The 112,291-nt window shown below is 60.1% G+C and carries 103 protein-coding genes, 3 tRNA genes and 2 pseudogenes (1 of these 108 cut by a window edge); 52 read left to right on the top strand and 56 right to left on the bottom strand.

Annotation, left to right across the window (positions count from 1 at the left end; genetic code table 11):
- Positions 1 to 42: 42 nt before the first annotated feature.
- From ABWV64_RS04025 to ABWV64_RS04010, 4 genes are all read right to left on the bottom strand, one after another.
- Positions 43 to 612, bottom strand: a complete 570-nt coding sequence (locus ABWV64_RS04025; RefSeq protein WP_353342988.1) for a VPLPA-CTERM sorting domain-containing protein — start codon at positions 610 to 612, stop codon at positions 43 to 45.
- 211 nt (positions 613 to 823) lie between these two features.
- Positions 824 to 3,523, bottom strand: a complete 2,700-nt coding sequence (gene topA, locus ABWV64_RS04020; RefSeq protein WP_353342987.1) for a type I DNA topoisomerase — start codon at positions 3,521 to 3,523, stop codon at positions 824 to 826.
- A gap of 189 nt (positions 3,524 to 3,712) precedes the next feature.
- Positions 3,713 to 5,050: a DNA-processing protein DprA gene (gene dprA, locus ABWV64_RS04015; RefSeq protein ID WP_353342986.1), complete on the bottom strand. Its 1,338-nt coding sequence runs from the start codon at positions 5,048 to 5,050 to the stop codon at positions 3,713 to 3,715.
- A 181-nt stretch (positions 5,051 to 5,231) separates the two neighbouring features.
- Positions 5,232 to 5,780 (bottom strand): pseudouridine synthase, encoded by a 549-nt coding sequence (locus ABWV64_RS04010; protein ID WP_353342985.1) that lies wholly within the window; start codon positions 5,778 to 5,780, stop codon positions 5,232 to 5,234.
- Positions 5,781 to 5,990: 210 nt separating this feature from the next.
- Here ABWV64_RS04010 and ABWV64_RS04005 point away from each other — a divergent pair, with 210 nt between their 5' ends.
- Positions 5,991 to 7,124: a PAS domain-containing protein gene (locus tag ABWV64_RS04005; RefSeq protein WP_353342984.1), complete on the top strand. Its 1,134-nt coding sequence runs from the start codon at positions 5,991 to 5,993 to the stop codon at positions 7,122 to 7,124.
- Between the two features lie 51 nt (positions 7,125 to 7,175).
- On the opposite strand, the gene tldD is transcribed toward ABWV64_RS04005, so the two are convergent.
- Positions 7,176 to 8,597: a metalloprotease TldD gene (gene tldD / locus ABWV64_RS04000; RefSeq protein WP_353342983.1), complete on the bottom strand. Its 1,422-nt coding sequence runs from the start codon at positions 8,595 to 8,597 to the stop codon at positions 7,176 to 7,178.
- A 192-nt stretch (positions 8,598 to 8,789) separates the two neighbouring features.
- Here tldD and coxB point away from each other — a divergent pair, with 192 nt between their 5' ends.
- The 10 genes from coxB to ABWV64_RS03950 all read left to right on the top strand — a co-directional run bounded on the left by coxB (position 8,790) and on the right by ABWV64_RS03950 (position 18,031).
- On the top strand, positions 8,790 to 9,647 hold the full coding sequence (gene coxB, locus ABWV64_RS03995) for a cytochrome c oxidase subunit II (RefSeq protein WP_353342982.1): 858 nt from the start codon (positions 8,790 to 8,792) through the stop codon (positions 9,645 to 9,647).
- 307 nt (positions 9,648 to 9,954) lie between these two features.
- On the top strand, positions 9,955 to 10,896 hold the full coding sequence (cyoE, locus tag ABWV64_RS03990) for a heme o synthase (protein ID WP_353342981.1): 942 nt from the start codon (positions 9,955 to 9,957) through the stop codon (positions 10,894 to 10,896).
- Complete coding sequence (locus ABWV64_RS03985; RefSeq protein WP_353342980.1) at positions 10,893 to 11,081, top strand: cytochrome c oxidase system small membrane protein; 189 nt, start codon at positions 10,893 to 10,895, stop codon at positions 11,079 to 11,081. The genes cyoE and ABWV64_RS03985 overlap by 4 nt, the downstream gene beginning before the upstream one ends.
- Entirely contained in the window at positions 11,081 to 11,656 is a 576-nt protein-coding gene (locus ABWV64_RS03980; RefSeq protein ID WP_353344498.1) for a cytochrome c oxidase assembly protein, read from the top strand. Before ABWV64_RS03985 ends, ABWV64_RS03980 begins: the two co-directional genes overlap by 1 nt.
- Positions 11,657 to 11,680: 24 nt before the next feature.
- Positions 11,681 to 12,481 (top strand): cytochrome c oxidase subunit 3, encoded by an 801-nt coding sequence (locus ABWV64_RS03975; RefSeq protein ID WP_353342979.1) that lies wholly within the window; start codon positions 11,681 to 11,683, stop codon positions 12,479 to 12,481.
- Positions 12,482 to 12,596: 115 nt separating this feature from the next.
- Positions 12,597 to 13,274 carry an SURF1 family protein gene (locus tag ABWV64_RS03970; protein WP_353342978.1) on the top strand — a complete coding sequence of 226 codons (678 nt, stop codon included), beginning with the start codon at positions 12,597 to 12,599 and terminating at the stop codon, positions 13,272 to 13,274.
- A gap of 1 nt (position 13,275) precedes the next feature.
- The gene (thrC, locus tag ABWV64_RS03965; protein ID WP_353342977.1) at positions 13,276 to 14,664 is read left to right on the top strand and encodes a threonine synthase; all 1,389 of its coding nucleotides are present in this window, start codon (positions 13,276 to 13,278) and stop codon (positions 14,662 to 14,664) included.
- Positions 14,661 to 15,923: a M16 family metallopeptidase gene (locus tag ABWV64_RS03960; RefSeq protein ID WP_353342976.1), complete on the top strand. Its 1,263-nt coding sequence runs from the start codon at positions 14,661 to 14,663 to the stop codon at positions 15,921 to 15,923. Before thrC ends, ABWV64_RS03960 begins: the two co-directional genes overlap by 4 nt.
- Positions 15,923 to 16,507, top strand: coding sequence for a GNAT family N-acetyltransferase (locus tag ABWV64_RS03955; protein WP_353342975.1), 585 nt, complete (start codon positions 15,923 to 15,925; stop codon positions 16,505 to 16,507). Before ABWV64_RS03960 ends, ABWV64_RS03955 begins: the two co-directional genes overlap by 1 nt.
- Positions 16,508 to 16,588: 81 nt before the next feature.
- Positions 16,589 to 18,031, top strand: a complete 1,443-nt coding sequence (locus ABWV64_RS03950) for an FAD-binding oxidoreductase (RefSeq protein WP_353342974.1) — start codon at positions 16,589 to 16,591, stop codon at positions 18,029 to 18,031.
- Between the two features lie 176 nt (positions 18,032 to 18,207).
- Here ABWV64_RS03950 and ABWV64_RS03945 read toward each other — a convergent pair whose 3' ends face one another.
- From ABWV64_RS03945 to ABWV64_RS03925, 5 genes are all read right to left on the bottom strand, one after another.
- The gene (locus ABWV64_RS03945; RefSeq protein ID WP_353342973.1) at positions 18,208 to 18,738 is read right to left on the bottom strand and encodes an adenine phosphoribosyltransferase; all 531 of its coding nucleotides are present in this window, start codon (positions 18,736 to 18,738) and stop codon (positions 18,208 to 18,210) included.
- 293 nt (positions 18,739 to 19,031) lie between these two features.
- Entirely contained in the window at positions 19,032 to 19,508 is a 477-nt protein-coding gene (locus ABWV64_RS03940) for a DUF2269 family protein (protein ID WP_353342972.1), read from the bottom strand.
- Entirely contained in the window at positions 19,508 to 20,038 is a 531-nt protein-coding gene (locus ABWV64_RS03935) for a DoxX-like family protein (RefSeq protein ID WP_353342971.1), read from the bottom strand. The genes ABWV64_RS03940 and ABWV64_RS03935 overlap by 1 nt, the downstream gene beginning before the upstream one ends.
- Positions 20,035 to 20,769, bottom strand: a complete 735-nt coding sequence (locus ABWV64_RS03930) for an NAD-dependent epimerase/dehydratase family protein (RefSeq protein WP_353342970.1) — start codon at positions 20,767 to 20,769, stop codon at positions 20,035 to 20,037. The genes ABWV64_RS03935 and ABWV64_RS03930 overlap by 4 nt, the downstream gene beginning before the upstream one ends.
- A gap of 33 nt (positions 20,770 to 20,802) precedes the next feature.
- Positions 20,803 to 21,684 carry an S-methyl-5'-thioadenosine phosphorylase gene (locus ABWV64_RS03925; RefSeq protein WP_353344496.1) on the bottom strand — a complete coding sequence of 294 codons (882 nt, stop codon included), beginning with the start codon at positions 21,682 to 21,684 and terminating at the stop codon, positions 20,803 to 20,805.
- 190 nt (positions 21,685 to 21,874) lie between these two features.
- On the opposite strand from ABWV64_RS03925, the gene ABWV64_RS03920 reads away from it, so the two are divergent.
- Positions 21,875 to 23,503, top strand: a complete 1,629-nt coding sequence (locus ABWV64_RS03920) for a SulP family inorganic anion transporter (RefSeq protein WP_353342969.1) — start codon at positions 21,875 to 21,877, stop codon at positions 23,501 to 23,503.
- A 101-nt stretch (positions 23,504 to 23,604) separates the two neighbouring features.
- On the opposite strand, the gene ABWV64_RS03915 is transcribed toward ABWV64_RS03920, so the two are convergent.
- Positions 23,605 to 24,192, bottom strand: coding sequence for a flavin reductase family protein (locus ABWV64_RS03915; protein WP_353342968.1), 588 nt, complete (start codon positions 24,190 to 24,192; stop codon positions 23,605 to 23,607).
- A 152-nt stretch (positions 24,193 to 24,344) separates the two neighbouring features.
- Between ABWV64_RS03915 and ABWV64_RS03910 the strand changes: the two genes are divergently transcribed.
- From ABWV64_RS03910 to ABWV64_RS03900, 3 genes are all read left to right on the top strand, one after another.
- Positions 24,345 to 24,830 (top strand): GNAT family N-acetyltransferase, encoded by a 486-nt coding sequence (locus tag ABWV64_RS03910; RefSeq protein ID WP_353342967.1) that lies wholly within the window; start codon positions 24,345 to 24,347, stop codon positions 24,828 to 24,830.
- 99 nt (positions 24,831 to 24,929) lie between these two features.
- Positions 24,930 to 25,703 carry an EcsC family protein gene (locus tag ABWV64_RS03905; protein WP_353342966.1) on the top strand — a complete coding sequence of 258 codons (774 nt, stop codon included), beginning with the start codon at positions 24,930 to 24,932 and terminating at the stop codon, positions 25,701 to 25,703.
- A gap of 281 nt (positions 25,704 to 25,984) precedes the next feature.
- A complete protein-coding gene (locus tag ABWV64_RS03900; RefSeq protein WP_353344494.1) occupies positions 25,985 to 27,415 on the top strand; it encodes a DegQ family serine endoprotease in 1,431 nt (476 codons plus the stop codon).
- Between the two features lie 99 nt (positions 27,416 to 27,514).
- Here the strand turns inward: ABWV64_RS03900 and ABWV64_RS03895 are convergent, their stop codons facing one another.
- The gene (locus ABWV64_RS03895; RefSeq protein WP_353342965.1) at positions 27,515 to 27,991 is read right to left on the bottom strand and encodes a peptidoglycan-binding domain-containing protein; all 477 of its coding nucleotides are present in this window, start codon (positions 27,989 to 27,991) and stop codon (positions 27,515 to 27,517) included.
- Positions 27,992 to 28,270: 279 nt separating this feature from the next.
- Here ABWV64_RS03895 and ABWV64_RS03890 point away from each other — a divergent pair, with 279 nt between their 5' ends.
- Together ABWV64_RS03890 and ABWV64_RS03885 are read left to right on the top strand one after the other, a co-directional pair.
- On the top strand, positions 28,271 to 28,594 hold the full coding sequence (locus tag ABWV64_RS03890; protein WP_353342964.1) for a 2Fe-2S iron-sulfur cluster-binding protein: 324 nt from the start codon (positions 28,271 to 28,273) through the stop codon (positions 28,592 to 28,594).
- Positions 28,594 to 29,322 carry an FG-GAP repeat domain-containing protein gene (locus tag ABWV64_RS03885; protein ID WP_353342963.1) on the top strand — a complete coding sequence of 243 codons (729 nt, stop codon included), beginning with the start codon at positions 28,594 to 28,596 and terminating at the stop codon, positions 29,320 to 29,322. Before ABWV64_RS03890 ends, ABWV64_RS03885 begins: the two co-directional genes overlap by 1 nt.
- Before the next feature lie 53 nt (positions 29,323 to 29,375).
- Here ABWV64_RS03885 and ptsP read toward each other — a convergent pair whose 3' ends face one another.
- The 5 genes from ptsP to ABWV64_RS03860 form a co-directional block, all read right to left on the bottom strand.
- Positions 29,376 to 31,616, bottom strand: coding sequence for a phosphoenolpyruvate--protein phosphotransferase (gene ptsP, locus ABWV64_RS03880; RefSeq protein WP_353342962.1), 2,241 nt, complete (start codon positions 31,614 to 31,616; stop codon positions 29,376 to 29,378).
- 74 nt (positions 31,617 to 31,690) lie between these two features.
- The gene (locus ABWV64_RS03875; protein ID WP_353342961.1) at positions 31,691 to 32,929 is read right to left on the bottom strand and encodes an aspartate kinase; all 1,239 of its coding nucleotides are present in this window, start codon (positions 32,927 to 32,929) and stop codon (positions 31,691 to 31,693) included.
- A gap of 162 nt (positions 32,930 to 33,091) precedes the next feature.
- Positions 33,092 to 33,736, bottom strand: coding sequence for an SDR family NAD(P)-dependent oxidoreductase (locus tag ABWV64_RS03870; protein WP_353342960.1), 645 nt, complete (start codon positions 33,734 to 33,736; stop codon positions 33,092 to 33,094).
- A 41-nt stretch (positions 33,737 to 33,777) separates the two neighbouring features.
- A complete protein-coding gene (locus ABWV64_RS03865) occupies positions 33,778 to 34,245 on the bottom strand; it encodes a DUF1178 family protein (RefSeq protein ID WP_353342959.1) in 468 nt (155 codons plus the stop codon).
- 104 nt (positions 34,246 to 34,349) lie between these two features.
- A complete protein-coding gene (locus ABWV64_RS03860; protein WP_353342958.1) occupies positions 34,350 to 34,823 on the bottom strand; it encodes an NUDIX hydrolase in 474 nt (157 codons plus the stop codon).
- 475 nt (positions 34,824 to 35,298) lie between these two features.
- Between ABWV64_RS03860 and ABWV64_RS03855 the strand changes: the two genes are divergently transcribed.
- The gene (locus tag ABWV64_RS03855; protein WP_353342957.1) at positions 35,299 to 37,197 is read left to right on the top strand and encodes a bifunctional sugar phosphate isomerase/epimerase/4-hydroxyphenylpyruvate dioxygenase family protein; all 1,899 of its coding nucleotides are present in this window, start codon (positions 35,299 to 35,301) and stop codon (positions 37,195 to 37,197) included.
- A 23-nt stretch (positions 37,198 to 37,220) separates the two neighbouring features.
- Here the strand turns inward: ABWV64_RS03855 and modC are convergent, their stop codons facing one another.
- The 3 genes from modC to modA are packed head-to-tail and all read right to left on the bottom strand — an operon-like array spanning position 37,221 to position 39,820.
- Positions 37,221 to 38,315 carry a molybdenum ABC transporter ATP-binding protein gene (gene modC, locus ABWV64_RS03850; RefSeq protein WP_353342956.1) on the bottom strand — a complete coding sequence of 365 codons (1,095 nt, stop codon included), beginning with the start codon at positions 38,313 to 38,315 and terminating at the stop codon, positions 37,221 to 37,223.
- Positions 38,312 to 39,004 carry a molybdate ABC transporter permease subunit gene (gene modB / locus ABWV64_RS03845; protein WP_353342955.1) on the bottom strand — a complete coding sequence of 231 codons (693 nt, stop codon included), beginning with the start codon at positions 39,002 to 39,004 and terminating at the stop codon, positions 38,312 to 38,314. Before modB ends, modC begins: the two co-directional genes overlap by 4 nt.
- A 3-nt stretch (positions 39,005 to 39,007) precedes the next feature.
- The gene (gene modA, locus ABWV64_RS03840) at positions 39,008 to 39,820 is read right to left on the bottom strand and encodes a molybdate ABC transporter substrate-binding protein (protein WP_353342954.1); all 813 of its coding nucleotides are present in this window, start codon (positions 39,818 to 39,820) and stop codon (positions 39,008 to 39,010) included.
- Between the two features lie 809 nt (positions 39,821 to 40,629).
- On the opposite strand from modA, the pseudogene ABWV64_RS03835 reads away from it, so the two are divergent.
- Positions 40,630 to 41,059: pseudogene (locus ABWV64_RS03835) on the top strand (IS3 family transposase); the annotation flags it as partial.
- Positions 41,050 to 41,508 (top strand): tyrosine-type recombinase/integrase, encoded by a 459-nt coding sequence (locus ABWV64_RS03830; RefSeq protein WP_353342953.1) that lies wholly within the window; start codon positions 41,050 to 41,052, stop codon positions 41,506 to 41,508. The pseudogene ABWV64_RS03835 and the gene ABWV64_RS03830, both read left to right, overlap by 10 nt.
- Before the next feature lie 61 nt (positions 41,509 to 41,569).
- On the opposite strand, the gene ABWV64_RS03825 is transcribed toward ABWV64_RS03830, so the two are convergent.
- Positions 41,570 to 41,643: transfer RNA gene (locus ABWV64_RS03825), tRNA-Cys, on the bottom strand.
- Positions 41,644 to 41,667: 24 nt separating this feature from the next.
- On the opposite strand from ABWV64_RS03825, the gene ABWV64_RS03820 reads away from it, so the two are divergent.
- The 4 genes from ABWV64_RS03820 (at position 41,668) to ABWV64_RS03805 (ending at position 45,639) form a co-directional block, all read left to right on the top strand.
- Complete coding sequence (locus ABWV64_RS03820) at positions 41,668 to 41,883, top strand: hypothetical protein (RefSeq protein ID WP_353342952.1); 216 nt, start codon at positions 41,668 to 41,670, stop codon at positions 41,881 to 41,883.
- A gap of 137 nt (positions 41,884 to 42,020) precedes the next feature.
- A complete protein-coding gene (locus ABWV64_RS03815; protein WP_353342951.1) occupies positions 42,021 to 42,677 on the top strand; it encodes a protein-L-isoaspartate O-methyltransferase family protein in 657 nt (218 codons plus the stop codon).
- Positions 42,678 to 42,781: 104 nt separating this feature from the next.
- Complete coding sequence (locus tag ABWV64_RS03810) at positions 42,782 to 44,239, top strand: TolC family outer membrane protein (RefSeq protein ID WP_353342950.1); 1,458 nt, start codon at positions 42,782 to 42,784, stop codon at positions 44,237 to 44,239.
- A gap of 86 nt (positions 44,240 to 44,325) precedes the next feature.
- On the top strand, positions 44,326 to 45,639 hold the full coding sequence (locus tag ABWV64_RS03805; RefSeq protein ID WP_353342949.1) for a hypothetical protein: 1,314 nt from the start codon (positions 44,326 to 44,328) through the stop codon (positions 45,637 to 45,639).
- Positions 45,640 to 45,654: 15 nt separating this feature from the next.
- Here the strand turns inward: ABWV64_RS03805 and ABWV64_RS03800 are convergent, their stop codons facing one another.
- Together ABWV64_RS03800 and ABWV64_RS03795 are read right to left on the bottom strand one after the other, a co-directional pair.
- Positions 45,655 to 47,115 (bottom strand): cobyric acid synthase, encoded by a 1,461-nt coding sequence (locus ABWV64_RS03800; RefSeq protein ID WP_353342948.1) that lies wholly within the window; start codon positions 47,113 to 47,115, stop codon positions 45,655 to 45,657.
- 151 nt (positions 47,116 to 47,266) lie between these two features.
- Positions 47,267 to 47,587 (bottom strand): DUF6280 family protein, encoded by a 321-nt coding sequence (locus ABWV64_RS03795; protein WP_353342947.1) that lies wholly within the window; start codon positions 47,585 to 47,587, stop codon positions 47,267 to 47,269.
- A 214-nt stretch (positions 47,588 to 47,801) separates the two neighbouring features.
- Here ABWV64_RS03795 and efp point away from each other — a divergent pair, with 214 nt between their 5' ends.
- Positions 47,802 to 48,365, top strand: a complete 564-nt coding sequence (gene efp, locus ABWV64_RS03790; RefSeq protein WP_353342946.1) for an elongation factor P — start codon at positions 47,802 to 47,804, stop codon at positions 48,363 to 48,365.
- A 66-nt stretch (positions 48,366 to 48,431) separates the two neighbouring features.
- Here efp and ygfZ read toward each other — a convergent pair whose 3' ends face one another.
- The gene (ygfZ, locus tag ABWV64_RS03785; RefSeq protein WP_353342945.1) at positions 48,432 to 49,190 is read right to left on the bottom strand and encodes a CAF17-like 4Fe-4S cluster assembly/insertion protein YgfZ; all 759 of its coding nucleotides are present in this window, start codon (positions 49,188 to 49,190) and stop codon (positions 48,432 to 48,434) included.
- Positions 49,191 to 49,258: 68 nt separating this feature from the next.
- On the opposite strand from ygfZ, the pseudogene ABWV64_RS03780 reads away from it, so the two are divergent.
- Positions 49,259 to 49,876 (top strand): annotated as a pseudogene (locus tag ABWV64_RS03780) (TIGR04283 family arsenosugar biosynthesis glycosyltransferase); the annotation flags it as partial.
- On the opposite strand, the gene ABWV64_RS03775 reads toward ABWV64_RS03780, so the two are convergent.
- Positions 49,818 to 51,794: an ABC transporter ATP-binding protein gene (locus ABWV64_RS03775; RefSeq protein ID WP_502902610.1), complete on the bottom strand. Its 1,977-nt coding sequence runs from the start codon at positions 51,792 to 51,794 to the stop codon at positions 49,818 to 49,820. The pseudogene ABWV64_RS03780 and the gene ABWV64_RS03775 overlap by 59 nt on opposite strands.
- A 341-nt stretch (positions 51,795 to 52,135) precedes the next feature.
- On the opposite strand from ABWV64_RS03775, the gene ABWV64_RS03770 reads away from it, so the two are divergent.
- Entirely contained in the window at positions 52,136 to 53,386 is a 1,251-nt protein-coding gene (locus ABWV64_RS03770; RefSeq protein ID WP_353342944.1) for a pyridoxal-phosphate-dependent aminotransferase family protein, read from the top strand.
- Here ABWV64_RS03770 and ABWV64_RS03765 read toward each other — a convergent pair.
- Complete coding sequence (locus ABWV64_RS03765) at positions 53,354 to 54,469, bottom strand: pyridoxal phosphate-dependent aminotransferase (protein WP_353342943.1); 1,116 nt, start codon at positions 54,467 to 54,469, stop codon at positions 53,354 to 53,356. The two genes, ABWV64_RS03770 and ABWV64_RS03765, sit on opposite strands and share 33 nt — an antisense overlap.
- A gap of 98 nt (positions 54,470 to 54,567) precedes the next feature.
- Here ABWV64_RS03765 and ABWV64_RS03760 point away from each other — a divergent pair, with 98 nt between their 5' ends.
- The gene (locus ABWV64_RS03760) at positions 54,568 to 54,735 is read left to right on the top strand and encodes a Tat pathway signal protein (protein WP_353342942.1); all 168 of its coding nucleotides are present in this window, start codon (positions 54,568 to 54,570) and stop codon (positions 54,733 to 54,735) included.
- Between the two features lie 86 nt (positions 54,736 to 54,821).
- Positions 54,822 to 55,610, top strand: coding sequence for a crotonase/enoyl-CoA hydratase family protein (locus tag ABWV64_RS03755; RefSeq protein ID WP_353342941.1), 789 nt, complete (start codon positions 54,822 to 54,824; stop codon positions 55,608 to 55,610).
- 126 nt (positions 55,611 to 55,736) lie between these two features.
- Here ABWV64_RS03755 and ABWV64_RS03750 read toward each other — a convergent pair whose 3' ends face one another.
- A complete protein-coding gene (locus tag ABWV64_RS03750; protein ID WP_353342940.1) occupies positions 55,737 to 58,886 on the bottom strand; it encodes a valine--tRNA ligase in 3,150 nt (1,049 codons plus the stop codon).
- 283 nt (positions 58,887 to 59,169) lie between these two features.
- On the opposite strand from ABWV64_RS03750, the gene ABWV64_RS03745 reads away from it, so the two are divergent.
- A complete protein-coding gene (locus ABWV64_RS03745) occupies positions 59,170 to 61,467 on the top strand; it encodes a xanthine dehydrogenase family protein molybdopterin-binding subunit (RefSeq protein ID WP_353342939.1) in 2,298 nt (765 codons plus the stop codon).
- Positions 61,445 to 62,680, top strand: coding sequence for a T6SS phospholipase effector Tle1-like catalytic domain-containing protein (locus ABWV64_RS03740; RefSeq protein ID WP_502902609.1), 1,236 nt, complete (start codon positions 61,445 to 61,447; stop codon positions 62,678 to 62,680). The genes ABWV64_RS03745 and ABWV64_RS03740 overlap by 23 nt, the downstream gene beginning before the upstream one ends.
- Here ABWV64_RS03740 and ABWV64_RS03735 read toward each other — a convergent pair.
- Entirely contained in the window at positions 62,677 to 63,189 is a 513-nt protein-coding gene (locus ABWV64_RS03735; RefSeq protein ID WP_353342938.1) for a PaaI family thioesterase, read from the bottom strand. The genes ABWV64_RS03740 and ABWV64_RS03735 overlap by 4 nt on opposite strands.
- A gap of 130 nt (positions 63,190 to 63,319) precedes the next feature.
- A complete protein-coding gene (metF, locus tag ABWV64_RS03730; RefSeq protein ID WP_353342937.1) occupies positions 63,320 to 64,204 on the bottom strand; it encodes a methylenetetrahydrofolate reductase [NAD(P)H] in 885 nt (294 codons plus the stop codon).
- A 93-nt stretch (positions 64,205 to 64,297) separates the two neighbouring features.
- Here metF and ABWV64_RS03725 point away from each other — a divergent pair, with 93 nt between their 5' ends.
- Positions 64,298 to 65,203, top strand: coding sequence for a LysR family transcriptional regulator (locus tag ABWV64_RS03725; RefSeq protein ID WP_353342936.1), 906 nt, complete (start codon positions 64,298 to 64,300; stop codon positions 65,201 to 65,203).
- Between the two features lie 97 nt (positions 65,204 to 65,300).
- Positions 65,301 to 66,089 (top strand): inositol monophosphatase family protein, encoded by a 789-nt coding sequence (locus tag ABWV64_RS03720; protein ID WP_353342935.1) that lies wholly within the window; start codon positions 65,301 to 65,303, stop codon positions 66,087 to 66,089.
- Between the two features lie 23 nt (positions 66,090 to 66,112).
- Here the strand turns inward: ABWV64_RS03720 and ABWV64_RS03715 are convergent, their stop codons facing one another.
- The 3 genes from ABWV64_RS03715 to putA all read right to left on the bottom strand — a co-directional run bounded on the left by ABWV64_RS03715 (position 66,113) and on the right by putA (position 70,787).
- Positions 66,113 to 66,487, bottom strand: a complete 375-nt coding sequence (locus ABWV64_RS03715; protein ID WP_353342934.1) for a GFA family protein — start codon at positions 66,485 to 66,487, stop codon at positions 66,113 to 66,115.
- Complete coding sequence (locus tag ABWV64_RS03710) at positions 66,484 to 67,227, bottom strand: rhomboid family intramembrane serine protease (protein WP_353342933.1); 744 nt, start codon at positions 67,225 to 67,227, stop codon at positions 66,484 to 66,486. The genes ABWV64_RS03715 and ABWV64_RS03710 overlap by 4 nt, the downstream gene beginning before the upstream one ends.
- Before the next feature lie 83 nt (positions 67,228 to 67,310).
- Positions 67,311 to 70,787, bottom strand: coding sequence for a bifunctional proline dehydrogenase/L-glutamate gamma-semialdehyde dehydrogenase PutA (gene putA / locus ABWV64_RS03705; protein ID WP_353342932.1), 3,477 nt, complete (start codon positions 70,785 to 70,787; stop codon positions 67,311 to 67,313).
- A gap of 100 nt (positions 70,788 to 70,887) precedes the next feature.
- On the opposite strand from putA, the gene ABWV64_RS03700 reads away from it, so the two are divergent.
- From ABWV64_RS03700 to ABWV64_RS03690, 3 genes are all read left to right on the top strand, one after another.
- Complete coding sequence (locus ABWV64_RS03700) at positions 70,888 to 71,370, top strand: Lrp/AsnC family transcriptional regulator (protein ID WP_502902608.1); 483 nt, start codon at positions 70,888 to 70,890, stop codon at positions 71,368 to 71,370.
- A 199-nt stretch (positions 71,371 to 71,569) separates the two neighbouring features.
- A tRNA-Leu gene (locus ABWV64_RS03695) sits at positions 71,570 to 71,655 on the top strand.
- A gap of 416 nt (positions 71,656 to 72,071) precedes the next feature.
- Positions 72,072 to 73,136: an XRE family transcriptional regulator gene (locus tag ABWV64_RS03690; RefSeq protein WP_353342931.1), complete on the top strand. Its 1,065-nt coding sequence runs from the start codon at positions 72,072 to 72,074 to the stop codon at positions 73,134 to 73,136.
- Positions 73,137 to 73,147: 11 nt separating this feature from the next.
- Here ABWV64_RS03690 and ABWV64_RS03685 read toward each other — a convergent pair whose 3' ends face one another.
- From ABWV64_RS03685 to ABWV64_RS03635, 11 genes are all read right to left on the bottom strand, one after another.
- On the bottom strand, positions 73,148 to 74,092 hold the full coding sequence (locus ABWV64_RS03685) for an alpha-glutamyl/putrescinyl thymine pyrophosphorylase clade 3 protein (protein WP_353342930.1): 945 nt from the start codon (positions 74,090 to 74,092) through the stop codon (positions 73,148 to 73,150).
- Positions 74,092 to 75,093 (bottom strand): thymidylate synthase, encoded by a 1,002-nt coding sequence (locus ABWV64_RS03680; protein WP_353342929.1) that lies wholly within the window; start codon positions 75,091 to 75,093, stop codon positions 74,092 to 74,094. Before ABWV64_RS03680 ends, ABWV64_RS03685 begins: the two co-directional genes overlap by 1 nt.
- A 474-nt stretch (positions 75,094 to 75,567) precedes the next feature.
- Positions 75,568 to 75,771 (bottom strand): phage upper tail fiber protein, encoded by a 204-nt coding sequence (locus ABWV64_RS03675; protein ID WP_353342928.1) that lies wholly within the window; start codon positions 75,769 to 75,771, stop codon positions 75,568 to 75,570.
- A 1-nt stretch (position 75,772) separates the two neighbouring features.
- Positions 75,773 to 76,216 (bottom strand): hypothetical protein, encoded by a 444-nt coding sequence (locus tag ABWV64_RS03670; protein WP_353342927.1) that lies wholly within the window; start codon positions 76,214 to 76,216, stop codon positions 75,773 to 75,775.
- On the bottom strand, positions 76,213 to 76,872 hold the full coding sequence (locus ABWV64_RS03665) for a hypothetical protein (RefSeq protein WP_353342926.1): 660 nt from the start codon (positions 76,870 to 76,872) through the stop codon (positions 76,213 to 76,215). Before ABWV64_RS03665 ends, ABWV64_RS03670 begins: the two co-directional genes overlap by 4 nt.
- Before the next feature lie 427 nt (positions 76,873 to 77,299).
- Positions 77,300 to 77,584 (bottom strand): hypothetical protein, encoded by a 285-nt coding sequence (locus ABWV64_RS03660; RefSeq protein ID WP_353342925.1) that lies wholly within the window; start codon positions 77,582 to 77,584, stop codon positions 77,300 to 77,302.
- On the bottom strand, positions 77,577 to 78,140 hold the full coding sequence (locus tag ABWV64_RS03655; protein WP_353342924.1) for a hypothetical protein: 564 nt from the start codon (positions 78,138 to 78,140) through the stop codon (positions 77,577 to 77,579). Before ABWV64_RS03655 ends, ABWV64_RS03660 begins: the two co-directional genes overlap by 8 nt.
- A gap of 664 nt (positions 78,141 to 78,804) precedes the next feature.
- The gene (locus ABWV64_RS03650) at positions 78,805 to 80,226 is read right to left on the bottom strand and encodes a DNA primase family protein (protein ID WP_353342923.1); all 1,422 of its coding nucleotides are present in this window, start codon (positions 80,224 to 80,226) and stop codon (positions 78,805 to 78,807) included.
- The gene (locus ABWV64_RS03645) at positions 80,223 to 81,161 is read right to left on the bottom strand and encodes a bifunctional DNA primase/polymerase (RefSeq protein WP_353342922.1); all 939 of its coding nucleotides are present in this window, start codon (positions 81,159 to 81,161) and stop codon (positions 80,223 to 80,225) included. Before ABWV64_RS03645 ends, ABWV64_RS03650 begins: the two co-directional genes overlap by 4 nt.
- Before the next feature lie 491 nt (positions 81,162 to 81,652).
- On the bottom strand, positions 81,653 to 82,081 hold the full coding sequence (locus ABWV64_RS03640) for a hypothetical protein (RefSeq protein ID WP_353342921.1): 429 nt from the start codon (positions 82,079 to 82,081) through the stop codon (positions 81,653 to 81,655).
- 37 nt (positions 82,082 to 82,118) lie between these two features.
- Positions 82,119 to 82,358 carry a helix-turn-helix transcriptional regulator gene (locus ABWV64_RS03635; RefSeq protein WP_353342920.1) on the bottom strand — a complete coding sequence of 80 codons (240 nt, stop codon included), beginning with the start codon at positions 82,356 to 82,358 and terminating at the stop codon, positions 82,119 to 82,121.
- Between the two features lie 667 nt (positions 82,359 to 83,025).
- On the opposite strand from ABWV64_RS03635, the gene ABWV64_RS03630 reads away from it, so the two are divergent.
- Positions 83,026 to 84,576, top strand: a complete 1,551-nt coding sequence (locus tag ABWV64_RS03630; protein ID WP_353342919.1) for a hypothetical protein — start codon at positions 83,026 to 83,028, stop codon at positions 84,574 to 84,576.
- Positions 84,577 to 84,578: 2 nt separating this feature from the next.
- Here the strand turns inward: ABWV64_RS03630 and ABWV64_RS03625 are convergent, their stop codons facing one another.
- Complete coding sequence (locus tag ABWV64_RS03625) at positions 84,579 to 85,727, bottom strand: tyrosine-type recombinase/integrase (protein ID WP_353342918.1); 1,149 nt, start codon at positions 85,725 to 85,727, stop codon at positions 84,579 to 84,581.
- Positions 85,728 to 86,240: 513 nt separating this feature from the next.
- Here ABWV64_RS03625 and ABWV64_RS03620 point away from each other — a divergent pair.
- Together ABWV64_RS03620 and ABWV64_RS03615 are read left to right on the top strand one after the other, a co-directional pair.
- Entirely contained in the window at positions 86,241 to 86,813 is a 573-nt protein-coding gene (locus ABWV64_RS03620; RefSeq protein WP_353342917.1) for a hypothetical protein, read from the top strand.
- 102 nt (positions 86,814 to 86,915) lie between these two features.
- Positions 86,916 to 89,465, top strand: coding sequence for a methyl-accepting chemotaxis protein (locus tag ABWV64_RS03615; RefSeq protein ID WP_353342916.1), 2,550 nt, complete (start codon positions 86,916 to 86,918; stop codon positions 89,463 to 89,465).
- Positions 89,466 to 89,544: 79 nt separating this feature from the next.
- Here ABWV64_RS03615 and metG read toward each other — a convergent pair whose 3' ends face one another.
- Positions 89,545 to 91,416, bottom strand: coding sequence for a methionine--tRNA ligase (metG, locus tag ABWV64_RS03610; RefSeq protein WP_353342915.1), 1,872 nt, complete (start codon positions 91,414 to 91,416; stop codon positions 89,545 to 89,547).
- A 69-nt stretch (positions 91,417 to 91,485) separates the two neighbouring features.
- Here metG and ABWV64_RS03605 point away from each other — a divergent pair, with 69 nt between their 5' ends.
- Both ABWV64_RS03605 and ABWV64_RS03600 read left to right on the top strand, forming a co-directional pair.
- A complete protein-coding gene (locus tag ABWV64_RS03605; RefSeq protein WP_353342914.1) occupies positions 91,486 to 92,529 on the top strand; it encodes an aldo/keto reductase in 1,044 nt (347 codons plus the stop codon).
- An 81-nt stretch (positions 92,530 to 92,610) separates the two neighbouring features.
- Positions 92,611 to 93,513 carry a DMT family transporter gene (locus ABWV64_RS03600; protein ID WP_353342913.1) on the top strand — a complete coding sequence of 301 codons (903 nt, stop codon included), beginning with the start codon at positions 92,611 to 92,613 and terminating at the stop codon, positions 93,511 to 93,513.
- Here ABWV64_RS03600 and ABWV64_RS03595 read toward each other — a convergent pair.
- Both ABWV64_RS03595 and ABWV64_RS03590 read right to left on the bottom strand, forming a co-directional pair.
- Positions 93,476 to 94,225 (bottom strand): NUDIX hydrolase, encoded by a 750-nt coding sequence (locus ABWV64_RS03595; protein WP_353342912.1) that lies wholly within the window; start codon positions 94,223 to 94,225, stop codon positions 93,476 to 93,478. The two genes, ABWV64_RS03600 and ABWV64_RS03595, sit on opposite strands and share 38 nt — an antisense overlap.
- Positions 94,226 to 94,279: 54 nt before the next feature.
- Complete coding sequence (locus ABWV64_RS03590) at positions 94,280 to 94,687, bottom strand: DUF983 domain-containing protein (protein WP_353342911.1); 408 nt, start codon at positions 94,685 to 94,687, stop codon at positions 94,280 to 94,282.
- A gap of 279 nt (positions 94,688 to 94,966) precedes the next feature.
- Between ABWV64_RS03590 and ABWV64_RS03585 the strand changes: the two genes are divergently transcribed.
- The 4 genes from ABWV64_RS03585 to ABWV64_RS03570 all read left to right on the top strand — a co-directional run bounded on the left by ABWV64_RS03585 (position 94,967) and on the right by ABWV64_RS03570 (position 97,240).
- Complete coding sequence (locus ABWV64_RS03585) at positions 94,967 to 95,569, top strand: EF-hand domain-containing protein (RefSeq protein WP_353342910.1); 603 nt, start codon at positions 94,967 to 94,969, stop codon at positions 95,567 to 95,569.
- Between the two features lie 106 nt (positions 95,570 to 95,675).
- Complete coding sequence (locus tag ABWV64_RS03580) at positions 95,676 to 96,275, top strand: RNA polymerase sigma factor (protein ID WP_353342909.1); 600 nt, start codon at positions 95,676 to 95,678, stop codon at positions 96,273 to 96,275.
- Positions 96,268 to 96,690 carry a hypothetical protein gene (locus tag ABWV64_RS03575; RefSeq protein WP_353342908.1) on the top strand — a complete coding sequence of 141 codons (423 nt, stop codon included), beginning with the start codon at positions 96,268 to 96,270 and terminating at the stop codon, positions 96,688 to 96,690. Before ABWV64_RS03580 ends, ABWV64_RS03575 begins: the two co-directional genes overlap by 8 nt.
- Before the next feature lie 4 nt (positions 96,691 to 96,694).
- On the top strand, positions 96,695 to 97,240 hold the full coding sequence (locus ABWV64_RS03570; protein WP_353342907.1) for a periplasmic heavy metal sensor: 546 nt from the start codon (positions 96,695 to 96,697) through the stop codon (positions 97,238 to 97,240).
- 184 nt (positions 97,241 to 97,424) lie between these two features.
- Here ABWV64_RS03570 and ABWV64_RS03565 read toward each other — a convergent pair whose 3' ends face one another.
- On the bottom strand, positions 97,425 to 98,816 hold the full coding sequence (locus ABWV64_RS03565) for a diguanylate cyclase (RefSeq protein WP_353342906.1): 1,392 nt from the start codon (positions 98,814 to 98,816) through the stop codon (positions 97,425 to 97,427).
- Positions 98,817 to 99,048: 232 nt separating this feature from the next.
- On the opposite strand from ABWV64_RS03565, the gene ABWV64_RS03560 reads away from it, so the two are divergent.
- Positions 99,049 to 99,333, top strand: coding sequence for a DUF3572 domain-containing protein (locus ABWV64_RS03560; RefSeq protein WP_353342905.1), 285 nt, complete (start codon positions 99,049 to 99,051; stop codon positions 99,331 to 99,333).
- A gap of 103 nt (positions 99,334 to 99,436) precedes the next feature.
- On the opposite strand, the gene ABWV64_RS03555 is transcribed toward ABWV64_RS03560, so the two are convergent.
- A complete protein-coding gene (locus ABWV64_RS03555; RefSeq protein WP_353342904.1) occupies positions 99,437 to 99,919 on the bottom strand; it encodes a MarR family winged helix-turn-helix transcriptional regulator in 483 nt (160 codons plus the stop codon).
- A 215-nt stretch (positions 99,920 to 100,134) separates the two neighbouring features.
- Between ABWV64_RS03555 and ABWV64_RS03550 the strand changes: the two genes are divergently transcribed.
- The 4 genes from ABWV64_RS03550 (at position 100,135) to ABWV64_RS03535 (ending at position 104,590) form a co-directional block, all read left to right on the top strand.
- Positions 100,135 to 100,863 (top strand): HAD family hydrolase, encoded by a 729-nt coding sequence (locus tag ABWV64_RS03550; RefSeq protein ID WP_353342903.1) that lies wholly within the window; start codon positions 100,135 to 100,137, stop codon positions 100,861 to 100,863.
- Positions 100,864 to 100,964: 101 nt separating this feature from the next.
- A complete protein-coding gene (locus ABWV64_RS03545; RefSeq protein ID WP_353342902.1) occupies positions 100,965 to 102,800 on the top strand; it encodes a DUF4153 domain-containing protein in 1,836 nt (611 codons plus the stop codon).
- A 156-nt stretch (positions 102,801 to 102,956) separates the two neighbouring features.
- Positions 102,957 to 103,544, top strand: a complete 588-nt coding sequence (locus ABWV64_RS03540) for a heme NO-binding domain-containing protein (protein WP_353342901.1) — start codon at positions 102,957 to 102,959, stop codon at positions 103,542 to 103,544.
- A 2-nt stretch (positions 103,545 to 103,546) separates the two neighbouring features.
- On the top strand, positions 103,547 to 104,590 hold the full coding sequence (locus tag ABWV64_RS03535; protein WP_353342900.1) for a diguanylate cyclase domain-containing protein: 1,044 nt from the start codon (positions 103,547 to 103,549) through the stop codon (positions 104,588 to 104,590).
- A gap of 140 nt (positions 104,591 to 104,730) precedes the next feature.
- On the opposite strand, the gene ABWV64_RS03530 is transcribed toward ABWV64_RS03535, so the two are convergent.
- From ABWV64_RS03530 to ABWV64_RS03510, 5 genes are all read right to left on the bottom strand, one after another.
- Positions 104,731 to 104,805 (bottom strand) — tRNA-Glu (locus ABWV64_RS03530).
- Positions 104,806 to 104,977: 172 nt separating this feature from the next.
- Complete coding sequence (recJ, locus tag ABWV64_RS03525) at positions 104,978 to 106,726, bottom strand: single-stranded-DNA-specific exonuclease RecJ (protein ID WP_353342899.1); 1,749 nt, start codon at positions 106,724 to 106,726, stop codon at positions 104,978 to 104,980.
- 56 nt (positions 106,727 to 106,782) lie between these two features.
- Positions 106,783 to 107,178, bottom strand: coding sequence for a VOC family protein (locus ABWV64_RS03520; RefSeq protein WP_353342898.1), 396 nt, complete (start codon positions 107,176 to 107,178; stop codon positions 106,783 to 106,785).
- Between the two features lie 21 nt (positions 107,179 to 107,199).
- A complete protein-coding gene (locus ABWV64_RS03515; protein WP_353342897.1) occupies positions 107,200 to 108,486 on the bottom strand; it encodes a homoserine dehydrogenase in 1,287 nt (428 codons plus the stop codon).
- A 123-nt stretch (positions 108,487 to 108,609) separates the two neighbouring features.
- The gene (locus tag ABWV64_RS03510) at positions 108,610 to 108,903 is read right to left on the bottom strand and encodes a hypothetical protein (protein WP_353342896.1); all 294 of its coding nucleotides are present in this window, start codon (positions 108,901 to 108,903) and stop codon (positions 108,610 to 108,612) included.
- Positions 108,904 to 109,052: 149 nt separating this feature from the next.
- Here ABWV64_RS03510 and ABWV64_RS03505 point away from each other — a divergent pair, with 149 nt between their 5' ends.
- Positions 109,053 to 109,673 carry a TetR/AcrR family transcriptional regulator gene (locus ABWV64_RS03505; protein ID WP_353342895.1) on the top strand — a complete coding sequence of 207 codons (621 nt, stop codon included), beginning with the start codon at positions 109,053 to 109,055 and terminating at the stop codon, positions 109,671 to 109,673.
- A gap of 341 nt (positions 109,674 to 110,014) precedes the next feature.
- Here the strand turns inward: ABWV64_RS03505 and ABWV64_RS03500 are convergent, their stop codons facing one another.
- Positions 110,015 to 110,926, bottom strand: a complete 912-nt coding sequence (locus tag ABWV64_RS03500; protein WP_353342894.1) for a pirin family protein — start codon at positions 110,924 to 110,926, stop codon at positions 110,015 to 110,017.
- Between the two features lie 179 nt (positions 110,927 to 111,105).
- Here ABWV64_RS03500 and ABWV64_RS03495 point away from each other — a divergent pair, with 179 nt between their 5' ends.
- Positions 111,106 to 111,696: a hypothetical protein gene (locus ABWV64_RS03495; RefSeq protein WP_353342893.1), complete on the top strand. Its 591-nt coding sequence runs from the start codon at positions 111,106 to 111,108 to the stop codon at positions 111,694 to 111,696.
- Positions 111,697 to 111,799: 103 nt separating this feature from the next.
- Here ABWV64_RS03495 and ABWV64_RS03490 read toward each other — a convergent pair whose 3' ends face one another.
- Positions 111,800 to 112,291: the 3' portion of a TadE/TadG family type IV pilus assembly protein gene (locus tag ABWV64_RS03490; protein ID WP_353342892.1), read on the bottom strand. 84 nt of this gene lie beyond the right edge of the window; 492 of the gene's 576 nt are visible here — the last part of the coding sequence; the start codon falls outside the window, past its right edge — the gene reads right to left on this strand; the stop codon is at positions 111,800 to 111,802.

The raw sequence follows: 112,291 nt of genomic DNA, 5'->3' as shown, positions 1-112,291 counted from the left end.
GATATGACGGGAAGGGCGGGTGCGATGACGGGACGATAGGGTTTAGCTTTTGCGGCGCCGCAGGATGCCGAAAGCGCCCAATCCGGCCAGCAACAACGGCAGACCCGCAGGCAAGGGGACCGGCGCAGCGGTTGTCACGGTGATGTTGTCCAAAACGGCAAAGCTAAAACCAGGGTCTTGCCAGAAGATCGAACGAATGCCCGTTCCGCTCAAGGTGACGGGGCCGGCGGGCTCGTCGCTGCCGGTGGAAGCTTGGAAAAAGCTGTCCAAAACGCCGCCGATGGCGTCAAAGGCGGTGATGTCAAACACGCCAGAGTTGCCGCCATAGACAAAGCTGATCGAGGCGACATCAAAATCAAACGACAGAGTCGCCGTTTCGGAGCCGTCGATGTCAAAGCAATTCCCGCCTGCGCCCGCCGTGACGAATTCGTCATCGGGGCAATCGTTGCTGAACTCCCCGTCAAAGGAGACGGTGCCCAAAGGCGAGAGCCAAGCGCCGCTGCTCAGGGACGAGCCGGTCGCGAGACTGTCACCGTCGATGGTAAGCGTCGCCGCGTGAAGGGGAGCCGCAATAACAAGAGCTGCGGCAGCGAATGAGAAAACGGATTTCATGGCAGGCTTCCTTTGATGATATGATCTGATGCAATGTGACGCAGGGTAAGCCAAGCGCCGGTTTTGAGCAACTGAATATAATTTTTCCCGATGCGGCGCTTGGTGGGGACCGATTCAACGCTTGGGCATGAATACGCCCGCCCCATAATTATGGAAGCGGGCGTTGGTATGTTTGGTGTGGCTCGATGTGCCGCCTTTGCTCAGGTTGCGCTCACTCGGAGGTTTTCTTGGCCGCAGCTTTCTTCGCAGGCGCTTTCTTCGCGGCCGGCTTCTTGGCCGCGGTTTTCTTGGCGGCAGGCTTTTTTGCGGCGGCCTTTTTGGCGGGGGCTTTCTTCTTGCCGCCTTTGGCCGCTTTCTCCGCGATCCATTCGACAGCCATTTCCATGGTCACATCCGCAGGTTCGGTGCCTTTGGGAATGGTGGCATTGACCTTTTCCCATTTGACATAGGGACCATAGCGGCCCTCCATGACATTGACCGCGCCGCCGCCGTCGGGATGCTCGCCCAGTTCCTTCAAAGGTTTGGCCGCCGCACGCCCCGCGCCGCGGGTGGCAAGCTTTTGCGCCAAAACCTCGACCGCGCGGTTCATCCCTATAGTGAACACCTCATCGACTTCCTTGAGGTTCGCATAAAGCCGCCCGTGTTTGACAAAGGGACCGTAGCGCCCGATGCCCGCTTCGATCATCTCGCCGTCATCGGGGTGGGGGCCCACCTCGCGCGGCAGGCTGAGCAGCGTCAAAGCCTTTTCCAGATCCATATCATCGGGCGTCCAGCCCTTGGGCAAGGAGGCGCGCGGCGGTTTCTTGTTTTCCTCGGTCGGCTCGCCGCGCTGCACATAGGGGCCAAAGCGTCCCGATTTGAGCGAGATTTCGTCGCCGTTGTCCTCGCCCAACACGCGGTCGCCCGCATCATTGGTATCGCCATTGATCGGGCGCGTGTAGCGGCATTCGGGGTAGTTGCCACAGCCGACAAAGCCGCCGGTGCGCGAGGTTTTGAGGTGCAATTGCCCCTCGCCGCATTTGGGGCAGATGCGCGGATCGGAGCCGTCTTCGCGCGGCGGGTAGAGTTGCGGCGCAAGCGCATCGTCGAGCACATCGAGCACTTCGGTGATGCGCAATTCAGAGGTTTCCGCAATCGCGGCGGAGAAATCGCGCCAGAAGTTCTGGAGCACGTTTTTGTAGTCGCGATCCCCCGCAGAGACGTCATCGAGCTGCTCTTCGAGATCGGCCGTGAAATCATATTCCACGTAGCGCTTGAAGAAATTGAGCAAGAAAATCGTGACAATGCGGCCTTTGTCCTCGGGGAAAAGGCGGTTCTTGTCCTTGCGGACATATTCGCGGTCCTGAATGGTGGTGATCACCGAGGCATAGGTCGACGGGCGGCCGATGCCGAGCTCTTCCATACGTTTGACCAAAGTCGCTTCGGTATAGCGGGGCGGGGGCTGGGTGTGGTGCTGCAGGCCCATGACGGCCTCGCCCTCGGCCAGAACCGCGCCGCTGTGTTTTTTCATGCCGCCGCTGGCGGTGATGTCGGCGCCCTCGGCCTTGGCCTTGTCGAATTGCGGGGCCAAGGAGCCGGAGAGCTTGGCTTTCTCGCCCTCCATGACTTGCGGCAGGCGGTTGTCATCATCGCCTTCGGGCTCGTCGCGGCCCTCTTCATAGACGCGCAAGAACCCGTCGAACATCACCACCTGACCTGTGGCGCGCAATTCGACTTCGCCGTCTTGGCTGGCGATATCCACCGTGGTGCGCTCCAGACGCGCGGCCTCCATCTGGCAGGCAATCGTGCGCTTCCAGATCAGATCGTAAAGCTTGCGCTGATCGGCCTCGGAGATTTTCAGCGCGGCGGCGTCTTTGGTCATATCCGTCGGGCGGATACATTCATGCGCTTCTTGGGCGTTCTTGGCTTTGTTTTTATACATGCGCGGCGAGGCGGGGATGTACTCCTTGCCGTAGCGGTCGGTGATCGCATCGCGGGTGGCCATCACGGCTTCGGGCGCCATATCGATGCCGTCGGTTCGCATATAGGTGATAAGCCCCGCTTCATAGAGCCGCTGCGCCGCATTCATACATTGGCGCGCGCCCATGCCGAATTTGCGGCTGGCCTCTTGTTGCAAGGTCGAGGTCATGAAGGGCGCGGAGGGGTTGCGCGTCGCGGGTTTGGCCTCGACCGATTTGATATGCATGGCGCGCGAGGCGACGGCCTGCACCGCCAATTCGGCGGCGGTGGCATTGGCGATATCGAATTTTTCGAGCTTCTTGCCGCCCAGAACCGTGAGCCGCGCCTCGAAACCCTGACCGCGCGGGGTTTCGATCATGGCTTTGACGGACCAGTATTCTTGCGCGTTGAAGGCTTCGATCTCCATCTCGCGCTCGACGATGAGGCGCAGGCAGACCGATTGCACGCGGCCCGCAGAGCGCGCACCAGGCAATTTGCGCCACAAGACCGGCGAAAGGTTGAAGCCCACAAGGTAATCGAGCGCGCGGCGCGCCAGATAGGCATGCACCAAGGGCGCATCGACTTGGCGCGGGTTTTGCATGGCCTCGGTGACCGCTGCTTTGGTGATGGCGTTAAAGACCACGCGGCTGACCGGCGTGTCTTTCTTGATCACCTTGCGTTTGCGCAGGGCCTCTTCAAGGTGCCACGAGATGGCTTCGCCTTCGCGGTCGGGGTCGGTTGCGAGAATGAGATTGTTGTCCTCGGCAAGCGCATCGGCGATGGCTTTGACATGTTTGCGGCTGTCGGTGCCGATCTCCCATTTCATTTCGAAATCATGCTCGGTATCGACCGATCCGTCTTTGGCCGGCAGGTCGCGCACGTGACCGTAAGAGGCGAGAACGGTGTAATCCGAACCCAAATATTTGTTGATTGTCTTGGCCTTAGCGGGAGATTCAACAACGACAACGGGCATGGAAATCCTTTCGACTCGGCACCTGATATATGGCGGCGGACCATGTGGCGCATATGGGGCGCTTGTCAATGCGGCCAATATGGAGCGCCGCGATTTTCGGGCAAAATACCGCGCGCCCTGCGAGCGCGCTCCAGACCGTGCTATATATAAGGAGTGGGATTGGGAAGGGAAGAGTGCGGGGAATTTGCGCTAATCTGCAGCGCTCTTTGCCGCGCGCAGGGCCAAAAGCCCGCCGCTTTGCCGTTCGATCCGCCCGTCAAGCTCCAGCTCCAGCAAAGCAGGGGCCACATCCGACGCGGCGGCGCCCAGATCGCGGATCAGTTGATCTTCGGCCAAGGGGGCAGGGCCGAGACGGCCAAGGATCTGGCTGTGCAGGGCTGCAATTTCTTGCAAGCTGCGGGCGGGTTTGGGGGCGGTTGGTGTCAAAGGCACAACCGACGCGCTCTGCGAGGGGGCGGGCGGGGCCGTCACGGCGCTGCGCGGCGTTGAGGTGGCGGTTTGAGGCAATGGTGGTTGTGCTTGGCTTGGCGCAGCGGCGGGGAGGGCGGCGCGCGGCGCGGCAGAAATGGCGCGCAGATCGTAGAGCTGTTGCGGGCGCGCGCGCGCGGCGGGTTCTTGCACCTCGGGCATCTCGGCAGGGGGGAGGGCTTCGATCACATCCTTGGCCGAGCGGACCAATATTGCGCCATCGCGGATCAACATGTTGCAGCCTGAGGCGCGGGCGTCGAACGGATGGCCGGGCACGGCCAGAACCTCGCGCCCTTGGTCGAGCGCGGCGCGCGCGGTGATGAGCGAGCCGGATTTCGCCCCTGCTTCAATCACGACAAGCGCGCGGGAGAGGCCGGAGATAATGCGGTTACGTTTGGGGAAATGCTGCGCCCTCGGGGCCATGCCCATGGGTTGCTCGGACAGACGCAGCCCGCTTTCGAGCATCTTTTCGGCCAATGCGGTGTTCTCGGCGGGATAAACCACATCCACCCCGCCCGCGAGCACTGCGATAGAGCCGTTCTCAAGCGTCGCCTGATGGGCGGCGGTGTCGATCCCGCGCGCAAGGCCCGAGGTGATGCAATAGCCTTCGATGTCCAACTGCTTGGCCAAAGCGGTGGACATGCGCAGCCCCAAGGAGGAGGCATTACGCGCCCCCGCGATGGCGAGGCGCGGACGTTTGAGCGCGCCCATATTGCCAATTGCCCAAAGCAGTGGCGGCGGATCCGAGATGGCATAGAGGTCGGCGGGATAATCAGCCTCGCCGTAGCAAAGCATTTTCGCACCGGCGGCTCGGGCAAGGATCATCTCCTTGATCGCGAGAGCCTCGGTGCAGGGTTGATAGGTGGTCAGCCCCGAAGCACGCGCCATGTCCGGCAAGGCTTCGAGGGCTGCAGTGGCATTGCCATGTTTCTCCAAGAGGCGAAAAAACGTTTGTATTCCAATGCGATGAGAGCGCAATAGACGGAGCCACGACAGTCGATCATCTTCCGTGGTGGGTGGGAGTGGGGGGTGAGTGGAAGGATGTGAACACTCGGCCATCGTAGCTCCGCCTGCTTGCAACAACAGGTGTAGCCCTTGTGTGGTTAATGACAGGTGAATCGCACATGGTAAACGCGCAATTAAATTGGCGTTCCCTCTAAGGTGTTGAAAAATGTAACTTAAATTGCCGCATTAAAGCAGGGGGAAAGGGCGCAGGCCTTGCGGGTCGGGCGAATCGGGGTCAGGCGTCGCGCCATTTTCCGCAGCTCAGCCCTTCGATGGAATGCTCGCCGATCGACAGGCGGATCAATCGAAGCGTGGGCAGCCCGACGGCGGCGGTCATCCGGCGCACTTGCCGGTTGCGCCCTTCGGTAAGCACCAATTCGATCCAATGGTCCGGCACGCTCTTGCGGTAGCGCACGGGCGGGGTGCGTGGCCAAAGCCAGTCCGGCGCGGCCATAAGGCGCGCCTGCGCGGGGCGGGTGGGGCCGTCTTTGAGCGTCACACCCTTGCGCAATTGCGCCAATGCGGCCTCGTTGGGGGCGCCTTCGACTTGGGCCAGATAGGTTTTGGGAGCCTTGAATTTCGGGTCCGATAGCCGCGCTTGCAACTTGCCATCGTCGGTGAGCAACAAAAGCCCCTCGCTGTCGCGATCAAGGCGTCCGGCGGGGTAGACCGCTGGCACGTCGATGTAATCCGAAAGCGTTTCGCGGCTGGAGGCCTCGAGGCTGCGGTCGGTGAATTGCGACAGCACATTGAAGGGTTTGTTGAATAGGATCAGGCGGCTCATGCGGCCTTATTGCCCGAGGGCGCACGGCGCATCAAGGGGCGCGCGCGCCGGTTGTGGCCATCGCAATACGCGAGAAATTGCAAAATATACATGTTGGATGCTACTTTTTTGCAACTTGGCGTTGGGGCACCTTTGCGGCTGCTGCAATGTGCCATACTGTGGCGCGATTCATTTCGCGCGGCGCAGCGGGCGGAAGCTTGGGGGGGATAAATGATCAATTCTCAAACAGGTCCGGCCCGACCGGAAGAGGATGCTGGCGCTTTGCCATTGCTGGACGGGCTGGGCGCGGGCTTTGCGCTTTCGGTGCTGGACAGCTCGCCTGATTGCATCAAGCTGATCGAGCTTGATGGGCGGCTGAGCTTCATGAACCGCAACGGTCTTTGCGCGATGGAGATCGACGATTTTTGCACCATCGAGGGGCAGGCATGGCCGACCCTGTGGCCAGCGCAATCGCAAGCGATGTTGCATGAGGCAATGCGCGCTGCCGCAAGCGGGCAGACCACAAGTTTCGAGGCGTTTTGTCCCACGGCCAAAGGCTCCGAACGGTGGTGGCAGGTGACGGTTTCGCCGATCTTTGCGCGCAGCGGCGCGGTCGAGCGGATTTTGTCCACCTCGCGCGATGTGACCGAAAAGGTCGTCGCGCTACGGCGGTTGAAAGAGCGCGATCTGGTGTTGCAAGAGACGGCGCGCCAGCTTCAAACCGAATTGGGGGAGAAGAATGCGCTGCTCGAGCGGCAAAAGGTGCTTTTGGGAGAGATTGACCACCGCGTGAAGAACTCCTTTGCCTTGATCGCGGGGGTGCTCCGGCTGCAATTGGCCGAACTGGCGTCAAAAGAGGCGCGCGAGGCGGTGCAGGATGCGGCCAACCGGATCGCCTCTTTGTCGAAGGTGCACGAGCAACTTCATATCAATCCCGAAGACCGTCATGTGGCGCTGGCGGATTATATGGCTTCGCTTCTGGCCGGATTGGAAGGCAGCGTCAGCCGCGGCGCGCCGAGCGATCCGATCATCCGCTTCAAGGGGGCGGCAGCGGTTCAAATTGCGGCGGATTCGGCGATTGCAATTGGCCTGCTTGTGACAGAGCTGGTTGGCAATGCGCTCAAACATGGCGGCGAGGGGGTGAAGGTAACGGTCGAAATTCTCCCCCATCCCGAGGATGAGGCGCGCCTGATGTGCCGTGTCACCGATACGGGGCGCGGTTTGGAGGCGGGGTTTGATCCGATGGCGCAAAGCGGATTGGGCATGAAAATCTGCAATGCCTATAGCGCGCAGCTTGGCGGCAAGATCAAAACCGGCGTGGCCCCCGAAGGCGGCGCGATGTTTGCCTTCGGGTTTGTGCCCTAGGCGCCTTGAGGGCGGCCTCGGGCGCTGGGCCGCGCCGCGTTTGCGGCGTGATCAGGTTGCCGCGCCGCCTACGGTCAGCCCGCCGATCAACACCGTCGGCTGCCCGACGCCCACAGGCACCCATTGCCCTTGTTTGCCGCAATTGCCCATTCCAGGATCGAGCGCCATGTCATTGCCAAGCGCGCGGATATGTTTGAGCGCGGTGGCCCCGTCGCCGATCAAGGTTGCCCCTTTGACCGGCGCGCCGACCTTGCCGTTTTCGACGCGGTAGGCCTCGGTGCAGGAAAACACGAATTTGCCATTGGTGATATCCACCTGCCCGCCGCCAAAGCCCACGGCATAGATGCCGTCCTTCAACTCGCCAAGAACCTCTTCGCGTGTCGCCTCACCGCCCAGCATATAGGTGTTGGTCATGCGCGGCATCGGAGCATGGGCATAGCTTTCGCGGCGGCCATTGCCCGTGGGAGCGACGCCCATCAGGCGCGCGTTCTGGCGGTCCTGCATATAGCCGGTCAAAACCCCGTCTTCGATCAATACATTCTTGGCCGACGGCGTGCCTTCGTCGTCGATGGAAATAGACCCGCGGCGGTCGGGAATGGTGCCATCGTCCAGAACCGTCACGCCCTTGGCGGCGATCTGTTGCCCCATCAGGCCTGCGAAGGCGGAGGAGCCTTTGCGGTTGAAATCGCCCTCGAGCCCGTGACCGATTGCCTCATGAAGCAAAATGCCGGGCCAGCCGGGACCAAGCACCACATCCATAACACCCGCAGGGGCGGGGACGGCTTTGAGGTTGACGGTCGCCACGCGCAGGGCTTCGCGGGCTTTGGCTTGCCAATCGGCCGGATCAATGAGGCCGCCAAGTCCGATCCGCCCGCCGCCGCCTGCCGTGCCGCTTTCGCGCCGTCCGTTCTCTTCGACGATGACCGAGACATTGACCCGCGTCATCGGACGCACATCGCGCACGGAATGGCCTTCGGGGCGCAGAATCTCGATTTCCTGATGCGAGGCGGCGATGGTGGCCGAGACCTGCACCACGCGCGGATCGAGATCACGCACATAGGCGTCGATTTCGCGCAATGTGTCGACTTTGACCGCAAAACTCGCGCCCATGATGGGGTCGTCGTCGGTATAGAGCCGCGCATTGGTATGCTGCGGCGCATCCGCCATGGTGCCGCCGCCGCTGCCCACTGCAAGGCGGGCGGTTTCGACCGCGCGTTTGATCGCGGATTCGGAGATTTCGCTCGAATGGGCATATCCGGCCACTTCGCCGCGCACCGCGCGCAGGCCAAATCCGGTCGAGGCATCATAAGAGGCGGTTTTCACCCGCCCGTCATCAAAGACCAAGGCTTCGGAGCGGCGGCGTTCGAAGAACAACTCGCCATCATCCGCCCCCGCGACCGCCTCGCGCAGCAGGCCAAGCGCCGCCTCGCGGTCCAGCATGTCGTCAAGCGGGCGGAAAGGAGTATCTGTCATGCGTGTTATTCCGTTCTTTTCAGAGGAGTGTTTTTGATCTAAATCAAAAAAGCGACCGTTTGCCGCTGGCCGCATTCTTGTCACATGTGGAAGAATATGATTTCTAGCGGCGACAAAACAACCGAGATTCCCCCACAAAGGGTTAATTTCGTTCCGATTGAACTGAACCGCCGAAACCGATCAGGGTGACCCATGCGTAAATTCCTTAGCCTTCTGGCCCCCACGGCCGCCACTTTGGCCGCGACCACTGCACTTCCCGCATTTGCGCAGGAGGGTCTGGAGAGCGTCGGCAAACCTCATGCGGGTGGTGTGGGCTTCCAACCTGCCGCGACCGAGCTTGCGCGCGATCTGCAATGGCTTGACGGTATGATCCTTTGGATCATCACCATCGTGGTGGTCTTCGTTTGTGTGCTGCTTGTCGCCGTGATCGTGCGCTACAACCGCCGCGCCAACCCGAACCCCTCCTCCTTTACCCACAATACGCCGATCGAGGTGGCGTGGACCTTGGTGCCGATCCTCGTTTTGGTCGTGATCGGCTTTTTCTCCTTGCCGGTTTTGTTCAAGCAACAAGAGATTCCCGAAGGCGATATCACCATCAAGGTGACCGGATATCAATGGTATTGGGGCTATGAGTATGTCGACGAAGGCTTTGGTTTTGAAAGCTTTATGCTTGCCAAAGACGAATTGGCCGAAAACGGTTATGCCGAAGATGAATACCTGCTCGCGACCGACACCGCCGTTGTTGTCCCCGTCGGCAAAACCATCGTGATGCAAGTCACCGGCGCCGATGTGATCCATTCATGGACCATCCCTGCCTTCGGCGTGAAGCAAGACGCCGTGCCGGGCCGTTTGGCGCAGCTTTGGTTCAACGCCGAGCGCGAGGGTATTTACTTCGGTCAGTGCTCCGAGCTGTGCGGCAAGGACCATGCCTATATGCCGATCACCGTCAAAGTGGTCAGCCAAGAGGCCTATGACGCTTGGCTGGCCGATGCCAAGGAAGAATATGCGGGCCTGAGCGCTGCGCCTTATCAGGTGGCGCTCGCCGACTGAATTTGCCAAGGCCGCGCTGCCCGCTTTGTCGGGCGGCGGCCGGTTGGCCGGTCGGAGAACCCGCACCGCATCAGGGCAGGGGCAAGATGCCCCGTTCCCTGCGCCATGACCGGACATGGCATTGGCAATCGGACGGGGCGCCAGAACGGCGCCTCGCACCACAATGACCCAAAGGCAGGGCATGAAGGCCCGCGCCCGAGACCAGAAAAAGCGCCCGCACGCCCCTGATCGGGGCAGCGCATGGGGGCAAAGCCAATCGCGCGAGAGCGCAGCCTTTAAGCGGGCAAAAGTTGAAAACGGAGCCAAAATGAGCGACGCGAGCCTCAACACCACCACACAAGAAGGCGATGCCGGTTTCGGTGATTTCTTCGCGCTATTGAAGCCGCGGGTGATGTCTCTTGTGGTGTTTACCGCGCTTGTGGGCCTGCTCGCCGCGCCGGTGCCGGTTAATCCCATCGTCGCCTTTGCCTCGATCTTGTTTATTGCCGTGGGCGGCGGTGCTTCGGGCGCGCTGAACATGTGGTGGGATGCGGATATCGACCGGATCATGAAGCGCACCCAAAGCCGCCCGATCCCGTCGGGCCGCGTCACCGAGGGTGATGCGTTGGGCCTTGGTATGACCTTGTCGGTCTTTGCGGTTGTGATGCTGTTTTTGGCCTCGAATTACGTCGCGGCGGGGCTTTTGGCCTTTACCATCTTCTTTTACGTCGTGGTCTACACGATGTGGCTCAAACGCTGGACGCCGCAAAACATCGTCATCGGCGGGGCTGCGGGGGCGTTTCCTCCGATGATCGGCTGGGCGGTGGCAACGGGCGGCATCTCGGTCGAATCGGTGTTGATGTTCACGATCATTTTCATGTGGACGCCGCCGCATTTCTGGGCTCTGGCGTTGTTCATGAAGTCCGATTACCGCGATGCGGGTGTGCCGATGCTCACCGTGACGCATGGGCGTAAATCGACCCGCAAACATATCCTTGTCTACACGCTGCTGTTGGCCCCGATCGCCATCGGCGCGGCCTTTACCTCGATTGGTGGGCCGGTCTATCTGGCGGCGGCTGTGGTGCTCAACGCGCTCTTTATCAAAGGGGCTTTTGCGATCTGGCGCCGTGATGAGGCGCAGGCCGAGGCCGATAGTTACCGCGTCGAGAAACGCTTTTTTGCGCTCTCCTTGGTCTATCTGTTCGCGCATTTCCTTGCGATTTTGGCCGAAGCGGGCCTTGGCCGGTTCGGTTTGGGGGGCTGGTCGTGAGTTTCGAGAAGGTCGAGCATGAATTGCACAGGCGCCGGATGAGCCGCAATATCGGCCTTGGCGCTGTGTTGATCGGCTTTGTGGCCTTGGTGTTTTTGCTCACCATCGCCAAGGTCGTAGATGAGGGCGATGCGCAACGCGCCCAGCAAGAGTTGCGCGCCGAGCCGCCGAAAGCGAGCGAATGATGGCAGTGACGGGTCCGCAAAAAACCGTGGTGAAACTGGTCGGCGTTGTGCTGGTGATGGGCGCGCTGAGCTGGGCCTCGGTGCCGTTCTACAGCTGGTTTTGCGCGGTTACGGGCTTTGGCGGGGTGACCAATACCGCCGAGACCGGATCCGACGTGATCCTCGATCAAACCATCAAGGTGCGTTTTGACGCTTCCAAAGAGCGCGGAATGCCGTGGCAATTTACCCCCGTGCAGCGCGAGATGGAAATCCGCATCGGCGAGACCGGTTTGGCCTTTTACGAGGCCTATAACCCGACCGACCGCCCCGTCGCGGGCCAAGCCAATTACAATGTCGCGCCCTATGCGGCGGGCAGCTTCTTTACCAAAATCGACTGCTTTTGTTTCACCGAACAGGTGCTTGAGCCCGGAGAGCGGGTGCAAATGCCCGTGACCTTCTATGTCGACCCCGAAATCGTAACGGATCGTGAAGGAAAGTTTGTTCATACGATCACGCTGTCCTATACCTTCCATGAAATCGACCTGCCCGAGGCGCAAGCCGCTCTGGCGCAGGACGTGAAAACAAACCTAAACTAAGGCCTTCCAACGAGGGAAAATTAAATGGCGCACGAGAAAAACCACGATTACCACATTCTTCCCCCCTCCCTTTGGCCCCTGCTTGGTGCCATTGCGGGGTTTGTCATGCTCTACGGTGCGGTGATGTATTTCGTCGATAAAGGCCCGTGGATGTTCTTCATCGGTCTGGTCGGCGTGCTCTACGTCATGTTCGGATGGTGGTCCGAAGTGGTGGCCGAAAGCGAAGTTGGTGATCATACACCGGTTGTGCGCATCGGCCTGCGCTATGGCTTTGTGCTCTTCATCATGTCCGAGATCATGTTCTTCGCGGCGTGGTTCTGGAGCTTTTTCAAACACGCCATGTATCCGATGGGCCCGATGAGTCCGATCAAGGACGGCGTTTGGCCCCCCGCAGGGATCGAGACCTTTGACCCGTGGCACCTGCCGTTGATCAACACGCTGATCCTGCTTTGCTCGGGTGCGGCGGCGACATGGGCGCACCACGCGCTTGCGCATGAAAACAACCGCAAGGACATGGCCAACGGGTTGATCATTGCTGTTGTTCTCGGCCTGATCTTTACCGCGTTCCAAGCCTATGAATACAGCCATGCGGCCTTTGGCTTCTCGGGCAATATCTATGGCGCGAACTTCTTTATGGCGACGGGTTTCCACGGGTTCCACGTCATCGTCGGTACGATCTTCCTCTTCATCTGCTACCTGCGTTTGCGCCGCGGCCATTTCACGCCCGAGCGTCACGTGGGCTTTGAAGCGGCGGCTTGGTATTGGCACTTTGTTGACGTTGTCTGGCTCTTCCTCTTCGCCGCGGTCTACATCTGGGGCGGCTAAACCGGACTTGCCTGAGCTTTGGCCCGAAACGGGTTGAAGACGGGGGCAAAAACACATTATCACGGCGCGGGCGGCATTTATGCGCGCCCGCGTTTTTCATTCGCGGAGAGGGCCTTTGCGCCGGATCATCATCCCCCTCATTTTCGGCCTCGCCGGTGCGGCGATCCTGATCTCGCTCGGGACATGGCAAGTGCGGCGTCTGGCGTGGAAAGAGGCGGTCTTGGCCGATATCGAGGCGCGCATTTCTGCCGCGCCCGTGGCCATTCCCGCCGTGCCCGACCCCGAGGCGGACCGTTATTTGCCCGTTGCGGTGCGCGGCACCTATGGCGAGGGGCGCATTCGCGTGCTCTCCAGCCGCCAGCTATACGGCGCGGGCTACCGGATCATCGCGCCCTTCGAGACCGGCGGGCGCCTTATCTTGATTGACCGAGGATTTGTGCAAGAACGCGATGCCATTCCCGCCGCGCCGCAGGGCGAGGTCACGTTGAGAGGCAATCTGCACTGGCCCTCGGAGACCGACAAATACACGCCCGACCCCAATCTGGAGGCCGACATCTGGTTCGCCCGCGATGTGCCCGCGATGGCGGCGCATCTGGGGACCGATCCGGTGCTCATGGTCCTGCGGGGCGGGGCGGGCGAGGGCGCCAAGATCACGCCTTTGCCCATCGACACATCGGGCATTCCGAACAACCACATGCAATATGCGTTCACTTGGTTCTCTTTGGCCTTTATCTGGCTGGTGATGACGGGTTATTTCATCTGGCGCATTCGCAACCCGCTGAAAGGCACATGACGTGAAATATATCTCGACCCGTGGCTCCGCGCCGATCCTGAGTTTTGAAGAAGCGATGTTGTCGGGACTGGCCCGTGATGGCGGCCTCTACCTGCCCGAGAGCATCCCCACGCTCAGCCACGCAGACATCAGCGCCCTGTCGGGCCTGCCCTATGAAGAGGTGGCGTTTCGCATCATGCGCCCCTTCATCGGCGAGACATTTACCGACGACGAATTTGCCGAGATCATCGCCAACGCCTATGCAGGTTTTGGCCATGATGCGCGCGCGCCCATGGTGCAACTGGCCGAGAACCATTTCCTTTTGGAGCTCTTTCACGGGCCGACATTGGCGTTCAAAGATTTCGCAATGCAGCTCATCGGGCAGTTGTTCCAAGCCTCGCTCAAGCGCTCCGGCAGCCGCGTCACCATCGTCGGGGCCACATCGGGCGATACCGGATCAGCCGCGATCGAAGCCTTTCGCGGGCTGGATGCGGTGGATGTGTTTATCCTTTACCCGCATGGCCGCGTCTCGGAGGTGCAGCGCCGCCAGATGACCACCCCCAATGAGAGCAATGTGCACGCGTTGGCCATGGACGGGCATTTCGATGATTGCCAAGCGCGGGTCAAAGACATGTTCAACGATTTCGACTTCCGCGATGGCGTGCGCCTTGCGGGGGTCAATTCGATCAACTGGGCGCGGGTTCTGGCGCAGGTGGTTTATTATTTCTCCTCCGCTGTCAGCCTCGGCGCGCCGCACCGCAAGGTCAGCTTTACCGTGCCGACCGGCAATTTCGGCGATATCTTTGCGGGCTATATTGCCAAACGCATGGGGCTTCCGATCGAGCAACTCGTCGTGGCCACCAACCAGAACGACATTTTGCACCGCTGCCTTGCCACGGGCGAATACCGTCCGGACGGCGTGATCCCCTCGATCAGCCCCTCGATGGATATTCAGGTCTCCTCCAACTTCGAGCGCGCCTTGTTCTATGCCTATGGCGGCGACGGGGCGGCGATCTCGGCGCTCATGGACGAATTGAAAGAGGGCGGTTTCAACGTCAGCCAAGGCGCGCGCGAGGCATTGGCCGAGACCTTCAATTCGGGCCGCGTCTCCGAAGAAGATACCTTGGGCACCATCCGCGATACATTTGCGCGCACGGGCGAATTGCTATGTCCCCATAGCGCCGTCGGTGTGCAGGTCGCCAATGCGCAGCGGATCGGTCATACCCCGATGATCACGCTGGCGACGGCCCATCCCGCCAAATTCCCCGATGCTGTGAAAACCGCCTCGGGGCAGCATCCCGCATTGCCCCCGCGCATGGCCGATCTGTTTGACCGCGAAGAGCGCGTCACTCGCATTGGCAATGACCTTGGCGCTATTGAAACCTTGATCCGCGAGCGTATTGCCCTTTGACCGTCGAATTTCACACCCTGTCCAATGGGTTCCGTATCGTTACCCAAACCATGCCGGGATTGGAGAGCGCATCAATTGGCATCTGGGTGACCGCAGGCGGGCGCGACGAGCGGGCCGAGCAAAACGGCGTGGCGCATTTCCTTGAGCATATGGCGTTCAAGGGCACGGCGCGGCGCACCGCCTTGCAAATCGCCGAATCCATCGAGGATGTCGGCGGCTATATCAATGCCTACACCAGCCGCGAATCCACGGCCTATTACGCGCGGGTTCTGCGCGCCGATGTGCCGCTGGCTTTGGATGTGATTGCCGATATCTTGCGCAATCCGGCTTTTGACGAGGCCGAGATCGAGGTTGAGCGCGGGGTGATCTTGCAAGAGATCGGTCAGGCGCTGGATACGCCCGACGATGTGATTTTCGACTGGCTGCAAGAAGAAGCTTACGGCGATCATCCCATGGGCCGCACGATCCTTGGCCCCGCCGAGCGGGTGCGCGCATTTGGCCGCTCCGATTTTGAGGGTTTTGTGGCGCAGCATTACGGCCCTGGCAATATGATCCTTGCCGCAGCGGGCGCGGTGGATCACGCGGCTTTGGTCGCCGAGGCGGAAAAGCTGTTTGGCGATATGACCCCCGTCGCGCCGCGCACGCCCGAAGCCGCGCTTTGGGTGGGCGGCGAGATGCGGCAGGAAAAAACCTTGGAGCAGACCCATTTTGCCTTGGGCGTCGAGGGGCCGGATTATCGCGACGAGATGATCTATACCGCGCAGATTTATTCCTCGGCTCTGGGCGGCGGCATGTCCTCGCGCCTGTTTCAGGAGATCCGCGAGAAACGCGGGCTGTGCTACACGATTTTTGCCCAAACCGGCGCCTATTCGGACGGCGGGATGATGACCATCTATGCGGGCACCAGCCCCGAGATGATGGGCGAATTGGCAAATATCACCATCGACGAGATGAAGCGCGCCGCCGATGACATGAGCGCGCCCGAAGTCGCCCGCGCCCGCGCACAGATGAAGGCGGGGATGCTGATGGGGCTTGAAGGCCCGTCGAACCGCGCCGAGCGTCTGGCGCGGATGATCCAGATCTGGAACCGCGTGCCGGAATTGTCCGAGATCGTCGAGCGGATCGACAATGTGACCACCGGAGATGTGAAGGCTTTTGCCGGCGAGATGGCGCAAAACGCCAAATTCGCCTTGGCACAATACGGCCAGCTCAGCCACGCGGCGACCTTGGCCGATCTCGAAGCGCGGCGTCGCGGCTGATGGTGTTCGCGCGGCGTAAAATCCGCATCGAGACAGAGCGGCTGACGCTGCGCACACCTGTGCATGGCGATTTTCGCGCATGGGTCGAGGCGCGCCAAGACAGCCGCGATTTTTTGGCCCCTTGGGAGCCGGTGTGGGCCAAGGACCACCTGTCGCGCAAGGGGTTCACCAACCGCGTTTATTGGGCGCAGCGTTCGGTGGCCAGCGGTGCGGCCGTGCCGCTTTTCTTGCTGCGCCGCGAGGATCAGGCGCTGTTGGGGGCGATCACACTCGACAATATCCGCCGCGGTCCTGCGCAGGCGGGGACATTGGGCTATTGGATATCGCAGGCGCATGCGCGAAAAGGCTATATGCGCGAGGCGCTGACCGCCGTGGTGCATCACGCCTTTACGCAGCTTGATTTGAGCCGTTTGGAGGCCGCCTGCCTGCCCGAGAATACGCCGTCGCGCGGCCTGCTCGAAAAATCGGGCTTTAAATACGAGGGCGTGGCGCAAAGCTATTTGCAGATCGACAACCGCTGGCGCACGCATGTTCTTTATGCCGCGCTGCGGATGGACCGGCGCGGGCGCACGGACGCGGGTTGAGCGCCCTGTCGGCGTGCCTGGGCTATGGCTTGCGGCGGGCGGGCGCGATAGGCTGCGCGAGAATGTGAGGAGCCTAGACCCATGATCGAGCCGCCCCTGTCCCCTGCAGACGCAAAATTTGTGGCACAATTGCGCGCGCTTTTGCCCGCGGAGTGTTTTCGCGATGTGAGCGCGACCTATCTCGAAGAGCCGCGCGGGCGTTGGCAAGGCCAAGCGGGGGCCGTCGTGGCGCCCTCGACGGCGGCGCAGGTCTCCAGCTTGATGAAAGCCTGCAACGCGGCGCGCGTCGGGGTGGTGCCCTATGGCGGCGGCACGGGTTTGGTCGGCGGGCAAGTCATGCCGCAAGGCGGGGCAGAGCCTCCGCCCGCGCCGATCTTGCTCTCGCTTGAGCGCATGCGCGCGGTGCGCGCCCTCTACGCCGAAGAAAACGTGATGGTGGTCGAAGCGGGCGCCATTTTGCAAGACATCCATGAGGCCGCCGAAGCCGTGGAGCGGCTTTTTCCGCTCACCATTGCGGCCAAAGGATCGGCGCGGATCGGCGGCAATCTGGCGACCAATGCGGGGGGCGTGAATGTGCTGCGCTACGGCAATGCGCGCGATTTGTGTTTGGGGCTGGAGGTGGTTTTGGCCGACGGGCGCATTTGGAACGGGCTGAGCCGTCTGCGCAAGGATAACACCGGATATGATCTGCGCCATCTGATGATCGGCTCGGAGGGCAGCTTGGGGGTGATCACCGCCGCGGCGCTCAAGCTTGTGCCGCGTCCGGCGGGCGAGGGCACGGCGCTTATGGCGGTGCGCGATCCGGCGGCGGCTTTGGCCTTGCTGGGGCTGGCGCGCGAGCAGATGGGCGAGGGGGTCAGCGCCTTTGAGTTGATCCACCGCGCGGGATTGGAGTTTTTGGCGCAAACCCTGCCGGAGGTGCGATTGCCCTTTGCCCAGGTGCCGGAGTGGTTCGTATTGGTCGATGTCGGATTGGCCGCAGGGCTGGAGCCGCAAGCGGCGCTGGAGGCGCTTTTTGTGGCGGGGATGGACGCGGGATTGGTTACGGACGGGCTAATCGCGCAAAGCGAGGCGCAGCGGCAGGCCTTTTGGGAGGTGCGCGAGCAGATCCCCGAAGCCAACCGCCGTATCGGTGCGATTTCCAGCCATGATATTTCCCTGCCGCTCAGCGCGATTGCGCCCTTTATTCCGCAGGCCACCGCAGCCTTGGCCGCGATCGGCGATTTTCGGATCAATTGCTTCGGGCATTTAGGCGACGGGAATTTGCATTTCAACGTCTTCCCGCCGCAAGGCGGTGACAAGGCCGATTATGCGCCTCTACGCGACCGGATCAAAACCTGCGTGCATGATATTGTGCATGAAATGCAGGGTTCGGTCAGCGCAGAGCATGGTATCGGGCGGCTCAAGACTGGTGATCTGGCACGCTATGGCGATCCGGTGAAGCTGGAGATGATGAGGGCGATCAAGAGGGCGCTTGATCCGCAGGGCATCCTAAATCCAGGCGCGGTATTGCCGGTGGCGTGATCTTCGTGCTCTTGGTGAAGAGCGCACTCTAGTGTTTTGTAATCTATTAAAAAAACGCGCCTCGCCATGTAGGGGAGGCGAGGCGCGACGTGATCCGAAGATCGTGCAAGCGGCCGATTCTGGATCGGTTGCTTTGTTATGGCGTGATAATGGTTAACGCCGCGTGTGCGCGGGCATTATGCGCCGCCATAGGCGCAAAGCGCTTCGATCTCGATCCCCATGGCTTGGAGGCGCGCCCGTCCGCCCAGATCGGGCAGGTCGATCACAAAGGCACAGCCGACGATCTCGCCGCCCAAGCGCTCGACCAATTTGATTCCCGCCTCGGCGGTTCCCCCCGTGGCCAAGAGATCATCCACGATCAATACGCGCTCGCCGGCAGTGATCGCATCGTCATGCAGCTCGACCGTGGCTTCGCCGTATTCCAATGTGTAGTCTTGCGAAATCACCTTGCCTGGCAGTTTTCCGGCCTTGCGCACGGGGACAAATCCGACCGACAGCTGATGCGCGATGGCGCCGCCGAGGATAAATCCGCGTGCCTCCAATCCGACCACCTTGTCGATGGGGCGGCCGGCATAGGGCTGCACCATCTGGTCCACCGCCATGCGAAATCCGCGTGGATCGGCGAAAAGCGTGGTCACATCGCGGAACATGATCCCCTTGTGTGGAAAATCTGGGATGGTGCGGATGTAGTCTTGGACGGATGCCATGTCGGGCCTTTCAACGGAAGCTGCCCGATGTGGCTATCACGGGGCGAAAGCCCGCGACAAGAGCCAAGGCCGCCCTGCGCTGGCCCCTCTGCCTCTGCGCTGGCCGCGCACGGATGGGCCGTTACCGACGGGCCGCCGTATCGGAAGGCCCCTCGATTATTTTCCCAGAGGCATTGGCGGCGGCCGTCGCGGCAGAGAAACGAAAGGTTGGGTTCTCGAGGAGACGCGCACAGGGCGATGAGGGAGGCGGAAAACCGAGAGAGCTGGGATATGTAAGGCGCGCCACTTTGCGTTCAAAAGGTAAGTGCGGGTTTGGCGATCATCAGCCAATAGATCGCGACAAGGGCGGCAAATGCGGGCCAGCCAAGTGCGAACCAAAGGCGATATGCGCGCAGTGCCGCGGCAGGTAACGGCATGTCTGCGGCGTCGGCAGCCCGCGCAAGATTGCGTATCTTCAATTGCAGATGCACCACGGGAACCCACGTGGCGAAAGCGATGAGGTAAAGCACATATGTTGCGATCAACCACGGCTCCCAAGGGCTATACCCTTGTAGAGTGATCAAGACCAAACCGCTCAAAGGCTGTATGATCCCCGCGGGAGTGGTGAACAGAAAATCGGCCAAGACCACACCCGAAGAGACCGCAGAAATCGTTTTGACCTGTCTTGCCCGCATGGCCCAGACCATTTGAAACGCAGTGCCGATGCCGGTCCCGAATAGGACTGTCGAGCTGAGAATATGCAGCCATTTTGTGATCAGATACGGGTCCATTATCTCTCGTCTTCAAGAATATAGAGGACGGCAATCATCGCCAAGAGCGGGATGTTTTTGAGCAATCCCCCCATCGGAAGCAGCCATAGCGCGGGGCTAAGAAAGGTGAAGGCGGCGGTGTAAACGGCGATCATCGCGGCTTGCACCGCGGCCATGCGGCGCGGGCGCCAACCGCGCAAGACCGCTGCCCCGATGGCCAGATCGGCAAGCCCGCCAAGCCGCGCCATCATGATCAACACGCCGTCAGGCAGGCTTGTTTCCACAAGTGGCAAGAAGGCGCCTGACGGCATGAAGAGCCCGATCAACGCCGAGACAAGCCACATCATCGCCAATGCAAGCCGCAAAACCGGCCGCATCAGATAGAGCCGCGCGTGCCAGAGGTCTTGGCTGCCTGCTGGGCGGTCCTTGGCGAAGGAGGAAAACCCGCGTGGCGGGCGCGGCAGCGTATCATAAAGTTGGCGGCTATCGGCCTCGGCGCCATGGGCGAGCTGTTCGACGGCTGTGCGAGATATCGGGCCAAGATGCATCATATCCCCGATGCGCCCCATGATCCGTCAAGCGGCATGGGCAAGCCGATGCGCCGGACCTGCGGCAGGCCGAGCCATTGGCGATAGGCGTCGATCATTTCAATTTGGGCGATATGCTCTGGGCCGCCGATCTCATAGGTGCCGGTTGCACGGGCTTGCAGCAGATCGATCATCACCTTGGCCAAATCATCCGCATGGATCGGATTGAAGATTTGATCGCCTTTACCCACATAGGGGCCGACAAGGGGGATTGCTGCGAGCGCGCGCAAAAGCGACGAGCCGCCATAGGACGTCTCCCCGAGCACCAACCCCGCGCGCAAAATCAACGCGTCATGTGCGTCGGCCAGACGTTCTCCGTCTCGGCGAAAACGGGCAAAGCGGGTTTGGCTGTCGTCGATGCCGATGGCCGAGAGAAGCAGGATTTGGCAGCCCTCGGGGGCGGCGGCATATATTGCATTGGGGGCTGATTGATGGACGGCTTCGAAGGCCTCCGGCGTGCCGGTCAAGAGGCCTGCGGCGTTGATCACGGCCTCGACATGCTCAAGATGCGGTGCCCAAAAACCCGCCTTGGCCGCGGCGCGCGCGGTGAGATCACAGGGCAATACTTCGAAGCCCATCCGCGATAGCCGCGCCGTCCGGCGCGCGCTGGCGATGACCTCATGGCCTTCGGCCCTCAGGCGATAGGCAATGTGACGCCCGATAAACCCATCGGCGCCGAGCAACAAAATGCGCATGTCATGTCCCGTTCGTTTGCGGCGGTTTACCGGTCAGGCGTGCAAGACGCGTCCCGCCACGGCGTCCAGTTTCGCCACCAAGGCCGGATCACGGGCCTCGGGGCTGGTCATGATGCCGAATTCGAGGGCGCGGTCGCATCCGTGCGGGCAGGGCGGGCGCGCCGCGCCGAGGCGGGCGGGCATTTGCGCCACAAGATCGCGGGCCTTGGCGGCGTTTCCGGTCAGCGTGGCGATGATCTGGGCGATATCGACCTCGCCGTGATCGGGGTGCCAGCTGTCGTAATCGGTGATCATGGCAATGGATGCATAACAGATTTCCGCCTCGCGGGCCAATTTGGCCTCGGGCATATTGGTCATCCCGATGACATCCGCGCCCCAGACCTCGCGATACATTTTGCTTTCGGCGAGGGTGGAGAACTGCGGGCCTTCCATGGCAAGATACGTGCCGCCCATATGGACGTTGATGCCGAGCGATTTCGCCGCCTCATGCGCAGCTTGCGACAGGCGAGGGCAGGTCGGATGCGCCAAGGACACATGGCCGACGCAGCCGCTGCCAAAGAAGCTTTTCTCGCGTGCAAAAGTGCGGTCAATAAATTGATCTACAATGACAAAATCACCTGGGGCCATGTCTTCGCGAAAGGAGCCGCAGGCCGAAACCGAAAGGATATCCGTGACGCCGATCCGTTTGAGAGCGTCGATATTGGCGCGGTAGGGCACGGTGCTAGGCGAATGGACGTGGCCGCGCCCGTGGCGGGGCAAAAATGCCATCTTCACGCCGTCCAACGTGCCGGTCAGGATCGCATCCGACGTGGTGCCCCACGGGGTTTGCACCTCTTTCCATGTCGCATTTTCCAACCCGTCGATCTCGTAAAGGCCGGAGCCGCCGATTACGCCGATCACGGTGTCTTGGGTCAAATCGGTGTTCGGGGGGGCGGCGGTCATGGCATTTGCTCCTGTGCGGTTTGGCACAGTTTTGGCCGCGCAAAGTCCGATTGGCAACAGCGCGTTTGCGCTCTCACGCCAACTTGAGCCGCCCCCCTAGGCTTTTGCGCATTCTTGCGCTACACGGCGGGCAAGCCAACAACCCCACACTGATAGGTGCCCTTTGAAACGAGCCTCTCTGGCAAGCTTTGCCAACCGCCTCGCCCTTCCCGATTTGCGGCTGATGTCCGAAGAGAAGCTGACGCTGTCGCGTTTGCGGATCGAGGTTTTGTCGGGTCTGACAGTGGCCTTGGCCCTCGTGCCCGAAGCGGTGGCCTTTGCCTTTGTCGCGGGGGTGCATCCGCTTGTGGGGCTTTATGCGGCCTTTTTGGTGGGGCTGATCACGGCCTTGATCGGCGGGCGTCCAGGCATGATTTCGGGCGCGACCGGCGCTTTGGCGGTTGTGATGGTGGCTTTGGTGGCGCAACACGGGGTCGAATACCTCTTTGCCACTGTGGTTTTGATGGGGATCATTCAAATCGTTGCAGGGGTGATGCGCTGGGGCAAATTCATCCGGCTGGTGCCGCATCCTGTGATGCTTGGCTTTGTGAACGGTCTGGCGATTGTGATCTTCCTCGCGCAGCTCACGCAATTCAGGGTTCCGGGCACGGTGGTGCAGGGCGATCACGGCACCACGGGCGGCGTATGGCTGTCGGGCGGGCCATTGCTCATGATGCTGGGGCTTGTGGGGGTGACGATGGCGATCATCTGGATCATGCCGAAAATCACCCGCGTGATCCCCGCGCCCTTGGCGGGCATCGGGATCACGGCGGCGATTGTGATCGGTTTCGGGCTTGATGTGCCGCGGGTCGGTGATCTGGCTTCGATCGAGGGCGGTTTGCCTGCGTTCCATATCCCGATGGTCGAATTCTCTTGGGAGACCTTCCAGATCATCTTGCCCTATGCGGTGATTTTGGCGGCGATCGGTTTGATCGAAAGCCTTTTGACGCTCAATCTTGTCGGCGAGATGACCGGCAAGCGCGGCGGAGCGAGCCAAGAGTGCATTGCCCAAGGCACGGCCAATGTGGTCACCGGATTTTTTGGCGGCATGGGCGGATGCGCCATGATCGGCCAGTCGATGATCAACGTGAAATCGGGCGGGCGCACGCGGGTTTCGGGGATCGTTGCGGCGCTGTTCTTGCTGCTTTTCATCGTCGTGGCCAGCCCCGCGATCGAGCAAATCCCGCTGGCGGCTTTGGTCGGCGTGATGTTCATGGTGGTGATCGGCACCTTCGCGTGGAACTCGCTGACCATTTTGCGCCGCGTGCCGCTCAATGATGCCTTTGTGATCATCTTGGTCACGGTTGTGACGGTCTATTCGGACCTTGCGATTGCTGTGGTCGTCGGGGTGATTGTATCGGCGCTCAATTACGCGTGGAACAACGCCAGCCGCATCCACGCCAAGAGCTACACCACGCCGGAAGGCGCGCGGGTCTATCAAATCCAAGGGCCGCTGTTTTTCGGATCGGCCGAAGGGTTTAACGAACTGTTCGATGTCGCGGATGATCCGTCCACGGTGATCGTCGATTTTGCCGATAGCCGTGTGGTGGACCAATCGGCCTTGCAGGCCATCGAGGCCGTGGCGGGCAAATACGAGGCCGCGGGCAAGCAATTGCAGCTGCGCCATCTGAGCCGCGATTGCCATAAATTGCTGACCAAAGCAGGCCATCTGATGGTCGATAGCGATGATGATCCCGATTACGAGCTGGCGGTGAACTATTCGGTCAAGACGGGGATTTTGGGCGGGCATTAACCCGCGCCTGCGCAGAAACAAAAAAGGCCCCGCACGTCCGGTTGGATCTGCGGGGCCTTTTGTTTTTGCGGGGCCTTTGTTTGTATTGTGCGGCGCGGGGTTTACCGCTCGTCAGGGCGGATCAGCGAGAAAACCTCGCGGATCACCGAATAATCCTTATATCCCAACCGTGTGAGCGGGTTGAATTTGGTGACGTCGAACAACCCGTCGGTCAAGCAATCGGGGCGGATGTGCACACCGACGACCTCGCCGAAGATCGCCCAGTTGTCCGCGCCTTTGAGGCGCAAAATCTCGGTGACGCGGCATTCGAGGCTGGCTGGGGCCGTGGCGACGCGCGGGCAATCGATCACGCTGCATTCGGCTTTTTCGGCGCCCGCATGGGCGAACTCATCGACCTCGCGGGGTAGGGTTTCGGAAGAGGCGTTCATCACATCACGGGCGGAGTATTCCACGACATTGGCACAAAAAACGCCGGTTTCGCGCAGGTTCTCAAGGCTGTCTTTGGCATTGCCGGACGAAAACATCACCTGCGGCGGCACATAGGCGACAGCGTTGAAAAACGAATAGGGGGCGAGGTTGTCATGACCGTTCTTGCTGCGGGTCGAAATCCATCCGATCGGGCGCGGGGATACGATGGCATTGAAGGGGCTATGGGGCAGGCCGTGGCCGTCTTTGGGCTCATAGAACATGAATTTATCTGTCTTTCCGGTCGGTTGCATGGGGAGCATGCGGTGATTGGACGGGCGCGGCGCGGGAAAACCACCTGTTTTGGCGCGACCTGATTGCCCCTCAACTAGCGCCGTGCTAGCCCTGTTTCTAGCGAAATCGTGAGGCATTTGCATTGTTTCAGCTTAAACCCGAGACCCCCGAAGACTGGTGGGAGGTTGAGGCCCTTTATGATCTGTGCTTTGCGCCCGGGCGCGAGGCGCTCTCGTCCTACCGATTGCGCGATGGCGTGCCGCCGGTGGCGGGGCTGTCGATGGTGGCGCGCGACGAGATGGGCATCATTGGCGGCGCGATCCGCTATTGGCCGGTTCGGGTGGATGGGCAGGCGGTGCTATTATTGGGCCCCGTTGCGGTGCACCCCGTGCACCAAGGCGCGGGGCTTGGCGCGCTTTTGATGCAAACCAGCATGGAAAAGGCGGGCGAGCTTGGCTGGCAGCGCATTCTTTTGGTCGGAGACGAGCCCTATTACCGCCGCTTTGGCTTTGCCCGTATCGACGGGGTGGCGATGCCGCCGCCGACAAATCCCGAGCGTATTCTGGCCTATGAACTCCAAGACGGGGCTTGGGAGGGTGTGCGCGGCAAGGTGGAAAAAGCGATGTGATCTCGGGCCGCAGGGGCCAAAGCTTGAAATGCTCCGGCACCGCCCCGATGTTGGGTGCATCTTGTTCTTACTAGTGACCCCCTTGGCAAAGGACACCCGATGTTGATTGAAGATGCCGTAGAAACCGATCCTGTCGATATCGACGCGCAGATCACCGCTTTGGCCAAACGCTACCGCGCCGCGGGCGGGGTCGGCATGCAGGTGCTTAACCTGATCGGCGGGCAGGCCGAAAGCCTGCTCGACCGTTTGCCGGACAGCGTTCGCGCGCGGATGGACGAGGCCACGCGGGGCGCCTTGCAAGTGGCGCTCAAGGCTGCGGGCGAATCGCGCAAACATGTCTCTGACGGGCCAGCATGGCTCAACACGGCGGCGGCGACGGCGATGGGCGCGGCGGGCGGCTTTGGCGGGCTGCCCGCCTCGATGGCCGAATTGCCCGTGACGGTTACGGTGCTTTTGCGCGCGATCCAAGGCGTGGCGGCAGAGCACGGGTTCGACCCCGATGAGCAAAGCGTGGCCTTTGATTGCCTTGAGGTTTTCGCCTCGGCGGGGCCCTTGGCGCAAGACGACGGATCGGATCTGGCGTTTTTGGCGACACGGGCGGCGTTGACGGGGACGGCGCTCAACACGCTTTTGGCTCGGATTGCACCGCGGCTGGCCGCCGTATTGGGCCAAAAGCTGGCGGCGCAAACGGTGCCGGTTCTGGGCGCGGTGGCGGGGGCGGCCACGAATTACGCCTATACCTCCTATTACCAAGAGATGGCCCATGTGCATTTCGGCCTGCGCCGCTTGGCAATCGAGGGCGATGTTTCGCATGATGCGCTGGTCGGGCAATTGGCGCAAACCCTCAAGCGTCTGCCGCGGCGCGACGGCTGAGCGGGCAAGCGGTTCAGGCGCGCAAACCATAGCGCAAATCCGCGCCCTGCCGTTCGTCGGCGGAAACCCCCGCTTTTCGCCTCACGCATCCGTCACGCGCAGTTGACCATGCGCGATAGGCTTTGAGTTGCAGATATTTCTGCCTACATTAGGGTAGGTATCAAGATTGGCGATCGCTGCGCGGTTGCCCCATCCGATCACACCACAAAGGAGATACGGGCGTGAGAGTACAGGCATTGTCCATTCCAATAGAGACCCGCAACGCATTGGCCCTGCGCGTCATGCGCGGCATGTGGTTGTCGCTTCTCGCGGTGATGCTGCTTTTGGTTCAAAGCCTCAGCGCCGCCGCGCGGCCTGAAAGCTTTGCCGATCTGGCCGAGAAAATCAGCCCCGCGGTGGTCAATATCACCACCTCCACGGTGGTTGAAACCAATGCAGGGCCGAACCCGATTGTTCCCGAAGGCAGCCCCTTTGAGGATTTCTTTCGCGAATTTCAGGACCGCAATCGCGGCGGGGACGGCGCCCCGCGCCCGCGCCGGTCTTCGGCGCTTGGATCGGGGTTTGTGATCTCCGAGGATGGCTACATTGTGACCAACAATCACGTCATCGAGGGCGCCGACGAGATCATCATCGAGTTTTTCTCGGGCAAAGAGCTTGAAGCCAAGATCATCGGCACCGATCCGACGACCGATATTGCCCTGCTCAAGGTCGAGGCCGACGGGCCGCTTGAATATGTCAGCTTCGGCGACAGCGATATCATGCGTGTCGGGGACTGGGTAGTGGCCATGGGCAACCCGCTCGGCCAAGGGTTTTCGGTCTCTGCCGGTATCGTTTCGGCCCGCAACCGCGCGCTGAGCGGCACCTATGACGATTACATCCAGACCGACGCCGCCATCAATCGCGGCAACTCGGGCGGACCTTTGTTCAATCTGGATGGTCAGGTTGTCGGCGTGAATACGGCAATCTTGTCGCCCAATGGCGGCTCTATCGGCATCGGGTTTTCGATGGCGTCGAATGTGGTGACGCGTGTCGTGGCGCAACTCAAAGAGTTCGGCGAGACCCGCCGCGGCTGGCTTGGCGTGCGCATTCAGGACGTCACCCCCGACATGGCCGAAGCGATGGGGCTTGAAAAAGCCTCGGGCGCGATGGTCACCGATGTGCCTGATGGCCCCTCCAAAGAGGCGGGCGTCGAGGCGGGCGATGTCATCGTGTCATTCGATGGCAAAGAGGTCGAGGATACGCGCGGTCTGGTCCGTCAGGTCGGCAATACCCAAGTCGGCAAAGCGGTGCGCATCGTGGTGTTCCGCGACGGGAAAACCCAGACGTTGAAGGTCACCCTTGGCCGACGCGAGCAATCCGACGGCGCCGTGCCCGCCGTGCAATCGGGCGAAGAGCCTGCCCCCGAGGTCGAGCCGCAAGAGGTGCTCGGCTTGACGGTCAGCCCCGTCACAGACGAGCTGCGCGAGCAGCTGAGCCTTGATGACACGATCACCGGTTTGGTCGTGATGGATGTGGACGAGGAGGGCGATGCCTATGAAAAAGGCGTGCGCGCGGGTGATGTCATCACCGAAGCGGGCCAAAACAAGGTCGCAACCGTCGCTGATCTTGAAGAGCGGATTGCCTCGGTCAAAGAGGCGGGGCGCAAATCCTTGCTTCTCTTGGTGCGCCGCGCCGGAGAGCCGCGTTTTGTGGCGCTGTCGCTCGAAGACTGAGCCTTGCTTAAATGATTTAGATGGGGCGCCCTGTTCGGGCGCCCTTTTTCGTGGCCTCCGCAGGTTCGAGGAGGCAGGCCGCGCAAACCGCCGCTGCGGCTAACCCTCGCTGCGCGCCACGGCGATCAGCCCGAGCTTTCGCGCCGCCGCGAGTGACAGCACGGCGCTGTCGAGCCCCTGCGCCGCCTGATAGGCGCGGATCGCGCGCAGGGTCTTGGCGCTCATCTCTCCGCTGACCGCGCCGCTGTAGTGCCCGCGTGCGGCCAAGGCGCGTTGCAGGGTTGCGATGAACTCGGGGGTCATCACATCGTCGCAGGGCCGCTCGAACCATGTTTCGCGCCGCTCGCGCAAAATCTGTTGGCGGGTCTCGGTTTTGAACACGGCAGGGGCCAGAACCGTGCCGTCGCTCATCACTTCGGCCGGTTGCAGCATGATTTGCTCGGTCACTGTCTCGATGACGGCGGGCACGTCGTGGCGGCCCCAACAGGTGCCGGGTTTGGCGCCGGGGGGGGCGGGGGCGAAGGCATAGTTCAACTGCGGCGCGGGTTGCGGAAGACCGATTTGGCAACCCGCCAAGGCGCAAGCCGCCAAGACCGCCGCGCCCGATCGCCGCGCCCGTTGTGCAAGGGCGGCGCCGCGCCGCATCGAGGCGCGAGGGATTAGGGCGTGATGGGGCATTGCTCGGACCTCATGCGCGCGGGGCTTCGCCCGCTTTGCGCCGCACTCTACCTGCAAAACCGTTTTCAAGGAAGCATCCATCGCCGCGCCCCCTTGCTCGCGCAAAAGAGACTGGAACAGGCGGGCCTGCGCGGGTAGGACTGCGGGCAAGAATTTTGGTTTAGGAGCACCGCAAAAATGGCAAAAATCACTTATGTCGAGCATAACGGCACCGAACATGTGGTCGATGTGGCCGCAGGTATGACCGTCATGGAAGGCGCGCGCGACAACAATATCCCCGGTATCGAGGCCGATTGCGGCGGGGCCTGCGCGTGTTCGACATGCCACGTTTATGTGGATCCGGCTTGGGTCGAGAAAATCCCCGCCATGGATGACATGGAAGAGGATATGCTCGATTTCGCCTTTGAGCCCGACCCCGCGCGCTCGCGCCTGACCTGCCAGATCAAGGTTACCGATGAATTGGACGGCTTGCGCGTCCAGATGCCCGAAAAGCAGATTTGATGGCAAAGGGCGGGCAGGCAGTCGGTTTGCGCGCTCTATGCGCGCTGGCCTTCTTGGGGCCTGCCGTAGCTTTGGCCGAGCAGGGGGCAAAGATCACATCGGCCGCCTATGAGGGGCCGACGCGCGCCTATGATCACGGCATTTTGGGGGACGCGATCGAGTGGACGCAGCTTGCCCTGGGCCTGAGCGACGGGAGCAAACGCCGCATCCGATTGCCGCAAAATCATGTGTTCGAGGACACCGCGCCGCGTTTGGTTGATGTGGACGGGGATGGCGCGCCCGAAGTGATCACTGTGGAAACCCGCTTTGACCTCGGCGCGCGGCTGGCGATCTATGACGAGAACGGCTTTGTCGCGGCGGCGCCCTTTATTGGCCGCACGCATCGGTGGCTCGCGCCGGTCGGGGCGGCGGATCTGGACGGCGACGGGGCGGTCGAAATCGCCTATATCGACCGGCCGCATCTGGCCAAGACCCTGCGCATCTGGCGCTATGAGGCGGGGGCGCTTGAGCTTGTTGCCGAGGCGGGCGGGGTGACCAACCACCGGATTGGCGACGCGGATATCGCGGGCGGCTTGCGCGATTGCGGCGCGGGGATCGAAATGGTCACGTTGAATGCCGATTGGTCGCGGATCATGATCAGCACCTTGTCGGACGGGCGCATTGCGCGCCGCGATGCGGGCGCGATGACAGGTGCACCCGCGATGGAAGCGGCGTTTGGGTGCCGCTAATTTTCAATTAATATGAGCGGGTTGCGCTTTGAAGCTCATGCGATGCATCAGCTTTAGAGGTCGAGAAATTCCTCAACCGATTTGCGCACCGATTGCTCGCCCCGATGGCGCGCATCGTGGATTACCTTGCGCAGCTTGCCAAGGTCGGTGCGCCGCAGCAGCGATTTCACCGGACCGATGGACGCGGGCCGCATCGACAAGGAGCGCAGCCCGATCGCGGCAAGGCAGGCGGCCTCGACGGGGCGGCCCGCATCCTCGCCGCAAAAGGACAAGGGCGTGTTGGTGTCGTCGCAGCGCTCCACGATCCGTTCGAGGAAGGTCAGAAAACTGACGTTGAGCGTGTCATAGCGGCGGCGCACCCGCTCGTTCTCGCGGTCCGCGGCAAAGAAGAACTGTTTGAGGTCATTGCCGCCAATCGACAAGAACCCGACCTCTTCAAAGAATTTGCGCGGGGCAAAAGCCAAAGACGGCGTCTCCAGCATCGCCCCGACCTGCAAATCCTCGGGCACCGGATGGCCGAGCAAGCGCTCGCGGTGCTTGGCCTTTTCCAGCGCAAAGCAGGCCTGGGTGTATTCCTCATATTGCGCCACAAAGGGGAACATGATCGACAGGGGGCGGCCCTTGGCGGCGCGAAGCAGCGATTGCAATTGCATCCGCATCACCCCCGGTTTGTCGAGCCCGACGCGGATCGCACGCCAGCCGAGCGCAGGGTTCGGCTCGTCGTTGGGCTTCATATAGGGCAGCACCTTATCCGAACCGATGTCGAGGGTGCGAAAGACCACGCGCTTGCCCTTGGCGCTGTCGAGAACGCGGCTGTAGAGCGCGGCCAATTCACCGCGGCGCGGCATCTGGTTGCGCACGAGAAACTGCAATTCGGTGCGAAACAGGCCGACCCCTTCGGCGCCGGAGTTTTCAAGGCTGGGCAGGTCGGCCATCAGCCCCGCATTCATCGTCAACTGGACGTGGTGGCCATCAAGGCTCTTCGCGGGTTTGTCGCGGATCGAGGCATAGCGTTCGACCGCTTCGGCCTGCATGGCGATTTTGTCTTGGAAGGCGGCGACAACGGTGTCATCGGGGCGCAGATGCACGATGCCCTGATCGCCATCAACCATGATGTGGTCACCGTTGAGCGCCTCTGTCGTGATGCGCGCGGCGTGGATCACCAAAGGAATGGCAAGGGCGCGCGCGACGATGGCCGCATGCGATCCGACCGAGCCTTGTTCGAGCACGATCCCTTTGAGGGAGCGGCCATAGTCGAGCAGTTCCGCAGGGCCGATATTGCGGGCAATCAGGATCGGGTCGGCGGGGATTTCCGCCCCTGTCTCCGAGCCTTGGCCGGTCAGAATGCGTAAGAGACGGTTGGACAGGTCATCGAGATCATGCAGCCGCTCGCGCAGATACTGATCATTGACCGAACTGAGCCGCGCGCGGGCGGTGGATTGTTCTTTCTCGACCGCGGCTTCGGCGGACAGGCCGCGGCTGATGTCTTCTTCCATCCGCCGCATCCAGCCTTTGGAGTTGGCAAACATCCGGTAGGCTTCGAGCACCTCAAGTTGGTCGGTATTTTCCCCTTCGGCGGCGGTGTCGAGCATGCGGTCCACCCCGACGCGCAATTCTTCGATCGCCTCATGCAGGCGGATCATTTCTTTGTGCGGATCGTCGGCGATCGGGTTGGTGACGACAACGCGTGGCTCGTGCAGCCACACATGGCCCGAGGCGGCGCCCTCTTGGGCTGTGGCGCCGCGAAACAGCACCGGATGCTGGTGACGGGCGGACAATGCGGCGCCTTCGCCGACAAAAACGCCCAGTTCGGTCATCTCGGCCAAAACCATGGCGACCACTTCGAGGGCGTAAATTTCATCCTCGGAATATTGCCGCGCGGTTTTCGATTGCACCACCAAAACGCCGAGCATCTCGCCAAGCCGCTGGATCGGGATGCCCGCGAAGGAGGAGTAAATTTCCTCGCCGGTTTCGGGCATATAGCGAAAGCCCTTTTCCGACGGGGCATCGGCGCTGTTGATGATCTTGCCGGTGCGGCCCACACGGCCCACGAGGCCCTCGCCAAGGCGCATGCGGGTTTCGTGGACGGCGGCGGCTTTCAACCCCTCGGTCGCGCAAAGTTCGAGCGTCTCTTCGTCGCGGAACAGGTAGATCGAGCACACCTCGGTGCGCATTTCTTCGGCGATCAATTGCGTGATCTGGTCGAGCCGCGCTTGGCCCGCGCTCTCCACGGCCATGGCCTCGCGCAGGCGGCCCAGCATTTGCCGGCTATCGGTCTGGAAGTCCTGTGCCATTGCTGCGCGTGCCTGCCCTTTTGTGCTGCGGCCCGTCCGAATATGCCCGCCCCTTGGTGGGGCAGCCTTTCGGTTTAGGCAGCTTTGTCCAGTTCAAACGCATCATGCAGGGCTTGAACCGCAAGTTCCATATATTTCCGGTCGATCAACACGGAAATCTTTATCTCGGAGGTTGCAATAACCTTGATGTTGATCCCCTCGTCGGAGAGCGTTTTAAACATCTTGGCGGCGACGCCCGATTGGCTGCGCATGCCGATGCCGACGGCGGAGACTTTGCAAACATGAGTGTCGGCGACGAGATCGTGGAAGTTGATATCGCCTTTGGCTTTGGCATCATCCATCGCCTTTTGGGCGCGCGCCACCTGATCGGTGGGGCAGGAGAAGGTCATATCGGTGCGGCCTTCTTCGGAGATGTTTTGAATGATCATATCAACATTGATCCCCGCATCCGACAGCGGGCCAAAGATCGCGGCGGCGATGCCAGGGCGGTCGGCGACGCTGACCAAGGTCATTTTTGCTTCATCGCGGCTATAGGCGATCCCAGAGACGACATTGCTTTCCATGATTTCATCCTCATCGCAGACGAGCGTTCCGGCCTCGTCAGATTGTTCTTCAAAAGAGCTCAAGACCCGCAGTTTGACCTTATAGCGCATGGCCAGTTCGACCGAACGGGTTTGCAAGACCTTGGCACCCAAAGAGGCCAGTTCGAGCATCTCCTCAAAGGCGATCTTGTCCATCTTGCGCGCCTTATCGCACACGCGCGGGTCGGTTGTATAAACGCCGTCCACATCGGTATAGATATCGCAGCGTTCGGCATCAAAGGCGGCGGCGAAGGCCACGGCGGTGGTGTCCGATCCGCCGCGCCCCAATGTGGTGATGCGGCCTTCGGGGCTAACCCCTTGGAAACCCGCGACAACGGCGACCCGCATGCCTTCGGCGAATTTCGCCATGATGTTTTCGGGCGGGATGTCTTCGATCCGCGCTGCCGAATGGGCCGATGTGGTTTTCACCGGCACTTGCCAGCCTTGCCAGCTGCGCGCGGGCACATCCATTTCCTGAAGCGTCAAGGCCATGAGGCCCGCCGTGACATTCTCGCCCGAAGAGACGACCGCATCATATTCACGCGCGTCATAGAGCGGCGAGGTCTCGTTGACCCAGCCCACAAGCTCGTTGGTTTTGCCCGACATGGCCGAGACGATGACAATCACGTCATAGCCTTTGGCAACCTCAACACCCACGCGTTTTGCAGCGCGTTTGATGCGGTCGAGCGTGGCGACAGAGGTGCCGCCGAATTTCATTACGAGAACGGGCATAGAGCTATCCCTTGCAGGCAGGTGTCTTGGCAGTGATCTTAGGTCGCGGGCGGTTTATGCGAGCAGGGGCCGCGTGGCAAGGGGCAAAGCCGCGCAGGGCGGCGCGGCGCGAGAGGCCGTTTGTGGATAGGCGCTCCTTGGGGCGCGGCGCTCCGATGCCGCCTAGTAGGGGTGTGCGCGCCCGTCCCATGTCTCGAAACAGCCCGTGGTCTCAAGGCTGAGCGCGTCAAAGCGTGCCCGCAACCCGCTGGCGGCCTCTTCGGGGGTGATTTCGGCAGCGGCGCCGCCCATATCGGTTTGCACCCATCCAGGATGATAGATGCCGACTGCGATGCCAATCCCTTTGAGATCTGCCGCGAGGTTGCGCCCGAAATTGAGCGCAGCCGCCTTTGAGGCTCGGTAGGCGTAGGAGCCACCTGGTGCGCGGGTGTCGCTGGCCATCTGCGACGAGATGATGGCAATTTTCGCGCCGCTTTGAATTTGCAAATTGGGCAGCAGATTGCGCACCGTCAAATAGACCCCCGTGACATGCACGGCGAAAGATTGCGCAAATATATCAGGCGTATAATCGGGGAACTTCATGCCCTTATCTAGGTAGACACCTGCATTGCACACGAGCAGCGACAGCGGCTTGGTGTCTAGCTTGGCGGCCAATCTGGTCTGCGCCGCCTCATCGGTGACATCGAGTGCCATGAACGGATCTGCGCCCTCGCGCGAAGTGCCGATGACCGGCGTTTGCGCGGTTTCATATTGACGATAAAGCTGACGGCCGATGCCGCGATTGGCGCCTGTGATGAGAACGGTCATGGAGAACTCCTGTCGAGATCACGGGCAATTGCGCCCGCGGATCAATTTGTCTTTCGGTCGCTGCGAAACGGCAAGGGCGCGACCTCTATCCCCTCATCTATCAGCTTTTTTGCCTCGCTCAGAGAGGATTCGCCATAGATCGGGCGTTCTGGCGCTGTGCCGTTTTGGATGGCGCGGGCCTCTTTGGCGAAATCCTCGCCGACATAATCGGAATTGGCTTCGATATGGGCGCGCAGAGCTTTGACCGCTTGCTCCGCCGCGCTTGCGGGGGCGGAGAGGGGGCGGTCAAGGGGGCGCGGCGCGGGGGCCTCCACGGTCTCGACCTCCTTGGCACCTTTGGAGCGCGCGGTGCGAACACGCGGGGCCATCACGGCTTTTTCCACCTTTGTGCTGCCGCAAACGGCGCAGGTAACCATTTGCGAGGCAAGCAATTTATCGAAGGCCGCAGCCGATTGAAACCAGCTATCAAAACGGTGATCCGCGGCGCATTTGAGATCAAAACGTATCATGGTGTTTGTTCGGTTCTGGCAAAGGAGGGGCGCAGATCGGCCTTGACGCGATATAATCGACCTGCGCGGCGCGCGCAAATCAAGCTTTGGTATGTCGTGTCAGGCTACGAGCGGTCTTTGGGGCGAAAGCGCGCGATCAATGTCGCCAGCTCCGGCTCGCGCACCTTACGGGCGGCCTTTTTCGGGCTCATCCACTTGCGTTTGCGTTGTCCGGACTCGGGGTAATCGAGTGCTTCGGATTTTACACGTAGGGGATAAACCACGACGATGCATAGATGTCTTTCGCCGCTATCCATCAATTTTTCGTATGAATACAATCCGATGCTATGATCCGATCCGCTGCCCTTTACCCCTGCTTCTTCCCATGCTTCGCGCGCGGCAGCGCGCGCGGGGGTGCGTTCGTGCATGGGCCAGCCTTTGGGCAAAATCCACCGCCCGCTGCCGCGCGAGGTGATCATGAGCACCTGAAGCTTGCCGTCTTTTATACGGTAAGGGAGCGCCGCGAATTGCGTGCGAAATTCGCTCTTCTTTCCACCTTTGATCGACAGGGGAGGTTGCTTGGTTGTCAGTTGGTGCATCGGCCCGACGGGTCCTATCGAAGCGTGTTTGTTAGACCATAGCCAGCACAATGCGCGGTGGCCAGAGATAGCAGCATTTGCGCGCTAAAGTGGAGCATTTCGAGGATCATTGGCCTGCTGTGGGTTGTTTATTTTCAAGCAAAAACATAATTTTATCCCCATAAATTTCCAATAAATATTCTTTTTCGATCATTCTTGGGGGCGTGCAATGACACGCGCCGATACGGTTTCAATAGCGCGGGTGCAAAGGAGTTCCGATGATTTGATGCACCGATGGGGTGCCGCTTTTACTCGCATTTCCGAATCGAATTTCGTCAGGTGCGATACAGCGACGCGGCATCCTTGCGGGTAGCCCCCGATTTCATGTTTTATTTCTTGTGTTTAACGGGCCAATATAAACGCGTTTGATATTTTTAACCGTTTAGTTCAATGGTGGGTGTGGGCGCAACGCCCGTATTCAGCAGGAGGCAAGGCGATGAAAACCTCGATCGCGACGGTATCAATTTCGGGAAATCTGCAAGAAAAGCTGGAAGCGATCAGCGCCGCAGGCTTTGACGGGATCGAGATTTTCGAGCAAGATTTCATTGCGGATGCCGGAACGCCGCGTGAGATCGGCCAAATGATCCGCGATCACGGGCTGGCGATCGACCTGTTCCAACCCTTCCGCGATTTCGAAGGCCTGACCGGCGCGCAGCGTGACAAGGCATTCGATCGCGCCGAGCGAAAATTCGATCTAATGCAAGAGCTTGGCACTGATCTGATCCTGATTTGCTCTTCGGTCCACAAAGACGCGCGCGGCGGAATTGATCGCGCCGCCGAGGATTTCAACGCCCTTGGCGAGCGCGCGGCAAAACGCGGTCTGCGTGTCGGTTACGAGGCTTTGGCATGGGGCCGTCATGTCAATGACCATCGCGACGCATGGGAGATTGTGCGTCGCGCCGATCATGCCAATGTCGGGATCATTCTCGATAGTTTTCATACCCTTGCGCGCAAAATCGATCCTGAAACCATTCGCAGGATTCCGGGCGACAAGATCTTCTTTGTCCAACTGGCCGATGCGCCCGCGATTGACATGGACCTGCTCTATTGGTCGCGCCATTTTCGCAATATGCCAGGCGAGGGGGATTTGGACATCACGGCCTTCATGCAGGCCGTTGCCGCGACAGGCTATGACGATGTGATCAGCCTTGAAATCTTCAACGACCAGTTTCGCGGCGGCAATCCCAAAACGGTTTCGCGCGACGGCCATCGCAGCTTGATCAACTTGATGTCGGATGTGGTCGCGCGCGAGCCGGATGTGACGCAAAGCTATCCGGTTCTGCCGCCGCGCTCGGATGTCTTGGGGGTGGAGTTTGTCGAATTCGCCAGCAAGGGCGCAGAGGCAGAGCGGCTTGAGAATGCATTGAAAACGATGGGATTTTCCAAGGCGGCGCATCATAAATCGAAACGGGTAAATGTCTGGCGCCAAGGCGATATTCGTATCGTGGTGAACACCGAAGAGACCGGCTTTGCCCATTCCGCCTTTGTCGCGCATGGCACCGGCGTGACGGATATCGGCCTGAAGGTATCGGATGCGGCCGCCACGATCGAGCGCGCGCGCAAGCTGGGCGCAGAGCCGTTTTCGCAGCCCGTTGGCCCTGCCGAGATGGATATTCCGGCCATTCGCGGGGTGGGCGGCTCGCTCATGCGGTTTGTCGACGATGTCAGCGGATTGTCGCAGGTTTGGGACGTCGAGTTTGATGCTACCCCTGACGTGGGAACGCCTGCGGGGCTGACGCGTGTCGATCATGTGGCCGAAACGATGAACTATGATGAAATGCTCAGTTGGTCGTTGTTCTATACGGCGATTTTCAACATGCAGCGCGCGCCGATGGTCGATGTTGTCGATCCTGACGGGTTGGTGCGCTCGCAAGCCTTGCAGGCCCCGCACGGCGGAGATACGCGCGCCTTGCGGATCACGCTCAACGGGGCCGAGAGCCACCGGACGCTGGCGGGGCATTTTCTGGCCGATAGTTTCGGCTCGGCGGTGCAGCACGTCGCCTTTGCCTGCGACGATATTTTTGCCACCGCCGATGCCTTTGAGGCGCGCGGGTTCAAGGCGCTGCCGATGACCGAGAATTACTATGCCGATCTGGCGGCGCGCTTCACGCTTGGCGAGCCGGAGCTGGCCGCGATGAAGCGCCACAATATCCTCTATGACGAGGATGAAACCGGCCGCTTTTTTCAGCTCTACAGCCAGCCGCTCGGCGACGGATTGTTCTTCGAGATCATCCAACGGACCGGCGCATATGACGGTTATGGCGCGCCCAATGCTCCGTTCCGCACCGCGGCGCAAAAGCGGCTGATCCGGCAAAAAGGCATGCCGCGAGTTTGATGTAATGATTTTAAATCAACGCTCTACGGCGCGTTCTTGCCCGCAATGTTTTCCTTTGCCACCGAAACGGCCTTGAGCACGGCATAGACGTCTTGCCCTGCGGTCAGTCCGAGGGTGTTGATCGAACGGCGTGTGACGCGCGCCAAAAGCACGCTCTCGCCTGCGCTCAGTTGCACCAATGCGCCAGGGCCTTGGCCGATACGAATGTCGCGGATTTTCACGGGCAGGATATTGAGCGCAGAGATGCCTTCGGGGCGGCGGGTGGCGATCATCACGTCTTGCGCCTCGACATGCACGCGCAGCGGCGCGCCCAGATCGCCGCTCACCCGCGGCACCCAAAGGCGCAGATCGCCCAGTGCCAATTCGGTCAGCCCGTCGCTGTCATGGCCTGCAATGCGCGTCTCGATCACGGCGCCTGCCGCGCGCGCGCCCATGGGCGTGACGCGCGGATCTCCCAAAACCTGCGCTGCCGCGCCCACGCTCAAGACCTTGCCGTTCTCCAGCGCCACAACGGTTGTGGCCAACCGCGCCACTTCGCTGGGCGCGTGGCTGACATAGAGGATCGGGATCGACAATTCGTCGCGCAGCCGCTCGAAATAGGGCAAGATCTCTTGTTTGCGTGCTTCGTCCAATGCGGCCAAGGGTTCATCCGCAAGGATCATGCGCGGCGCGGCCAAAAGCGCGCGGCCGATGGCAACGCGTTGCCGCTCGCCGCCCGACAGGCTGGCGGGACGGCGGTCCAGCAAATGCCCGATGCCGAGCATGTCCACAATATCGTCCATTCGGGCAGGGGGGTGCGATTTTGGTGCAAACCAGCGGCCATAGCGCAGGTTGTGTTTGACCGATAGATGCGGAAAAAGCCGCGCGTCTTGAAAAATATAGCCGATGCGCCTGCGGTGCGGCGGCAACCAAATGCCCCGCGCTGTATCGCATAGCACCTCGCCCGCGACACGGATTGTCGCACGGTCGGGGCGCAGCAATCCGGCCACCGCATTGATCAATGTTGTCTTTCCCGATCCTGACGGGCCGTAGAGCACCGTGAGCCCCTTGGGGGCGTCAAAGGCGGCCTCCAGCGTGAAATCGCCCAGTCGGTGGGTGAGGGAGACCGAAAGGCTCATTGACCTGCCACCCGTTTTGCGAGCCGCCGTGCGAGGACTTCGGAGGCAATAAGCGCGGCCATGGCAAGAGCGACCGAGACGATCACAAGGCGTAGCGCGGCGGCTTCACCGTCGGGGACCTGCAAGAAGCTGTAGATCGCGGACGGCAGGGTTTGCGTTTGGCCCGGAATGTTCGACACAAATGTGATCGTCGCGCCAAATTCTCCCATCGCTTTGGCAAAGGCAAGGATGGCCCCCGCCAAAAGCCCTGGCGCAATCAGCGGAAGGGTGACGGTGCAAAAGACCCATAATCTGGAGGCGCCCAAAGTGGCGGCGGCTTGTTCTAGCTTGGGGTCAACGGCCTCGATCGACAGGCGCAGCGCGCGCACCATCAAGGGAAAGCCCATAATGGCGGCGGCCAGCGCGGCCCCGCTCCAGCGAAAAGCGATGCTAACCCCGATCTCGCCCAGCAGTCGGCCGAAGGGACCATGCGGACCAAAGCCGAGCAGGAGCAAATAGCCGGTGACAACGGGCGGTAAAATCAGCGGCAGATGCACCAATCCGTTGAGCAGTTGTTTGCCCGCAAATTCCTTGCGCGCCAAAAGGTAGGCAACGGCAATTCCTACGGGCAGCGATAGCAAGGTTGCCCAGAACGAGACCTTCAGCGACAGCATCACGGCTTGCCATTCTTGGGGGCCGAGCCACGACATATCCTATTGCTCCGGCACGATAAAACCGTGCGTTTCAAAAATGGATCGGGCGACCGGCGCGCGCAGATAGGCCAAGAAAGCCAGAGTTTCGGCGCCGGTGTTGAGTGCGGCAGCGGGGTAGGTGATGGCGGGATGCGCATCGGCGGGGAAGGTGGCAAGGATGCGCACCCGCGGGTCGGCGCGCGCATCCGTGGCATAGGTGATGCCAAGCGGGGCCGCGCCCGTAGCGACCAATGCCAGCGCCGCGCGCACATTGTCGGTTTGCGCGACATGGGGGGCTATGCCACGCCACAGGCCGAAGTGTTCCAAAGCGGCTTTGCCGTAGATGCCAGCGGGCACCGCATCAATCAAGGCCAGTGCCAAGCGTCCCCCGCCGAGCAGGGCTTTGAGGTCAAGCTCGGGTCCAAGGGTGACAGCGCCATGCCCCGCCGCGCCAATCAGCACAAGGCGATTGCCCAAAAGGTCAAAGCGTTGGCTTTGGGCGATCAGCCCCTCGGCCTCGATACGGTCCATCCATGCCCCGTTGGCCGATATGAAAATATCTGCCGGAGCGCCGCGGCGTATTTGCTGTGCAAGGGTCGAGGAGCCGGCGAGGGAGAGGGTGATATCCTCGCCGGTCTCGTCCTCGTAGCGGGCGACCACATCGTTAAGCGCGCTCATCAAGCTGGCGGCGGCAAAGACCGTGACCGGCGCGCTATCTGCGTTGCCGCGCGCTGCGCCGAGCAGGGCGAGCAGGCAGGCTGCAATCAGGGCGCGGGGCACGGAGCGATAGAGCAGGCGGAACATGAGCGTGGCTTGGCCTTTGTTTTCATTCACCAAACATATCGCCGCGCGAAGGGCGCGGATGCAAGGTATCTTTTTGGCGCATGCAGTTCCGCTGGCTTACACAGAACGGCGCTCGTGATCATGGGCGAATGGAGCGGCCAAAGCCCAAACGTGGCCTCGGTCTAATGGCTGCCATTTGCTTGGCCGCGTGGCGGGCAGTCAGGTGGGCTGACCTGTGCGGAGGCGACAGGATCGGCTAGGGCCCCTTCTACAAATGCAAGCGCAAGTCTGGCGGTCAGGCCATAAAAACTAACCCCTTCGGCACTGCTCGTAGGCCGCCAAGACCTAAAGCGTCTGTCTCTACGCCCGTTGAAGCCCGATCCCGACTGACATGGCGGATAGGAATGGCAACGCCGCCTAGATGTTTTCAGGGGTCACGATTCCGAATGGGATTGTGCATTGCGACGTTTGGCGAGGCTCTTTGGTGGAAATCGCTTCGACCATATTTTGAACCAGTGCACTCGAAATTGGCCCAAGAGGGTGACAGAGCGCAGCGGTAATCAGGCCCTCCGTAAGCCCCTTTCTGGCTTCCGGTCCAAGGTCCCTGCAAACAAGTTTAATGTTATGTCTTCGTTCCAAGGGGGTCTCTCGCAGCGCCCTAAGCACGCCGGAAATGCCCCCGCCCACGATCAATATGCCCACAACATCTTCCGACGTTTGTAATAGATCGCGCACCATCTCATACGCATTTTGGGAATCTTCATGCGTCGCGCGACTTTCATCTACGGTCAGATTACCCGCAAACACAAGGTGACGACCATTGCCCGACAGGCGATTGCAAAGCAATCTGCCGCGAGGGGGACAGCGATCACAGGTTCGATATCACGCCTAACCTGCTGGAGCGCGACTTCAACGTTGACGCGCCCAACCAAAAGTGGGCGGGCGATATCAGTTACACTTGGACGCGTGAGGGGTGGTTGTATCCGGCTGTCATTCTGGACCTGCATTCAAGGCGCGCGATCGGCTGGGCTGTGAGCAACCGTATGAAACGTGACCTTGCAATCCAGCCGCTGCAGATGGCTGACTGTATTCAGCGCACCGCCCAAAGCCTGCATTCGTCACTCGGATCGCGGGTCGCAACATTGTTCACGCGATTACCAATAGAACCCGCGTCAACATGGGTTCAGGATGTCAATGTCTTGCAAAGACAGTTGCGATGATAATGCGGCGGTCGACACCTTCTTCAATACCCTCAAGGCTGAGTTAATCTGGCGAAGGTCATGGAACTCTGCGTTGGCACGGGGCAACGGATCGGAGACGTCTTGGAAATGCGCTGGTCTGATATTCAGGACGGCGCAGTATTTGTGCGGCAGAACAAAACCAATAAGGAACTTTGGGTTCCGATACTTCCGGAGCTTCAAGCCGCGCTCGACGTGGCAAGTCGCCATTCGGTTTTCCTTTTGACCAATGAGAGAGGCACGAACCGTTGGTCCTATCGCGGGGCCTCTCAGGCCGTGCGCAAGATAAGGGCGGCGGTGGGCGCGCTCGACTATGACATTCACAGCTGGCGCTACAATGCGGCTTGCGAGTTGCTGGAGGCGGGCTGCGGCGATGATCTTATCGCTGCGGTGACGGGCCAAAGTCCTGCAATGGTCAGTCATTCCACAAAGCAGGTGCGCCAGAAGATCAGGGCGAAAGAAGCGCAGCAGAAGGGAACGGAACAAAAACGGAATGTTTAGACGTTTGCTTAGACGTCAAGATTGTCGTCAAAGCGTATCGTGCTAAGTCATTGAAAGTAAGTGGAGGCGAGTACCGGAATCGAACCGGTGTACACGGATTTGCAATCCGCTGCGTCACCACTCCGCCAACTCGCCCCGCGTGGTGTTGGAAGGCCAGTTTTGAGCGCCTCCATGGGGTTGAACGCGATGCGAATTGCTCTGGTGATGGCTTTCGCGCTCGGTTCTGGCCGCCTTATTGCGGGTTTTGAGGGTCTTGTCCAGCCCGCTTGCGCGCGAATTTTGCTCCGAATGAAACGTGCCGCGAAAGGGGCTGCTCGCCATGCGCTGGCGGTGCGGAAAAGCAACGGCGTGACGCGTGAATTTACGCTTTACTGAGGTTTTGCGGTGATGAAGGGGGCATGTGCGGTGCCGATCGGGCGCGGCATGGGGATTTCGCGGTCTAACCCGTTGCCGCGGCGGGGCTTCTATGCCACATAGGGGCCTTAGGGAATCTGAACGCATGAGTTTAGTACATGACAGACTTTAACGCTCGCCGGACCATGATGGTCGATACTCAAATTCGCCCTTCCGATGTAACAAAATTCCCCGTGATCGATGCCATGCTCGATATCGCGCGCGAAGATTTTGTGCCGACGGATGCGCGCGAGGCCGCCTATGTTGGCGAGAATGTTCCGCTCGGGCCTCGCTCTCGCGTGGTTCTCGATCCGCGCGTATTGGCCAAAATGCTCGACGGGCTGGACATCCAGCCCACCGAGTTGGTGCTCGATATCGGCAGCGGGCTGGGCTATTCGACCGCCGTGATCGCGCGGATGGCGCAGGTCGCGGTGGCGCTTGAAGAGGACGAAAGCCTTTGCGCGGACGGGCAGGCGGCCTTGTCGGCTTGCGGTGCGGATAACGTCGTGACCCAATGCGCCCCGCTCGCCGAAGGCGCGCCCGAGCATGGCCCCTACGACGTGATTGTCTTGCAAGGTGCGGCGGTGCATGTGCCGGATACGATTTTGGCACAGCTCAAAGAAGGCGGGCGGATCGGCGCGATCATGATGGAGGGTAACCTCGGGGTTGCGCGCATCGGATATAAGATTGATAGCGAGATCAGCTGGCGGTTTGCGTTTAACGCAACTGCGCCAGTCTTGCCCGGGTTTGACAAAGAGCCGGCCTTCGCGCTTTGACATAGCGCGGCGCGCGGTTTTTTTGATGGCGCGGCGGTGGATTGGTGCGAGACGCCCGACGCTTCAAACGAGCGGGCGGCGACAATGACAGAGGGAGCAGGGCGATGAAGCCTGTGCAATTTGCGCGCACGGCGCGCTTTGGAAAGATCGGGCGCGGACGCATTGCGGCGGGCGCCGCTCTTGTCTTGGCGTTGGGGTTTGCCCAAACAACGGCGCTGCGCGCCGAAACCCTCGCCGATGCAATGGTCAGCGCCTATAACCATTCCGGCCTGTTGGAGCAAAATCGCGCGGTGCTGCGTGCGGCAGATGAAGGCGTCGCGCAGGCGGTGTCGGCATTGCGCCCTGTGTTGAGATTCACGGCAGGCGTCACCCACAATTACGGGCATGGAACATCATTCCAAAGCGGTGCTCTGGTCTCTGGCGGCTCGGTGTCCAACCAAGGGTCGATGGGCATCACGGCGCAATTGGTGCTCTATGCGGGCGGTCAGAACAAGCTCAACGTCGAACTTGCCAAAGAGGCGGTTCTGGCCACGCGCCAGCAATTGATCAACGCCGAGCAAACCGTGCTTTTGAATGCTGTGGGCGCCTTTATGGAAGTGCGGCGGCAATATGAGTTCGTCAGCTTGCGGCAAAACAACCTGCGTTTGATCCGCGAAGAGCTGCGCGCTGCGCGGGACCGGTTTGAAGTCGGCGAAGTGACACGAACAGATGTGAGCCTCGCCGAGGCGCGGCTTGCGGCGGCGCAATCGGGATTGGCCGCAGCGCAGGGCGCGTTGGTTCAGGCACAAAACCTCTATGCCAATGTTGTCGGGCATAAGCCCAAGAGCCTGAGCCCGCCGCCTGCGGTGCCGCGCACAGCCTCCGGCATGGAAGCGGCCAAAGCGGCGGCGATCCGCAACCATCCCTTGATGATTGCCGCGCAGCATGAGGTGAGGCAATCGGAGTTGAACGTCGCCGTGGCCGACGCCAGCCTTAAGCCGACGGTGAACCTTGAGGCGACCTACGGCAAATCCGGCACCTTCGGATCGCCCGTCGAGAACACCGGTGGTTATGTTCAATTGGGCATGAGCCAGCCGATTTACCAAGGCGGGCGCCTGTCGTCGTTGCAACGCGCGGCGATGGCGCAGCGTGATCGCGCCCGCGCGGCCTTGCACGTCACGCGCCATGATCTCGCGCAATTTGCCGCCGATGCCTATGCGGGTTTGCAAGTGGCGCGGGCCAGCCGCGAGGCGGGCAGCTTGCAAGTGCGCGCCGCGCGCGTGGCCTTTCGCGGTGTGCGCGAAGAGGCGACATTGGGCGCACGCACCACGTTGGACGTGCTCAACGCCGAGCAAGAGCTGCTTGATGCGCAGGCCTCGCTGATCTCGGCTGTGGTCGATGAACAGGTCGCTGCATATACCGTTTTGGCCCGCATGGGCGCGCTGACGGCGAAAAACCTGCGTCTTGGTATCCAAGAATACGATCCGGTCGATTACTATAACAAAGTTAAGACGGCCCCCGCCGGAAAATCACAGCAGGGCCGTGACTTAGACCGCGTTTTGCGCGCGATTGGAAAAAATTAAAATTTCGCTGATAAGCTCTTGCGGTGACGGTTGTGAGAATCCCGACGTCGGGTTAACATGCCCCTGAGGCAAGAGTGGTGCGAAAAATGTCCGATCCGGTTACCAATATCGAAATCGAAGATGTATTGTCGTCGATCCGTCGGCTTGTGTCTGGCGAGGCGGGTAAACCCGCGCGGCGCAGCACATTGAACACCGAGGCCGGTAGAGGCGCGCCTGCCGAACGCGAGAGCGATCCCGCGCCGCAAGGTAGCGCGCAGCCAGAGCAGGCCGCAGCCTCTCAGGCGCCTGTTCCTTCCACTGAAACCTCGTCTGACCTTGCCGCGCCGCAGGCGGCCGATCTTGCTCAACATGATGACGCGGCCGCGCCAGCGGAAGAGGGCGAGGGGTTCGATTGGACCAATCACTTGCCGCCCGAACGTCTGGCGCAGGTGCAAAACACCGCAGAGCCGGTTGCAGAGCCGGAGGAGGCGCGCGGCGACGGGGCAGCGGAGGGCGCGCAGGCGGAGGACAGTGCCGAGCCGGAGGCCAATGCCGCGCCTCAGCCCGAACGCTTGATGTTGACGCCGGCTTTGCGCGTGGACCATTTCCCCGAAGCCGAAGCCGAAGCCGAAGCCGAAGCCGAAGCCGAACCTCTTGTCGCGCAAGAGAACGAGATGCACGATGACGAGCAGGAGGCCCTAGCGGATGTTTTCCGCGAGGATGAACCTTTTGTGTTCGAAGGCGACCACAAGCTGACGGATTATGCTAATGACGCCCCTGACACCGCTGACGCCGAAGTGGCCGCGGCGGACGCAGGCCAGTCCGAAGACGAGATGGCTCTGGACGGCGGCGATGCGGCGCCCGCGGATGTCTGGGCGCAAGACGCCGACATGGACGCCCCTGCTGATGATCCGGCCATGGCCGAGGAGGGCGCGGAAGCCCCAGAAGACAGCCCGATTGATCCCGTTCTCAAAGCGCGTGTTGCCGCACTTGCGGCCGCAGTTGCAGGGCGGGGCGGTGAGTTCGAGCCGGAGGAAGGCGACGAAAGCCTGACCGCACAGAATGCTTCGCTGCAATGGGAAGACCATATTTCCGAGCAAGAGGCCGATTTCGCTGGGGCCGAAGCAGAGGCCGACGACGCGCGCGATGCGAATGTTGAACCCTTTGTCGCCAAGGCAGGCAACGCCGCCCCCGAAGCTACGATGGCCGAAGATATGGAAGCGGCAGGTTTTGATCACGCCGCCGCGGCGGGTGCCTCTGAAGACGAAGGATTTTTGGACGAGGATGCCCTGCGCGAGATGGTCAGCGAAATCGTGCGGCAAGAATTGCAGGGCGCTTTGGGCGAGCGGATCACCCGCAATGTGCGCAAATTGGTGCGCCGCGAGATCCAGCGAGCGCTCACCAGCCAGACGCTCGAATAACAGCTTCGGCGCGGCTTAGACCTCTTCGGCGAGAGCCAGCAGGCGGTCGAGATCGAGGTGGGTCTCCAGATGCTCGGCCAAGGCGTCGAGCACCTCTTCGACCCCTGTTTCATAGTCCAGCGTTGCCCGGGCGCCCAGCGTGGCAAGATAGCCTGCTCTGAACGCATCCGACGCGAAAAGCCCGTGTAGATAACATCCTTTGACGCGCCCGCTGGCATTGGCGGCGCCCTCGCTGCGCGCGCTGTCTTCGCCCCCGATCTCGAGCCATGCGCGCGCACAATCGGGGCCCGTGGTAGTGCCGATGTGGATTTCATAACCTGCGAGCGCCGCACCGCTGGCCATGTCGCGCGCTTGCGTCAGGGCAAGGCGTTTCTCGGGCTTCATTTCGGTCACGATATCGAGATGCCCCAAGCCAGCCACGCGGCTGGGCGGCCCTTCGATCCCGTCCGCGTCAATGATCTCGCGGCCAAGCATCTGGTAACCGCCACAAATGCCGAGCACATGCCCGCCCCGCCGGATGATCGCGGCAAGGTCGATATCCCAGCCTTGAGCGCGAAAATGCGCCAGATCGGCAATGGTAGATTTGCTTCCCGGAATGAGGACAAGATCAGCGTCTAAGGGCAGGGGGCGGCCCGCCTCAATAATGTCGATCGAAACATTGGCCTCGGCTGCGAGCGGATCAAGGTCGTCAAAATTGGCGATCCGTGCAAGACGCGGCACAACAATTTTGCAAGCACCGCCCTTGCGGGAGGCGATGTCCATGACGTCCTCTGCGGGCAGGCGCCAGCTTTGCTCGAACCAAGGCACAACGCCAAGCGCCTCCCAGCCGGACATGTCCGCCGTCGCGATCAAACCTTCGTCAAACAGGCGAACATCGCCGCGGAACTTATTGATTGCAAAGGCTTTGATGCGCGCGGCATCTTCGGGCGGCAGAACGGCTTTGGTGCCGACAATCTGCGCGATGACGCCGCCGCGATCAATGTCGCCAATGAGCACAACCGGCACGCCCGCCGCTTCGGCAAAGCCCATATTGGCGATGTCGCCCGCGCGCAGGTTGATCTCGGCGGGGCTGCCCGCGCCCTCGATGAGAACCAGATCCGCCGAAGCAGCGAGGCGGTGAAAACTTTCCAAAGCGGGCGCGAGGAGTTGGGGCTTGGCTTTGGCGTAATCGCGGGCCTTGAGGGTGGCAAAGCGTTTGCCTTGCACGATGACTTGCGCGCCGATCTCGCTTTCGGGTTTGAGCAGGACGGGGTTCATATCGGTATGCGCCGCGCGGCCCGCCGCGCGGGCTTGTAGGGCTTGGGCACGGCCGATCTCGCCGCCGTCTTCGGTTACGGCGGCATTGTTCGACATATTTTGTGGTTTGAACGGCGCGACCGAAAGGCCACGGCGCAGATAGGCGCGGGCCAATCCGGCCACCAACATGGATTTGCCGACATTGGAGCCAGCGCCCTGTATCATGATCGCTTTTGCCATCTCGCCTCATCCTTCGCGCCTCTGGATGCAGATAGCGCCTCAAGCGCGGCTTGCAAAGCCTTCGCGCGGCCTTGGCAGGGCATGAAAAAAGCGCGCCCTGCAGCAAGGGCGCGCTTTTGTTTGTTTCGGGCCGAGGCGCGATAGGGCGGCGTTATGCCGCTTCGGCTTGAAGCGCCGCCGAGCGGCGTTCGCTTTCTTCGCGCGACAGGGCCACCGAGGTGCGCACACCTTTGGCAACGAAATCCATCAAGCCGGTCACAACGCGCTCGTTCGGGTCAATACCCGCGCAAGACAGCACTTCACGGCCATCACGCGAACGTGCCCAACGAGCGATCTGCTCGGGACCATTCCCGTATTTCTTGTCATCAGCAATTGCATCATCAAGAGCAGCCAGTACGACGGCTGCAAAGAGTTTACGCGCACGGTTGCCCTGTTCGTTATTATAGGCCGTGCCGTCAACGAAATCTCGCATGTTTCGTCCTTTTGTTATTGGTCTTGTGTTTCGGGCGTGGCGCTGGTTATGACGGGTTCGAACCGATTCGGATAGGCCGCAGGTGCATAGCTTGTATGCGCTGATCGCATATCTCGAAAGATCCGGCCGATATATCGTCATCTTGCCACGGGTCTCTGCCCCAGATATAGGGGCGGTCACATCTCGTTCAACCTTTTGCCCAGGTTCTGCCACAATGCCAAAAATTAACGGAAACGAAATTCGCCCCGGAAACGTTCTGGAGCATAACGGCGGTCTTTGGGCCGCGGTCAAAGTCGATCACGTCAAACCCGGTAAGGGGGGCGCTTTCGCTCAGGTCGAGATGCGCAACCTGCGCAACGGCTCGAAATTGAACGAACGCTTTCGCAGCGCCGATAAGGTCGAGCGCGTGCGTCTTGAGCAAAAAGACATGCAGTTCCTTTATGAAAGCGACGGCATGCTGAGCTTTATGGATACGGAAACTTACGATCAGGTTGAATTGCCCGCCGAATTGCTCGGGGATCGTCGCCCGTTCTTGCAAGACGGTATGACCATCGTCGTCGAGTTTCACGAGGCCGAGGCGCTCAATGCAACCGTGCCGCAAAAGGTCACCTGCAAGATCGTCGAGACCGAGCCTGTGGTGAAAGGGCAGACCGCTGCCAACAGCTTCAAGCCTGCGATTTTGGACAATGGCGTGAAGGTCATGGTGCCGCCCTTCGTGGGCAATGACGAAGAGATCGTCGTGAACACCGAAACGATGGAATATTCCGAGCGCGCCTAAAGTCGCCGCGTCACAATTATTTGAAGCGCCCGTTTGGAGGAAATCCAAGCGGGCGTTTCGCGTTTCCTAGGGCTGAGGCGTGATCTTCGCAGGGCCTGCGGTCATATCCGCGCCGATGCGGTCAAAGCGCAGGTAGGCAAGCGCCCGCCCGCCCGATTGGCTATAGAGGGTTCCGGCCTCTTTTCCGCCCGCAAGGATCGGCGTGCCAACGGGCGCGGTCCCGTCCATCGCAACCTGCACCAAACCTTTGCGCAGTTCGGTCTTGTGCTTCATCCGCGCGGTGACCTCTTGGCCCACGTAGCAGCCTTTGCGAAAATCCACGCCGCTGAGCCGCTCGAAGCCCATTTCGAGCAGATAGCTGTCGGGGGTCAGTTCTATGCCGGTCTGCGGGATGATATGCGCCACATAGAGATCAAGCCAATCGGTCCCGTCCTCGGGCAGCGCCGCCTCGCCGTAGAGCCGCCATCCCAGCGCCGCGCTGCGCGGGTCGGGCAGGGCGCCTTGGGGCGCAGGGCCGGTGCCGCGCGAGACATGCAGGTTGCTGGGCGAAATCGTCACATCGGCGCGCAATTTATACATGCCCAGCCGTTGCACCAGCATCGGCGCAATCGCGGCGTCCACGTCCAGTAGATATCCGCTGGGCAGGGCGGTCAGAAAGAAATCCGCTAGATATTTTCCCTGCGGCGTCAAAAGCGCGGCATAGCAAAGCGCACCCTTGGCGCGGGCGATGTCATTGCTGATCAAGCCTTGCAAGAAATGCGCGGCGTCCGCTCCGGTGATCTCGAACAGGGCGCGATCCGCACCCGCCGTTTGCCCATGTGTCATTTTCGTCTCCCGTCCTGCGCATGGATGTCATATAGGAACCTTCAAGACTGGCAACAGGGGAGAGAGCCATGCGCGCGCCGCTTAGCGTTATCATACCGGTTCTCAACGCCGCACCCGCTTTGCCGGCCTGCCTTGCCGCCTTGATGGAGGGGCTGGAGGCGGGCGTGATCCGCGAAGTGATCGTCACGGATGGCGGCAGTACCGATGACAGCGCGCGGATTGCCGAAGCCGTCGGCGCGATTTGGGTCAGCGGCCCTGCCTCGCGCGGCGGGCAATTGCGGCGCGGCGCGGCGGCGGCGGGGGGCGAGTGGCTCTTGGTGCTCCATGCCGATACCGTCTTGCCGCAAGGGTGGAGCGAGGCCCTGCGCCGCCATATGGAGGGCCATCGCGCCAAGGCCGGATATTTCGATCTCTCCTTTGATGCGCACGGGGCCGCGCCGCGTTTGGTCGCGGGCTGGGCCAATCTGCGCTCGCGCCTCTTTGCGCTGCCTTACGGGGACCAAGGCCTGCTTGTGCCGCGCGCGCTTTATGACGAACTTGGCGGTTATGCCGACATCGCATTGATGGAAGACGTGGCTTTGGCGCGCGCCTTGGGGCGTGCGCGGCTGCGTCCTTTGGGGATGCGCGTTAAAACCAGCGCCCGAAGATACGCGACAGAAGGGTACCTGCGTCGCGGGAGCCGGAATTTGCTCTTGCTGCTGCGCTATCTTTGCGGCGCTTCGCCGAGGCGTCTTGCGCACGCTTATCGGCGGACGGACCGCTCGTCTTGAATTGCAAGGCGTGCAAGTCGGCATAGACCCCGCCGCGCGCCAGAAGCTCTTCATGGCGACCCTCGTCGACGACCCGTCCGCGGTCCATCACCACGATCTTATCGGCCCCGTGCACCGTCGACAGCCGATGCGCGATGACCAATGTGGTGCGCCCTTTGGCGAGCCGGTCCAGCGCGTCCTGCACGACCTTTTCCGATTGCGCATCAAGGGCCGAGGTCGCCTCGTCCAACAGCAGGATCGGCGTATCGCGCAGCAGGGCGCGGGCGATGGCGACGCGCTGCCTTTGCCCGCCCGATAGGTTCGATCCGCGCGGGCCCACGGGCGTGTCGAGGCCTTGTGGCAATTTGGCGAGGAAATCGCTGACATGGGCGGCATCGAGCACCTCGCGCAGGCGCGCCTCGCTCACGTCCTCGCGGCCCAACAGGATATTCTCGCGCAGGGTTTCGTCAAACAACAGCGCATCTTGGCTCACCACCGAGAACAATCCGCGCAGGGCTGCGAGGTCCATATCCTGCGCGGCCGTTCCGCCGATCTCGACCGTGCCGCTGACAGGATCAATCAGGCGCGTCAAAAGGTTGAAAACCGTGGATTTTCCGGCGCCGGAAGCCCCGACAAGCGCCGTGGTTTTCCCGGCCTTGGCGGTGATCGTCGCGCCGTTCAAAACCCGCGCATCGCCGTAGTCGAGCACCACATCGCGCAGCGCCACATCGGGCGTCTGGGTCGGTGCGGGCTTGCCGCCTGCGGGGGAGGTGATGCGCGGGGTTTCATCCATCAAGGCTTTGACGCGTTCCAGCCCTGCGGCGGCGACCTGCCATGTGCCCGAAACGGCGCCAAGGCGGCGCAGCGGCTCGAAAGCAAGGCCGATGGCGGTGAAGAACGTCATGAAATCGCCCACGGTTTTCTCGCCTGCGATGATCTCGGCCCCGCCAAAGATCAGCACGCCAAAGAACCCAAGGCCCGCCATGATGTCGATCATCGCGGGGATCGCGGCTGCGCCTGCTTGGGCGCGCACTTCGGTGCGCACCAAACGGTCGGTGAGCGATGCATACTGCGCGCTTTGGTAGTCTTCGAGACGGTTCAGCTTGATCGGGATGATGCCGTGGAACACCTCGTCGAGACGGGTTGCCAAAGTGGCGCCAAGATCACGCGCACGGCGCGATTGGCGGCGCACGAAGCGTTGCACCAAGGAGGAGGGCAGTACCAAGATCGGCGCGCCGAAACAGGCCACCAAGGTCCATTTCCAATCGACCGAGACCGCCACGCCCAACAGCACCACCAGCGCAACCGCGTCGCGCCCCGCACCGGTGATGATGGCGTTCCAGACCTGATTGATCGAGGCGACATCGGTTTGCACCCTTTGGATCAAGAAACCGGGCGGATGGGATTGATGAAAGCTGCCGTCAAGGCGCATGAGCCGCGCCAGAAGGTCTTTGCGCAGATCGGCGGCGGAGCCTTGCGAGATGAGGGCAAGAAAGAATTTTTGCGCCACCGAAGCGACAGCGCGCACGACAAAGATCGCCAGAATCGAAAATCCGACCCACCACAGCGCGGTCTTGTCGCCTGCGACGAAGACCTCGTCGAACATGGGTTTCATGATTTTCGCCAAAGCGCCCAGCATTGATCCTTCAAGTGCCATGAAGAACAGCGCCGCCAAGAGCAGCCAAAGGCGCGAGCGCAGGTATCCGCGCCACAGCCAGCGCAGCAAAGCGCCCGATGTCTCCTCGCCGTTCGGTTTGGGCGCGGTCGGTGCGGTGGGCGCGGTCGGCGGCACTGAAACCGCCGGCTCTGCACCCGTGGCGGGAGCTGTGTTTTGGTCTTTGGGGAACTCGCTCACAGGTCGGGCGGCTTTCGGTTTGGGGCGCGGGCACAGCCGCTTGGTTGGCCGATGAATAGGCCGTGCGAGAGGCAAGAGCAAGCTTGGCGCGCCCGCGCCTGCGCTCGGGTCCACCCTCATGCCCGCCCTCAAGCCTGTCCGCTCGCCCGTCCTTATAGCGGTCCTCGCGCGCCCTTGTGATCGCAACCGGGCGGGGCATGATACCGTAGGACCACGGGGCACCCCCGTTGCGACAGCTGCGGCGATTGACGCCCCGCGATCTGCGGCTAAAGCTGGGGGCTTGATTGATGTGCGGGCGCTCAAAGATGCCTTTGCCCGCCGATCCCACCGGAGACCCGCCCATGACCCTTGCCCAAGGCCGTCCCTACCTCGCTATTCCTGGCCCCTCGGTGATGCCCGACCGCGTGCTTCAGGCGATGCACCGCCCTGCGCCGAACATCTATGAGGGCGCGCTCGAAGAGATGGTTGAAGGGGTGATCCCAGACCTGAAATCTGTGGCACGCACATCGGGGCGCGTGGCGATCTATATCGCCAACGGGCACGGCGCGTGGGAGGCGGCCTTGGCCAATATCGCCGTTGACGGCGCGCGGGTCTTGATGCCCGCAACGGGGCGTTTTGGCCATGGCTGGGCGGAAATGGCGCGCGGATTGGGCATCGGGGTCGAGATGATCGATTTCGGCCGCGCCGCGCCAATTGATCCGTCGCGTGTCGAGGAGACCTTGCGGGCCGATCTGTCATCGGGGCGCGCGCCGATCACGGCGGTGATCGCGTCGCATGTCGATACGTCAACGTCTATTTTGAATGATATCAAAGCGCTGCGCGCTGCGATTGATGCGGCGGGGCATCCGGCTTTGCTCATGGTGGATTGCATCGCTTCACTGGCTTGCGACCGCTTCGAGATGGATGATTGGGGCGTTGATGTCATGGTCGCGGCGAGCCAGAAGGGCCTCATGGTGCCGCCCGGATTAAGTTTTGTGTTCTATTCGGGCAAGGCCGAAGCGGTGCGCGCCGATGTGCCGCGCGTGAGCCACTATTGGGATTGGACCCCGCGCGGCGCGGCGCAGATGTTTTATCAGTATTTCGGCGGGACCGCCCCGACCCATCACCTTTACGGGCTGCGCGAGGCCTTGGATATGCTCGCCGAAGAAGGGCTGGAAAATGTCTGGTCACGGCATCGCACTTTGGCGCGGTCCATTTGGGCGGCGGCGCAAGCCTGGGGGCAGGGCGGGCCTTTGCACCTCAACGTGGCCGATCCGGCGCTGCGCAGCTCGGCTGTGACGGCTTTGGGGCTGGGCGGCAAGGACGGGCTGCGCCTGCGCAAATGGTGCGAGGCCAATACCGGCGTGACCCTCGGGATCGGGCTTGGCATGGATACGCCCGAGGACCCCAATAGCGAAGGGTTTTTTCGCATCGGCCATATGGGCCATCTCAACCCGCATATGATTTTGGGCATGCTCGGCTCTGTGCAATCGGGCTTTACCGCGTTGGATATTCCCTTTGGAACGGGCGGTTTAGAGGCCGCAATTGCGGTGATCGCAGAGGTCGCGAAGGCCCCTGCCTCAAGCGCGGGCGGCGGCCAGTGCTGCGGGTAGGGCCGCGGCCAAAGCGGCAAGGTCCTCGGGCCGGCCGCAGCTGATGCGGATGCATCGGTCTTGCGGGGCGACAAAGGGCATGCGCACGAAGATGCCGCGCGTGGTCAATTCGCCCAAAACCTTGCGGGCGAAATCGCCAGTCGCGCCGCAATCCACCGCGACGAAATTGGTGGCCGACGGCAGCGCGCTCAATCCGTTGTTGTGCGCGATCGCGCCAATCTCGGCGCGCGCTGCGGCGACTTTGGCACAGGTTTGCGCAAGCCAATCTTGATCCGCGAGTGCCGCCAATGCCCCCGCTTGCGCCGCGCGGTTCATGCCGAAATGATTGCGGATTTTCTCGAAAGAGCGGATCAGCTCCGCCGCCCCGAAGGCATAGCCCACTCGCGCCCCCGCCATGCCGTAAGCCTTTGAAAACGTGCGCATACGGATCACGCGCGGATCGTCTATGGCAATGTCTGGCACGGCGTCCTTAGGGGCAAATTCTGCATATGCCTCATCCAACAGCAACAAACATCCATCCGGCAAATCACTCAAAGCCGCTGTGATATCCGCGCCGCGCGTATAGCTGCCCATCGGATTGTCGGGATTGGCGAAATAGACCAGTTTCGCGCCAACCTCACCCGCGCGCGCGATCAAAGCGGGCAGGTCTTCGGCGTCATCGCGGTAGGGCACCATTTCGAGCGCCCCGCCAAAACCCGCCACATGGTAGTTGAAGGTGGGATAGGCTCCGCTTGAGGTGACCACCTTATCGCCAGCCTCGATAAGCAAGCGCACCAGATAGCCAAGCAAACCGTCGATGCCTTCGCCGACGACGATATGCTCCATAGCGCAGCCAAGATGCGCGGCCAAAGCGGCCCGCAGATCATAGCTTTCAGGATCGGCATACATCCATATGTCCTGCGCAGCCTCCTGCATCGCGGCGATGGCGTGCGGCGAGGGGCCAAAGACATTCTCGTTCGCCCCGAGGCGGGCGTCAAAGGCGGCGCCGCGCGCGCGCTCTTGGGCTTCGGGGCCGACAAAGGGGACCGAGGCAGGCAAACCGGAGGCGAGGGCGGTGTAGCGGGTGTGCGATGTGTGGCTCATGGCGCCAGATAATCCCATGCCCGCCGCGCTGGCAAGACGGCTTGAAACCTCTCCCGGTGCCCCCCATATCAAAGGCCTATCAACGGGAGGGCCACCTTATGCCTGATTTCACCCGCCGCGGTTTTCTGGCCGCATCGCTTGCCTCCGGCGCGGCGCTGCGTTTGCCGCAAATCGCCTCCGCGCCCGCCACACGGCGGGTTTTGACGCTGGTCTATGACAAATCCCTTGGCGCAATGCGCGCGGTTGAAAAGGTCGTGGCGCGATAGGCATGGCTTGTGCCGCGACGTTGCTCTGGATTTTCGCGCGCCGCGCCAACACAGTCTTCCTCGACCCTTGAGGAGGAGAAAAACAAATGGCCCGCGTCGACGTTACAATCGAAAACCACATTGCCCGCGTCACCTTGACCCGTGGTGACAAAATGAATGCCGTTGATCCCGACATGGCGCAGGCGATCATCGCGGCAGGAGAGCAAATCCTTGCCTCGACCGATGATATCCGCGCCGTCGTCATTTCCGGCGAAGGCCGCGCCTTTTGCGCGGGGCTTGATGTGGCCTCTTTCGCCAAACTGGCGGGCGAGGACCCCGTGGCACGGATCATGCCGCGCACCTTTGGTCCGTCGAATGATTTCCAACATCTGGTCATGGTCTGGCGCAAGATCGAAGTGCCGGTGATTGCGGCGCTGCACGGTGTGGCCTTCGGTGCGGGCTTCCAATTGGCCATCGGCGCTGATATCCGCATTTGCCATCCCGACACCAAACTGGCGATCATGGAGATGAAATGGGGCCTCGTGCCGGATATGGGCGGCATGGCGATCCTGCCGCATCTGACCCGCACCGATGTCATCCGCCGCATGACCTATACCGCCGAGCCCATCGGCGCGCAGCAGGCCTTTGATTGGGGCCTCGTGACCGAACTGAGTGATGCGCCCGTCGAGGCGGCGATGGCTTTGGCCACCACGATAGCCTCGAAAAGCCCCTCGGCGATGCGGGCCGCAAAACGGCTGATCACGGTCGCTGAAACCGCCGATGAAACGCTGGCCCTCTATGAGGAAAGCCGCGAACAAGCGGCGCTGGTGGGCGGCAAGGACCAGCTTGAAGTCATCGCTTCGAATATGGCGGGCCGCGCGCCGAAGTTCGGCTAACCTCTTACCTGCGATCATAAAAAGGGGCGGCATAAAAAACGCCGCCCCTTTGCAGGTTCTAAAAATATCCCCGCCGGAGGCATCCCGAAGGAGCCTCCGGCGCTGCCATTGGCGGAGGGCGCGCGCCTAGCCGATCTCGGCCAGCCGCGCCAATGCCGCCTTCAATGCCGCCTCTTCTTCCTCGCGCGCCTCCAGATTGGCGCGCGTTTCGGCGACCACCTCCTCGGGGGCGCTTTGGGCGAATTTCGGGTTGTTGAGCCGCCCGCGCAGACCGCCCAATTCCTTGGCCAGCTTGCCGATGGATTTCTCCAACCGCGCCTTTTCCTCCTCCACGTCGATGATATCGGCCAAGGGCAATCCGAAAACGCCGCCCGCCACGGGGATCGTCGCCGTGCCTTTGGGGAATTGAGCGACTTCCGTCACGCTATCCACCCGCGCAAGGCGCAAGATCATGGTCTCGTTGCGTGCATAGGCCGCGCGCCCCGCAGCATCCAACTCGGTATAGAGCATCGGCACTTTGAGCCCCGCAGGCACATGCATTTGCGCCCGCGCCGAGCGGATGTTCTCGATCAAGGCGATCACCCAATTCATCTCGGCGTCGGCCTCGGGGGTGATCAATTCCTCGCCATAGGTCGGCCAATCGGTATGGATAAGCATCTTGCCGCGGTCCGCGCCATTCGCGGCGGTCTCGCTCCATAGCTCTTCGGTGATGAAGGGCATGATCGGGTGGAGCAGGATCATCGATTGATCCAACACCCAACCCATGACCAATTGCGTTTCCGCCTTGAGGTCCTCGTCATCGCCTTGCAGCAGGGGTTTGGACAGTTCCACATACCAATCGCACACCTTGCCCCAGACAAAGGCATAAAGTCCCAGCGCCGCGTCGTTAAAGCGGTAGGCATCCAACGCCGCATCCACGTCGGCGCGCACTTTGGCGGTCTCGCCGATGATCCATTGGTTCACCGTGGCAGAGGCCTTGGGCACCTCAGGCGCGGGCGCGCCGTTGTCGTAGACCCCGTTCATTTCGGCAAAACGCACGGCGTTCCAGATTTTGGTGCCAAAATTGCGATAGCCTTTGATCCGCTCTTCGCTCAGCTTGAGAACCCCGCCAATCGCCGCCATGGCAGTATTGGTCATGCGCAACGCATCGGCGCCGTATTCGTCAATGATCTCAAGCGGATCAATGACATTGCCAGTGGTTTTCGACATCTTCTTGCCCTTCTCGTCGCGGACAAGCTGGTGCAAATAGATCGTGTGGAAGGGATCGGTCTCCATCACCGCATGGGACATCATCATCATCCGCGCGACCCAAAAGAACAGGATATCCTGTCCGGTGATGAGCACGTCGGTGGGGAAATAGGTCTTCAGCTCGGGCGTCTGTTCGGGCCAGCCCAGCGTGCCGAAGGGCCACAGGCCGGACGAGAACCATGTGTCGAGCACATCGCTGTCGCGCCACACCGGATAGACCAGATGGGTCGGGTCTTGGCTGGCGGTATAATCGGCCAAAGACGAGGCCAGCAGATGCATCGCGGCATTGCGGTCTTCGACTTCGACGATCCGCGCCGCGCTGATGGGCGTGGGCGTGTCGGCCAACTCGCCTCTGAACGCCGCGGTGACGGCGTCGAAACCCGCGGCGCAGTGCATCACATTTCCGGCGTGCATCATGCCGCCGTCGTTGAGTAAGCGCAGCATTTCGACCAGATCAAGCGCGCCATCGCCTTCGTCATCGACGAAATCGGGCGCCGAAAGGTCGAGACCATACCAAACCGGAATTTGATGCCCCCACCAAAGTTGCCGCGAGATGCACCAAGGCTCGATATTCTCGAGCCAGTGGTAATATACTTTCTCGCCGCTCTCGGGCATGATTTGGACACGGCCGGATTTCACGGCGTCCAAGGCGGGGCCGACGATTTTTTGCGTATCGACAAACCATTGGTCGGTCAGCATCGGCTCGATCACCACTTTGGAGCGATCGCCAAAGGGCTGCATGATCGGTTTGCTCTCGACATAGGGCACCACTTCGGTGACTTCGCTCTCGTTGCCGTCCTCGTCTTTGACTTTGCGGGTCTGCGTGATCATCACCGCAAGGCCCTCGTCGGTGATCTGTTGCACCACCGCTTTACGCGCTTCGAAGCGGTCCAGCCCGCGCAGTTCCTCGGGCACAAGGTTCAGCGTGTCGATCTCGGCTTCGGTAAATCCTGCGCCTTTGGAGATGTCCATCGCGCGGGCGGCGCAGTCCTCATAGGGCGCCCCGTCCGAGCGCATCGCGCCGCGGGTGTCCATCAACCGATACATCGGCAGGCCGCCGCGTTTGGCGACTTCATTGTCGTTGAAATCATGAGCGCCGGTGATCTTCACCGCGCCGGAGCCGAAGGCCATGTCGGGGTATTCGTCGGTGATGATCGGGATCAGGCGGCGGTGCTCTTTCGGACCCACCGGAATTTCGCACAATTTGCCGACGATGGGTGCATAGCGTTCATCATCGTGATGCACAGCCACGGCCCCGTCGCCGAGCATGGTTTCTGGCCGCGTGGTGGCAATCGAGATATAATCGCGCGTCTCGCGTAGGGTGACGTTGCCGTCCTCATCCTTCTCGACATACTCATAGGTGGCCCCGTCCGCGAGCGGGTATTTGAAATGCCACATATGACCAGGGGTTTCGATATTCTCGACCTCCAGATCGGAAATCGCGGTTTCGAAATGCGGGTCCCAATTGACCAGACGCTTGCCGCGCGTGATCAGCCCGTCCTCATACATTTTGACAAAGACCTTGATCACCGCATCGTGGAAGTTGCCTGTGCTGTCGGCTTCGGGCGCACCGGGGGCGCCGGACATGGTAAAGGCATTGCGCGACCAATCACAGGTCGAGCCGAGGCGCTTCAACTGGTTGATGATGGTGTCGCCGTATTGGCCTTTCCACTCCCAAACTTTTTCAAGGAATTTCTCGCGGCCGAGTTCGCGGCGGCCCGCGTTGCCCTGTGTGGCCAACATTTTCTCGACCTGCAATTGCGTGGCGATGCCCGCGTGGTCTTGACCCGGTTGCCAAAGGGTGTCGAACCCGCGCATCCGGTGCCAGCGCACCAAAATATCCTGAAGTGTGTTGTTGAAGGCATGGCCCACATGCAGCGCGCCGGTGACGTTGGGCGGCGGGATCATGATGGTAAAGCTCTCGTCGCGCGATTTATTCGCACCGGCTTTGAACGCGCCTGCCTCTTCCCATGTCTTGTAGATACGGGCTTCGGCTTCGGCAGCGTTGAAGGTCTTTTCCATGGCCATGGGGTATTGCCTTTCGGGTCGGTATTTTTGTGTTGTGGCGGGTTTATCCAATGTCTGGCCCAAGGGGAAGGCGCGAGTGCTCTGTGCGCCCTGTTTTATGGGGAATTGCGCGCCCTCCTGCCATCGAGGCGTTGCGTATTGCCCGCCCCGTTGTAAAAACGCAAAGGCAGATGCGCGCGCCATGGCTTTACAAGCGCGCCCGCGCCACTACCCTGACAAACAACAGGATCGCGCGCCCGAGCGGGCAGCGCGCAGCAATGGCACCACAAGGGGAGCGGGAACGATGGAGAAATTTGGCAAGAGCCAGCCGGTCAAACGGCGCGAGGATCTACGTCTTTTGACCGGCCATGGCCGGTATGTGGACGATATAGCGCCGCAGGGCGCGCTTTTCGCGATGTTCTTGCGCTCCAGCGTTGCGCATGCGGTGCTCAAATCCATTGACGCAGATGCCGCGCGCGACATGGAGGGGGTGCATCTGGTGCTGACCGGCCAAGATCTGGCCGATGCGGGGATCACGCGCGGGCTTGATGGCACCACAATGCCGAACCGCGACGGCAGCATGGGGGCGGCCCCGAAACGGCCGATCTTGGCCGAGGGCAAGCTGCGCTTTGTTGGCGAGGCGATTGCGATGGTTGTCGCCGACAGCCGCGCGCAGGCGATGGATGCGATCGAGGCGATCGAGCTGGACTACGACGATTTGCCCGCGGTTCTGGCGCTTGCGCCGTCCGATGTCGCGATCCACGACGAGGCCCCCACCAACCGCGCCTATGATTGGGAGATCGGCGACGCGGAGGCGGCCGAGGCGGCTTTGAATGCAGCGGCCCATGTGGTGCGCATGGAGGTGGACGACAACCGCATCATCGTCAATTCGATGGAGCCGCGCGGCGCCTATGCGGAGTATGCGGACGGGCGTTTGCATCTGGCGGTCAACGGGCAGGGGGTTTGGGGCGCCAAAGCCTATCTTGGCAAGATCCTCAATATGGAGGCCGACACTATCCGCGTGACCAACCCCGATGTGGGCGGCGGTTTCGGGATGAAAGGCATGAGCTATCCCGAATATATCGCCATCAGCCACGCGGCGATGGTTCTGGGCCGTCCGGTGCGGTGGATGTCGGACCGGACCGAGGCGATGCTGTCCGATAATGCGGGGCGTGATTTGTCCCATTCGGTCGAGATGGGGTTTGACGAAAACCACCGCATCACCGCCTACCGCGTCAACACCCGCGCCAATCTCGGGGCCTATAATTCACAATTCGGCCAAGCGATCCAATCGCATCTTTTTGCCCGCGTGGTGATGGGCACCTATGATTGCCAGACGCTCTATATGAACACCCAAGGGTTCTACACCAACACCACCCAAGTCGATGCCTATCGCGGGGCGGGGCGGCCAGAGGCGATTTACCTGCTCGAACGGGTGATGGATATGGCCGCGCGCGAGTTGAAGGTCGATCCGTTCGAACTGCGCCGGATCAATTTCATCAAAGAGGGCGATTTTCCCTATACCACCGTCACGGGCGAAACCTATGACGTCGGGGCCTTCGGGCGTTTGCTCAACCGTGCGCAGGCCAAGGCGGATGTGGCAGGTTTCCCCGCCCGACGCGCCGCCGCAGAAAATAGAGGCAATTTGCGCGGTCTGGGCATTTGTTATTATATCGAAAGCATTCTGGGCGATCCTTCTGAAACCGCGAAAGTGGAATTTAACGAGGATGGCACGGTGAGCATCTATGTCGGCACGCAATCGGGCGGCCAAGGCCACGAGACGGTCTATGCGCAGTTCCTGTCGGATCAAACGGGTATTCCCGCCGATCTGATCGAGGTGGTGCAAGGCGACAGCGACCGCATTGCCAAAGGCGGCGGCACTGGCGGGTCACGCTCGGTCACGGTGCAAAGCACGGCCACTTTGGCCACCGTCGAGAAAATGGTCGAAGCCTTCCGGCCCTATCTTGCCGACAAAATGAGCGTCGAGGCGGCGCAAATCGAGTTTGACGCCGAGAGCTTCCGCGCCGCCGGATCGAACATGACGCCGACCCTTCTGGAGGCCGCAGAGATGGCGCGCAATGACGGGCGCACGGATCTGCTTGTGCACGAAGAAACCGCAACCCTGCCAGGGCGCTCCTATCCCAACGGCGCGCATATCTGCGAGGTCGAGGTGGACGGCGACACCGGCCAAGTGGCGGTCAAAGCCTATACCGTCGTTGATGATTTTGGTAATCTTATCAATCCGATGCTGGCCGAAGGTCAAGTCCACGGCGGCGTGGCCCAAGGCATCGGGCAGGCCTTGATGGAACATGTGGGATATGACGATGACGGGCAATTGCTCACGGCAACGTTCATGGACTACGCCATGCCGCGGGCAGATGATGTGCCTATGTATGGGTTCGAAACCCTGCCTGTCCCTTCAACGGCCAATCTCATGGGCATGAAGGGCTGCGGCGAGGCGGGGACCGTGGGGTCCATGGCCGCCACGGCCAATGCGGTGCTCGATGCGCTATGGAGCCGCGGCGTGCGGCGGGCGGATATGCCCTTCACGCCGGTTAGAGTATGGAAGTTGATGGAAGATGCGGTGGCGACAGCTCAATAAAGCGATATTCGCACGGCTCTGGCCGGGGCGGCGGCGGGGGAAATCCCAGCCCGCCCGCGCGGGGCGCGCCCCTATGGCGCATGTTGTCATCTTGGACGGCACCATGTCGTCGCTCGATGAAGGTCACGAAACCAATGCGGGGCTGACCTACCGGCTTTTGTCCGCCACAGGGGCCAGCGTCTATTACGAGGCAGGGGTGCAATGGGCTGATTGGCGCTCGACCCCTGATGTATTGATGGGGCGGGGCATCAACCGGCAAATCCGCCGCGCCTATGGTTGGCTCGCCAGCCGGTATCAGGACGGCGATACCATCTATTTGTTTGGCTATTCGCGCGGCGCCTATGCGGTGCGCAGCCTTGCGGGCGTGATCGACACCGTCGGTCTGTTGCGCAAGGACGCGGCGCATGAGCGCAACATCCGCGAAGCCTATCGCCACTATCAAGGCGCGGTCGGCGGAGAGGCCACAGCGGCCTTTCGCGCGGCCTTTTGTCATAGCGCTTGTTCGATCGAGATGGTCGGGGTTTGGGACACGGTCAAGGCGCTGGGCCTGCGGTTGCCGATCCTGTGGAAATGGTCCGAATCCGCCCATAGTTTTCACAACCACGAACTTGGCGCTTCGGTCAAACGCGGGTTTCACGCGCTGGCGCTGGACGAGACGCGATTGGCCTTTGAGCCAGAGCTATGGGACAGCCGCAAATGTGCCGCGGGCCGGATCGAACAGGTCTGGTTTCCTGGAAGTCATGGCGATGTCGGCGGGCAGATCAGCGGGCGGAGCGAGGCGCGGCCCTTGTCGAATATTGCGCTGGTCTGGATGTTGGAGCGCGCCGAGGCCTGCGGTTTGGCGCTGCCGAGCGGTTGGCGCGCCGGATTCAAGGTCGATCCAGATGCGCCCTCGGTGGGGACATGGCGCGGATGGGGCAAGCTGTTCTTGCTCAGGCGGCGCCGCCGCGTCGGGCGTGACCCCTCCGAGCGGCTGCATGGAACGGCAATGGGGCGCGATGTGTCGCTGGGCCTGCTGCAGCGCGCCGAGCCGGTGCAAAACACGCCGCATCGCGAGCCGCCAAATAACGTGCAGGCGGCCCCGCTTGCCCTGCCGTTTTCGGGCCGCGCGGAAACGGGGCTACATGTCGCGCGCAGCGCTCGTGGTTTTGGCTCTGCAATCGGCTCGGTTCTGGGCCATGGGATCGGTGCCTTGCTGCGCCGGATCGGTTAGCCGACCTTCATGATGATACAGGTGGTCGATCCGGTGGCGTAAAGCTTGCCGTCCTTCGCACCGCGAATTTCGCCATTGGCCACGCCGGTTGATCGGCCCGCATGTTGGATGGTCCCGACCGCCACAACCTCCATCCCCACGGGAATGGCGCGGGTGATATTTATCTTATATTCCAATGTGGTATAGACCGATCCTTTCGGCACCATGGTCATCACGGCGCAGGCCATGCAGCTGTCGAGAAGCGTGCCATACCATCCGCCATGCACCGTGCCCATCGGGTTTGTATGGGCAAACAGAGGTGCGCCGCGAAACACCACGCGGCCCTCTTCGACCGTATCAATCGTGTAATTCATGCCTTCGGAAATGGGCGGGCCGACGGTTTCACCGCGCAGCATCGCCTGCATCGATTCCAGCCCCGAACGCGACAAGGCGCGGCTTGGATCGGGCAGATCGGCGGGCGATTTCGCGTAGTTGCGGTTTTTCGGGGCAATATAGGGCGCATCGGTCATGGCGTGTCTCCTCATGGCGCGGGGCGCGCGCAAACCGGCCAAACGCAAATCGCGCCGCCCCTTTGTTGCACGCCAGAGTGGTGGGCAGGGCAGCGCGGTGCAAGGCAATGAGGCGGCGCAGCCGCCGCTGTTACGCGACGTTTTCGAGCGAGGCTTTCGGCGTCACGCCAAGCGCGTGGCACACATCGCGGGTCAGGGCCGGTTTGTTGAGCGTGTAGAAATGCAGATCCTCGACCCCGCCCTCCAACAAATCAGAGCACAATTCGGTGCATTGCGCGGTCGAGAGCAAGCCCTCTTGGCCTTGGGCGGTCGCGTTTTCAAAGGCATCGTCGAGCCATTGCGGCACCGAGGTGCCACAGCGGCGCGCAAAGTTGCGTGTGCCTTTCCAGTTTTCGATCGGCAAGATGCCCGGAATGATCGGCGCGTCGATTCCCGCTTTGACGCAGGCATCGCGGAAGCGAAAGAAGGTGTCGGCCTCGAAGAAAAACTGCGTGATGGCGCTATGGGCCCCTGCGTCGATCTTGCGTTTGAGAAATTCCACATCGGCGGCGGTGTCGCGCGCTTCGGGGTGTTTTTCGGGATAGGCGCCAACGCGCAGGCGGAACTTGCCCGTGTCGGCCAAGGCTTCGATCAATTCGATGGAATTGTTAAACCCGCCCGGATGCGGGGCGAACCCGTCGCTGCCCTTGGGCGGATCGCCGCGCAAGGCGACGATCTCGGTCACGCCAACCTCGGCGTAAGAGTTTGCAATCGCAAGGGTTTCTTCGCGTGTCGCCGAGACGCAGGTCAAATGCGCGGCCATGTTCAGCCCGTAGTTTTTGTGGATCGTCGCCACGGCATCATGGGTCAATTCGCGCGTCGTGCCGCCCGCCCCGTAAGTCACCGACACAAAGGTCGGGTCGAGCGGCGAAAGCGCGCGCACCGTATCCCAAAGCCGGAACGAGGCCTCAAGGTTTTGCGGCGGGAAGAACTCGAAGCTGATGTTCGGCGTCTTGGTCTGGGCGGTCTGTGTCATGTGGCACCTGATATAGATTTTCCACCTTGTCGCATAGATGCGATTGTGAAACAATTTCATAAATCTCAACACGAAGATGAAAGTGGCTCATGCGTGCATATTGAATTCCGGCATCTGCGCACAATCCGCGCCATTCATCAGGCGGGCGGTCTGGCACGTGCGGCGGATCAGCTGCACATAACACAGTCCGCGCTCTCGCACCAGATCAAGGGGTTGGAAGATCAGGCGGGCGTGGAACTTTTCGTGCGCCGCTCCAAACCTTTGAAGCTTTCGGCGGCGGGAATGCGTTTGCTCCGGCTGGCAGAGAAAATATTGCCCGAGATCGAGGCGCTGGAGGGTGAGTTTTCCGGCCTGCGTGACGGATCGGCGGGGCGGCTGCATATCGCAATTGAATGCCACGCCTGTTTTGAATGGCTGTTTCCGGTGCTTGAGCAGTTTCGCAAAAGCTGGGGCGATGTGGATGTCGATATCCGCCCCGGATTGGCATTTGACGCGCTGCCCGCCTTGCAAAAGGAAGAGGTGGATGTGGTGATCTCGTCCGATCCCGAGGATTTGCCCGGAGTGACCTTTACCCCGCTGTTTGACTATGCGCCTGTTTTTGTCGCCTCGGCCCAACACCCGCTGGCGCAAAAACCCTATATCGATGCCGAGGATTTTCGCGGTCAGACCTTGATCACCTATCCGGTGGATCGCGCGCGGCTTGATATATTCTCCGAATTGCTTACCCCCGCCAAAGTCGAACCCGCCGCGGTGCGTCAGGTGGAATTGACGGCCGTGATCTTGCTCTTGGTCGCGTCCAACCGCGGGGTTGCGGTTTTGCCCGATTGGGTGGTGCGCGAGGTGAAATATTCCTCTGATTATATCACCCGCCCGCTCACGGAAAATGGCGTGACCAAACGGCTTTATGCGGCCACGCGCAGCGATGATCTGGACAAACCCTTCATGGTGGATCTGATCCGTCTGGCAGGGATCGAGGCGCAAAAACTGCAACAGGCCTGAGGCGCATGGCTTCGCCTTAACCCAAAGGCCAATCAAAGCCTTGGCAAGCGCTGCGCTTCGGCGTATACGCGCGCCCTGACGCAAAGGAGCCAGTGACATGCAGAGCGCAAATCTCAACGTGATGATCAAAGCCGCCCGCAAGGCGGGCCGCTCCTTGGCAAAAGACTTCCGCGAAGTCGAGAACCTGCAGACCTCGACCAAAGGCGCGGGCGATTTTGTCAGCCGCGCCGATATCGCTGCCGAAAAGATCATCAAAGACGAATTGATGACCGCGCGCCCCACCTATGGCTGGCTGGCCGAGGAAGAAGGCGTCGAGGTTCAAGGCTCCGATCCGACCCGCCGCTGGATCGTTGACCCGCTTGATGGCACCACCAATTACCTGCATGGTCTGCCGCATTTCGCCGTCTCTATCGCCTTGGAACACAAGGGTAAAATTGTCGCTGGCGTGATTTATGACCCTTCCAAGGACGAATTGTTCTGCGCCGAAAAAGGCGAGGGCGCGTGGCTCAATGAAAGCCGTTTGCGCGTGTCCGGCCGCTCGCGCATGATCGAAAGCATCTTCGCCACAGGGCTGCCTTTTGCGGGCCGTGCCGATTTGCCCGAAACCTTGCAAGACCTCGCGCGGCTCTTGCCCGCAACGGCGGGCGTGCGCCGCTTTGGCTCTGCCGCGCTGGACCTCGCCTATGTGGCGGCGGGCCGCTACGAGGGGTTTTGGGAGCGCCGCTTGAAGCCGTGGGATCTCGCCGCAGGTTTGATTATCGTCAAGGAAGCAGGCGGTTTTGTCGAACCTATCGATGCGGGCCGTTCGATCATCGAGGATGGTCAGGTCATCGCCGCGAACGAGCCGATCTTCGACCAGTTTGCAAAAGTGATCCGCAAGGGCTGATCGGCGCCGCTTGTTTGCTGCCACTAACGATCGCTGGGATGATGGACCCCGTCCACCCATGGCACAGGGTCCAGATTGCGCGGGTTCATGCCCTCCAGACATCCGGCATTGACCCCGTATTCATTCGGGTTCGAGCGCCGTTGATGATGGGTGTAAATCCCGCAATGCGCGCAAAAATAGTGTTTCGCCGTCTGGGTTCCGAATTGATAAAGGCGCAAATCGTCTTGCCCTTTGATCACGTCGATCCCGTCCAAAGGCGCCGAAACGGCGATGGCGCCGCGGCGGCGGCAAAACGAGCAATCGCAGCGCCGCGCGCTGCTTAACCCGTCGCTGAGCCGCACGCGCAATTCAACTGCGCCGCAGTGGCAGGTCAGCTTGTGGGTCGCGGACTTGGTCATTTGCGCCTCACGCGCGGAATGCGGGTGCGGCTGATTTCATATTGCGCGTCCGGATGGGGCGGGTGACCATGGTGGCGGCTCCAAAACCGCGTCCCGCCGAGGCGCAGGAACAGCGGCAAGGTCAGCAGCACGCCGACCAAGAAACCACCCGAATGCGCCCAATAGGCGACGCCGCCCTCAAGCGGGTTGGAGCCGAAGCTTGAGAAAAGTTGCATCGCGAACCACAGGCCCAGAACCAGAACCGCAGGAACCGTGAAAACCCGAAAAAAGACGATGAAGATCAAGAGGATGTCGATTTTGGCCTTGGGGAAGAGCAAGATATATCCGCCCATCACCCCTGCAATCGCGCCCGAGGCGCCGACCGTTGGCACCATGGAGCTTGGCTCCGAGATCACCTGAATAAGCCCTGCGCCCACGCCGCTGGCCAGATAGAAGAGCAGATAGGGGATATGGCCCATCTCATCTTCGATATTGTCGCCGAAAATCCACAAGAACAGCATATTGCCCGCAAGATGCATCACTCCGCCATGCAAGAACATCGACGAGATCAGCGTGTGATACCCCGCGCCATCGCTGATCTGCGCGGGGATCACGGCCCAAGCGGCGAAAAATCCGTTCAAGGCGCGCGGGTCGGCAAACAGGCCCCAATAGCTTAGAAAGATTGCGACATTGGCCGCAATCAGCGCATAGGTGACAAAGGGCACGCGCCCCGACGGGTTGTGATCGCGGATCGGAAACATGCGTCTAGGCTGCGGGCATTTGCTTGCGCCGTCAAGCGGTTAACCTCTGGGCTGGCGCGGGTTTGGCGCGGCTCGGATCGGCGTCATGACATGGCCGACAAAAGCGCAGCATTGCCGCCCGCGGCGGTGGTGTCCACGCACAGGTGGCGCTCCAGCAGCGCATGGGCAGCATCGGGAGATCCGGTGATCAGGGGCACAATCGGACCGCTTCGGGCCGCGAGCGCTTGGGCGTAGGCCCTTGCAGCTGGCCCATCCTCCCAAAACAGCGCGCCGCCAAGGTCCTGCAGGTCCATCAGGCAAGCGGGGTCAACGCGGCCGTGCGCGAGCGCGGCGCGCCCGCCCAATGCGGTGATCATTCGGGCCTGCGCCTCGGCCGCGGCTGGTCCGGGGCCAAGGCAGAGGATCGGCGGGCGCGCGGCGAAACTCAGCCGGTTCAATTCACCGGTTGGCCCGCGTAACACTTGGGCGGGCGGCAGCGCCGATGAGGTCTTGTCGGCCGCACGCAGCGCCGCCTCGACATCGCGGCGGCGCATCGAACGCTCCCAAGGCGCGGCGCAGGCCTCGGGGCATGGCACGGGGGCAAAACGGGGCAGGTAATGCGGCCCGCCCGCTTTCGGTCCGGTGCCGGAAAGCCCTTCTCCGCCAAAGGGTTGGCTGCCGACAATGGCGCCGATCTGGTTGCGGTTGATATAGGTGTTGCCCGCATGGATTTGGCTGGCAATGGTCTCGACACGGTCGTCGATCCGGCTGTGTAACCCGAAGGTCAGCCCATAGCCGGTGGCATTCACATCAGCGATCACGCGGGGCAGATCGCGCGATTTGAACCGCGCGATATGCAAGACTGGGCCAAAGACCTCGCGCTCCAGATCAAGGATGCCCGAAACGCCGATGAGCGTGGGCGCGATGAACCTTGGCGCGGCGAGGCCATCAGGGGCGGCGGGGCGGGGCCCCTCGTGGATCACACGCCCCTTGCTGCGCGCAGCGTCGATATAATCGCGGATGTTGCGCGCCGCGTCGTCGTCGATGACCGGACCGCTGTCGGTGCTGATCTGCCACGGATCGCCGCTGCGCAACAGGTCCATCGCGCCAATGAGCATTTTGGTAAACTCATCGGCGATGTCCTCTTGCACATAAAGACAGCGCAGGGCCGAACATCGCTGCCCCGCCGATTGGAAGGCGCTCTCGACGACCGCTTGCACGGCCTGTTCGGGCAGGGCGGTGCTGTCGACGAGCATGGCGTTGAGCCCGCCGGTTTCGGCAATGAGCGGCGCACCTGCAGGGCCGTTTTCGGCCATGGACGCGCGGATTTTGAGCGCGGTGGCGGTGGAGCCGGTAAAGGCGACGCCGCCAAGATGCGCCGATGCAGTGATGGCCGCGCCGACATCCGGCCCGCCTGGAAGCAATTGCAAGGCGGTCTGCGGCACGCCTGCATCATGCATCAACCGCACGGCCAGATCGGCAATCAACGGGGTTTGCCCTGCGGGTTTGGCGATGACGGCTTGGCCCATGGCCAAGGCGGCGGCGATTTGCCCCGTGAAGATCGCCAAGGGGAAATTCCACGGAGAGATGCAGGCAAAAAACCGCGCCTGTCCCGTCGCCTCATAGGCATTGGCCGCGTAATACCTCAAGAAATCCACCGCTTCGCGCAGCTCGGCCACGCCGTCGGGCAGGGTTTTGCCCGCCTCGCGGGCCAGCAGGGCAAAAATCTCGCCGTGGTTTTCTTCAAAGAGGTCCGCGGCGCGGGTGATCGCGGCGCGGCGTGCGTCCAAGGGGGCGTCCCATGGCGCCGCCGCGGCAAAGGCGCGCTCAACATCGGCGGGGGTGGCGGCAACAACCTGCCCGACCGGCGCGCCGGTGGCAGGGTTGCACGTGGTAACGCTGTCGCGGGTGCCACTTTGCGCATTGGACAATCGCGGCCGCGCTTGCCACAGGGTCTCGGCGAACGGCGCGCGGGCGGCGTCAATCGCGGCAAGCGTTTGACGGTCGTCAAGATCCCAGCCTCGTGCATTGGCGCGTTCGGGGGCGAACAAATCGGTGCCCCGTAGAAGCGCATTCGCACGGGAGGCGCCGCGCTGTTCAAGCTCGGCAAAGGGATCGGAGGCCACGGTTTCGGGCGGCACATTTTCATCGACGATCTGGTTGACGAAGCTTGAATTTGCGCCGTTTTCAAGCAGGCGCCGCACCAGATAGGCCAAAAGATCGCGGTGCGCCCCGACGGGGGCATAGATGCGGCAGCGGGTGCCGTTTTGTTGGCGCAGCAATTCGTGCAAGGCCGCGCCCATGCCATGCAGGCGCTGGAATTCGAACTGGTCGTTTTGCGCGCCCACCTCGCGTGCGAGATGCAAGATCGCGGCGGCGCTATGGGCGTTGTGGGTGGCAAACTGCGGATAAAGATGCGCGCGCGCCTCCAGAAGCTTGCGCGCGCAGGCGATATAGCTGACGTCGGTTTCGGATTTTCGGGTCCAGACCGGAAAATCGGGCAGGCCTTTGACTTGGGCCTCCTTGATCTCGCTGTCCCAATAGGCCCCTTTGACGAGGCGCACCATAAGGCGGCGGTTGCGGGCTTTGGCCTGCGCGGTGAGCCAGTCGATGACGGCGCCCGCGCGCGGGGCGTAGGCTTGGACCACGACGCCGAAACCGTCCCAATCGGCAAGCGCCGGATCGGCCAGAGCCGCGTCGATCACATCTATGGACAGGGCCAGCCGCGCCGCTTCTTCGGCGTCGATGTTGAGGCCCATGCCCGCCTGTTTGGCCGCCGCGCAAAGCGCCACAACCCGCGGTGTCAGTTCCGCCAAAACATCCGGTTGCTGGGCCTCTTCATAGCGTGGATGAAGCGCCGAAAGCTTGATGGAAATACCAGGATTGCGACGCGGATCATCGCCGCAGCAGGCCGGAGAGATCGATTGTATGGCGGTCAGATAGGCGTCGAAATATCCGTCTGCATCGTGCTGCGTGCGGGCGGCTTCGCCGAGCATGTCATAGGAATAATGATAGCCCTTTTCCTCTTGCACCGCGGCGCGGCGCAATGCGGCACTGATATCCTCGCCGAGCACAAATTGCCGCCCCATTTCGCGCATGGCGCGCCCGACGGCGGCGCGAATGACCGGCTCGCCCAAACGGCGCACCGCGCCGCGCAGATGCGCCACCGGACCGCCCGAGGCCGGATTGAGCACCCGCCCCGTCAGCATCAAGGCCCATGTCGAGGCATTGACCAAGGGCGAGGTGGAGCGCCCCAAATGCCCCGCCCAATCGGAGGGCGCGATTTTGTCTTCGATCAGCGCGTCGATTGTCGGGCTGTCGGGCACGCGCAGAAGCGCTTCGGCTAGACACATCAAGGCGATGCCTTCCTCTGTCGACAGGCCGTATTCGGCCAAGAAGACCTCCATCAATCCCGGACTTGCATCGCGGCGAATATCGCGCACCAGTGACGCCGCTTGTGCGGCGATGGCGCGGCGTGCGTCTTCGCCCAATGCGGCGGTGCGGACCAGATGCGCCAGATGGGCGGGGCTGGTGTCATAGGTCTTGTGATCGATAGCGGGGCGGGAGGGGGATGAGTGCATTACGTGGCTCCGGTCATTTGAGCCATAGTATCGCGAAATTCCATTGCTAAGTTTCCGCATTTCTTCGATGCTGCAGTGAAACGGACTGAAATTTTCGGGTATGATGATGCAAAACGAGTTTTCCCAACTGGATCGCTTTGACCGGTCGATCTTGGCGATTCTGGCCTCGGACGGGCGGATATCGATCACCGATCTGGCCAAGCGGATCGGCCTGTCGAAATCCCCGACCCAGGCACGGCTGCGGCGGCTCGAAGAGGCGGGGGTGATCACGGGGTATCGCGCGACGGTCAATCCGATCCGGCTGGGCTTTGATCATGTGGCCTTTGTCGAGGTGCGGCTCAACGATACGCGCGAAGCGGCCTTGGCCGCCTTTAATACGGCGGTGGCTAAGGTGGGCGAGATCGAACAGGCACATTTGATCGCCGGAAATTTCGATTATCTGCTCAAGGTGCGCACGCAAGACATGGCGCAATACCGCCGCGTTCTAGCCGAGAGCATTTCGACGCTGCCGCATGTGGCCGCGACCTCGACCTATGTGGCGATGGAGGCGGTGAAGGAAAACGCGCTGGGCGACCAGCTTTAGAGCGCCGCCCCCCCTCGACGCACCAGCGGCGGGCGGCTATAGGAATGTCGCGTGCGGGTGTGATGGAATGGTAGACATACCGGACTTAAAATCCCTACTTCTGTGCGGTTAAACGCATACGGAACAAGGCGTTGCGACTGAGAGACTGTTTTGAAGCCCGATATAGGCCCAATGCAGAAAATTGAAGAAAACGCCAAATGCGGGCGTGGTGGAATGGTAGACACACCAGACTTAAAATCTGTTGGGCGTATGCCCGTGGGGGTTCGAGTCCCCCCGCCCGCACCAAAATCCTCAAGAAAATCAACCTATGAGAGCGCTCACCCCTTTCAATTGAATTGAGCTCTTAGTAACCTTGGAGAAAAATTGAGGTTTGTGCGGTTGGAATTATCCTTTAGTACCAAAGAAGTAAGACGGATTTGCAAAAACAGGAATTCCGCAGTTAAAAAACTGGGTAGTGAATGTGCGCGATTTCTTCACGATAGGTTGGCTGATATTGACGCCGTTGATGATGGTAGCGAACTGAAATTACTCTCGGGGCTTTTTCAACTTGACGATCAACTGGGCACGGTAACATCGGCTCTAAAAGCAAGGATTGTCCTGAAAGCTGAAGCTGGTCCAGCCAATGTCGTAAGGTCGAGCTCAGGTCAGATTGACTGGCAAGAGGTTGTTCGACTAAAGGTAGTTGAAGTCAGGGGAGCAGAATGAGTCGTACGCAACAATTCGTATCCGATTGGCAATCGAGCCCTGCATCTTCAATCGTTGATTTGCTAGATCTGAGCGGAAAGACGATGGACCAGCTAGTCTCCAACGTCGGCATAGGTGTTTTGGATATAGTTAAGGAAGATGCCGCTTTTGACCATGGTATGGCTTCGGCATTGGCTGAATTCCTAGGTGGAAGCGCACAGTTTTGGTTGCGGCGCGATCAAATTTTTCAAGAGCAACGCGGACTTCCGGACCTCCCTGATGAGAAAGAGTGGGTCCGTTCGCTGCCATATGCAGAAATGGCTCGGTTCGGATGGTTGCCGTCAACTAGATCAGCCGAAGAAAAAATCGAACATAGTCTAGATTTTTTTGAATGTGATAACTTGCGAGAGTGGCAGCAAAAGTATGAAAGCACCATCGCTGGAGTGGCATTTCGTACGACCTTTTCATTCGAAAATGATGCAGCTGCGACTTTGGCATGGTTGCGTAAAGGTGAGCAAATTGCGGCAATACGTGATCTTCCAGAATTTGATGCGGATAGTTTGCTGGAAAATGTCGACGGGATAAAAGCACTGTGCCGCAGGGCGAACCCAGGTGACTTTCTTCCAAAACTAGAAAGTATCCTTGCTGAGAGTGGTGTGGGTTTTGCTGTTGTTCGGGCCCCCAAAGGATGTCGTGCAAGTGGAGCAACTCGGATAGTTGAGAACAATAGAGCCATCTTACAACTTAGCTTTCGCCATTTGTCGGATGATCATTTCTGGTTCACGCTATTTCATGAAATAGGTCACTTAGTACTTCATCGCGAAACAAAGATGTTCCTTGAAGGCAACTTTGTAGACAGCGATGAGTTTGAAAGTGAGGCAAACAGTTTTGCCTCTGACGTCTTAGTGCCAATGGAATACCGTCCCTTACTTGCCAAAGTAAAAATTTCGGCAAAACCATTGATAGCTTTGGCGTATAAGCTTGGAATTTCTCCTGGCATTCTTGTCGGCCAAATGCAGCATGCGGAACAAATACACCCCTCCAAAATGAATTTTCTCAAGCGACGGTACAAATGGAATTAAGTTCGGCGCTACTAACCAACGAAGTGCGTATATAGGCTTGGATTCTTCTGCCAATTGCAGAGTGAATCCTCTAATTCTTGCATACCCAAATTAAGAAAGTCGCCTATCTCGATAAGCTTTGCTTCGAGAGTTCCTGCAGGCGTTGTCCCATCCCGTTGCCCATCGATAAGCAAGTGAGCTCCTTTTCGTGGCCCTGTCGCATTCTTAATGTATGTTTTTCCTGGGACAATTGGGGCCAGGTCTAACTTGCCAAGCATGCAAACGTGATCGAAGGTTCCCAATCGGCCAAAGCGCACGACATTTGCGCTCATCAATGAGAAAAAGCGATCGAAGACCGCCGTTGGGTTCTGACCTACTTCGGTTTGTATAGCGTTCAACAGTGCTGAATGCCCGCCAAACTGGTTAACCCAATTCACATATGACGATACTACCAGTCCAGTATGGTTCTGCTTGGTCACGTCTAGGGATTCGTATTTTCGATGGTTACTAAAATGATAGTGATTTTGGCCGTTAAGCATCACCTGCTGATTGTTGGTCAACCAGTTGGTGAACTGACCAGGATTGGCTGACACATTTGCCCAGGACCACGGGTTCGGTGACTGTAGTCCGCTATAAACCGCAGCAGCTAGGCGCCAGCCATAAGTTTCATGCTTTCCGCAATGCGTCCCCAGAAAAGCAACCCAATGGGCCTCATCAAATTGACCGGTATTCCTAAAGTGTACGGCCGCTCTCAGGGGGTCAAATAGACCGCTCAAGGGGTCGCTTCGAGCAGCAACTACGGGTCTGATAGATATTGAGCGCACAAACTGAGTTCTTCGGAGGCTATCAATAATTTGCAACGTAAGTACACGCCGATGTTGAGGTGACGCGACCCCAGGCAATGCCGTCACATTTTGACTGAAATCAAGCAACCGTGTGTCGAGTTGGGTGGCGAGATCTCTATATTGGCCAGGCATTATTGTTTCTCCAATGGTAGTTCAGGTTGTTCCGGACGAAGCGCTGCTCGGCGTTCGAATTTCCTAGCATAAGATTCGTAGACATCTGAAACCATTTCATTTTTCAACGAAATGATAGCGCGTTTGTCTGCACCAGATTTGTTTAAAGAATAGATTTGCAATATTCGAATAAGATCTGCCCAAAAAGGCTCAACTTGATCCTTCAGGTCTCGGATGGATGCACCACTTTTTAACCTCAAGGAAGCCTCAGCCTTCTTAACAATCTCGATGCTCTCCCAAGGGTCCTTTTTGGGCATCAAAGGCATAGGCCTTGTATCTTGAAAGCCTTCCGAAAGATAGCGCTGGGCAGCCTCAACATTGGGTTCGTACAGGTGCAAGCTTCCTACTGAGTGCCTATAAAAACCGAGTTCGGTTTCCAGGCTACGAGCCATTACCTCTTGAAGCATTGTGAAAGAAAATATGTCATGCGGTAAGCCAACGTAAGCATCATTTGACCGCATGTATGTTATCATGTTCAGCCGTCCATTTCTAATCATGAACTGCATTGTGCAAGTACAGGGAATGTCATTGTAGTCCGCCACCAAATCGCGAGCTTCAAAAAGCTGTATAGCGGCCCTTCGGGATGTAGGCTTCCTACGCAGCAATTGAATAACATTTTCAATCTGGTTTTGACCGTTACTACTCAATAACCGCGGGCCGTATGCGCCGTGTATTGTCTTGGTGTCATCAGATGCTTTGTCATACCTTGCTAAATAGTACTGAATGAAGTCCAGCTGATCAGAACCATTTAGGTACCAAAGCAATTCCCCCAAACAAGACGCCAGAATCTGACGCGACTCAGATCGACTCAGCCTTGCCCGAGGATATCTTAGACCAAGGGTCACCCCAAATTCTTCGTAATTCCAACCCTTGGTCGCTTTGACACGTTTCTTGCCATCGAGAAGCATTTCGAAAACCTTATGCATCAGGTCATCTAAATTATTGGCTGCGATGTAAGTCACTAAGAACAATGCTTCTTTGTAAATGCTGATATAGAGATCAACTTAGAGTGGAAGGCGTGATAGGGCAATCTGGAGAATGAAGCTTCTCATGGTTTTTCAATATTTGGATACGAAGTCTCGTGATGTAGGCAAGAAACGTAATGTAAATCAATTGATTGCAAGTTTCGTTGGCTTTGGAGGCCCAAAATAGACCAATGTGATCGCATTCGACTACTGTTGCCTGGTTCGGTTGCCACTCAGTTCACCAAACGGAACGAGAAAAGCCCACGCCTTTCGCAGACGCGGGTCTTTCTAGTGGTCAAGCTTTCAGCAGATAGATCGTACCAGGTCTGGGCAACAGCGGGCCATCCGTCGGGAAGATGGCCTCGAATTGTGCCCGCGTGACCTTCAAGGTGCGCACAGCTTGACCAGTTTTAGGTGGGTGGTTTGGGTTGAACGCCGCCGTAAAACCAAGGCCATTCAAGAAGGCCTGCATCAATCGGCAACCAAGTACATCGTGCTTGCGTCAGGTTCGGCAAGTGCATCGTATTCGGCCTGCGTCACTGACACGATATTGTCGATCTTGCGGGTCGTTGGCACCTTTGCCTGCGCCTCGTCAGATTTAACGACCGGGTTGTCCATGTCGCCGACAAACACACCGCCCGTAAAAAGTTGGGTCTGTCTCGTTTTCTGTGTCATATCAGTTCCCTACCCTTAGTAGATTGTGGGCCTCGGCCACGTCCATTGAAGTGACGCCGTTGCGCTCAAGTTCTTGGGCATCGTCTCGCGTCTTCATAAGTTGGATACCAATCGCGGTATCCAGTGCGCGGCCATAGGCCTTTTCGAAGGTCTCGTCCTCTGCCTGCATGGACTTGGCCATATCATCGAGAGCCGTTTCAGCCGCTTCCCGATTGGACCGAGCCGCTTTTTTTACATCGTTGTGGTTCATCGTTTTCCCCATATTTGCGGCCGCTCGTGTGGTCTCGACTAGTTGTTCAAGCTGCTCGACCTCTTGGGCCAATTCAGCGACCTCTTGGGCTTCGGCCTCATCCCGGGCCAATCGCTGCAATGCGTCTTCAAGTTCTTTGCGTCGCTGTTCCAATTTGGCCAGCTCAGCAGCGTGCTTTTCGCCTTCGATGCTCATCGTGCAGCCTCCATTTGTTCAAGTTCTTTTTGTGCTTGCTTCGACACATTAGGCTGTGGCGAGGAGGCTTGGACGCGCAAGAGTTCGACTTGCAGGCTGTCAGAGACACGCCCCTCGGCATCCGCCAAAGAGCTTGCGTGGCGTTCACGAATTGGGGTGTCGATGCCAAGGGAACGTGTGAGTTTTACGCCACCGACTTGGATCATGGCTTTGACCAGTGGTTCAGCTGTACGGTTGTTTGTCAGCGCCCGCTCAACTGCTGTTACGTCGCCGCCAGCACCAGAGACTTGTCCAACGTCTTTGCGCAGAGCTTCTGTGTATGCGGTCCAGTTTGCTGCTAAATCAGCCAATGCTTGATCTACGGCCTTGGCCAGTTTTACCCGATCACGTGTCGCGTCCAATGCAGCTTCAGCACGGCGCTTTCGATTGGTGCGTTCTCCATTCTCACTGGCCGTGCTCAGTCGAGCGGTAAGTTCAGCAATGGCATCATCCACGATGGAGATGCGTTCAGCCAGTGCGGCGGCGAACGCGGTTGGCTTATTGCCAGCGATCAGGGCTTCACGCGCTTCTGTGCGGGCGGTTTCAAGTTCACCTGTGAGGCGCAGTTTTTCAGCCCGCAGCTCAACAAGCCGTTTGTCTATTTGATTTTTGTCCATGGCATCCTCGGTTCAAAATGTCGGTGAGCTACAAGGCCAGCCAGCCTATCAGCCGCTCCGCGCTGGCCCCGTAGCGAGCTGAGTCCAGGAAAAGAAGGAAAACGAACCGCAGCACGATTACAGATTGCCGTGTCTGTCTGCTATGGGGGACCAGCGTTTGACATTCGTGCGTTAAATGTTGGCGGCGTCGTCACACAATAGGTCCAGCTCCATTTGTCTAATGAGGTCAATGGGTGCACCTACTGTCGTAAGAAACTGCCCCGGGTTGTCTTGAATGTCAGACCGATATGAACGCCATACCCTTACGTTGGGACAATCCAAGCCAGCGACCAGATTGGGCCTGCGTTCAGGCTTCAGAATGAAGGCGCTTTAAGTGGTTGATCGGGAAGGTTTATTCACGGCCATAGAGAAACAAAAGGATTAGAGATCACTGATACCAAGCTGTTTGGCGGATATGAGCGAGCAGGTTCGCCCGCGTTTCTTCGTCAATATCACCCCTGACCTCGATCGTCGAAATGGCCTCATCGCGTATTCTGGCGTTCCGCCAGGGTACAGCTTCCGCCTTTGTTTTAAGTTCTTTCAAGAGGCCCGTGTCGGGCGCATTGATATGGCCGAGCGTAACACGGCATGTAATCGTGCCACCTTCAAACGGCAGCGTGGCCACACCGCTTGGCAAGACACAACAGATTTGGATTTCAGGCCATTCAGTCATTTTCTGTCTCCTCAGTGTTTTCGGTCACGAATTCGGCGTCGACCACATCGGTAGCCGTAGAAGGCCTGACAAGCTGTGGCATCGGCTTTGGCGCAGCATGAACGTGCGTTTCGTTTTGCACAGTAATTGATGTCTTGGCTGAGCCGTCTGCAGAGGGCAGGGCCTTGTCCAAAAGTTTGACCAGAACACGGGCATCAACGTGCGAGACGTCATACTCCAAAACCTTCTCGAAATTGTCATCCAGAACGGGTTGACCGTTCTCATCAAGCAATTCAACCCATCGGCCCAAACCCATTGTGCGGGCGGTTTCAACAACCTCTTCACGCATGCCATCCATGCTGACACGTAATGCAAGGTCCCACGCTGTGGCTACGTCAGGATCGGTCAGCCTCCAATGGTAAGCAGCACTTCGGCTCACGCCCGCCCGCATGCTGGCCAACCTGACATTTCCCGTCTGGGCAAGTTCGGTCAGGAACTCCCGCTTGGTTTCGATTGTGATCGGCTCAACACGCCGATTGCCTACCTTAAGAGGCAGGCTGAGTTGTCGTCCTTGCATTCGTTTCTCTCAATGCAGTTTTGTAATTGCAGATTGCCTGCGTGTTGTTTGTATCCACCAAGCGCGTCACCATTGGGCCTCACGCTGGGTCTCGTTTTTGCCTCCCCTCAAGTGCATGAACGGAAAGGAAAAATGAGACCCTTTACGGGGTGAAGGACTGTTGATCCCTTAATGGCAGCCGTGAAGCAGGTGCTTGATTGCTTGATTGCTTGATTGCTTGATTGCTTGATTGCTTGATTGATTATGATGTCAGATTGTCGTGGTTTTGAATCCTGGGGAACCAGCGTGTCTGATTGTTGCTCAAAGCACATGCCCAGAGGGCTTTGGCAATCTATGATCCAGATACATCCAGCCTGCCCGCAGAAAACCAAGTGGGATATCGACTTCAGGGGCGGTCGGGGTGGTCAGACCGGTCAGGGTTATCACACAGTCATTATATATATACGGCTTTTCTCTTTTTTCTTATAGCGATGATCTAAAATTTAACCCTGACCATCTTAACAATCGGATCAAAAAGAGATTCCGAAACATGCACTTAGGCGGTCGGGGGTGGAGCGTTCCACCCCTGACCGAACCTCGACCAGCTAGTATCCATGCCTGACCACTTTGGCTTTTCAGAGCAAATTTCGGCAAATAACCCTGACCGCCTCTGAACGGCTTTATGTCAATCTAAGAAGTCGTCGGCTGGGTCAAATGGCAACGCGTCTTCATCAAGCTGGACACGCAAGCCTTTTACGGTCTGCACGCGTCGGCCATTGGCTCTAACACGCTTTTCCATATTGTCCCGAAATTTGCCAGATGAGCGCAAATCTCTCCAAAATATGCTACTGTCTGTACTTAGGCGACCATGACCCTGGCAATAGCGTTCAAAGGTATCATAGATGTCCTGCTTGGGCGTTTCAGCAGCAGGATCTTCTATCAAGCATTCAGAGGCAAAGGCAGTGACCGTTGAGGCCTCACGCAGTATTTCTGCTTGCCGTCCTTTGATGGAGGATGGAACAAGGAATTTCCCGCGTTTGGATAGGCGTTTTGCAGCCTTAAGGCAAAGGTTCAAAACACCAGAAGCTTCTGGCAGCAGGTCACGTTCAAACAAGGCATTATCTTCACGCCCCAGAAACGAACGCCTTGTTTCCATCAACACCATTCTAGTGGCAATTGTCCCTGTCAGGTCATGCATGAGGATGGGCTCATTTGACATCAGCATCCATTGGACGGGCAAATAGCCAACGAAATCATCCTTGAATTTCCGCTGGACGGTTTGAAGATCACCTCCAGATGTGGACAGCAAAAGCTCGGTCAAGGCAGACGTTTTTCGCCCTCGTTCAAGTCGAGCATCCCCCACAATGGCAGCTTTTTTGCCAATCAGAGAGGAAAGGCCAAAGCCACCATCCGCTATTTGTTTGATACGAGGTGAGGCCACAGAACGCATCCCCAGTAGACTTGTAAGCATCAAGTTGATTGTGCCTTTTCCTGATCTGGGTGGCCCAAAGAGCTGGAAGATCTTCTGAAACTTGTTCTGGCCCGTAAGAATGCAACCCATGACTTCATGCAGCAGATTGATTTGTTCCAGATCACCATCAAAAATTTCATCCAGAAACATATCCCACATGAACGTTTCTGCATTCGGTTCATATGCAACATCAGAGCAATCAGTCGAAACGAACCGTGGAGTGGCATCTATCAACTGCCCAGAACGCCAATCTAGCAGCCCATTTGATACGGGCAGAAGATTAATTGGATCGGGATCATCATCACGCTTGCCTCGCCAAAAAGGCAGTTCTTCGACACCTCTTTGCAAAGTTAAATGGATCATGGCCTCGCGAATATCAGCAGACATCTTTGTATTCAGGTGGAGCGGCTTTTCCTCAGGACCGTCTTTCCCCTTGTGAATATAGGTTTGGCCTTCGAGCGTAGACCAAATCATTCCTTTCAGTTCATCGTTATCAAGTTCCCGGTAGCGGTTTTCCTCGGGTGCATATTCCAGCCACATACCTAAGGCCTTGACCAATGCCGATCCTGAAATGGCCTCGGTTGCGAGATGGCTGGGCGCAATACTCTGCAAGATGTTGCGATTGTCTATGCTCATTGTGCTACCTCCAGATTTGAAAGGTCATCTGGGAAATCATAGTGCGGGCGCCGGTCAATCAGATGCGCAGCCCCAGCTTCACGCATGAACATATAAAGTGTGCCAAGGCCGATGCCGTGGCGGCGCAAACTGTCCCACCGATAGGCGATCTCAGGCCCATCGGTTGAATAGAGCGGATCGGCTGTGCACCATTCCACAAACTCCTCTTTGGCATCACCTGCGCTTGCGTGATGACATGCCATCATCAGTTGCAGCCATTTGTCATGATCCCGAAAATCTTCTGGGTCCAGTTTGTCCAAGATGGTTGCAATTTCTTCTGGTGGATGTTCGCCAATGCCTTGCCCAGATAGGGCAACAGGTCGTTTTGGCCTGCGAATGAGCCGCAGCAGTTTTTTGGGTGCCTTGGCTGCACCTAGCCACAAGTCATCTGGCACCGAAGACCAAGTGTAGGGCTTGCCAGACGGATGCAATGAACCTGGGGCAACGACTTGCCGACCAAAGGTTTTGAACTCGACCCCCGGGACATCTGGCAATCCGTCAACGACGAAAAGATGAGGAGGCTTGGTCATGTAGAGATGCAAGCCACCCCCACCAGTCAGCACGGTTGGGAAGTGGTCTGGATTTAGCCCTAGGTTTTTCAAGGCAGGCAACATGGCTTTGTCTCCACCTTCTAAGTTCCGTGGATCAACATCCACCACAAGGTCGCGTGTTGTTAGACGCACGCCGACATTGCCACCATTGGCAGCATGTTCCAAAGCATCAGCGTTCCGGTAAGGTCGCTTTGTCCAATCTCGATCAATTGGTGACTTTCCTCGAATGCGAGGTTTGCCAGTGCGAGGACACTTTGTTTTTACGTCCCAGCGATGCAAAGCAATCAGGGTGTAATTGGCCTCAGAAAGTGGGGTCATTTGGGTTGGGTCTACTTGTCCAGACATTTCAAACTCTCCCTGCAATATAGGCTTCGACAGCCGATCTGGCATAGAAGACGGCTGTGCCATGTTTGAGGAAGTCAGGCCCTGCATCGGACGATTGACCTGTAGTGCGGCGGCTTCGATAGACAGCCAGAACGGTAGCTGGGTGGCCAGTAAGGTTAGAAACCTGTGCCGGGGTGAGAAGGTCGCTCAACAATGGTGTGGTTGGGCTGGGCGGTACGCTATCTTTATTGCAGGACATGCCAAAACTCCTTGTGTTCCTGATTGAGCGGGTCGCCATGATGGTGGTCATGCGATCCGCTTGTTACCTTCAAACAGTGCCGCAATATGGTTGCGCCGTATGCCAGCGAGGTACGTTGGTGCGTCCAACGCTGGCATACGAGGCGATCTGCGATCACTTGTTGTGGTAGGTGTCAGGGGGCTTATTTGGAAAATGTTAACGAACGAGAACCGTGCGCGTGATGAACCTTTTGTTAGAGGCGCGCAGACTGAATTCACCAGCCTTGGTAAGGCCGCAAGCCAGAGCGTTGACCTTGAGGTTCTACGGGGAAATCAGAGGTATTTGTACGCTTCAGAGCAAGACAAACTAAATCACGATCATTCCAAAATGAGTCGAGGGTTGAGTGGTCCAACGCGATCGAAGGACCGGCAAAATGTAATAGGCCATCGTAACGGCGCACCTCTCGTGGCATCTCGCACATAGGAAATACATTGGTGTAGAGTGCCACTGTCCACAGCGTCATAGGGTGGTCATGTTGCCAACTGACTGAGGCGCAGGCAGCAATCAAGTCACGTTGGAATATTCCAATACGGCTGTCGGCAATTGCAGCACGAACGGCGATTTCAATCAGGGTCGCGTCTTCGTCGGATATCGTCTTCCCCGGCCAATTTTTAGGGTCATACTGACGGCGCAGATCACTCATTACGTCAACTCATCTGAAACGTGCAAATAGCCAACAATCACAACAAAGGCTCCTTACGTTTTTCAGCCATGAAGGTGCGCAGATCAAAGAGGGAATATAGGACGCGGGTGCCGACACGGTGCACAGCAGGTCCTTCGGCATTCATGCGCCACAGGTCCAGAGTCTGACGGCTGACGCCGATGAATTCGGCTGCTTGCTTGATGTTCAGGTATTCTCTCGGAGGCACGATGACAGCTGCCTCGATGCGCTCAAGGCGTTGAATGATATCTTGTTGCATGCCCAGCTAACTCCTTGGGTTGATTGACATGCTTTGATTTTGACCTTGTTACGACTTGATGTAACCCATTGTTATAAGGCGGAAGAATTATCGTTATGCTGGTTGTGGTATCAACCCAAAACACAGATAATAGTTCTGAGGTCAGATGGTCTCATGAACGTATAACGATGGACTGGACTCAGCTTCCTACCTTTTGAGTCTGGTTATAGTCCCACGAGTGAAGGAAATTTCGCCACCGGGACGGCGGAAGTCGAATGGTTAGATTAAACCTTTCTTCGATTTTCTGTTCGTTTAGCGCCCACTCCTCCCATTTGATGGGAGGAGTACTTACTGGTTGTATTCAAAATGGCATTTTTCTATTGTTGGGTTGGGTCTCAGGGCCCAATGCACGGTATCCGTGCTGAAAACAGGTTAGGAAGAGTGTCAGATTCAATGTCTGAAGGTCGGGGGTTCGATTCCCTCCATCCGCCTCTCCAGGCGGATGTAGCTCAGGTAATGCCGAAGTTTTTGGTGCTGGCAAGTAGCATGGAAAAGCAACCGGGGTGAAAGCTGGTGTTGGCAGTTCGAACCTGCTCTCCGCCACCATTGAGGCGGAGTAGCTTAAGTTATGACGCTATATCGTCGTTCCCCTACATTTGATGTGGGGGAACTTTTTTGAGGAAGTAATTTGTTACTGATTTTTCAATTCCCGTTTGCTGATCTGAGATCATTCTCAAAACATGGGCCAGGGCGCACAGTTAAACCAAATTGGTCCAAATCAAATTTTGACGGATTTGTCCGTGGTTTTGGAGAGGTTCAGAGCCGATACAGCCGATTGAAGCAACCTGAACTCCGAGTTCTATACAAAAAGGAAAAAGTCGAGAAGCACTATGTCGATTGCAGTAAACGGGTCTTCCCAAGAATTAGCACGGATATTGCTTCTGAACCTTGGTCCAAGTGTGTACATGTTTTCTCTAGGCTGATTTCAGATGGGAGGCTCTCTTTTCGTCTTGAAATTGGTCTTCATGTCGAAGCCCATAGAGTTCCAAATTATTGGGAGCTCCAGAATTTTATATCTAACATACTAAAATCGCAAATAGTGTTCCGTGACAGAAAAGGTCAAGCCGCGCGAACTTATGAATCTCTTGAAGCCGGCCAGATGTCTGGGACCTATGCTCGAATTAGGCAGAGGATTCAGGAAAAGACAACGCTACACGCGTATTCTAACGATGGAGCGGCGTTCCAAACAGATTACTTAGATTTTTTAGGGCTTTCGGTATTCGCAGATTTTTCGGGACAGATGTTAGACGAAAGTGTGTTGGCGCAAAGTCAGCTTAAACCCTCATCTGAGCGTAGTTTCGAGCTTGGGTTTGTTGAGGATACGGTTGAAAAACAGCAAATCGGTATTTGGGTGATGGGTGACGCACCTGGTGCAATTGCTGATAGTCAGCGCAATGGTGTCAGGAATAGTGATCGACAGAGGCGAGTAAGGCTACATTTATTAAGGTTCTCTTCCGAATTGAGAGCATTGGAAGTGGCCCTTTCAGCGGCGACTTCAGGACTGCTTGAGTTTGGAGATGGACAAAGTTCTATCGAGGTCTTTGAGGGAATGATTCGAACGTCGTTGGACAGGTTGGTTGAGACGAGCAATGAAACGGCCCAAGATCTTGGTGAGCTAGAGATAGGTCAGTTGGCAAATGCCGAAGCCCTCTTTGACATAGTCAATAAGATTGACGATGATTTGAAGCAGCTAGATTTTGCAAGATCCGCGCAGTTCTCTGAAAGGCTGGGAGACTTAAAAGCGCGAGTTGGAAACCTAGTTGTTATTAACAACCCACGGCAAAATTTAGATTTATCTTTAGAAAACATAGGAGGCGATAAGGTGGCGGGAGATCAGATCAAGGGTAACAAAGGTGGCGTTATTGGTCATACAGTTAAGGCCAAAAAAATGGTGGTTAACACCTCATGGGCTGAGTTTGACCCGAACGGCGACGTCGATCAATCGAAGTTGAAGGCGGAACTTTCAATATTGAAAGAAGCGATGTTAGGCGAAGCTAGCACAGAAGGGGAGTTGGAAGAGCTATCTTCCATCCAAAAAGCCGATCTCGCGGCCCAAAAGGGAGAAGGCTCCAAGGTTTTAGAGCATCTAGCGAGTGCAGGAAAGTGGACCCTGGGAATCGCTGAGAAAATAGGGGTACCTGTAGCCATTTCAGTATTAAAAAAGATGGCGGGAATGTAGATTTAACTGTTGTTTGATCGGAATGACATCAATCTAAGTCCTACTTTCTCCTGCGCTTCCCGCATGTGCCCCAACAAATGTTCCCTAGTCACATAGTTGAACGAAACATGTGGATTGGCATGGTTCAACAGAAGCGTCACCGTCTGAAAGTCCACCCCAGCCTCCATAGCGTGCGTCCGATAAGTGTGGCGCATCTGATGCGGGGCGTATGGGAAGCCTTTGGTCCGGCACATCTGCTCTATGTGGCCACTCTTTGACGTCGAAGACGGAAAGACAAACGGGCTTTCCAGTGGCCTTGTTAGATCACGCACCTCACCCAATTCCTGAACCAGAAATTTGGGCAAGGGCAACTTGAAGGCTTTGGCCTCACCACCTTTTGGTGACGGAACGGTCAACACGCCGTCCTGATCCAGATGTTCCCATTTCATTGATCTGGCATCACCTGAACGCAGGCCCGTCAGCAACATAACTAACCAGCAGCAACGACGCACACGATCTTCCAATCCATCCAACTGACGCCAGAGCAGGGGCATCTCATCGGGACCAACTGCCCAATCTCTTGCCTTTTCCTGGTTCATCCGAACGCCACGGGTGACAGGGTTGGGCGGAAGATCATGGGTTCTTGCAGCATCATTGATCAACAATTTCAAAACCCGCATTGCCCCGTTGGCACCATAGGCTCCGGTTTTGCGGGTGATCTTCTCATGCAACGCCTTGACAGTGGCACGATCAATCCGATCCACAGGGATTTTCTTTAACGATGAAAGGGGACCTTCAACTTTCTGTTGATACCAGGCCAATGTCCTTCGGCTTAGCTCCTGACCACGAGATGCAAAGTAGCTGTCTGCAACCTGGCTCAGGCTCGGTATGGCGTTCTTAGGCACTCTCGGGTCTTCACCACGGCGCAATGTCAGGCGCAGCTCTTTCGCACGTTCTCGGGCCGATTTAAGCGACACCTCGTCAGTGCGACCGATGACGAAAGAGATATATCGGTCGGTTCCGTCATTGATCCGGCCCATAAGTTTGTAGCTGGAACTTTTCTTGCCAATGACGATACGCAGGCCACTGACGTCTGCATCGTAGACCTGTGCACCTGCTTCTTGGTCATGGCGGATCTTGTCCACCACGCTTTGCGTGAGTTTGGTTGCCATGAGGCTATTCTCCTGTGTGATCCGGTTTCAGGCCCGGGCTAGGGCCCGGTTCTGATTAGGTCGCCTCAGGTCGTCTTGAGGCTGCATAGGAGAATTATGTCGCGTCTATATGGGCTTGCGGACCGCTATAAGACGCATCAGGTCAAAAAAGATGCCATGTGCTGTTACTTAAAATCCGAGGGCCCTAGGCCGTGTGGGTTCGAGTCCCACCACCCGCACCATTTTCTCAAGCAAGCGACCCCGCCATTTCGAGGGTCCGCGGGCGCCTGTGCGGGCGTCGCTGGCGGGGGCGTGATGTTGCTCTTCCCGCGCTGATTGCGCTTGGCGTGTGAAGGTGCTGCGGCCGTCCACCCGTGCTCGGGCGAAAACCTTTGTGGACCAAGCCGTTAAAAACACTTTGAAGCAAATGCCGCGCCGCAGAGCCGATCCGTGTTAAACGGACCGAAAGAATTGCAGTTCTAGGGTGTGCCAAATCTTTCGGGCGCCAGCTCACATTCATATGGAGAACTAGAAATGCAAAACCCGACTTTGATCTTGGCAGCTTTTGCGACACTCGCCACGGCGGCGCATGCGGATTCGTTCTCGGTGCCGATGCAAAGATACTTTGAAAACGAAGTTTCGCTTTGGTTCACCGATCCTACGATCATTACCGCGATCAACCGCCAAAACACCAGCAACGCCGGACTGACCGAAGCCGAAATTCTCGCGCTCGACACCCGTTGGCGCGCCGAGGTCGGACAATCCAATACCCCGACAATCACACCGGTGATCACAGGGGCCGCAGCAGATTTTCTGCGCGCGCAGATTGCTGCATCGGGGGGCATCGTCTCCGAGGTTTTCATCATGGATGCGCATGGGTTGAACGTCGCAGCCAGCGGCACGACGTCGGACTATTGGCAGGGCGATGAGGCGAAATTCACCGAAACCTATCGCCGCGGCGCGGGAGCGATCCATGTTGGCGATGTCGAGTTTGACGAATCTGCCAGCGGCTATTTGGGGCAGGTATCTGCTCCGATTGTTGATCCGGCAACCAATACTGTGATCGGTGCCATCACCGTTGGTTTGAACGCCGAGATGTTGTTCTAACACGCTGCAGTTCGGGGCCGCGCGCCAGAGCTTTCGGCATTCGTTTCGTTTATCTCGGGGAATAATATGTCTACCTCTCTTCTCAAAATTGGCCGTAAGTCGATGTTTAAAAGCATCTTTGTCAGTACCACCGCTTTTGTCGCCTTCAGCGTCCTGCTCGTATTGGCGACGACGGAATATCTGTCGCAAAAGAAGGTGCAGGCGGTCATCATCGAGAATGTCGCAGCGCGTGCTTCTGAATCCAACTCCATGATGGCGGGGCAAATGGGACCGGCGGTGAAGTTTGGCAACGCGCCTGCGGTGGAGGCCTTTATCACCGGTATGATCGAAGGCAGCATGGGCGATGCGATGGGCGGTCTGGTTCTGCTGGCCAATGGCAACACGGTGTTTGACAGCATGGCGCAAACCGGTGGTGATGCCTCCCTTGCCGCGCTTGCTAAGGCAGCATTGGAGAGCGGAGAAATCGTCGCTGCGGATCGCGGATTGCTGCAGGCGTTGCCCATACGTTTTGGTCCGGACAATGTGATCGTCGGCGTGATTGCCACGCGTTGGACCGATCAACGCCAATTGATCAATCTGCAAATAGAGAACCGCCGCTCCATGATGATTGCGGGCGTGGTCTTTTTGAGTGCCTTGGTGCTAACGGCGGGTTTCTTGGGGCTTTTTGTCAGCCGTCCGTTGCTGCGCACCGCCCGCGCGATGCAGAAAATCGAGGGCGGCGATTACGATGTCAGTGTTTCAGGCACGACGCGCGGGGACGAGATTGGCGTGATCGCGCGCCGTCTGGCCTGTTTTCGCGACAGCCTAGCGACGGCGGATGCTTTGGCGCGTGAAACCGCGTTTAAGGGCGCGGGTTTTTCCGGTTCAAGCGCCGCGACGATGTTGCTCGATGCGCAATGCGCGGTCACCTATTATAACACCGCATGCCGGTCCTTTTTCGAGCAGTTCCAAAGCCGTATTGCCAAAAACTGGCCCGACTTTGATCCCTCTGCCTTGGTGGGCGTATCGATCGGGCGCTTTGAAGGGCTTGAGGCTTTGGATGCGCAACTGGCCGCCTTGCCGGCAGGTGAGCGTCTCGTGCACCGGATGCGCATGGCGCGGCGCGGGGTGGAAATCTCCTTCGATGTGATCCTCGATGAGGACGGCACGCGGATCGGATATGTCGTCGAATGGGATGATGTGACCGAAGCTGCATTGAATGCCGCTGTGTTGACGGCGATTGATGATACGCAATTGCGCGTGGATATCGGCCCGAGGAATACCCCGATTTACGTCAATGAGGTCTTTAACGAATTGACCGGTTTCTCGCTGCCGGAACTCAACGAAATGATCTCGACCGATCTGTTCAAAGCGGAGGGGCGCACCGAAGAGGAGCGCATCGCCATCAGCCGCAGCATTGGAGCCGGTAACGTGCATCACGCGCGCTATTGGGTCAAAAGCAAGGACGGCCGCCGCTTGATCGTCGATGGCAGCTTTACGCCGATTATGGATGAGAACGGGCATTTTTTGCGGGCGATTTTCCTTGGCATGGATGTCACTGAGGCCCTTGAAGAGCGTATGGCCGCGCAGGAGCGCCAGAACGCGGTGCAACAAGAGCAAAAGCAGGTTGTCGAGGCTCTGGGGGCCGGTCTGCGCGGCTTGGCCGATGGCAATCTGACCGTGCGTATCGACACCCCGTTCAAGGGCGACTACGAGGCCGTGCGCCACGATTTCAACACTGCGCTCGAGGCCCTTTCGGGTGCAATGGAAGCGGTTTTGGAGAATGCGGAATCGATCCGCTCCGAGGCGTCCGAGATCACAAATGCTGCCGATGATTTGTCGCAGCGCACCGAAAAACAGGCCGCGACCTTGGAAGAAACCGCTGCTGCTGTGGATCAATTGACCTCTTCGGTGCAGTCCGCCGCCGAGGGCGCGGATGAAGCCACGAAAATCGCCAAAGGCGCGCAGTCTAACGCTGAAACCGGCGGCGAGGTCGCCGAGCAAGCCAAATCCGCGATGGACCGGATCAAAGTGTCCTCGCAGGAAATTTCGAAGATCACCTCGGTCATCGATGATATTGCCTTCCAAACCAATCTCTTGGCGCTTAATGCGGGGGTCGAAGCGGCCCGCGCGGGTGAGGCTGGGCGCGGTTTCGCGGTTGTCGCCACCGAGGTGCGCGCTTTGGCGCAGCGCTCTTCGGATGCGGCCAGCGAGATCAACAATTTGATCAAAGCCAGCGGCGAGCAAGTGAAAAGCGGTGTGGATCTGGTGGATAAAACCAGCGAAGCGCTCAGCCAGATCGTGACCTCGGTGCGCGATATTACGTCTCGGGTGAGCAACATCGCCTCTTCCGCGCGCGAGCAATCTGCGAGTCTGACCGAGATCAACAACGCGATGAATGATCTTGATCAGGTGACGCAGCAAAACGCTGCGATGTTCGAGGAAACCACGGCGGCCAGCCATGCGCTGACCTCGGAGGCCAATGCTTTGGGGCAGGCGGCCAACCGGTTCAAAACCGCGCGCGCTCAGAACCGCACGCCCGCACCGCGCCAAGCTGCGCCTCGGCCCGCGCCGGCGCCGCAGCGGCCCATTGCCACCGCATCAAAGCCGCAAGCCGTCGCCGCTGTCGCGCGTGAGCCGTCCAGTGATCTGGAAGAATGGGACGAGTTTTAAAGCGGGACGGACCCCGAGAAAAACCCAGATCAAAGCGCGCCCGTGACCCGAGGCGCGCTTTGAGGTTTTGAACTTCCGATCAGTCGCGCACGCCCGCGAAACGGCTTTGCCAGTCCTCGCGCTGCTCGTCGGTGATCTTGGCAAAAAGCACCTCTGGCACCGAGAAGCCGTGACCCTCGGGCAGGGCGGCCAAAGCGCCGGGCACATCGTCGGGCCAAGCGTCGTCGCCGGTTTGCATAGCGGTCAAAAGAGAGGCCGCAGCATCGGGAATGAAGGGCGCGCCGAGGACCGCGTAGAGCCGGATCAGGTTCAGCCCGAGGCGCACCTGTGCGGCGGCCTGTTCGGGGTCGGTCTTGAAGGTCGACCACGGCGCGGCCGATTGCAGGTATTCGTTGCCCGCCACCCAAATTGCGCGCAGCTCTTGCGCCGATTTGCGCACCTCCATCGCATCCATGAAGCCTTCATAGGCGCGGATGCGGGTGGTGAGTTCGGCGATCAATGCCTCTTCTTGCGGGCCATATGCGCCGCCCGCAGGCACCTCTTCGCCGAATTTCGAGCGGCAGAATTTGGTGATGCGGCTGACGAAATTGCCCAAGACATCGGCGAGATCCTTGTTCACCGAGGCTTGGAAATTCTCCCATGTGAATTCCGCATCCGAGCTTTCGGGGGCATGGCTGAGAAGCCACCAGCGCCAGTAATCGGCAGGCAGAATTTCGAGCGCTTGGTCCATAAACACGCCGCGCCCGCGCGAGGTCGAGAATTGCCCGCCGTCATAATTGAGGTAGTTGAAGGATTTGATGTAATCGACCAGCTTCCAGTCCTCGCCCGACCCAAGGATCGTCGCGGGGAAGCTGAGCGTGTGGAACGGCACGTTATCTTTGCCCATAAATTGCGTGTAGCGCACGTCATCGGCGCCCATATCGGTGCGCCACCAGCGTTGCCAATCGGCCTCGCTCTTGCCGTTGGCTTGTGCCCATTCGCTGGCGCAGGCGATATATTCGATCGGCGCGTCGAACCAGACGTAGAAGACCTTGCCCTCCATTCCGGGCCAATCGGCATCGCCGTCCTTGACCGGAATGCCCCAATCCAGATCACGGGTGATGCCGCGGTCTTGCAGCCCGTCGCCGTCGTTGAGCCATTTTTTCGCAATAGAGGTTGTCAGAACCGGCCAATCGGCCTTGCTGTCGATCCACTCCTGAAGCTGCCCGCGCATCTGGCTTTGGCACAAATAGAGGTGTTTGGTTTCGCGCTCTTCGAGGTCGATAGAGCCGGAGATCGTCGAATGCGGGTTGATCAAATCGGTCGGGTCCAACTGCTTGGTGCAATTGTCGCATTGATCGCCGCGCGCGCTCTCGAAACCGCAATTGGGGCAGGTGCCCTCGATATAACGATCGGGGAGGTAGCGGCCATCGGCATGGCTATACATCTGTTTTTCGCTGACTTCGCGGATCAGGCCGGCTTTGTTGAGCTGCCCTGCGAAATGTTGGGTCAGGGCGTGGTTTTGCGGGCTGGACGAGCGGCCAAAGTGATCAAAGCTCAGCCGGAAGCCTTCGGCGATCCTTGCCTGCACCTCATGCATTTCGGCGCAATATTGCGCAACCGGTTTGCCGGCCTTGGCGGCGGCCAGTTCGGCGGGGGTGCCGTGTTCATCGGTGGCGCATAGGAACATCACCTCATTGCCGCGCGCACGTTGAAAACGGGCATAAAGATCGGCGGGCAACTGGCTGCCGATCAGGTTTCCGAGGTGCTTGATCCCGTTGATATAGGGAATGGCCGAAGTGATCAGGTGACGTGTCATATATGCGGGGCCTCTTGTCGCTTTGGCCTCTCCTTTACCCCAGCTTGCCGCGCCGTGCCAGTGCTGCAAGAGGCAAAGCGCAGATTGCGATGTTGTCGCTAACGTCAAAACAATTGTAACCTTCGTGGGATAGTCCGAAGGGGCGGCTGGCATGGGCGCGAGGGGGAGCATTGCCCTATCGGCGCGGCGGGCGCTTCGGGAATTGAAACGGAAAGATATCTTATGAAAAAGAACCCGCTGGGCCGGACCGGCCTTATGGTGAGCGAACTTTGTCTTGGAACAATGACGTTTGGCTCTCAGACGCGCACCAAAGAGGCCCACGCACAAATCGATTATGCGCTCGATAGCGGGATCAATTTCATCGACACCGCCGAGATGTATCCGGTCAATCCGGTCTCGGCCGAAACCATCGGGCGGACCGAGCGGATTATCGGGCTTTGGTTCGAGAAAAGCTTCCGGCGCAGCGACGTGGTTTTGGCGACAAAGCATTCGGGCGCGGGGCTAAAACATGTGCGCGATGGCGCAGGAAGCAGCAAGCAGACGGTGCGTTTGGCCGTCGAAGGATCGCTGCGCCGGTTGAAAACCGATCACGTCGACCTCTACCAATTGCATTGGCCCAATCGCGGCTCCTACCATTTCCGGCAAAACTGGCACTTTGCGCCGCACAAGCAAAACCGCCAAGAGGTTTTGGACAATATGGCCGAGGTATTGGAGGCGCTTCAGGCCGAGGTCGCGCGCGGCACGATCCGACATTTCGGCCTGTCGAATGAAAGCGCGTGGGGCATGGCGCAGTGGTTGAAACTGGCCGAGGCGGGCAGCGGCCCGCGCGCCGCGACGATCCAGAATGAATATTCTCTTCTGTGCCGCCTGTTTGACACCGATCTGGCCGAGCTGTGCCACCACGAAGAGGTCGGGCTATTGGCCTATTCGCCTTTGGCAGCGGGGCTGTTGACCGGAAAATACCAAGGCGGCTCGGTGCCCGAAGCCTCGCGCATGTCTTTGGTGCCCGAACTGGGCGGGCGCAAAACCGCGCGGGTGTTCGATGCCATCGACGACTACATTGATGTGGCGTTCAAACATGATCTTGATCCGGCGCAAATGGCGCTGGCTTGGGCGAAGCAGCGGCCCTTTATGGCTTCGGTCATCATCGGGGCGACGACGCTTGAGCAACTCAAAGGCATTCTGGGCGCGGCGGAGCTGACGCTCGAAAAACCGGTCCTGCGCGATCTGGATGCGGTGCACCATGCCCATCCGATGCCCTATTGATCGGCGTCGTTTGACCGTGCCAATGCCATAGGGGGCGCATCGCCCGTTGCCGATGTATTGCGGCGCGCGTATAGCCGCTTTATGGATCTTTGGATTATCGCCACACTGAGCGCCGCTTTTTTTCAAACGCTGCGCTTTATGCTGCAAAAGCATCTGAGCACCCATGCGCTCTCGGCGGGTGGCTCGACCTTTGCGCGTTTTGTGTTTGCCGCGCCCGTCGTTGTGGCGCTCACCTTGGGCTATGGCGCTTTGACGCGCTCTGCCGTTCCGGCGATTGGCGCGGGGTTTGTGCCCTTTGCGATTGCGGGCGGCGCAGCGCAGATTTTGGCGACGGTTTGCGTTGTGATGCTGTTCAAACACCGCAACTTCGCGGTGGGCATCACGTTCAAAAAAACCGAAGTGATCCAGACCGCGCTTGCGGGGTTTTTGATCTTGGGCGAAGGCGTGTCGACGGCGGCGGTGTTTGCGATTGTGATCGGGCTTTTGGGGGTTCTGGTTTTGTCGGATATGCCTGCGGTGTCGGGCGGTGTGTTGCGCCGTATGCTCAACCGCGCCACGGGGCTGGGCCTGTTGTCGGGGGCGTTTTTCGCGGTCTCGGCGGTGTGTTACCGCGGTGCGAGCCTTGAGATCGGCTCTGCCGATCCGCTGCTGCGCGCGGGGGTTGCGCTCAGCTTTGTCGTGCTGTTTCAGGTCGCGCTTTTGGGGCTCTATTTGCGGCTGCGCGAGCGCGGCGAGATCATGCGCACGCTTGCGGCATGGCGCGTGGCGGGGTGGGTCGGGATGACCTCGATGGCCGGATCGCTCAGCTGGTTCACGGCCTTCACCTTGATGAACGCGGCCTATGTTAACGCATTGGGGCAGGTGGAGTTGATCTTTGCCCTGCTGGCTTCGACGCTGTTTTTCAAAGAGAAAATCACAGCGCGCGAAGTCTTCGGGATCGCGTTGATCAGTCTAAGCGTCCTCGTGCTGATACGCGTTCTTTAAGCCGCTCGAAGCGGCTGTCGCCGCTGGTGTTGTTGAAGAATGGCACCGAGGCGGGCGGCGCAAGATCATGGGCGCGGTCGGCCACCTCGGCCAGAACCACTTCGGTGATGAAGGGCAGGTCAAACTCGCGCACCTTGGGCAGCGGGATCCATTGCAGATGCGAGAGCTCGTCGCATGCCGCAGAAAAATCATCCAGATCAGTGGCGACAGCATCGGCATCTACGAGGAAGAACCGCGCGTCAAAGCGGCGCGGACGCCCCGGAGGGGTGATGGCGCGAAACACGAATTGCAGCGCCGTCGCGCTGGGCAGGTGGCCGGTTTTGGCAAAGCTTTGCCAATCCTCGGGCGGGGGCATGTCCCAAGTGCCTTGCGTGCCAAGGACAAGGCCCGTTTCCTCCCAAAGCTCGCGGATCGCCGCAACGGCCAAAGCATGGGACATGTCTTTGGCGCTGTCTTGGGCGATACGGTCGGCGCAAAGCGGCGGCATGGGAGCGGCCAAGGGAATATCGGCGTCGGCACGATCAACCGCCCCGCCGGGAAAGACGAATTTATTCGGCATGAAGGCCGCGTTTGCCCCGCGTTGCCCCATCAAGATATGCGGCTCTTCAAAACGGTTGCGCATGACAATCACGGTCGAGGCATCGCGGATCGCGGTTTTGTCGATGGTTTTGCCGCTTTGTTGGCCGGTATGGTTCGGTGCCTGTTCGCTCATGCGCGTCCCTCTGGTTTCCTGAAAGATGTCAGGATGTCGGGCGCAAGGCCCTGATTATATATCGCGTTCGGCAAATCCGTGCATGCCGCGCGCCCATTGGAATGCGATCAGCATCCCTTTCAATCTGGGCAGAAGGTATAGCGATAGCGCGACGCAGCCAATAGAGAAGATGGTGATCCCGACCAGAGGATCCGGCCGGTAGGCGGTGTAATAGCCCAACATGAGCGGCGCCATCAAATGCCCGACGATCAAAATCGTCACATAGGCGGGCCCGTCATCGGCGCGCTGATGGGTCAAATCCTCGCGGCACACGGTGCAAGTATCGCGCACCTTAAGGTAGCCTTTGAGCATCGGACCGGAGCCGCAATTGGGGCATTTGCGCCGCCAGCCGCGCCAAAGGGTCTGGCCGAAGCTTGTCGGTGATGCCGCGGTTTGGGCGGTGGGGGAGTTGGGATCAGACATTTGAAAACTCTCATAGGGCATAGATGCGCTGCGCCAAACTTGGGGCATGGCGGCGCGAAAGGGAAGGCAGCGCGGCGCGCTTGCGTCCCCATGTCGCAAAATGCTTGGCCGATTGCGCAAATGCCGTCCAATTCGGGGGCGGCGAGAGAAAAAGCATTTTTCTGCGACGGAATGTCTTTGCCCACCCGTTGAAGACGCATAACCGGCCACAAAGGGCCGATACGGGACGCTAACAGCAAAGACCTGACAACGGGTTTATTTCAGGATGGAGATCCAAAGATGAAACGAGCATATATTCTCAGCGGTTTGATTGCCCTTGGCCTTGCGGTGAACGCGGGCGGCGCGATGGCACGCGATGGCATGGGCCCGCGTATCGATTTCGAAGCGGCAGATCGCAATTCGGACGGCAAGCTGACCCAAGAGGAGATCAAGGCCTTTGCCGAGGCACGGTTTGCCGCGGCGGATACGGATGGCGACGGCGCGCTTTCGGTGGATGAAATGGCCGCCGGTATGGAAGCGCGGATGCGTGACAACGCCAAGGATCACGCACAGCGCGGCGCGGCGCGGATGATCGAGCACCGCGATGCCAATGACGATGGCAAGCTCAGCCTTGACGAAATGTCGCCCAAGGATGGCGGGGCCAAGATGTTCTCGCGTCTGGACGCGGATGATGACGGGGCAATCTCGACCGAAGAGTTCGCCAAGATGCAAGAGCGCCATGCGCAGATGCGCGAGCATGGCAAAGGCGGCCGTCATGGCGATCACAAATGGGGCCACAAGGAGGGTCACCACAAGGATGGCGCGCATGGAAAACGCTCGTGGATGAAAAAAGCCCCAGCCCAAGAGGCACCCAGCGAGGATGCTCCGGCGCAAAGCGAGTGATCCGCGTGAGCCGATAATCCCCCTGTGCCGCCCGCAAGTTCGGGCGGCACAGGCCAAGGCGCGCGCGTCTTGAACCTATAGGTCAGGCAGGATACGCCAGCGGACGATGAATATGCCCTACGACGCCCATAACGATGCGCTGGCCGATGTGCCGGACGAGGCGCTGCTGACGCTGTTTGCCAGTGGCGACGAGGCGGCGGCGCGGGCCTTGACGGTGCGGCTCTTGCCGCGGGTTCTGGCCCAAGCGGTGCGTATGCTCGGCGAGCGGGCCGAAGCGGACGATGTGGCGCAAGAGGCCTTGCTGCGCCTTTGGAAAATCGCGCCCCAGTGGCGGCGCGGCGAAGCGCAGGTCAGCACATGGCTCTACCGCGTGACGGCCAATCTTTGCACCGACCGTTTGCGCAAACGCGCGCGCTCTGCGCCGCTCGAGGCCGCGCCGGAGCCGGCCGATGAAAGCGCTTCGGCGGCGCAGCAGATGCAATCGCGAAGCCGCGCCGAGGCGTTGAACGCGGCTTTGGCCCAGTTGCCCGAACGCCAGCGCGAGGCGGTGGTGCTGCGCCATATCGAGGGTTTGGGCAATCCGCAGATTGCCCAGATGATGAACATTAGCGCCGAGGCGGTGGAAAGTTTGACCGCACGAGGCAAGCGTGCGCTGACGGCGATATTGTCGGGACGGCGCGATGAATTGGGGTTTAGCGATGACTGAGCACAGCAAGAACCAAAATGCAGCGGGCGATGTCGATCTTGACCTGTTCTTTGCCGCAGGCCGCGAGGCCGCACCCGTGCCCGATGCGGCGCTGATGACGGCGGTTTTGGCGGACGCGCAAAGGGTGCAGGCCGACATCAACGCCGCGCGCGCGCCTCAAGCCATATCTCATGCGGGGGGCGAGGCGCAGCGCGGGCTCTGGGCACAGTTTCGCGCGGCCATCGGCGGCTGGCCCGCGCTCGCTGGCCTTGCGAGCGTGGCGACGGCGGGCCTGTGGCTCGGTGCGGTGCAACCTGTCGGCCTCGGGCAGGCGGCAAGCCTCTATCTGGCCGATGCGGGCCTCTATTTTGCGGCTCAGGACGGCTATCTTGTCGATGTGATGCCGTCTTTCGAATTTGATCTTGGGGAGAGCTAAGTCAATGGCACCGAATGAAAAAGTGACACCCGAGGGCGTGCAGGCGCGGCCGCGTATGCGGCTTTGGTTGCGAATTGTGCTGTTCGTGTCCTTGGCATTGAACCTTGCGATCGTGGGCCTCGTGGTTGGTGCGATCTCCAAAGGTCCGCGCGACCACCATCGCCCGCCGCGGCTCGATCAAGCCAGCGGGCCTTTGACCTATGCGCTCAGCCGCGAAGACCGCAGGGCGCTGGGCGGGAAGCTGCGCGAGGCGTACCGTGAAGGCCGCCCGAGCCGCGATGATATGCGGGCGCAATTTGATGTCATTTTGAAAGCCCTGCGCCAAGTGCCTTTCGACCCCGCGCCGCTTGCAGCAAGTCTGGCGCAGCAACGCGCCGTTGCGCTTGAGCGCCAGTTGATCGGGCAGACGCTTTTGCTAGAGAAACTCACACAGATGAGCGACGCGCAGCGCGCCGAATTTGCCGCGCGGCTTGAGGAAGCGTTAGAGCACCGCGGCGGCCGCGATGGGCGCCATGGGGAGGGGCATGAGGGGCGCCATAAGGGCGACTAAGACCGGACCGTCGTCAATTAGCATGCACAGCAGGGCGGGGGCGATCACAGCCGCCGCTTCTGTTGATGTCTTGTCATCCTAGATTTGGTGTTGCTGGTTTCCTTGATCGGCCCGGTCATATGCCGCCCGACGTGTGCCCCGCTGGCGGTCGCACGCGACGATGAGGCGGCACGATCTTGGCCGGTTATGCGGCGCTCAACCGGCTGAGCGTGACCTGATTGCGGCCTTGAGCTTTGGCGTCATAGAGCGCTTTGTCGGCCTGTTCGAGCATGGTGCGGGCATGATCCCCCTCCGCATGTAGGGTTGTGCCGCACATGGCCAGACCAATCGAAATGGTGATGGGCACGGGATGGGGGGTCGACGCGTCGCGTACCGGCGTTTGGCCAATGATCCGGCACAGGCGGCTGGCGGCGCTATGGGCCTCATGAAGCGTGGTATTGGGCATCACGATCAAGAACTCTTCGCCGCCGATACGGGCCACCATGTCCACGCTGCGCAGATTGTCGCGCAATCGCTTCGCCACTTCGCAAAGAACGCTGTCACCGGCGGCATGGCCGAACCGGTCATTGACGGATTTGAAATGGTCCAGATCGGCGAGAATGACGGCGCAATCCTCGCCATTTTGCAAGCTGGCCTGCGCCAGTTCCGCCAGTTGCGGCATAGCGTAGCGGCGGTTGTAAAGGCCGGTCAACGGGTCCGTGACAGCCGCGCGCAGGCCCGAGGCCAGTTTTTCGCGCAACATTTCTGTGCGCCGTTTGCGGGCGATCTGGCGTGCCAGCCGCACAGAGAGCTCCTCGACGTCAAATCCGCCGCACAGCACATCATTGGCCCCAAGGTCCAACGCATCGGCGGCCAGGCGGCGGTTTTCGGTCGGCATGATGGCAATAACGGCGGCATCGCGCGTCTCGCTGCGCGAGCGGGCATCTGCAATCAGGCGCAATGCGGCGTCGGGCGCCTCGTCGCTCAGTTGAATGACGAAGGCGTCGGTATGTGTGCCTTCTTGCAAGCCGCGCATCGCATCGCGCAAGAGCACGGTCGAGACTTGCTCGGAAAACCGTTTTTGCAGCGCCTTTTGCCAACGGATCGCGCGCGGCGGCGCATCGGTGCACAGTTTGACATGGGCCCCCTGCGCATCGCATAGCGCCAACTCTTTTTCGTCCAGAACCGGCACGGTGCCCGAACGGCGGCGCAATTCTTCGGTGCCGCTGCGCAGGCGCAAGAGGCTGCGCACGCGGGCCAGAAGTTGCAGATCATCAAGCGGTTTGGTGAGCACATCGTCCGCCCCTGCGCGTAGGCGTTCAAGGCGGGTATCGCGCTGGTCTTCGGTGTCGATCAATACGATGGGCAAGCTGTGATCGCCTGCCGCCGCTTGCAAGAGCGCGCAAAGCTCGATCGCGCCGACCTCCGGCAGGCGTGCCGAGGCGAGCACCAGATCGGGTCTTTCGCTGGTGATCAAGGCGGCCGCTTCTTTGGCGCTGCGCGCTTGCAATACCTGATAGAAGGCTGAAGAGAGCTTGACCTTCAGGACGATGCGGTTCGTCGAAATATCATCGACGATCAAAATCTTGCCTGGCATGTCATCACGCCTCTCGGGACTGTTACAGTTTTCTTACCTTGGGTCGGAATGGTTAATTATTCCTTTATTTGGTCCCGCGGGCGGGGGCGGTGCAGGCGGATTCGCGCCGATCAATTCGGGCGCGTGGACCTGCGCGGACGTTGGTGCGAACCCATGCGCCATTGAATGCGGCGATGGGCGCCGATAGGTATGAGGCGCGCCCAATCTGCGGCGTGCCGGTTAGGATCGAGATATGAGCTATTCGCAAGATGCGGCCGAGACCCTCGCCCTCAAGGCTCTGGCGTGGTTGGCGGGCAATGAGGATTTGCTGCCGGTGTTCTTGGGCGCCAGCGGCGCGTCCGAGGCCGATTTGCGTGCCCGCGCCTCGGAGCCGGAGTTTTTGGGCTCGGTTCTCGATTTCTTGATGATGGATGACGCTTGGGTCGTGGGGTTTTGCGACACGATTGGCGAGCGCTATGAGGGGCCAATGCTGGCGCGCGCCGCATTGCCGGGCGGGGCGCAGGTCAACTGGACCTGAGCGGCGTACAAGTCGCGGGCGGCGGGGCGCAAGTCGGGCCGGCCCGTGACCGCCCAGTCACCGTGAGCCACCGTCCCGTCGCCGTCCAGCCGCCGCTCGGCGCCTAAAGCGTCGACAGGTCCATATCCTCGCCGTGGCTGAGCTTGGTCAAAAGTCGGATCAACTCGTCCTGCTCGCCATCGGACAGGCGCAGCGCGAGAACTTCGGCATTATGTTGGGCAAAGGGCGTGGCACTGCGGATCGCGGCGCATCCCTTTTCGGTGAGCACCACGCGGCGGGTGCGTTTGTCGCCTTCGCCCGAGGAGCGCGCGACCAGACCATCGCTTTCCATATGGCGCAAGGTCCGCGACGTGGCGGTGCGGTCGATGCCGATAAAGCTGGCGATATCAGAGGGTTGCTCCATTCCCTCATTGCCCACGGCCAAAAGCACACACCAAGAGGTCCGCGTCAGCCCCAAGGTGCGCAGGGCTTCGTCGAGGCGGCGTTCTTGCAATCGCGAGGCCAGCGAGAGGTGGTAGCCAAGCGAGCTTTGCAAACGGTAGCGCTCGGCGCTTTGCTTGGCGGGGCGTGTGTCGGTCTTTGTCATGAGTGCATAGGCTCATAGGGGGCGGGCTGCTGTCAAGGCGGCGCGCGGTTGCACCGCTGCGTCACATGGCGCGCGGCAGGTTTTGCGCCTCGCATAGGGCGCGCGTGGCGGTATCGCGCGGCGCGGCCTGATTGAGGCTTGAAGGCTGGGATCGGGCGGGGCAGGTTGCGCATAGGGGATGCGGGCCAATCCGGCCCCACGCGGGGAGAGTAGAGATGAGTGATCCGGCGACGGTTTTGCACGGCAAGGGTCTGCCCCTCGACGGGCTGTTGTTCGACAAGGACGGCACGCTGTTCGATTTTCACAAAAGCTGGTCCGACTGGACCGCAGAATTCTTGATAGAGCAGGCGCAGGCGAGCGGCGCGGCCTTGGGCGATCTGGCGCAGGCGGCGGGCTTCGATATGGCGGTGCGGCAGTTTTTGCCGGACAGCCCGATCATCGCCGGCACCGCCCGCGAGGCGGCGCAATGCCTCGCCCTTGCCATGCCAAGCCCCGATATCGACGCGCTGGAGCGGGTCTTGTCCGTCGCTGCGGCGGATGTGCCGCAGGTGCCCGCGGTGCATCTGGACCCGTTTTTGGCGCGGCTCGGGGCGCAGGGCCTCGCGCTCGGGGTGATGACCAATGACAGCGAATATGCCGCCCATGCGCATCTGGCCGCGGCAGGCATTGCGGCGCATTTCGATTTTGTCGCCGGATATGACAGCGGATACGGGGCCAAACCCGCGCCTGATCCGCTCTTGGCCTTTGCCGCGAAAATGGGCCTTGTGCCCGCCCGCGTGGCCATGGTGGGCGACAGCTTGCATGACCTGATGGCAGGGCGCGCCGCAGGGATGAGCACGGTCGGGGTCTTGACCGGATTGGCCAGCGCGGCAGAGCTTGCGCCCTTTGCCGATGTGGTCTTGCCCCATATCGGCCATATCCCTGAATGGATGGCGGGGCAGTGAGACAGCGCGCGGTTTTGCCCTCTGCCCGCGGGGGCTGCGCTTTGATATAATCACGATAGGTCAAGCGTTTGGCAGCGTTTGATGATGTAGGAGGTGAGCAGATGGACCAGATATCCCAACCCGAGGCGCAGCCCTCGCAGGACGCAGCGGGCGCGCAGGGCGCGCAGTTTCGCGCCGCTTTGGCGCTCATGGGCGCGGGGCTGGGCTTGGCGGTCTATCTGGTGGGGCAGGTGTTTGAGGATCTGTTCTCCCTGCCTGCAGTGCAATGGGGCCTTGGCGCCCTGCTTATCGGCGCTGCGGCCTTGGCTTTGGTGCTCAGCGGTCCGCTCAAATTGGGGCGCGCGCTGGGTCTGGCCGTTGCTGCCGGATTGGCGCTCAGCGCATTTGGCGGCTTTTACGGGCTGCGCTTTGAGGCAGGCGACGGGTTTGGCGAGACATGGCCCGCGATGCTCACGCTGATTGCGCTCTCGGCCATCGCCGCGCCGTTTTTGATCGCCGGTGCCGAGCGGGCCGGCGGGCTGCGCGACTATGGGCGGCTCTTTGATCACGCATGGGTCATGGTGGTGCGCGCGGCGGCGGCCTTGTTGTTTACCGGCGTTTTCTGGGCGCTGTTTTTCTTCTCGAACGGCTTGCTGGAGGCCGTCGGCATTTCGCTCGAAGACATTCTCGAGAGCATTGATGCCTTGCCATTCTTGCTTTCGGGCGCGGTGTTCGGTTTGGCGATGGCTTTGGTGCATGAGATGAGCGGCTATATCACGCCCTATCTTTTCGTGCGCTTCGCGCGGGTGATGCTGCCTTTGGTTTTGGCGGTGACGGCGCTTTATATCGTGGCCTTTCCTTTTGGGCTGCGGGGCGGTTCGGCCCTGAGCCTGTCGCCGGTGGTTTCGGTCTTGGTCATGGCGGCGATTGCGACGGGGTTGATTTCGGCACTGGTGGACCGCGACGATAGCGAAGCGGCGCAGAGCCGGTTTTTGCGCGGCGCGGCGCAGCTTCAGGCGGTGATTTTGCCCGCGCTGGCGGCGATTGCGGTCTATGCGATCTGGCTGCGCGTGGCGCAATACGGATGGACCCCGCAGCGCATCGGCGCGGCCATGGGGGCGGGCTATGTTGCGCTTTATGCGCTTGCCTATGCGGGTGCGGTGCTGCGCGGATTTCGCGCGTCGTGGATGGGGCGGCTGCGCAAGGCGAACCTTTATCTGGCGGTGGCCTTGATGGTCGGGCTGGCCGCGTCGATGACCCCGTTGTTGAACGCGCAATCGATCTCTGCGCGGGCACAGGAGGCGCGGATGCTGGCGCTTTATGCCCAGCCGCAAGGCGCGCAAGGCCGCACCGATTGGCGCACGCTCTATGCGTTGAAGACCAGCTATGGTCTTGCGGGCCGCGCGGCCTTGGCGCGTCTCGAAGAGCGGGCAAAGACGGCGGGGATGGAGGCGCTTGTGGCAGATATCGGCGCGGCCCGCACGGCTCGGGGCCGCTATGATTTGTCTGGCGCCCGCCGAGGCGACGAGATGTTGGCAAACCTTGCTAAATGGCGCGAGGCGGTTGCCGTCTATCCCGAAGGGGCCGAGATGCCGCTGGTTACATCGGCGATGAGGCTGGCGAACTTAATGAAACGTTGGGCGAAGAGTTGCGCCAATGCGCAGCCTTCGGGCGAGGCGAGCTGTGTGCTCTATATGATGGATCCTGACGCCTTTGACGGGCGGCGTTTTGGCCTGATCGTGGTGGCCAATCCGCCGGAAGCGAGGCTTCTTGAGTTCAAGGATGACGCGAGCTTGGCGGCGCAAGCTTCGTCGTTGATTGGCCTCGGGCCGTGGCTGGATAAACCTGCGGCAGCACAGATGATTGCCAAGATAAAGGCAGGCGATTTGCGCATCGCGCCGCGCAGCGGGATGGCGCTCTATATCGGGGATGCGGAAATTGTGCCTGCGGGGCGTTAGCAGACCGAGCACGTCATCGTCGCGTTCGCCCCATCCGGCGCGTGCCCCCGCGCATCGTCGGGCGGGGCGCAACTAATCGCTACAATTGAAACTATTGGGCAAATATTAACCGCACGTGGTCCATCTTGCGTTCAGCACGAGACCAAGAGCAGGGCCATGCACGGATTAATCAATACAGCCATTCAAAGCTTTACCCGCGATACCTATGGCGATGACACATGGGCGCAGGTGATGCATCATGCCGATTTGGGCTTTGGCTCTTTCGAGGCGATGTTGACCTATGAGGATCAACAAACGCTTGATGTGCTCTCCAGTCTCGAAACCGTCTTGCGCAAACCGCGCGAGGAGGTGCTTGAAGATATCGGCACCTATCTTGTCTCCAACCCCAAGGTCGAAGCTCTGCGGCGCCTGCTGCGCTTTGGCGGGGTGAATTTCATCGAATTTCTCCACTCGCTCGACGATTTACCGGGGCGGGCGCGTCTGGCGGTGTCGGATCTGGACCTGCCGGCGATGGAATTGACCGAACGCTCGCCGGAATATTTCGCCCTCTCGCTCGAAACCTCGATGGCTGGCTTTGGGCATGTGATGCTCGGCCTTTTGCGCGCGATGGCCGATGATTACGGGGCTTTGGTGATGCTCGATTACAGCGCGGCAGGGCAGGGGCGCGAACGGATCGAAATCCGTCTTCTGGAAAGCGATTTTACCGAAGGCAAAAGTTTTCATCTCGGGGCCAAGGTGGGCTGATCATGATCATCGACAAGGAAGAATTCCTCAAGACAGCGGGCGCGGCGATGGACGTCTTGTGCCCGATGCATATTTTCGTCAGCGCCACGGGCCATATCCGCCATATGGGGCCGACGCTCAAGAAAATGCGCGGCGGTGACGCCTTGATTGGCAAGCGGTTCTTCGAGGTGTTCGAATTGAACCGCCCGCGTGTCGAGGCAACGATGGCCGGATTGATGGGGCTGATGGGGCGCAAATTGCACCTGCGGTTTCGCGATGCGCCCTGCACCGACCTCAAAGGTGTCATGGTGCCGCGCATGGATGAGGCGGGGGTGTTGATCAACCTGTCTTTCGGTATTTCGATTCTCGACGCGCTGGCCGATTATTCTCTGACCAGCCGCGATTTTGCGGTGACCGACCCGACCATTGAAATGCTCTATCTGATCGAGGCGAAATCCGCCGCGATGGAGGCGTCGCGCACGTTGAACCAACGCCTGCAAGGGGCGATGATCGCCGCCGAAGAACAGGCCTTTACCGATACATTGACGGGGCTGAAGAACCGCCGCGCGATGGATCATATCCTCGGGCGGTTGCTTGAGGGGGGAAAGAGCTTTGCCCTGATGCATCTCGATCTGGATTTCTTCAAGGCGGTCAATGACACGATGGGCCATGCGGCGGGTGATACCGTTTTGCAAAAGGTCGCGAAAATTATGGTCGAAGAGACCCGCGATATGGATACGGTCGCCCGCGTGGGCGGCGATGAATTCGTGTTGATTTTCAACCGGCTGACGGATCGCAAAAAACTCGAAGAGATCGCGCGGCGGATGATTGCGCGGCTTGAGGAGCCGGTGCCCTATAACGGTCAGATGTGCCGGATTTCCGGTTCGATTGGCACGGTGCTGTCGACCGACTATGACGCGCCCGATGCGGTCCGTCTGCTATCGGATGCCGATATCGCGCTCTATGCCTCCAAACACAAAGGCCGCGCCTGCCATACCTTCTATAGCGATGATTTGCTCGGCGATGATCGCAATCTTGCGCCGCCTGTGGGGCGCGAGGCAGGGTAGAACGCGGCGCTACAAGGCGGCGGCGCGCGGCGCTTTGGCCGATCACATCACAGATCGAGGCGAAGCCGTTGCGCGGTCTATGCTCTATACTTCGAGGGACAGATTTGCGAGGCAGGCGGGGGCACTTTTCCAAGGAAAAGTGGCAGCCCGTAGGGGAGTCGAACCCCTCTTTTCAGGTTGAAAACCTGACGTCCTAACCGATAGACGAACGGGCCATGCCTTGGCGTGAGGCGGTGTTTAAGCAAAGCCTGCCCGCCGTGCAAGAGATAATTTCCGACTTTTTGCAGATTTTTTGAATGACCTGAAAAACGGTGAATATACATGGGTTTTGCGCGGTTTTGCGCGGAATTGACCGCTCTGGCGCGAAAGGCGGCGGGTCTTTACGGCTTATGCGCGATGCGCTGGCGCGGCATCTTCGAGGCGCAGTTGCACTTGGCGCCGCCCGCCCCATTCGTTGATCTCCAACCGGCCTGCCAAATGGAATCGCATCCCGTCATGCTCCAGCAATCGTGGCCCCAGATCGGTGTCGAAGGCGCCAAAACAGATCGCGTCGATGCGCGGCCCCATCCCGTCCGTAAAGCTGAGCTTGAGGTGGCTGTCGCCGACGCGTTTGGCGAATTTGATCTCCATATCGGCAAAGGCATAGCGCGGCGCGGCGGCAGAGGCGCCAAAGGGACCGGCGGATTCGATCATTTCGATCAGCTCCACCGTCGCCGCAGCAGGCATCAGCATCCCGTCGAGCTTGAGGTCGGCAGGACCGGCATTGCCCGCGCCTTGCTTGGCCAATAGCTCCGACAAGCGCGCCATCGCCGCCTCCAGCCCCGCGCGCGTCATCGACAGGCCCGCCGCCATTTTGTGACCGCCGCCCTTGAGTAGCAGCCCCTCGGCGGCCAGTTTTTGCACCGAGGCGCCCAAATCCACCCCTGAGATCGAGCGGCCCGATCCTTTGCCTTCATCGCCGTCGAGGCCGATGACCACGGCGGGGCGGTTGGTGGCTTCCTTGATCCGGCTGGCGACGATCCCGACCACGCCGGGGTGCCATCCTTCGCCCGCGGCCCAAACCAAAGGCGCGTCCAGCCCGCGCGCTTCGGCCTGTGCCATGGCGGCGGCGCGCACCGAGGTTTCGATCTCGCGCCGCTCGGTGTTGAGCATATCGAGCCGTTCGGCCATGGCCTTGGCCTTGTGCATATTGTCGGTAGAAAGCAGCCGCGCGCCAAGGTCGGCCTGCCCGATGCGCCCGCCCGCATTGACCCGCGGGCCAAGCAAAAAGCCAAGGTGATAGGAGGAGGGCGCGGTATCCATCCGCGCCACATCCGACAGCGCCACAATGCCAGGCCTTGCGCGGCGCGCCATGACCTTGAGCCCTTGGCGCACCAGCGCGCGGTTGACCCCGATGAGCGGTGCGACATCGGCCACCGTGGCCAAGGCCACCAGGTCCAGAAGCGCCATGAGATCAGGTCCTTGCACCTTGACCTCGCGCAATTGCCGGTTGGCCTCGACCAGCATCAAAAACACCACAGAAGCGGCGCAAAGATGCGCCAGATCGCCGCTCTCGTCCTGACGGTTGGGATTGACCACGGCCAAAGCGGGGGGCAGCTCCTCGCCGCCCAAATGGTGGTCCAGAATGACCACATCCGCGCCCTTGGCGGCGGCCACCGGCCCGTGGCTGACCGTGCCGCAATCCACGCAGATGATCAGGTCGTGATCCTTGGCCAGATCGGCCATTGCGGGCTCGTTGGGTCCGTATCCTTCGTCGATCCGGTCGGGCACATAAAGCGTGGCGCTATGGCCCATATCGCGCAGCCACCAGATCAGCAGCGCCGCAGAGGTGCCGCCATCGACATCGTAATCGGCAAAAACCGCAATGCGCTCTTTGCTTTTGAGCGCGTGCAGAAACCTTGAGGCGGCTTTTTCCATATCCTTGAGGCTGCGCGGATCGGGCAGAAGGTCGCGCAATTGCGGGTTCAAAAAGGCCTCGGCCTCATCGGCGCGCACGCCGCGCCGCGCCAAGGTCTGGCACAAGGGGCGCGGCAATCCGGTGTCTTGGGCAATGGCCTCGGCGGCGCGGTCCACCTCGATCCCCGGTCCGACCCAGCGCCGCCCCGACAGCGAGCGTTCAACCTCCAGATAGCTCATCAAACCATTGCCTTACATCTGTTTGGCCCATCGGGGCAGGCCCCGCGCGGCGCGTTTTATTGCTCCGGCGCGTGGCAGACAAAGCAAAGCTTATTGCCGTCCGGATCGCGCAGGTAAGCGCCAAAGTAGTCCTTGTGATACTGCGGGCGCAAGCCCGGTGGCCCCTCGCAGGTCCCGCCATTGGCAAGGGCCAGATCATAGGCGCGTGTCACCGCTCGGCGCTCCGCCGCATTAAAGGCCACCATGGCGCCATTGCCTGCGGCGGGCGCGCGCCCGTCAAAGGGCGCGGTGATCACAAACAAAGGCCGCTGCGCGCCCGCGCTTTGCCATCCCGCCCAAGGCACCTCGGCCTCGCAAAACCGCAAGCCGTGGCCGAGCGCCTCCATCACGGGGGTGTAGAACGCCATGGCGCGGGAGAAGTCCGAGATGCCGAGGGTGACATGGCTAAACATCGGGGCGCTCCTGCGCGTGCGTTAGACGCTTTCGATGCGCAAGGCGACGGGCGCGCCGACCACATCGTCAAGCTTGTCCATCGCGGCCAAAGCCACATCCAGATCGGCGCGCGAGGTCTTATGCGTCACGATCAGCACCGGCGCGTTATCCGCCTCATGGTCGTATTGGCGCATCCGGTGGATCGAAATCCCCGCCTCGCCCAAGGCTTTGGTGACTTTCGACAAGGCTCCGGGGCGGTCGAGCAGCGTCATGCGCAAATAATAGGGCGCGGGGGTCGAGGCCACGGCGGCAGGGGCGGTGGACAGGCTCGCGGCAGGCTGGCCAAAGGTCGAGATGCGCAGGCCGCGCGCGATATCACAAATATCGCCCAAAACCGCAGAGGCCGTCGGCCCCATGCCCGCGCCCGCGCCGCGCAGGACGATCTGCCCCACTTCGTCGCCCTCGATCACCACCATATTGGTGCCGCCATCGAGTTGCCCCAAGGGCGATGTGGCGGGCACAAGACAGGGCGACATGCGTTGCTCCAGCCCGCGACCGGTCATCTGGCTGACGCCCAGAAGTTTGATTTTATACCCCATATCAGCGGCTTGGCGGATATCCTCGATGGTGATGCAGCCGATGCCTTCCAATTCCACCGCGTCGAAATCGACCTTGGTGCCAAAGGCGATGCTGGCCAGCAACGCCAATTTATGGCCCGCGTCGATCCCGCCCACATCAAGGTTCGGATCGGCCTCCAGATAGCCAAGCCCGTTGGCCTCGTCAAAGACCTCCTGATAGGTCAATCCGGCATTTTCCATTCGTGTCAGGATGTAGTTGCACGAGCCGTTCATCACCCCCATGACGCGGGTGATTTCATTGCCCGCAAGCCCCTCGGTCAGGGCTTTGATCACCGGAATGCCGCCCGCAACGGCGGCTTCGAAACGGATCACGCGGCCTGCGGCTTCGGCGGTTTCGGCAAGCGCCTGACCGTGATGGGCGAGCAGGGCCTTATTGGCGGTGACCACGTCTTTTCCGGCGGCAATCGCGGCCTCGGTCGCGGCCTTGGCCGGTCCGTCCGAGCCGCCCATCAATTCGACAAACACGTCCACATCGTCGCGCTGCGCCAAGGCGACGGGATCGTCTTCCCACGCATAATCGCTCAGGTTTACGCCGCGATCCTTGCTTTTGGAGCGGGCGCTGACGGCGCTGATCACCACGGCGCGCCCGCAGCGCGCTTCCAAGAGCGCGGCTTTTTGGCGGATGATTTTGACAACACCGGTGCCGACCGTGCCCAAACCGGCAATCCCGAGGCGTAAAGGTTGGCTCATTGGGGGCTCCATTCGTCAAAACAAGGGGCGCGGCGGGGCCGCTCATGCCTTGGGGATTTAGCGAATGCTGCGCTGCACTGCAACGCGGCATTTCGATTGGGCGCGGTTGCGTTGCAGCACTGGCTAAATATTTGGCCCTGCCAGCATGCGCGCACGCTCACCGGCCCCGATCGGGCTGCGGCGCAGGCGCGCGGCGCGGGCGCGCAGGGCGGCGGCGCGGGCGAGAAGGGCGTCTTCGGTGGCGGGGGTGATCTGCTCGGGTTGGGCGGTGAGCAGCGGGGAGAGGGGGACGAGGGGCGGATAGGCGGCGGCGCGCTCTTGGGCGGTGATGGCGCGGCCCACTTCGGGGGGCGCTTCGCATGCGCTCAGGGCCGCACAGGCGGCGCAAAGGGCGAGAAGGCGAAAGGCAGGGCGCATCAAACAAGGTCCGTCAGCAGCGGCCTCAAAGCGGCCTTCGCCCTTGTATCGCCGCTCATGGGGGCAGCGCAAGGGAGCGCGGCCGATCCTTGCGCGCGCCAGTGAAAAGAGGGCTTTGATATGAACATACGTTCAGATAAAACCGCCCCATGGCACGTACGATTGGCTCACATTCCGACATCACCGGCCCGCGCGTACGCGAGGCGGCTTTGGCGCTTTTCGCGCGGCATGGTTATGCCGCCGTTTCGATGCGCCAGATCGCGGCGGAGGTCGGCGTTCAGGCCGGTGCGCTATATAACTATACCCCTGATAAACAAAGCCTTTTGGCCGATCTCATGATCGCCCATATGGACGAGCTTCTGGCCGCTCATGCGGATGCTGCCCCTGATCTGGTCGCCGATCCCGCCAAGGGGGCTACCGTGGCCAGCCCGCGCGCCGCGCTGGAGCATTTCACCCGCTTTCACATCCGGTTCAACGCGGTGCGCGCCGATGCGGTGTTCATTTCCTATATGGAATTGCGCAACCTCACCGAGGAGAATTTCAAAGCCGTCGAGGCGCTGCGCCAGACCTATGAGACCCGCCTCGAAACCATTTTGCGCGCGGGTGTGGCGGCGGGTGAGTTTGATATTCCCGATCCCAAAATCACCGCTCTGGCGCTGATCGCCATGCTGACGGGGGTGAACACATGGTATCGCGAGGCCGGACGGCTCAGCCTTGCGCAGGTCGAGGAAATCTATTGGGGCATGGTGCGCAAAACCGTCGGGCGCTGAGCCGATTTTAGGCCTGTGTCCCCCCCGAAAACGGCTGTCTGTAACACGTCGGTATTGCGTCGGTATTGCGTCGGTGCGGATTGGCGGATGCGCGCGGGAGCGTGCGGCGATGCCCACGGGCGGGTCGGGCGGGTGGTTTTCCCCGCCGTCTCGCGCCAAAAGCCCCCCCCGCCGCCGCGGTGGGGCAGTGACGAGGGCGCGGGGCGATTTATCAGCGAGTGCGGTTTGGCGGTTTGCGGCGCGCGGTTTGCGGCGCGGGTTTAGGCGCGCGGTTTGAGGCGCGGGTCTGGCCGCACCGCTTTCATCGGGCAGGAATGACCCGCCGTATTGAGGCCTGCGGCTTAATGCGCCGGTTTGATAAAGGTGCCGTTGCGCAGCTCGCGCATCGCCTCTTGCAATTCCTCGCCGGTGTTCATCACGATCGGGCCGTGCCATGCCACGGGCTCGGCAATCGGCGCGCCGGAGATCAGCAAGAAGCGCAGCCCCTCCTCGCCCGCCTGCACCGTGACCTCATCGCCATTGCCAAAGCGCACGAGGGTGCGGTTGCCCGACATATCGCGGATGTTGACCTCTTGGCCAAGCACTTCCTTTTCGAGCAAGACCCCCGTCGGGGCGGCGGCATCGGTAAAGGCGCCTGCGCCCTCGAAGACATAGGCAAAGGCGCGCCGGTCGGTGGCGACGGGGAAGGTCTTTTTGACCCCTGCGGGCACATAGATGTCGAGATATTGCGGATCGGCGGCGATGCCGTCGACGGGACCGCTGCGGCCCCAGAAATTGCCGACGATCACCCGCACGCGGGTGCCGTCATCCTCGATAATCTCGGGGATTTCCTTGGCCTCGACATCTTGGTAGCGCGGCTGGGTCATTTTCAGATCGCGCGGCAGATTGGCCCAAAGCTGGAACCCGTGCATTTGCCCCGCCGCATTTCCGCGCGGCATCTCTTGGTGCATGATGCCCGAACCGGCGGTCATCCATTGCACATCGCCCGCGCCCAGCGTGCCCTCATTGCCGAGGCTGTCGTTATGGGTGACCTCGCCCGAGAGCACATAGGTGATGGTTTCGATGCCGCGGTGTGGGTGCCACGGGAAACCGGCGGAATAATCGCTCGGATGCTCGCCGCGAAAATCGTCGAAAAGCAAGAAGGGGTCGAGTTCGGAGGGGCGGTGAAAGCCGAAAGCGCGGTGCAAACTGACGCCCGCGCCCTCAATGGCGGGTTGGGCGAGGCGGGTTTCGAGCAAGGGGCGGATGGACATGGCAGTCTCCTCAATGGGGTTTGGTCATAGATAGGCCGCGCGTGGGGGCGCGCCAATGGGCCGCCCTGTGCTGGCGCGCATGGGGGCTGTGCATTTGTGTGGGGGTATCATGGGTGCGGGCGCGCGGCTCTCGCCATGGCGCGCAAATCACGCTATGGCGGCGGCAAAGGAGATTTCGCATGACAGATCAGAACGGCCGCGAAGAGGGCGCCGCATCCATGGAGGCCGAAGCGGGCACAGAGGTGGGAACAGTGGTTGGCGCCGAGATGGGCGCAGAGGCATTGACCCGCGTGCAGGCGTCGAAACCGCGGGGCCTGTTCGGGGTGATGATGTTGGCGCTCTTGGGGGCGATCTTGCTCTATATCGGTTTGGGCGGCGGCTCGCAGATGGGCTTTGGCTGGCGGCTATATATGCTGGCGATGGGGGCGGGGGCGCTTTGGGTGGCGCGGGCGATGGCGCGGGCGACGCGCGGCGCGATTGTGTTGACCCGAGACGCGGTTGTGTTCGAGGACGCGGCGGGCGATCTGTCGGTGGTTGTGCCGATTGCCGATGTGGTCTCGGTCGAGCGCGGCACTTTCGCCAACAAACCCTCCAACGGGTTTTCCTTGCGGCTGCGCACAGGGCAGGCCCGCGCATGGCGCCCCGGATTGTGGTGGCGCATGGGCAAACGCGTCGGGGTTGGCGGGGTGGCCGCAGGGGCGCAAACCAAAGCCATGGCCGATATGATCGCCGCAATGATCAACGCGCGCGGGGCGGGCGAGGGCGCATGAGCGCGGCTTTTCGCGGTCTAAGGTGCTGTGACCTTTAAGATAAAACGAAAAAGGCAGGTCTTGCGACCTGCCTTTTGCTTTGTTCTGGGGGCTTCGCTCGCGCTTAGCTTTCCCATTTGAGCTGGGGCGCGAAGCGCGGGCGCGAGAAGACGAAGCTTTCCATATCGTGCTCGTCGATGCCGATTTTGAACACGGGTTTGAAGTGCACGCCGGTTTCGACCACGATCAGCCGGTCGGTGTCGGGCATGACGGGCAGGCGGTTGTCCCAATCCGAGATCGGACCCTCGGGCAGGCCCCCGCGACCGCCGCGCCCTTCGGACCAGACGATTTTATAGCTCTGGTCCGATCCGTCCCAACGCACGACCGAGACGCGCAATTGCGGGCCGGTGGTGCGGGTCAGGAACCCCAAAAGCTCTTGGGTGTTGTCCAGATAGGTGTTGTTGATCTCCAAGGTCTCGCGGCTGAGCATATCGGCGATGGTGAAGGCGGCTTTTTCCGCGACCGAGCGCTGGCGATAGGCATCGAAGAAGCCGTAAGAGGCCATGAAAGCCCAAAACAGGATCGGCAAGATCATCGCCGTTTCGATGGCGACCGA

It is taken from the genome of Litorivita sp. NS0012-18 (genome assembly GCF_040371945.1).
GTDB lineage: Bacteria > Pseudomonadota > Alphaproteobacteria > Rhodobacterales > Rhodobacteraceae > Litorivita.
This window is presented reverse-complemented; position numbering and strand designations above follow the sequence as displayed.

Excerpts from the sequence above, each read along its gene's own strand:
- ABWV64_RS04025 (WP_353342988.1), bottom strand. The coding sequence starts at position 612 with ATGAAATCCGTTTTCTCATTCGCTGCCGCAGCTCTTGTTATTGCGGCT.
- topA (WP_353342987.1), bottom strand. The coding sequence starts at position 3,523 with ATGCCCGTTGTCGTTGTTGAATCTCCCGCTAAGGCCAAGACAATCAAC.
- dprA (WP_353342986.1), bottom strand. The coding sequence starts at position 5,050 with ATGGCCGAGTGTTCACATCCTTCCACTCACCCCCCACTCCCACCCACC.
- ABWV64_RS04010 (WP_353342985.1), bottom strand. The coding sequence starts at position 5,780 with ATGAGCCGCCTGATCCTATTCAACAAACCCTTCAATGTGCTGTCGCAA.
- ABWV64_RS04005 (WP_353342984.1), top strand. The coding sequence starts at position 5,991 with ATGATCAATTCTCAAACAGGTCCGGCCCGACCGGAAGAGGATGCTGGC.
- tldD (WP_353342983.1), bottom strand. The coding sequence starts at position 8,597 with ATGACAGATACTCCTTTCCGCCCGCTTGACGACATGCTGGACCGCGAG.
- coxB (WP_353342982.1), top strand. The coding sequence starts at position 8,790 with ATGCGTAAATTCCTTAGCCTTCTGGCCCCCACGGCCGCCACTTTGGCC.
- cyoE (WP_353342981.1), top strand. The coding sequence starts at position 9,955 with ATGAGCGACGCGAGCCTCAACACCACCACACAAGAAGGCGATGCCGGT.
- ABWV64_RS03980 (WP_353344498.1), top strand. The coding sequence starts at position 11,081 with ATGGCAGTGACGGGTCCGCAAAAAACCGTGGTGAAACTGGTCGGCGTT.
- ABWV64_RS03975 (WP_353342979.1), top strand. The coding sequence starts at position 11,681 with ATGGCGCACGAGAAAAACCACGATTACCACATTCTTCCCCCCTCCCTT.
- ABWV64_RS03955 (WP_353342975.1), top strand. The coding sequence starts at position 15,923 with ATGGTGTTCGCGCGGCGTAAAATCCGCATCGAGACAGAGCGGCTGACG.
- ABWV64_RS03950 (WP_353342974.1), top strand. The coding sequence starts at position 16,589 with ATGATCGAGCCGCCCCTGTCCCCTGCAGACGCAAAATTTGTGGCACAA.
- ABWV64_RS03945 (WP_353342973.1), bottom strand. The coding sequence starts at position 18,738 with ATGGCATCCGTCCAAGACTACATCCGCACCATCCCAGATTTTCCACAC.
- ABWV64_RS03940 (WP_353342972.1), bottom strand. The coding sequence starts at position 19,508 with ATGGACCCGTATCTGATCACAAAATGGCTGCATATTCTCAGCTCGACA.
- ABWV64_RS03935 (WP_353342971.1), bottom strand. The coding sequence starts at position 20,038 with ATGATGCATCTTGGCCCGATATCTCGCACAGCCGTCGAACAGCTCGCC.
- ABWV64_RS03930 (WP_353342970.1), bottom strand. The coding sequence starts at position 20,769 with ATGCGCATTTTGTTGCTCGGCGCCGATGGGTTTATCGGGCGTCACATT.
- ABWV64_RS03915 (WP_353342968.1), bottom strand. The coding sequence starts at position 24,192 with ATGTTCTATGAGCCCAAAGACGGCCACGGCCTGCCCCATAGCCCCTTC.
- ABWV64_RS03905 (WP_353342966.1), top strand. The coding sequence starts at position 24,930 with ATGTTGATTGAAGATGCCGTAGAAACCGATCCTGTCGATATCGACGCG.
- ABWV64_RS03900 (WP_353344494.1), top strand. The coding sequence starts at position 25,985 with ATGCGCGGCATGTGGTTGTCGCTTCTCGCGGTGATGCTGCTTTTGGTT.
- ABWV64_RS03890 (WP_353342964.1), top strand. The coding sequence starts at position 28,271 with ATGGCAAAAATCACTTATGTCGAGCATAACGGCACCGAACATGTGGTC.
- ABWV64_RS03885 (WP_353342963.1), top strand. The coding sequence starts at position 28,594 with ATGGCAAAGGGCGGGCAGGCAGTCGGTTTGCGCGCTCTATGCGCGCTG.
- ptsP (WP_353342962.1), bottom strand. The coding sequence starts at position 31,616 with ATGGCACAGGACTTCCAGACCGATAGCCGGCAAATGCTGGGCCGCCTG.
- ABWV64_RS03875 (WP_353342961.1), bottom strand. The coding sequence starts at position 32,929 with ATGCCCGTTCTCGTAATGAAATTCGGCGGCACCTCTGTCGCCACGCTC.
- ABWV64_RS03870 (WP_353342960.1), bottom strand. The coding sequence starts at position 33,736 with ATGACCGTTCTCATCACAGGCGCCAATCGCGGCATCGGCCGTCAGCTT.
- ABWV64_RS03865 (WP_353342959.1), bottom strand. The coding sequence starts at position 34,245 with ATGATACGTTTTGATCTCAAATGCGCCGCGGATCACCGTTTTGATAGC.
- ABWV64_RS03860 (WP_353342958.1), bottom strand. The coding sequence starts at position 34,823 with ATGCACCAACTGACAACCAAGCAACCTCCCCTGTCGATCAAAGGTGGA.
- ABWV64_RS03855 (WP_353342957.1), top strand. The coding sequence starts at position 35,299 with ATGAAAACCTCGATCGCGACGGTATCAATTTCGGGAAATCTGCAAGAA.
- modC (WP_353342956.1), bottom strand. The coding sequence starts at position 38,315 with ATGAGCCTTTCGGTCTCCCTCACCCACCGACTGGGCGATTTCACGCTG.
- modB (WP_353342955.1), bottom strand. The coding sequence starts at position 39,004 with ATGTCGTGGCTCGGCCCCCAAGAATGGCAAGCCGTGATGCTGTCGCTG.
- ABWV64_RS03830 (WP_353342953.1), top strand. The coding sequence starts at position 41,050 with ATGGAACTCTGCGTTGGCACGGGGCAACGGATCGGAGACGTCTTGGAA.
- ABWV64_RS03815 (WP_353342951.1), top strand. The coding sequence starts at position 42,021 with ATGACAGACTTTAACGCTCGCCGGACCATGATGGTCGATACTCAAATT.
- ABWV64_RS03810 (WP_353342950.1), top strand. The coding sequence starts at position 42,782 with ATGAAGCCTGTGCAATTTGCGCGCACGGCGCGCTTTGGAAAGATCGGG.
- ABWV64_RS03805 (WP_353342949.1), top strand. The coding sequence starts at position 44,326 with ATGTCCGATCCGGTTACCAATATCGAAATCGAAGATGTATTGTCGTCG.
- ABWV64_RS03800 (WP_353342948.1), bottom strand. The coding sequence starts at position 47,115 with ATGGCAAAAGCGATCATGATACAGGGCGCTGGCTCCAATGTCGGCAAA.
- ABWV64_RS03795 (WP_353342947.1), bottom strand. The coding sequence starts at position 47,587 with ATGCGAGATTTCGTTGACGGCACGGCCTATAATAACGAACAGGGCAAC.
- efp (WP_353342946.1), top strand. The coding sequence starts at position 47,802 with ATGCCAAAAATTAACGGAAACGAAATTCGCCCCGGAAACGTTCTGGAG.
- ygfZ (WP_353342945.1), bottom strand. The coding sequence starts at position 49,190 with ATGACACATGGGCAAACGGCGGGTGCGGATCGCGCCCTGTTCGAGATC.
- ABWV64_RS03770 (WP_353342944.1), top strand. The coding sequence starts at position 52,136 with ATGACCCTTGCCCAAGGCCGTCCCTACCTCGCTATTCCTGGCCCCTCG.
- ABWV64_RS03765 (WP_353342943.1), bottom strand. The coding sequence starts at position 54,469 with ATGAGCCACACATCGCACACCCGCTACACCGCCCTCGCCTCCGGTTTG.
- ABWV64_RS03760 (WP_353342942.1), top strand. The coding sequence starts at position 54,568 with ATGCCTGATTTCACCCGCCGCGGTTTTCTGGCCGCATCGCTTGCCTCC.
- ABWV64_RS03755 (WP_353342941.1), top strand. The coding sequence starts at position 54,822 with ATGGCCCGCGTCGACGTTACAATCGAAAACCACATTGCCCGCGTCACC.
- ABWV64_RS03750 (WP_353342940.1), bottom strand. The coding sequence starts at position 58,886 with ATGGCCATGGAAAAGACCTTCAACGCTGCCGAAGCCGAAGCCCGTATC.
- ABWV64_RS03745 (WP_353342939.1), top strand. The coding sequence starts at position 59,170 with ATGGAGAAATTTGGCAAGAGCCAGCCGGTCAAACGGCGCGAGGATCTA.
- ABWV64_RS03740 (WP_502902609.1), top strand. The coding sequence starts at position 61,445 with ATGCGGTGGCGACAGCTCAATAAAGCGATATTCGCACGGCTCTGGCCG.
- ABWV64_RS03735 (WP_353342938.1), bottom strand. The coding sequence starts at position 63,189 with ATGACCGATGCGCCCTATATTGCCCCGAAAAACCGCAACTACGCGAAA.
- metF (WP_353342937.1), bottom strand. The coding sequence starts at position 64,204 with ATGACACAGACCGCCCAGACCAAGACGCCGAACATCAGCTTCGAGTTC.
- ABWV64_RS03720 (WP_353342935.1), top strand. The coding sequence starts at position 65,301 with ATGCAGAGCGCAAATCTCAACGTGATGATCAAAGCCGCCCGCAAGGCG.
- ABWV64_RS03715 (WP_353342934.1), bottom strand. The coding sequence starts at position 66,487 with ATGACCAAGTCCGCGACCCACAAGCTGACCTGCCACTGCGGCGCAGTT.
- ABWV64_RS03710 (WP_353342933.1), bottom strand. The coding sequence starts at position 67,227 with ATGTTTCCGATCCGCGATCACAACCCGTCGGGGCGCGTGCCCTTTGTC.
- putA (WP_353342932.1), bottom strand. The coding sequence starts at position 70,787 with ATGCACTCATCCCCCTCCCGCCCCGCTATCGATCACAAGACCTATGAC.
- ABWV64_RS03700 (WP_502902608.1), top strand. The coding sequence starts at position 70,888 with ATGATGATGCAAAACGAGTTTTCCCAACTGGATCGCTTTGACCGGTCG.
- ABWV64_RS03690 (WP_353342931.1), top strand. The coding sequence starts at position 72,072 with ATGAGTCGTACGCAACAATTCGTATCCGATTGGCAATCGAGCCCTGCA.
- ABWV64_RS03685 (WP_353342930.1), bottom strand. The coding sequence starts at position 74,092 with ATGCCTGGCCAATATAGAGATCTCGCCACCCAACTCGACACACGGTTG.
- ABWV64_RS03675 (WP_353342928.1), bottom strand. The coding sequence starts at position 75,771 with ATGACACAGAAAACGAGACAGACCCAACTTTTTACGGGCGGTGTGTTT.
- ABWV64_RS03670 (WP_353342927.1), bottom strand. The coding sequence starts at position 76,216 with ATGAGCATCGAAGGCGAAAAGCACGCTGCTGAGCTGGCCAAATTGGAA.
- ABWV64_RS03665 (WP_353342926.1), bottom strand. The coding sequence starts at position 76,872 with ATGGACAAAAATCAAATAGACAAACGGCTTGTTGAGCTGCGGGCTGAA.
- ABWV64_RS03660 (WP_353342925.1), bottom strand. The coding sequence starts at position 77,584 with ATGACTGAATGGCCTGAAATCCAAATCTGTTGTGTCTTGCCAAGCGGT.
- ABWV64_RS03655 (WP_353342924.1), bottom strand. The coding sequence starts at position 78,140 with ATGCAAGGACGACAACTCAGCCTGCCTCTTAAGGTAGGCAATCGGCGT.
- ABWV64_RS03650 (WP_353342923.1), bottom strand. The coding sequence starts at position 80,226 with ATGAGCATAGACAATCGCAACATCTTGCAGAGTATTGCGCCCAGCCAT.
- ABWV64_RS03645 (WP_353342922.1), bottom strand. The coding sequence starts at position 81,161 with ATGTCTGGACAAGTAGACCCAACCCAAATGACCCCACTTTCTGAGGCC.
- ABWV64_RS03640 (WP_353342921.1), bottom strand. The coding sequence starts at position 82,081 with ATGAGTGATCTGCGCCGTCAGTATGACCCTAAAAATTGGCCGGGGAAG.
- ABWV64_RS03635 (WP_353342920.1), bottom strand. The coding sequence starts at position 82,358 with ATGCAACAAGATATCATTCAACGCCTTGAGCGCATCGAGGCAGCTGTC.
- ABWV64_RS03625 (WP_353342918.1), bottom strand. The coding sequence starts at position 85,727 with ATGGCAACCAAACTCACGCAAAGCGTGGTGGACAAGATCCGCCATGAC.
- ABWV64_RS03620 (WP_353342917.1), top strand. The coding sequence starts at position 86,241 with ATGCAAAACCCGACTTTGATCTTGGCAGCTTTTGCGACACTCGCCACG.
- ABWV64_RS03615 (WP_353342916.1), top strand. The coding sequence starts at position 86,916 with ATGTTTAAAAGCATCTTTGTCAGTACCACCGCTTTTGTCGCCTTCAGC.
- metG (WP_353342915.1), bottom strand. The coding sequence starts at position 91,416 with ATGCCAGCCGCCCCTTCGGACTATCCCACGAAGGTTACAATTGTTTTG.
- ABWV64_RS03605 (WP_353342914.1), top strand. The coding sequence starts at position 91,486 with ATGAAAAAGAACCCGCTGGGCCGGACCGGCCTTATGGTGAGCGAACTT.
- ABWV64_RS03600 (WP_353342913.1), top strand. The coding sequence starts at position 92,611 with ATGGATCTTTGGATTATCGCCACACTGAGCGCCGCTTTTTTTCAAACG.
- ABWV64_RS03595 (WP_353342912.1), bottom strand. The coding sequence starts at position 94,225 with ATGAGCGAACAGGCACCGAACCATACCGGCCAACAAAGCGGCAAAACC.
- ABWV64_RS03590 (WP_353342911.1), bottom strand. The coding sequence starts at position 94,687 with ATGTCTGATCCCAACTCCCCCACCGCCCAAACCGCGGCATCACCGACA.
- ABWV64_RS03585 (WP_353342910.1), top strand. The coding sequence starts at position 94,967 with ATGAAACGAGCATATATTCTCAGCGGTTTGATTGCCCTTGGCCTTGCG.
- ABWV64_RS03580 (WP_353342909.1), top strand. The coding sequence starts at position 95,676 with ATGAATATGCCCTACGACGCCCATAACGATGCGCTGGCCGATGTGCCG.
- ABWV64_RS03575 (WP_353342908.1), top strand. The coding sequence starts at position 96,268 with ATGACTGAGCACAGCAAGAACCAAAATGCAGCGGGCGATGTCGATCTT.
- ABWV64_RS03570 (WP_353342907.1), top strand. The coding sequence starts at position 96,695 with ATGGCACCGAATGAAAAAGTGACACCCGAGGGCGTGCAGGCGCGGCCG.
- ABWV64_RS03565 (WP_353342906.1), bottom strand. The coding sequence starts at position 98,816 with ATGCCAGGCAAGATTTTGATCGTCGATGATATTTCGACGAACCGCATC.
- ABWV64_RS03560 (WP_353342905.1), top strand. The coding sequence starts at position 99,049 with ATGAGCTATTCGCAAGATGCGGCCGAGACCCTCGCCCTCAAGGCTCTG.
- ABWV64_RS03555 (WP_353342904.1), bottom strand. The coding sequence starts at position 99,919 with ATGACAAAGACCGACACACGCCCCGCCAAGCAAAGCGCCGAGCGCTAC.
- ABWV64_RS03550 (WP_353342903.1), top strand. The coding sequence starts at position 100,135 with ATGAGTGATCCGGCGACGGTTTTGCACGGCAAGGGTCTGCCCCTCGAC.
- ABWV64_RS03545 (WP_353342902.1), top strand. The coding sequence starts at position 100,965 with ATGGACCAGATATCCCAACCCGAGGCGCAGCCCTCGCAGGACGCAGCG.
- ABWV64_RS03540 (WP_353342901.1), top strand. The coding sequence starts at position 102,957 with ATGCACGGATTAATCAATACAGCCATTCAAAGCTTTACCCGCGATACC.
- ABWV64_RS03535 (WP_353342900.1), top strand. The coding sequence starts at position 103,547 with ATGATCATCGACAAGGAAGAATTCCTCAAGACAGCGGGCGCGGCGATG.
- recJ (WP_353342899.1), bottom strand. The coding sequence starts at position 106,726 with ATGAGCTATCTGGAGGTTGAACGCTCGCTGTCGGGGCGGCGCTGGGTC.
- ABWV64_RS03520 (WP_353342898.1), bottom strand. The coding sequence starts at position 107,178 with ATGTTTAGCCATGTCACCCTCGGCATCTCGGACTTCTCCCGCGCCATG.
- ABWV64_RS03515 (WP_353342897.1), bottom strand. The coding sequence starts at position 108,486 with ATGAGCCAACCTTTACGCCTCGGGATTGCCGGTTTGGGCACGGTCGGC.
- ABWV64_RS03510 (WP_353342896.1), bottom strand. The coding sequence starts at position 108,903 with ATGCGCCCTGCCTTTCGCCTTCTCGCCCTTTGCGCCGCCTGTGCGGCC.
- ABWV64_RS03505 (WP_353342895.1), top strand. The coding sequence starts at position 109,053 with ATGGCACGTACGATTGGCTCACATTCCGACATCACCGGCCCGCGCGTA.
- ABWV64_RS03500 (WP_353342894.1), bottom strand. The coding sequence starts at position 110,926 with ATGTCCATCCGCCCCTTGCTCGAAACCCGCCTCGCCCAACCCGCCATT.
- ABWV64_RS03495 (WP_353342893.1), top strand. The coding sequence starts at position 111,106 with ATGACAGATCAGAACGGCCGCGAAGAGGGCGCCGCATCCATGGAGGCC.